Source organism: Cellulomonas sp. ACRRI (assembly GCF_022346185.1).
GTDB lineage: Bacteria > Actinomycetota > Actinomycetes > Actinomycetales > Cellulomonadaceae > Cellulomonas.
In genome coordinates this window covers 1-91,905 of the sequence record NZ_JAKRMS010000004.1, presented here as the reverse complement: position 1 = coordinate 91,905, position 91,905 = coordinate 1, and the positions used below count along the sequence as shown (strand labels likewise).

At 70.1% G+C, this 91,905-nt stretch carries 92 protein-coding genes, 2 tRNA genes, 1 pseudogene and 1 riboswitch; of the genes and pseudogenes, 37 read left to right on the top strand and 58 right to left on the bottom strand.

The annotated features are described in order from the left end of the window. Positions 1-74: 74 nt before the first annotated feature. Genes MHY85_RS02345 through MHY85_RS02335 form a run of 3 tightly spaced genes read right to left on the bottom strand, consistent with a single transcriptional unit; the run spans position 75 to position 3,222 of the window. Positions 75-968 (bottom strand): carbohydrate ABC transporter permease, encoded by an 894-nt coding sequence (locus MHY85_RS02345; RefSeq protein ID WP_239192624.1) that lies wholly within the window; start codon positions 966-968, stop codon positions 75-77. After that, positions 968-1,894 (bottom strand): carbohydrate ABC transporter permease, encoded by a 927-nt coding sequence (locus tag MHY85_RS02340; RefSeq protein ID WP_239192621.1) that lies wholly within the window; start codon positions 1,892-1,894, stop codon positions 968-970. The genes MHY85_RS02345 and MHY85_RS02340 overlap by 1 nt, the downstream gene beginning before the upstream one ends. Next, on the bottom strand, positions 1,891-3,222 hold the full coding sequence (locus MHY85_RS02335; protein WP_374232687.1) for an ABC transporter substrate-binding protein: 1,332 nt from the start codon (positions 3,220-3,222) through the stop codon (positions 1,891-1,893). Before MHY85_RS02335 ends, MHY85_RS02340 begins: the two co-directional genes overlap by 4 nt. A 117-nt stretch (positions 3,223-3,339) precedes the next feature. Here MHY85_RS02335 and MHY85_RS02330 point away from each other — a divergent pair, with 117 nt between their 5' ends. Further along, positions 3,340-4,554 (top strand): ROK family protein, encoded by a 1,215-nt coding sequence (locus tag MHY85_RS02330; RefSeq protein WP_239192615.1) that lies wholly within the window; start codon positions 3,340-3,342, stop codon positions 4,552-4,554. 399 nt (positions 4,555-4,953) lie between these two features. Here the strand turns inward: MHY85_RS02330 and MHY85_RS02325 are convergent, their stop codons facing one another. The 4 genes from MHY85_RS02325 to MHY85_RS02310 all read right to left on the bottom strand — a co-directional run bounded on the left by MHY85_RS02325 (position 4,954) and on the right by MHY85_RS02310 (position 8,998). Beyond that, entirely contained in the window at positions 4,954-5,937 is a 984-nt protein-coding gene (locus MHY85_RS02325; protein WP_239192612.1) for a hypothetical protein, read from the bottom strand. Positions 5,938-6,066: 129 nt separating this feature from the next. Beyond that, the gene (locus MHY85_RS02320) at positions 6,067-6,507 is read right to left on the bottom strand and encodes a hypothetical protein (protein WP_239192609.1); all 441 of its coding nucleotides are present in this window, start codon (positions 6,505-6,507) and stop codon (positions 6,067-6,069) included. A gap of 744 nt (positions 6,508-7,251) precedes the next feature. After that, complete coding sequence (locus MHY85_RS02315) at positions 7,252-8,577, bottom strand: HEPN domain-containing protein (protein WP_239192606.1); 1,326 nt, start codon at positions 8,575-8,577, stop codon at positions 7,252-7,254. Between the two features lie 106 nt (positions 8,578-8,683). Continuing rightward, a complete protein-coding gene (locus MHY85_RS02310) occupies positions 8,684-8,998 on the bottom strand; it encodes a DUF1508 domain-containing protein (protein ID WP_168431562.1) in 315 nt (104 codons plus the stop codon). Positions 8,999-9,558: 560 nt separating this feature from the next. On the opposite strand from MHY85_RS02310, the gene MHY85_RS02305 reads away from it, so the two are divergent. Then, entirely contained in the window at positions 9,559-10,002 is a 444-nt protein-coding gene (locus MHY85_RS02305) for a hypothetical protein (protein ID WP_239192603.1), read from the top strand. 51 nt (positions 10,003-10,053) lie between these two features. Next, the gene (locus MHY85_RS02300) at positions 10,054-10,785 is read left to right on the top strand and encodes a hypothetical protein (protein WP_239192600.1); all 732 of its coding nucleotides are present in this window, start codon (positions 10,054-10,056) and stop codon (positions 10,783-10,785) included. A gap of 46 nt (positions 10,786-10,831) precedes the next feature. Here MHY85_RS02300 and MHY85_RS02295 read toward each other — a convergent pair. Beyond that, positions 10,832-11,995: pseudogene (locus MHY85_RS02295) on the bottom strand (IS3 family transposase). Between the two features lie 677 nt (positions 11,996-12,672). Between MHY85_RS02295 and MHY85_RS02290 the strand changes: the two are divergent. The 7 genes from MHY85_RS02290 (at position 12,673) to MHY85_RS02260 (ending at position 19,383) form a co-directional block, all read left to right on the top strand. Continuing rightward, positions 12,673-13,002, top strand: a complete 330-nt coding sequence (locus MHY85_RS02290; RefSeq protein ID WP_239192597.1) for a hypothetical protein — start codon at positions 12,673-12,675, stop codon at positions 13,000-13,002. 77 nt (positions 13,003-13,079) lie between these two features. Then, on the top strand, positions 13,080-13,955 hold the full coding sequence (locus MHY85_RS02285; RefSeq protein WP_239192594.1) for a hypothetical protein: 876 nt from the start codon (positions 13,080-13,082) through the stop codon (positions 13,953-13,955). Positions 13,956-14,858: 903 nt separating this feature from the next. Beyond that, a complete protein-coding gene (locus tag MHY85_RS02280) occupies positions 14,859-15,464 on the top strand; it encodes a hypothetical protein (protein WP_239192592.1) in 606 nt (201 codons plus the stop codon). Positions 15,465-15,972: 508 nt separating this feature from the next. Further along, on the top strand, positions 15,973-16,476 hold the full coding sequence (locus MHY85_RS02275) for an ImmA/IrrE family metallo-endopeptidase (RefSeq protein WP_239192589.1): 504 nt from the start codon (positions 15,973-15,975) through the stop codon (positions 16,474-16,476). A 119-nt stretch (positions 16,477-16,595) separates the two neighbouring features. Further along, a complete protein-coding gene (locus tag MHY85_RS02270) occupies positions 16,596-17,492 on the top strand; it encodes a hypothetical protein (RefSeq protein ID WP_239192587.1) in 897 nt (298 codons plus the stop codon). A 146-nt stretch (positions 17,493-17,638) separates the two neighbouring features. Then, positions 17,639-17,854 (top strand): hypothetical protein, encoded by a 216-nt coding sequence (locus tag MHY85_RS02265; protein ID WP_239192585.1) that lies wholly within the window; start codon positions 17,639-17,641, stop codon positions 17,852-17,854. Continuing rightward, positions 17,851-19,383 (top strand): deoxyguanosinetriphosphate triphosphohydrolase family protein, encoded by a 1,533-nt coding sequence (locus tag MHY85_RS02260; RefSeq protein WP_239192583.1) that lies wholly within the window; start codon positions 17,851-17,853, stop codon positions 19,381-19,383. The genes MHY85_RS02265 and MHY85_RS02260 overlap by 4 nt, the downstream gene beginning before the upstream one ends. Before the next feature lie 828 nt (positions 19,384-20,211). Here MHY85_RS02260 and MHY85_RS02255 read toward each other — a convergent pair. The 13 genes from MHY85_RS02255 to MHY85_RS02200 form a co-directional block, all read right to left on the bottom strand. After that, positions 20,212-20,442 carry a hypothetical protein gene (locus MHY85_RS02255; RefSeq protein WP_168430471.1) on the bottom strand — a complete coding sequence of 77 codons (231 nt, stop codon included), beginning with the start codon at positions 20,440-20,442 and terminating at the stop codon, positions 20,212-20,214. Continuing rightward, positions 20,439-22,043, bottom strand: coding sequence for an apolipoprotein N-acyltransferase (gene lnt, locus MHY85_RS02250; protein WP_239192581.1), 1,605 nt, complete (start codon positions 22,041-22,043; stop codon positions 20,439-20,441). The genes MHY85_RS02255 and lnt overlap by 4 nt, the downstream gene beginning before the upstream one ends. Before the next feature lie 547 nt (positions 22,044-22,590). Continuing rightward, a complete protein-coding gene (locus MHY85_RS21225; protein WP_255731825.1) occupies positions 22,591-22,716 on the bottom strand; it encodes a hypothetical protein in 126 nt (41 codons plus the stop codon). Positions 22,717-23,248: 532 nt separating this feature from the next. After that, positions 23,249-23,740, bottom strand: a complete 492-nt coding sequence (gene fliL, locus MHY85_RS02245; protein WP_146837615.1) for a flagellar basal body-associated protein FliL — start codon at positions 23,738-23,740, stop codon at positions 23,249-23,251. Positions 23,741-23,850: 110 nt separating this feature from the next. Beyond that, a complete protein-coding gene (locus MHY85_RS02240; RefSeq protein ID WP_239192579.1) occupies positions 23,851-24,525 on the bottom strand; it encodes a copper resistance CopC family protein in 675 nt (224 codons plus the stop codon). Positions 24,526-24,597: 72 nt separating this feature from the next. After that, a complete protein-coding gene (locus MHY85_RS02235; RefSeq protein ID WP_239192577.1) occupies positions 24,598-25,566 on the bottom strand; it encodes a cytochrome c oxidase assembly protein in 969 nt (322 codons plus the stop codon). 19 nt (positions 25,567-25,585) lie between these two features. Continuing rightward, a complete protein-coding gene (locus MHY85_RS02230; RefSeq protein ID WP_239192575.1) occupies positions 25,586-26,173 on the bottom strand; it encodes a TlpA disulfide reductase family protein in 588 nt (195 codons plus the stop codon). Between the two features lie 5 nt (positions 26,174-26,178). Then, the gene (locus tag MHY85_RS02225) at positions 26,179-27,525 is read right to left on the bottom strand and encodes a M23 family metallopeptidase (RefSeq protein WP_168430467.1); all 1,347 of its coding nucleotides are present in this window, start codon (positions 27,523-27,525) and stop codon (positions 26,179-26,181) included. A 92-nt stretch (positions 27,526-27,617) separates the two neighbouring features. Continuing rightward, a complete protein-coding gene (locus MHY85_RS02220; protein ID WP_239192573.1) occupies positions 27,618-28,757 on the bottom strand; it encodes a cell wall metabolism sensor histidine kinase WalK in 1,140 nt (379 codons plus the stop codon). Further along, on the bottom strand, positions 28,754-29,455 hold the full coding sequence (locus MHY85_RS02215; protein WP_210736828.1) for a response regulator transcription factor: 702 nt from the start codon (positions 29,453-29,455) through the stop codon (positions 28,754-28,756). Before MHY85_RS02215 ends, MHY85_RS02220 begins: the two co-directional genes overlap by 4 nt. Before the next feature lie 63 nt (positions 29,456-29,518). Then, on the bottom strand, positions 29,519-30,025 hold the full coding sequence (locus tag MHY85_RS21610; RefSeq protein ID WP_308191298.1) for an isoprenylcysteine carboxylmethyltransferase family protein: 507 nt from the start codon (positions 30,023-30,025) through the stop codon (positions 29,519-29,521). Further along, positions 30,022-30,951, bottom strand: a complete 930-nt coding sequence (locus tag MHY85_RS02205) for a cation diffusion facilitator family transporter (protein WP_239192562.1) — start codon at positions 30,949-30,951, stop codon at positions 30,022-30,024. The genes MHY85_RS21610 and MHY85_RS02205 overlap by 4 nt, the downstream gene beginning before the upstream one ends. Next, the gene (locus MHY85_RS02200) at positions 30,948-31,322 is read right to left on the bottom strand and encodes a helix-turn-helix transcriptional regulator (RefSeq protein ID WP_239192638.1); all 375 of its coding nucleotides are present in this window, start codon (positions 31,320-31,322) and stop codon (positions 30,948-30,950) included. Before MHY85_RS02200 ends, MHY85_RS02205 begins: the two co-directional genes overlap by 4 nt. Positions 31,323-31,441: 119 nt before the next feature. Between MHY85_RS02200 and MHY85_RS02195 the strand changes: the two genes are divergently transcribed. The 7 genes from MHY85_RS02195 to MHY85_RS02165 all read left to right on the top strand — a co-directional run bounded on the left by MHY85_RS02195 (position 31,442) and on the right by MHY85_RS02165 (position 37,565). After that, positions 31,442-32,149: a thioredoxin domain-containing protein gene (locus MHY85_RS02195; RefSeq protein ID WP_239192547.1), complete on the top strand. Its 708-nt coding sequence runs from the start codon at positions 31,442-31,444 to the stop codon at positions 32,147-32,149. Then, on the top strand, positions 32,146-32,781 hold the full coding sequence (locus tag MHY85_RS02190) for a vitamin K epoxide reductase family protein (RefSeq protein ID WP_239192544.1): 636 nt from the start codon (positions 32,146-32,148) through the stop codon (positions 32,779-32,781). The genes MHY85_RS02195 and MHY85_RS02190 overlap by 4 nt, the downstream gene beginning before the upstream one ends. 56 nt (positions 32,782-32,837) lie before the next feature. Further along, positions 32,838-33,242, top strand: a complete 405-nt coding sequence (locus MHY85_RS02185) for a helix-turn-helix transcriptional regulator (protein WP_239192541.1) — start codon at positions 32,838-32,840, stop codon at positions 33,240-33,242. Continuing rightward, positions 33,239-35,272, top strand: coding sequence for a heavy metal translocating P-type ATPase (locus MHY85_RS02180; RefSeq protein WP_374232674.1), 2,034 nt, complete (start codon positions 33,239-33,241; stop codon positions 35,270-35,272). Before MHY85_RS02185 ends, MHY85_RS02180 begins: the two co-directional genes overlap by 4 nt. Further along, positions 35,269-36,090 carry a cytochrome c biogenesis CcdA family protein gene (locus MHY85_RS02175; protein ID WP_239192538.1) on the top strand — a complete coding sequence of 274 codons (822 nt, stop codon included), beginning with the start codon at positions 35,269-35,271 and terminating at the stop codon, positions 36,088-36,090. The genes MHY85_RS02180 and MHY85_RS02175 overlap by 4 nt, the downstream gene beginning before the upstream one ends. A gap of 117 nt (positions 36,091-36,207) precedes the next feature. After that, complete coding sequence (locus tag MHY85_RS02170) at positions 36,208-37,143, top strand: hypothetical protein (protein ID WP_239192535.1); 936 nt, start codon at positions 36,208-36,210, stop codon at positions 37,141-37,143. Positions 37,144-37,235: 92 nt separating this feature from the next. After that, positions 37,236-37,565, top strand: coding sequence for a hypothetical protein (locus MHY85_RS02165; protein ID WP_239192532.1), 330 nt, complete (start codon positions 37,236-37,238; stop codon positions 37,563-37,565). A 23-nt stretch (positions 37,566-37,588) separates the two neighbouring features. Here the strand turns inward: MHY85_RS02165 and MHY85_RS02160 are convergent, their stop codons facing one another. Genes MHY85_RS02160 through MHY85_RS02150 form a run of 3 tightly spaced genes read right to left on the bottom strand, consistent with a single transcriptional unit; the run spans position 37,589 to position 39,570 of the window. Beyond that, positions 37,589-37,783 carry a hypothetical protein gene (locus MHY85_RS02160; RefSeq protein ID WP_239192529.1) on the bottom strand — a complete coding sequence of 65 codons (195 nt, stop codon included), beginning with the start codon at positions 37,781-37,783 and terminating at the stop codon, positions 37,589-37,591. A gap of 54 nt (positions 37,784-37,837) precedes the next feature. Further along, on the bottom strand, positions 37,838-38,851 hold the full coding sequence (gene ccsB, locus MHY85_RS02155; RefSeq protein ID WP_239192527.1) for a c-type cytochrome biogenesis protein CcsB: 1,014 nt from the start codon (positions 38,849-38,851) through the stop codon (positions 37,838-37,840). A 5-nt stretch (positions 38,852-38,856) separates the two neighbouring features. After that, the gene (locus MHY85_RS02150; RefSeq protein WP_308191297.1) at positions 38,857-39,570 is read right to left on the bottom strand and encodes a C40 family peptidase; all 714 of its coding nucleotides are present in this window, start codon (positions 39,568-39,570) and stop codon (positions 38,857-38,859) included. A 92-nt stretch (positions 39,571-39,662) separates the two neighbouring features. Next, positions 39,663-39,815: riboswitch (cyclic di-AMP (ydaO/yuaA leader) on the bottom strand. 403 nt (positions 39,816-40,218) lie between these two features. Here MHY85_RS02150 and MHY85_RS02145 point away from each other — a divergent pair. Genes MHY85_RS02145 through MHY85_RS02135 form a run of 3 tightly spaced genes read left to right on the top strand, consistent with a single transcriptional unit; the run spans position 40,219 to position 40,927 of the window. Then, a complete protein-coding gene (locus tag MHY85_RS02145) occupies positions 40,219-40,446 on the top strand; it encodes a hypothetical protein (protein ID WP_239192524.1) in 228 nt (75 codons plus the stop codon). A 9-nt stretch (positions 40,447-40,455) separates the two neighbouring features. Then, positions 40,456-40,623, top strand: coding sequence for a class I SAM-dependent methyltransferase (locus tag MHY85_RS02140; protein ID WP_239192523.1), 168 nt, complete (start codon positions 40,456-40,458; stop codon positions 40,621-40,623). A 16-nt stretch (positions 40,624-40,639) separates the two neighbouring features. Continuing rightward, a complete protein-coding gene (locus tag MHY85_RS02135) occupies positions 40,640-40,927 on the top strand; it encodes a hypothetical protein (RefSeq protein WP_239192521.1) in 288 nt (95 codons plus the stop codon). Positions 40,928-40,940: 13 nt separating this feature from the next. On the opposite strand, the gene MHY85_RS02130 is transcribed toward MHY85_RS02135, so the two are convergent. The 8 genes from MHY85_RS02130 to MHY85_RS02095 all read right to left on the bottom strand — a co-directional run bounded on the left by MHY85_RS02130 (position 40,941) and on the right by MHY85_RS02095 (position 49,946). Then, entirely contained in the window at positions 40,941-41,288 is a 348-nt protein-coding gene (locus MHY85_RS02130) for a metalloregulator ArsR/SmtB family transcription factor (RefSeq protein WP_239192518.1), read from the bottom strand. 8 nt (positions 41,289-41,296) lie between these two features. Further along, the gene (locus tag MHY85_RS02125) at positions 41,297-42,535 is read right to left on the bottom strand and encodes an MFS transporter (protein ID WP_239192515.1); all 1,239 of its coding nucleotides are present in this window, start codon (positions 42,533-42,535) and stop codon (positions 41,297-41,299) included. A gap of 63 nt (positions 42,536-42,598) precedes the next feature. Further along, positions 42,599-44,047 carry a gamma-glutamyltransferase gene (locus MHY85_RS02120; RefSeq protein WP_239192512.1) on the bottom strand — a complete coding sequence of 483 codons (1,449 nt, stop codon included), beginning with the start codon at positions 44,045-44,047 and terminating at the stop codon, positions 42,599-42,601. 212 nt (positions 44,048-44,259) lie between these two features. Then, positions 44,260-45,387: a DUF418 domain-containing protein gene (locus tag MHY85_RS02115; RefSeq protein WP_239192510.1), complete on the bottom strand. Its 1,128-nt coding sequence runs from the start codon at positions 45,385-45,387 to the stop codon at positions 44,260-44,262. 205 nt (positions 45,388-45,592) lie between these two features. Beyond that, positions 45,593-46,936, bottom strand: a complete 1,344-nt coding sequence (gene hisD, locus MHY85_RS02110) for a histidinol dehydrogenase (RefSeq protein ID WP_239192508.1) — start codon at positions 46,934-46,936, stop codon at positions 45,593-45,595. Positions 46,937-47,127: 191 nt separating this feature from the next. Continuing rightward, positions 47,128-47,484 carry a helix-turn-helix transcriptional regulator gene (locus MHY85_RS02105; RefSeq protein ID WP_239192506.1) on the bottom strand — a complete coding sequence of 119 codons (357 nt, stop codon included), beginning with the start codon at positions 47,482-47,484 and terminating at the stop codon, positions 47,128-47,130. 351 nt (positions 47,485-47,835) lie between these two features. Beyond that, entirely contained in the window at positions 47,836-48,750 is a 915-nt protein-coding gene (locus MHY85_RS02100) for a cation diffusion facilitator family transporter (RefSeq protein WP_239192503.1), read from the bottom strand. 857 nt (positions 48,751-49,607) lie between these two features. Beyond that, the gene (locus tag MHY85_RS02095) at positions 49,608-49,946 is read right to left on the bottom strand and encodes a helix-turn-helix transcriptional regulator (protein ID WP_239192500.1); all 339 of its coding nucleotides are present in this window, start codon (positions 49,944-49,946) and stop codon (positions 49,608-49,610) included. Between the two features lie 219 nt (positions 49,947-50,165). Between MHY85_RS02095 and MHY85_RS02090 the strand changes: the two genes are divergently transcribed. Together MHY85_RS02090 and MHY85_RS02085 are read left to right on the top strand one after the other, a co-directional pair. After that, on the top strand, positions 50,166-51,107 hold the full coding sequence (locus MHY85_RS02090) for a cation diffusion facilitator family transporter (RefSeq protein WP_239192497.1): 942 nt from the start codon (positions 50,166-50,168) through the stop codon (positions 51,105-51,107). Between the two features lie 193 nt (positions 51,108-51,300). Further along, positions 51,301-51,663, top strand: coding sequence for a helix-turn-helix transcriptional regulator (locus MHY85_RS02085; RefSeq protein WP_239192632.1), 363 nt, complete (start codon positions 51,301-51,303; stop codon positions 51,661-51,663). Between the two features lie 94 nt (positions 51,664-51,757). On the opposite strand, the gene MHY85_RS02080 is transcribed toward MHY85_RS02085, so the two are convergent. The 17 genes from MHY85_RS02080 to MHY85_RS02000 all read right to left on the bottom strand — a co-directional run bounded on the left by MHY85_RS02080 (position 51,758) and on the right by MHY85_RS02000 (position 66,964). Then, positions 51,758-51,828, bottom strand: a tRNA-Cys gene (locus MHY85_RS02080). A gap of 95 nt (positions 51,829-51,923) precedes the next feature. Continuing rightward, positions 51,924-53,102 carry an MFS transporter gene (locus MHY85_RS02075; RefSeq protein WP_239192494.1) on the bottom strand — a complete coding sequence of 393 codons (1,179 nt, stop codon included), beginning with the start codon at positions 53,100-53,102 and terminating at the stop codon, positions 51,924-51,926. Positions 53,103-53,297: 195 nt separating this feature from the next. Continuing rightward, positions 53,298-53,618, bottom strand: a complete 321-nt coding sequence (locus tag MHY85_RS02070; protein WP_304518857.1) for a metal-sensitive transcriptional regulator — start codon at positions 53,616-53,618, stop codon at positions 53,298-53,300. A gap of 14 nt (positions 53,619-53,632) precedes the next feature. Then, the gene (locus MHY85_RS02065; protein ID WP_374232668.1) at positions 53,633-55,831 is read right to left on the bottom strand and encodes a heavy metal translocating P-type ATPase; all 2,199 of its coding nucleotides are present in this window, start codon (positions 55,829-55,831) and stop codon (positions 53,633-53,635) included. Between the two features lie 95 nt (positions 55,832-55,926). Continuing rightward, positions 55,927-57,072 (bottom strand): FAD-dependent oxidoreductase, encoded by a 1,146-nt coding sequence (locus tag MHY85_RS02060; RefSeq protein ID WP_239192492.1) that lies wholly within the window; start codon positions 57,070-57,072, stop codon positions 55,927-55,929. 130 nt (positions 57,073-57,202) lie between these two features. Continuing rightward, a complete protein-coding gene (locus MHY85_RS02055) occupies positions 57,203-57,472 on the bottom strand; it encodes a YHS domain-containing protein (protein WP_239192489.1) in 270 nt (89 codons plus the stop codon). Between the two features lie 49 nt (positions 57,473-57,521). After that, positions 57,522-59,786: a cation-translocating P-type ATPase gene (locus MHY85_RS02050; protein WP_239192486.1), complete on the bottom strand. Its 2,265-nt coding sequence runs from the start codon at positions 59,784-59,786 to the stop codon at positions 57,522-57,524. Positions 59,787-59,822: 36 nt separating this feature from the next. Continuing rightward, positions 59,823-60,605: a hypothetical protein gene (locus tag MHY85_RS02045; protein WP_239192483.1), complete on the bottom strand. Its 783-nt coding sequence runs from the start codon at positions 60,603-60,605 to the stop codon at positions 59,823-59,825. A 173-nt stretch (positions 60,606-60,778) separates the two neighbouring features. Beyond that, positions 60,779-60,988, bottom strand: a complete 210-nt coding sequence (locus MHY85_RS02040; protein WP_239192481.1) for a heavy-metal-associated domain-containing protein — start codon at positions 60,986-60,988, stop codon at positions 60,779-60,781. A 388-nt stretch (positions 60,989-61,376) separates the two neighbouring features. Beyond that, a complete protein-coding gene (locus tag MHY85_RS02035; protein WP_239192478.1) occupies positions 61,377-61,787 on the bottom strand; it encodes a hypothetical protein in 411 nt (136 codons plus the stop codon). An 82-nt stretch (positions 61,788-61,869) separates the two neighbouring features. Beyond that, the gene (locus MHY85_RS02030) at positions 61,870-62,145 is read right to left on the bottom strand and encodes a hypothetical protein (RefSeq protein WP_239192475.1); all 276 of its coding nucleotides are present in this window, start codon (positions 62,143-62,145) and stop codon (positions 61,870-61,872) included. A 174-nt stretch (positions 62,146-62,319) separates the two neighbouring features. Next, positions 62,320-62,937 carry a DUF305 domain-containing protein gene (locus tag MHY85_RS02025; RefSeq protein ID WP_239192472.1) on the bottom strand — a complete coding sequence of 206 codons (618 nt, stop codon included), beginning with the start codon at positions 62,935-62,937 and terminating at the stop codon, positions 62,320-62,322. A 183-nt stretch (positions 62,938-63,120) separates the two neighbouring features. Continuing rightward, on the bottom strand, positions 63,121-63,747 hold the full coding sequence (locus tag MHY85_RS02020; RefSeq protein WP_239192470.1) for a peroxiredoxin: 627 nt from the start codon (positions 63,745-63,747) through the stop codon (positions 63,121-63,123). Continuing rightward, entirely contained in the window at positions 63,744-64,712 is a 969-nt protein-coding gene (locus tag MHY85_RS02015) for a cytochrome c biogenesis CcdA family protein (protein ID WP_239192467.1), read from the bottom strand. The genes MHY85_RS02020 and MHY85_RS02015 overlap by 4 nt, the downstream gene beginning before the upstream one ends. Then, the gene (locus tag MHY85_RS02010) at positions 64,712-65,026 is read right to left on the bottom strand and encodes a glutaredoxin (RefSeq protein ID WP_239192465.1); all 315 of its coding nucleotides are present in this window, start codon (positions 65,024-65,026) and stop codon (positions 64,712-64,714) included. The genes MHY85_RS02015 and MHY85_RS02010 overlap by 1 nt, the downstream gene beginning before the upstream one ends. Positions 65,027-65,117: 91 nt before the next feature. Next, positions 65,118-66,236, bottom strand: a complete 1,119-nt coding sequence (locus MHY85_RS02005; RefSeq protein ID WP_239192462.1) for a cell wall metabolism sensor histidine kinase WalK — start codon at positions 66,234-66,236, stop codon at positions 65,118-65,120. Then, positions 66,233-66,964 (bottom strand): response regulator, encoded by a 732-nt coding sequence (locus MHY85_RS02000; RefSeq protein WP_374232662.1) that lies wholly within the window; start codon positions 66,962-66,964, stop codon positions 66,233-66,235. The genes MHY85_RS02005 and MHY85_RS02000 overlap by 4 nt, the downstream gene beginning before the upstream one ends. A 188-nt stretch (positions 66,965-67,152) precedes the next feature. Here MHY85_RS02000 and MHY85_RS01995 point away from each other — a divergent pair, with 188 nt between their 5' ends. The 3 genes from MHY85_RS01995 to MHY85_RS01985 all read left to right on the top strand — a co-directional run bounded on the left by MHY85_RS01995 (position 67,153) and on the right by MHY85_RS01985 (position 69,976). Beyond that, the gene (locus MHY85_RS01995; protein WP_239192458.1) at positions 67,153-67,962 is read left to right on the top strand and encodes a prolipoprotein diacylglyceryl transferase; all 810 of its coding nucleotides are present in this window, start codon (positions 67,153-67,155) and stop codon (positions 67,960-67,962) included. A 510-nt stretch (positions 67,963-68,472) separates the two neighbouring features. Further along, on the top strand, positions 68,473-68,760 hold the full coding sequence (locus tag MHY85_RS01990) for a glutaredoxin family protein (RefSeq protein ID WP_239192455.1): 288 nt from the start codon (positions 68,473-68,475) through the stop codon (positions 68,758-68,760). A 907-nt stretch (positions 68,761-69,667) separates the two neighbouring features. Beyond that, on the top strand, positions 69,668-69,976 hold the full coding sequence (locus MHY85_RS01985) for a metal-sensitive transcriptional regulator (protein WP_239192452.1): 309 nt from the start codon (positions 69,668-69,670) through the stop codon (positions 69,974-69,976). Positions 69,977-70,617: 641 nt separating this feature from the next. On the opposite strand, the gene MHY85_RS01980 is transcribed toward MHY85_RS01985, so the two are convergent. Then, the gene (locus tag MHY85_RS01980) at positions 70,618-71,826 is read right to left on the bottom strand and encodes a helix-turn-helix domain-containing protein (protein ID WP_239192450.1); all 1,209 of its coding nucleotides are present in this window, start codon (positions 71,824-71,826) and stop codon (positions 70,618-70,620) included. A gap of 15 nt (positions 71,827-71,841) precedes the next feature. After that, entirely contained in the window at positions 71,842-72,174 is a 333-nt protein-coding gene (locus tag MHY85_RS01975) for an Lsr2 family protein (RefSeq protein ID WP_239192447.1), read from the bottom strand. Positions 72,175-72,346: 172 nt separating this feature from the next. Here MHY85_RS01975 and MHY85_RS01970 point away from each other — a divergent pair, with 172 nt between their 5' ends. Beyond that, positions 72,347-73,597: a hypothetical protein gene (locus MHY85_RS01970; protein ID WP_239192445.1), complete on the top strand. Its 1,251-nt coding sequence runs from the start codon at positions 72,347-72,349 to the stop codon at positions 73,595-73,597. Between the two features lie 138 nt (positions 73,598-73,735). Next, the gene (locus tag MHY85_RS01965; RefSeq protein WP_239192442.1) at positions 73,736-75,175 is read left to right on the top strand and encodes a hypothetical protein; all 1,440 of its coding nucleotides are present in this window, start codon (positions 73,736-73,738) and stop codon (positions 75,173-75,175) included. A gap of 208 nt (positions 75,176-75,383) precedes the next feature. Here the strand turns inward: MHY85_RS01965 and MHY85_RS01960 are convergent, their stop codons facing one another. The 4 genes from MHY85_RS01960 to MHY85_RS01945 all read right to left on the bottom strand — a co-directional run bounded on the left by MHY85_RS01960 (position 75,384) and on the right by MHY85_RS01945 (position 76,977). After that, positions 75,384-75,746: a hypothetical protein gene (locus MHY85_RS01960; RefSeq protein WP_239192439.1), complete on the bottom strand. Its 363-nt coding sequence runs from the start codon at positions 75,744-75,746 to the stop codon at positions 75,384-75,386. Further along, positions 75,730-76,095 (bottom strand): hypothetical protein, encoded by a 366-nt coding sequence (locus tag MHY85_RS01955; RefSeq protein ID WP_146837675.1) that lies wholly within the window; start codon positions 76,093-76,095, stop codon positions 75,730-75,732. The genes MHY85_RS01960 and MHY85_RS01955 overlap by 17 nt, the downstream gene beginning before the upstream one ends. Positions 76,096-76,243: 148 nt before the next feature. Further along, positions 76,244-76,609, bottom strand: coding sequence for a hypothetical protein (locus tag MHY85_RS01950; RefSeq protein ID WP_239192436.1), 366 nt, complete (start codon positions 76,607-76,609; stop codon positions 76,244-76,246). Further along, entirely contained in the window at positions 76,606-76,977 is a 372-nt protein-coding gene (locus MHY85_RS01945) for a hypothetical protein (protein ID WP_239192433.1), read from the bottom strand. The genes MHY85_RS01950 and MHY85_RS01945 overlap by 4 nt, the downstream gene beginning before the upstream one ends. A gap of 232 nt (positions 76,978-77,209) precedes the next feature. Between MHY85_RS01945 and MHY85_RS01940 the strand changes: the two genes are divergently transcribed. Continuing rightward, the gene (locus MHY85_RS01940; RefSeq protein ID WP_239192423.1) at positions 77,210-77,500 is read left to right on the top strand and encodes a helix-turn-helix domain-containing protein; all 291 of its coding nucleotides are present in this window, start codon (positions 77,210-77,212) and stop codon (positions 77,498-77,500) included. Here MHY85_RS01940 and MHY85_RS01935 read toward each other — a convergent pair. After that, a complete protein-coding gene (locus MHY85_RS01935; RefSeq protein ID WP_239192420.1) occupies positions 77,489-77,980 on the bottom strand; it encodes a hypothetical protein in 492 nt (163 codons plus the stop codon). The genes MHY85_RS01940 and MHY85_RS01935 overlap by 12 nt on opposite strands. A gap of 482 nt (positions 77,981-78,462) precedes the next feature. Here MHY85_RS01935 and MHY85_RS01930 point away from each other — a divergent pair, with 482 nt between their 5' ends. Together MHY85_RS01930 and MHY85_RS01925 are read left to right on the top strand one after the other, a co-directional pair. Further along, positions 78,463-79,368, top strand: a complete 906-nt coding sequence (locus tag MHY85_RS01930) for a hypothetical protein (protein ID WP_239192417.1) — start codon at positions 78,463-78,465, stop codon at positions 79,366-79,368. Then, entirely contained in the window at positions 79,365-81,299 is a 1,935-nt protein-coding gene (locus MHY85_RS01925; RefSeq protein WP_239192414.1) for a hypothetical protein, read from the top strand. Before MHY85_RS01930 ends, MHY85_RS01925 begins: the two co-directional genes overlap by 4 nt. A gap of 250 nt (positions 81,300-81,549) precedes the next feature. Here the strand turns inward: MHY85_RS01925 and MHY85_RS01920 are convergent. After that, a tRNA-Leu gene (locus MHY85_RS01920) sits at positions 81,550-81,632 on the bottom strand. Between the two features lie 247 nt (positions 81,633-81,879). On the opposite strand from MHY85_RS01920, the gene MHY85_RS01915 reads away from it, so the two are divergent. Genes MHY85_RS01915 through pknB form a run of 7 tightly spaced genes read left to right on the top strand, consistent with a single transcriptional unit; the run spans position 81,880 to position 90,790 of the window. Then, positions 81,880-82,593 carry a DUF3662 and FHA domain-containing protein gene (locus tag MHY85_RS01915; RefSeq protein ID WP_154727698.1) on the top strand — a complete coding sequence of 238 codons (714 nt, stop codon included), beginning with the start codon at positions 81,880-81,882 and terminating at the stop codon, positions 82,591-82,593. Positions 82,594-82,614: 21 nt separating this feature from the next. Continuing rightward, positions 82,615-83,115 (top strand): FHA domain-containing protein, encoded by a 501-nt coding sequence (locus MHY85_RS01910; RefSeq protein ID WP_239192412.1) that lies wholly within the window; start codon positions 82,615-82,617, stop codon positions 83,113-83,115. A gap of 8 nt (positions 83,116-83,123) precedes the next feature. Then, positions 83,124-84,455: a Stp1/IreP family PP2C-type Ser/Thr phosphatase gene (locus MHY85_RS01905; RefSeq protein WP_239192409.1), complete on the top strand. Its 1,332-nt coding sequence runs from the start codon at positions 83,124-83,126 to the stop codon at positions 84,453-84,455. Then, positions 84,455-85,930 (top strand): FtsW/RodA/SpoVE family cell cycle protein, encoded by a 1,476-nt coding sequence (locus MHY85_RS01900; protein ID WP_239192406.1) that lies wholly within the window; start codon positions 84,455-84,457, stop codon positions 85,928-85,930. The genes MHY85_RS01905 and MHY85_RS01900 overlap by 1 nt, the downstream gene beginning before the upstream one ends. After that, positions 85,927-87,384, top strand: coding sequence for a penicillin-binding protein 2 (locus MHY85_RS01895; protein WP_239192404.1), 1,458 nt, complete (start codon positions 85,927-85,929; stop codon positions 87,382-87,384). Before MHY85_RS01900 ends, MHY85_RS01895 begins: the two co-directional genes overlap by 4 nt. Then, entirely contained in the window at positions 87,381-88,772 is a 1,392-nt protein-coding gene (locus tag MHY85_RS01890) for a serine/threonine-protein kinase (protein WP_239192402.1), read from the top strand. Before MHY85_RS01895 ends, MHY85_RS01890 begins: the two co-directional genes overlap by 4 nt. A 2-nt stretch (positions 88,773-88,774) precedes the next feature. After that, complete coding sequence (gene pknB / locus MHY85_RS01885; RefSeq protein ID WP_308191296.1) at positions 88,775-90,790, top strand: Stk1 family PASTA domain-containing Ser/Thr kinase; 2,016 nt, start codon at positions 88,775-88,777, stop codon at positions 90,788-90,790. A 113-nt stretch (positions 90,791-90,903) separates the two neighbouring features. Here pknB and MHY85_RS01880 read toward each other — a convergent pair whose 3' ends face one another. Further along, on the bottom strand, positions 90,904-91,764 hold the full coding sequence (locus tag MHY85_RS01880) for a hypothetical protein (RefSeq protein WP_239192398.1): 861 nt from the start codon (positions 91,762-91,764) through the stop codon (positions 90,904-90,906). Between the last annotated feature and the right edge of the window lie 141 nt (positions 91,765-91,905).

Here is a 91,905-nt window from a genome sequence, read left to right as displayed (position 1 = left end):
GTGCGGTCATGCGGATGCGTCCTCCTGGCGGGATCGGCGGGGGTGGTCCGGTGCGGTCGGGGTGGGCACGGCGGTCAGCCCTTCACGGCGCCCTGGGTGACGCCCGCCATCACCCAGCGCTGGGTGAACAGGTAGGCGACGATCGCGGGCGCCATCGCCATCAGGTACGAGGCGAACGCGACGTGGTAGTTGTTGCTGAACTGGTTCTGGAACAGGTTCTGCCGGACCGGCAGGGTCTGCAGCGCCGGGTCGGAGATGATCAGCGACGGCATCATGAAGTCGTTCCAGGCGTACAGGAACGCGAAGATGCCGACCGTCGCGCTCATCGGCGCCAGCAGCGGGAAGATCAGCCGCCAGAACGTCTGCCAGGTCGTGGCCCCGTCCAGCCGCGCGCTCTCCTCCAGCTCCTCGGGGATCGACCGCAGGAACGCCGTGAACAGCAGCACGCTGAAGCTCAGCTGGAACATCGTCGCCAGCAGGATCACGCCGAACGGGTTGTCGAGGCCGACCCGGCCCGTGAGCTGGATCTGCGGCAGGGCGACGACCGGGAACGGGATGAACATCGCCGCGAGCAGGTAGTAGAAGGAGTACCGGAACAGCCGGTGGTCCCAGTTCCGCATGATCGCGTACGACGCGAACGCGGCGAGCAGGATCGTCGCCACGACCGTGCCCGCGGTCACCAGCAGGGAGATGCCGGCACCGACGGGGAACCTCGTCAGGTTCCAGGCCTCCACGAAGCCGTCGACGCTGAACGGCGCGGGCAGCGAGAACGCCTGGCCGTCCACGGCCTGCCCCTGCGTCTTGAACGCCATCGACACGGTCACGTAGAGCGGCAGCAGGACGGTCACCGCGCACAGCGCCAGGACGACCGTCCCGGACCAGTTCGTCCGCTCGGCCCGCACGCGGCCGGTGCTGCTGCGGCGGGCAGGTGCGGCCGCTGCTGTCGTCGTCTGCGTCTGCGTCGCCATCACGAGGCCTTCCGGGTGCGCGTCAGGGAGAGCTGCAGGAGGGAGATGAGCACGGCGACGACGAAGAAGATCGTCGCGTTGGCCATCTGGTAGGCGTAGTCCCCGCCGTTGAAGCCGGCGATGATCGTCATGGCGACGCTGCGGGTGGCGGTGCCGGGGCCGCCGTTCGTGAGGCCGACGATGATGTCGTAGGCGTTCAAGTACCCCTTGAACCCGAGGATCACGTTGATGACGACGTACCCGGCGACCAGCGGGACGGTGATCCGCAGCAGCTGCTGGACCTTGCTCGCGCCGTCCAGGTCGGCCGCCTCGTACACGTCGCCCGGCACCGACAGCAGCCCGGCGATGTAGATGAGCATCGTGCCGGGGATCGACTGCCACGCCGTCACGAGGACGATCGCGACCCACGCCAGGTCCGGGTTCGCCAGCAGGCTGGTCTCCAGCCAGCCGATCCCGGCGGCCGCCCCCGCCGCGGGCAGCGAGTTCGAGAACAGGAAGTTGAAGACGTAGGCGATGATGATGCCGCTGATCACCATGGGGACGACGAACACCGTGCGCAGCGCCGTCCGCATCCGGATCCGCGAGGTCAGCCCCACCGCGAGCAGGAACGCCACCAGGTTGACGACCACCACGGTGGCGACCGCGAAGCCGAACGTGAACAGGTAGCTCTGCAGGATCGCGGGGTCGCTGAACATCGCGACGTAGTTCGTCAGACCGACGAAGCTCCAGTCACCGATGCCGATCGAGTCGGTGAAGCTGAAGAAGATGCCGATGATCCCCGGCACCGTGATCGCCAGGGTGAACAGCACGACGGTCGGCAGCAGGAGCAGGTAGTAGATCGGCTCGACACGGCGCCGCGGGCGCCTCGGCGCCGGGCTCGCGGCGGCCGCGCGGGCGGCGGTCCCGGTCGTGACGGTGTCGGTCATCGCGTCGGCTCCTTCGTCTCCGTCACCGGGGCGGGCTGCCGGAAGGCGAGCCGCGCCCAGTCCGCGTCGAGCGTGCGCAGCATCCGGGCCGGGTCCTCGCCGAGCAGGACCGCCTGCGCGTAGTTGTTGACCGGGATGGTCTTGGGGATGAGCACCGACGGGCCCTGGTACACCCGGTTGTCCTCGTAGTACGCGGCCATCCCGGCGACCCGCGGGTCGTCCACGGGGGCGGCGTCCGTCGTCGGCGTGAAGCCGAGCTGCGAGGCGTTGTAGGCCTCGATGACCTCCGGGCGGTACAGGTACTCGAGGAAGTCGCGGGCGGCCTCCGGGTGCTTCGCCTCCACCGGGATCCACGCCGCGAGGTCGACGTTCACCCGGACCCGCAGGTCGTCGGGGTCGTCGGTCATCGGCAGCGGGAACGTCCCGACCGGGAGGTCCGGCGCGGTCTTGGCGATCTCGCTGAACGCCCACGGCCCCTGCAGGTACATGGCGGCCTCGCCCTGCGCGAAGGCCAGGTTGCCGTCGCCGTACCCGCGGCTGGCGGCGTCGGGGTTCACGTACCGCGCGAGCTCCGTGGCCTGCTCCAGCGGCCCGGTGAAGTCCTTCTGGAAGGACACCGCGCTGCCGGGCCCGACGTCCGTGCCCTGCTCGGCGAGCCGGTCGAAGAAGTCGAGGACGTCGACCTGGCCGCCGACGGCGTAGTCGAACCAGCCCTGCGCGACGGTCCAGTCGTCCTTGAACGTGGCGTAGATCGGGGTGATCCCGGCGGCCTGCAGCGTCTCGCAGGCGGCGATCAGCTCGTCCCAGGTCTGCGGGACCTCGATCCCCTGCTCGGCGAAGATCTGCTCGTTGTAGATGACCGACGCCGCCATCACCGAGTACGGCAGCGCGCTGGTCCGCCCCGGGTACGACCCGTACTGGTCCATCAGCGGCTGCAGGTCGGGGCGGATCCGGGTGGCCGCCTCCGTGTCCGACAGGTCGCTGAGCGCCCCGCGCTGGACGAACCGCGCCGACTCCATGTTGTAGTTCGCGAGCGCGATGTCCGGCGGGTTGCCCCGGACGAAGCTCGCCGACACCACGTCCACGCCGGAGGTGTCGAGCACCACCCGCACGTCGGTCTGCGCGGCGTTGTACTCGTCGACCAGCTCCGTCATGAAGCCGATCGCCTCGCGCTTGCTGAACGCGAACCGCACCTCGTCGCGGCCGTCGCCGGCGCACGCCCCGAGCAGCACCCCGCTCGTCAGGACCACGAGCGCGGACGCGACGGCCCGGCGCACGCGCCGCACCCGTCCCGTCCGCACCGCGGGTCGAGAGATCCCCTGCACCATCGTCCCCTCCGTCGCGGACACCGGTCGGGCGAACTTCATCGTCGCCCACTAGATCTACTTGGCAAATCAACTCGCCTCGGGCAGTGTGGCAGCGCTGAGGAAGGACGGTCAAGACCTGTGACGACGCAGAGCCCCCGCGCGGCGGCGCGGCCAGCGAGCCTGGACGCGGTGCTGTCCTGCGCCTGGGACGCCGCCGAGCTCACCGCCAGCGACGTCATCGCGGCGACCGGCCTCACGCGGTCCACCGCCATCGAGGCGCTCGACGCGCTCACGGCCGCGGGACTGCTCCGCGAGCTGCCGAACGCCCGCGCGGCCGGCGCGTACCGCAAGGGCCGCCCGGCGCGCCGGTTCGAGCTGCGCGCCGACGCGGCGGTCCTGGTCGGGGTGGACAGCGGGCAGGTGCACGTCACGGCCACCGTCGCCGACCTGCGCTGCACCCCGCTCGGCACCGCCCGCACCGTCCTGGGCCCCGCCCACGACGACCCCGCGGAGCGGCGCGCCGCGGTCCTGGCGACTGTCGACGCGGCGCTCGCCGACGCCGGCAGGGACCGCGCGGACGTCCTGGCGTTGTGCGCCGGCGTCCCCGCCCCGGTCAACACGCGCGGCGACTCTCCCCCGCACCCCGACGGGTTCTGGGACCGGATGAACCCCGGCCTCCGGGACGCGCTCGCCCGTGTCGCCCCGCTCGTCCGCGTCGAGAACGACGCCTCCCTCGCCGCGATCGCCGAGGGCACCCGTGGCGCGGCGGTCGGCAGCCGCAACTACGTGGCGCTGCTCGCGGGCGAGCGCCTGGGCGCGGGCGTCGTCGTCGACGGCCGGGTCCTGCACGGCGCGCACGGCGGCGTCGGCGAGATGGTGGCGTTCGACCTGGTCGAGGGAGTGGGCGCGGCCTACGGCCTGGGCGCGCGCGCCGCGGAGTGGGCGGCCGAGGCGGTCGCGCGCGGCGAGGTGGCGCCGGACGGCCCGCTGGCGGCGGCCTCCGCGGCGGCCACCCCGCTCGACGGTCGGCAGGTCCTCGGGCTCGCGGCCGCCGGGGACCCGGACGCGCTGCGCGTCGTGCAGCGCGTGGGCGCGATGCTCGGGCGCGTCGTCAGCGTCCTGGCCAGCATGTTCGACCCCGAGCGGATCGTCGTCTCCGGCGCCGTCGCCGCCGGGGTGCACCAGGTGGTCGAGGCGGCGCGGGCGGCGCTCCCCCCGGGCCTGCACCTCCCGGCGCCGGAGCTGGACATCTCCCCGCTGGGCGCCGACGTGGTGGTGACCGGGGCGATCGCGGAGGCGTGCGCGGCGGCACGGCGGCACGCGCTGGACCTGTGGGCGGAGCGCGGGGCCTGAGGGCGCCCGACCCTTTCGCTTCGCCGAGATAGGGCCTGCCCGTCGAGATCGGACCGTACAAGGCCCTATCTCGGCGGGAGGGTCCTATCTCGGCGCGGTTCGCCGCCGCGCCGACGGACCCCCGGACGCGAAGAACCCCCGGCCGGATCTCTCCGACCGGGGGTTCCCCGTGATGTGTGGCTTGTTCGGCTAACTCTCCGACCAGGCGGTACGTCTTCGCTGGTCAGGTGCCGTGTACAGGCCGAGGGTGCAGTTGTGTACAGGCACTTAACCTCGACCCAGCAGGAGGGTGGAGTTGGTGCGAGTGTCCCCTTGTCCTGACCACCACCCGGAGGTCGATCGGGCTGCCGACCGCTTCGTCCATCAGAGGCTCTCGGCGGCGGTCTGGACCCGCGCCGGCTATGCGCAGTTGTACGTGCCGCGCGTCACCTGGGTGCCCCATCCGAGCTGGACAATCGGGGGGAACTTCACGCCGAAGCAGTTGCCGTTGGAGTAGAAGTCACCGGCCTGGGTGGAGAAGATGTGCGCCCGGACGCCCACGATCACCCCGGCGGCCGCTCCGACCGCCGCACCGACAGGACCAGCCACGGCGGTGGCCGCGGTGGCGATGGCGCCGGCGATGGCTCCCGCGTCGCCCCCGAAGTCCCTGATCTTCTTCGTCCATGCGCGGTCGAAGCGGATGGTGCAGGTGACGATCCCGCAGTCGCCCTGGAACGAGGGGTCCGACACGATCGGGAACGCGGTGTTCTCGTCGACGGCCACCTCCTGGACGACCGAACTGCCTTCGACGCGGTAGGTGGTCGCGAGGGCGTTGCCGTCCGCGTCAGCCGCCCAGGGCGCATCGATCGAACCGACAGAGAGCTCGATCGAGCCCTCCTCGGTCGTCGCGGTCGCGAAGAGGCTCACCGACCCGTCTTCGTTGAGCTCGGGCGTCAGGTCGGTGAAGACGTACTCCACGTCCTGCGCAGCCCGCGCGTCCGCCATCACCGTGTGCACCCGGGCCTCGTCGGCTCCGACCTGCACGGCGACGGTCACGCCGGCCTCTTCGCCGTAGACGACGGTGCCGTCTGGCGCGATCGACGCGTCCGCGCCGTTCCCGGGGAGCTTGACGGTGATCGGAACGCCCGAGTCACCCGTAACAGTGAGCTCTCCAGCCGAGGTCGCAGGGACCTCGGCCGCCGTGTCCGCGCTCGCTCGCGTAAGGGCGCCTTCGACAAGTGTCACCGACTCGTTGGTGACCTCGTTGGGACGCACCTGATCGATGAACTCTGCGATCGCGGTTGCGTCTGACTGCGGCTCCGTTGCCGAAGCGGAACCTAGCCCGGTGCATGCGATGGCAATTGCGACGGCCGCACCAACGGCCCCCCTGGTCGCTCGTTGCATCTCTTTAACGCCTCCTATTGTGGTTCTTATCGGCGGACTTGCCGATAAGTTTCTAGGCAGCACTCTTGGGCACGACGAAGCACACGGATCGCTCGGAGCGATCCGATCTTGACCTGGGTTACGCGCCTCTTAGGTGTTGGCGATGTCGCGCTTGGCGTTGACCAGCCGCACGGCGGCGACGCACCACATGGGAATCGAGCCGACCACGGCCAGGACTACAGCAGGCCCAGCGCCAAGCGGCGTCGCTTGGAGCAGGCCAGGCACGTACGCGGCCATGAACGCGCAGAGCAGCGCGACAGAGGCTGCGATGCGATACGACATCGGCAGGCTCACGGCGAGCCAGAACACCAGGGCCTGCCCCACACCGAGAATCAGGATCCACCAGATGGCGCCAGACGAGTCGGAGCTCAAGACCGTCAGCGCGATCGCCACTGCTGCCGTGGCCGCCAGGACCAGGGAGGCGATCCCGTTGACATACGGGGATATGCGCTCGTCTTGATTCCCGAGCGGGTTCGACACTGACGCGTTCATGCGGTCCCCCATGCTTTGTTTCTTCTTGTTCGATACCAAGAAGGAGCCTCGACGAGAGTCGTGGCGCGCTCCATACCGAGGCCCGAGCATCGCTTGCGCTGTTGGAACGAGCGACCATCGGAACTCGTTCATACTGCTCCGCCGACCACGGACTCGACACGCGTTTCCCGACCGAACTGTTGTGATGCGCGTCACATCACAGCCGCCGGCCTGGTCACGCGCCCCGGCTGGGCGGTACTCATCCCGAGTTCAGACAGGGCGGGTGGCGCTGTGCCAACCGGCCGCGCCGAGGTCAGTCGGCACGATCGCAGCCGCGATCCTCTCCGCGATCACTTCGATGCTGTCTCGCGCGGTCTCGAAGCCGCGAGGTCGGGCAGGATTCCGCTGCGCTCGGCGACCTGGTCGAAGGTGACGTCGTGAAGGACTGGGAGAGCATCGGCTTGTGCAGGAGCGAGCCGAGCTCTCGCTCGGTCCAGAACCACCGACGTGGTCTGCAAGGAAGCGGAGTAGAGGCTGGCGCCGACCTCCTGTCCATCGACCCGCGCAGCCCATCTGCGCCCCCGTGCGATGCCAGCGGTCATGACTTGCGCGCCTTGGGGACCCGCGCCTGGCGCGCTCGATGTGATTGCTTGCCTCGCCACCGTCGTCTACGCCGGTCAGGTGACGGATTCCGTGTTCCGGCTAACTCTCCGACCAGGTGGTACGTCCTCCCTGGTCACGTTCCATGTACAGGCCGAGGAAGGTGTTGCGTACAGGCGGGAAGCCTGCGCCGGAGTTCGAGCGCTAGTCGATGGGGACGTACTCACCGGCCATTGGGTCGATGCTGATGCGATCGCGCAGGAGGTTGCGGTCGACGCCGAGTTCGAGCGCGACCCAGGCACGGAACACGAGAACGGCTTCTCTCCACCTGTTGGCGAGGTGCACCGAGTCAGGCAGGGCCCGGTTGGCGTGCTTCACGGAGTTGTACGCACCGGCGAATTCCGTCGCCCACACATCCGGTGCGAACGGCAGGACATCCGCCATGGGCTTCGCGATCCGCTCGAACCTCTGGACGTAGTTCAGCTTGTCTGCTTGCTTCTCAGACTTGCCGTCGATCTTGTGCGCGAGGAGGAACCCGAGCGCTTCGAGTCCGATGCCGGCCTGGGACACCTTGCTCTCGATCGCGGCGTCCGCGTTGTACAGGCACGAGATGAGCGGGTCTACGGCTCGCTGGTAGTCCTCGCGGAGACGGAGCCAGTCCCTGACGCCATCGACTCCGACGTCAGCGAACTGAACCAGGTGCCCCTGTCGAGTAGGAGACGGCGCGTCGTTCAGGACGCCCTCGATAAGGGTCGGTGACCACGTCCGGTCTTCGGCGGTTCGGTCGGAGTCTGCCCTGGCGGATGCTCGTGTGAGCTCCTCACGTCTCCATCGGGAAACCGCCAGCAGGTCACGCAGACCACGATGGACGGAGAGATGCACGCTCCAGGGACGTGCTTCGTCATGCCAGGTCTCGACGTGAAGGTGCTCACGCATCTCCACCACGTCCGGGTCGGGCTGCGCGGTTGTCCAACGGGGAACGAGGGTCAGACCGTCGACACCCGGCACCACCATCGTCGCCGGCGAATCGAGCTTGAACGCGATCGTCTCCATGCGGCCAGCCGCGTCACGCGTCTTCTCCGCAGTCCGGATGCTCTCCACGCCGAGCCACTCGCGCAGGCCGGACACGGTAGTGCGCAGTCCCTGGATCGTCTCGTACGTCGCTTCCGTCGGGACGCGCTCCATCACGACGTAACGGGCTGTCACCCGTCCGCGCCCGGGGCCTCCGAGCTGGCCGTTCATCCCCACCGCTCGGCAGCCGATCAAGTTCACCGACCCGCGCTCGTCTCGGAACGACAGCAGCCGCGGAACGGTGTAGTCGAACTTGGTGCGTCCGGGGTCGTCCTGGATCTGGATACCGTGCATGAACCACCGCGCTGGGGCCGAGAGCGGCGACTCCCAGAAGACTGACAACGTCACTGCGTCACCGCGGCGCCCAAGTTGTCCGAGAGCTTCCGGCGTCTCCGGCCGCCCGTCGAACACGTGACCTATACGGGTCTCACCGTCGTCCAGCACGTTGCGCTCGACCATGTTGCCTCCCCGAGTCTCCACAGACTGCGGCTGCCGCATGTGACAGCCGGATCAGCCCGCGTGCGCTCGCCCGAACGGTCCGGCGAGGCGAGCGCACGCGTGCCTCCTAGAGAGTGGCGGACCCGGCGTTGTCGCGGACGTTGTCAGCGGCGCGCTGAGCGGCGGACCTGCTGGAGAACGACTCGCCGGACGAGGCGACCTTGTCTGAGGAGCGCCATGCCCGCCACCGCCAGTTGCCGCCGGCGTCCTGATACACGTCGTACCGCGCGGTGGCGGCTCCGGCCTTGAAGCTGGCTGCGGCACGGTGCGCGTTCGCAGAGGACGCGAACGTCTCACCAGCCCACGCGACCTGCTCGTTGTTGTTGGCGTACAGCCACCAGGAGTCCTTCCCGGCGGTGTTCTTCCCCACGCTGAACCTCATTGGTCTTCCTTCCGACATCGTGATGGTTGACCGCTGAGCCGACGTCACGTCAAGGCGCCGGCTCAGCGGCAGGTCACCGACCCCGCTTGGGGGTCTGCGACAGGGCGGACGCCGCAGCGGACTTCTCCGCCTTAGTCGACTTCGGGTTCGCCAGGACCTTGCTTGCGGCGCTGGCGGCCTTCGTCCCGGTCTGTCGGGTGTTGTTGGCCATCTCGATCACCTCCCTCGTGCCTGCTTGCGCACGGCACATCGAGGTGTTGTCATGCCGGAGTATCACCACCGCACGACGACCTCGTGTGCCTCGAACGCCCGGCCTGCCAGCCGGGCGTTCGTCGTTGGTGGGGCCGGTTGGTCCCGTGCTCATGTCAGCACGTGTCGGCTGCTGCCCGAGCGCGACACGCCGATGCACGCGAATCACGCGCGTCAAAGACTGGACACCGTAAGGTGTTTCGCGCGACCTACGCACGCCGCGATGGGTCACTGCAAGGGAAAGCCAGTCCTCTGAACTGCGTCGACGTACGCGTCGAACTCCGAATACGCGCGACCTACGAGGCAGAGACATGAGCCAGGCCACCGAACCGTTGCACACCGTCACCGCCACACACGCAGACGAGACGGGGACTGACCTCGTCGACTACTGCGCGCGCCCCAAGTGCCGCACGGAGTTTCGTCAGAGCGCCGGGCGGGGGCGGCGACGCGACTACTGCTCCGAGACGTGCCGGCGCATAGCCGACAAGGAGTACAAGCAAGCGAAGGCCACCGTGGAGCACTTCGAACGGCTCGCGGAGCGGTCACGGCATGACGTGCGAGCGTTTGGTCGCGCTGCCGACGAGCTGGACTCGACGTCCGACGTCTCAGCGGATGTGGCGGTCGAGCGAGCCAAGGGAGCGATCGAGCGGGCTCGGGCCGTGCTGCGATTCGCGGGTGACAGCGGCGATGCGTATGCGACCGAACTCCGTGCCCTGAGCGAGTCGATCGAGCCAGCACTTCGGTTGCTCCGCTAGCAGCGCTTCAGTTCAGACTCCGAGGGCCTGCGAACTCGGCAGACTGCACAGGTGAGCATCTCCAGCGAGACACGCAAGCGCCTATGGGCACGCTCAGGGAACCGATGTGCGCTGTGTCGGCTCGAGCTCGTCCGCGACGACCAGGGCTCCGAGCCTGGCGCGCTCATCGGACAGGAAGCGCACATCACCGCCCGCAACCCAGGTGGCCCTCGCTACGAGCCAGTTCCTGTCGACGTCCGCGATGGTTACGCGAACCTCGTCCTGCTGTGCGCGAACGACCACGTCCAGGTGGACGCCCAGCCGGAGCGATACACCGTCGAGCGGCTGCGCGCCTTGAAACGGGAACATGAGACATGGGTGAGGGATCGCCTACGGCCGAAGACTCCTGCCCACGCAGAAGCGACACGCGTCGTGCCGCTGCGATCGGGTGACGCTGTGTGGAACGTAATGTCAGGAGCGCACGCATACCAGACAGGCGCCCCGGGGAGTCTGCCCGACGACGTCGCCGATCTCGTCGATGACGCGCTGCAGGTGTTCGTCGACTGCGGCGAGATCAGCGAGGACATCACCGCCGGCGGGCTACGAGCGGTCCGGGACGCCAAGCGGGCGATACAGGCCGAACTCGACGCTCTGGCCTCCGCCGACTTAACAGTCCTGGGCGGGCGCCGCCGGGGCGAGATCGCACCGGGCTTCACAGGCGACATCGCGATCGTGCACGTCGTGACTACCGATGAGTTCCGGACGCTAACCTCTCCTCCCGAAAGCGATGCTCCCGTTCAGTGACCGCCAGGCAGGCCGGGTCTGCTGCACGGATAGGTGACAGCGGTTCTCAGGCGGCGAGTGCGACCTGAGTGGTCATGATCGTCTCGTACTCGATGGGTGTCAGGCGTCCGAGGCGGACCTGGCGTCGGCGGCGGTGGTAGGTCCGTTCGATCCAGGTGATGATCGCCAGGCGCAGCTCGTGGCGGGTGGCCCACCTGCGCCGGTCCAGGACGTTCTTCTGCAGCAGCGAGAAGAACGATTCCATCGCGGCGTTGTCGCCGGCGGAGGCGACCTGACCCATCGACCCGAGAAGGTCATGGCGGCGCAGCTCGGCCAGGAACTTCCGGGACCGGAACTGGCTGCCCCGGTCGGAGTGGACCGTGCAGCCGGCGACGTCGCCCGCCGCGGCGGGCGACCGCGGAAGCCAGGGCGTCGACCGCGAGGCGGGACTTAATCCGGTCGCTGATCGAGTACCCCACGATCCGGTTCGAGTACACGTCCTTGATCGCGCACAGGTAGAGCTTGCCCTCGGCGGTGGGGTGCTCGGTGATGTCGGTCAGCCACAACTCGTTCGGGCCGGTGGCGGTGAAGTCGCGGCGCACGAGGTCGTCGTGGGCCGGCGTGCCGGACCGCTTGCCGTTCTTGCCCCGCTTCTTGCCGAACACCGACCACCAGGCGTTGTCCCGGCAGATCCGCCAGACCGTCCGGTCGCACGCCCGGTGGCCGGCCTCGCGGGCCTCGTCACCGAGCAGGCGGTGGCCGAACTCGGGGTCGTCGCGGTGGGCGTCGAACGACGCGTTCGCCAAGCACGCCTGCTCGAGGTCGTGGTCGGTGAACGGGGCCGCTAACCACCGGTAGTAGGGCTGTCTTGCGAGCTTCAGGACCCGGCACGTCACCGCGACGGCAACCCCGTCAGCGGCGAGCTCACGCACGAGCGGGTAGATCATTTTCCCGGCAGATGCGCCTGGGCGAAGTAGGCCGCAGCGCGACGCAGGACCTCGTTCTCCTGCTCGAGCAACCGGACCCGCTTGCGGGCCTCGCGCAGCTCGGCCGACTCGCTGGCAGTGGTCCCGGGGCGATTGCCGTCCTCGACGTCGGCAGCCTGCAGCCAGTTCCGCAGGCAGGACTCGGAGATCCCAAAGTCCCTCGCGATCTGCTTGATCGGAGCATCCCCGCGGCGGGCCACAGCCACGACGTCGTCTCGGAACTCCTTGGGATGGGGTCTGGGCACGTTCGACATCCTCTCAGCGGTGCCTCCCGGCACCACAGATCAGGTGTCACCTATCCGTGCAGCAGACCCGCCGGCCGACGCATCGCCTGGGTTGTCGCGCCGGACACCACGACGAGATACAGCTCCGACGCCTGCAGGCGGGTGAGAAGTAGCGTCGCGTCCTGTCGCACCTGTATTGCCGACGACTGAGGCAACGGAATCGGTCATTGGCCTGGCCAAGGCGAGCCGCTGAAACGGGCCCCAGATGTCTACGGACTCACTGGGGCTGCTTCGTTTCACGGGCAGAGCGGGCAGGTCCTCAAGGGCGGAGTAGAGGCCGGCGCCGACCTCCTGTTCATCGATCCGCGTAGCCCATCTGTGCCCCGTCCCATGCCGGCGGTCATGACCCGCGCGCCTTGGGGACCTTCGCGCCTGGCGCGCTCGACGTGATTGCTCGCCTCGCCACCGGCGTCTACGCCGGTCAGGTGACGGATTCCGTGTCGACGGCAGTCCCCGCCTACGGTGCTGGTGTGCGTTTCGTTCCCACTCTCGCGCCTCCCGCGCTCCCGCTGCCAGCAAGCACACCTGCCGCAGCGAAGAACACCCTCGGGACAGACTCCAGCGCGGTGTCGGATTGCGTGGACACCCCCGACGCCGTGCGTTGCTGACGGACGCCCGATCAAGACCACCAGCAGATCATGACGGCCACACGACACCAAGACACCTGGTACGGACACGGGCACTCGGAACTGCGCTACAGCCCGCTGGGATGCTTCGGCTGGATCGGCGCCCTGCTCCTGGGCTTCCTGCTCGCCACGCCACTCGCGATGACGGCGTTCACCCTCGGTGAATGGTCGTGGAACTGGGCGCTCATCCTATGGGTGTCGCTTGTCTCCGCAGTCGTCGCCGTTGTGCTCCGCATCAACCAGAAGACCACGACACATCGGGTCTTCTGGTGTCCGCGCTGCGGAGTCGTCACCGATCCCGCTTTCCCGATCTGTCGCTCGTGCGGTCGGGTGAAGAGATGAGCAATCCGCATACGTTCGAGGGCCTGCGTGCCGCTCGGAGTCACAGGTCGGCGCATCGCTCGGTGTGGAGCTAGGGCATGACGGTCGAGCTGCTGCGAGCGATCGGCTACGTCGCCGGGCAACTGATCGCGTTGCTGTCCGCGATGACGGTGGGTGTCTACATCACAGCGCGCGCCTGGCGCTCAGACGCGCGACGTGCGCGCTGGAGTGAGCACGGCCTGTCCGCGACCGAACTCGCCGAGCTGCATCCCCTGACGTTCCTCGCGGTGGTCTCGGCGTCCAACCGACCAGACGCCGCTCGCCTTGCCGAAGGACTCGGCCGCGGGTGGACGCGCACCAAACGGACCTTGGTGGCCATTCCGTGGACGGTCACTGCTTTCATCGCAGGGCTGGCCTTGACGTACGCGTGCCGTCACCTCACCGCGACCGGCCTGACATTCGTTTGGGCGGCCACGATGATCACGCTCGCAGCGATCGCTGGCGGTCTCTGGGTCGGCCTCGGGTGCATGTTCCTGTACGACTACCTGCTGGTTCGGATCTCGCCCTTGCGTGGAGCAGACATCGCGGTCGGGATCGCGCTAGCGCTCAAGCCGGTTCCCCAGGGCGGCTCTCGGCATCTTCGCCGTTCGAGTCGCGCGCGCGCGAGCCAGCGCGTGACCGATGCCTTCAGCCGGCTGAAGCTGCCGATGGCGGAGGTCGTCGCACGGGAGCGTCGCGCCCTTGATGACGCGGGCTGGGCGGAGTTTCAGGAGATGTCCGCGCGACTCCTCGGGCGCGTGTACGAGGGCGACTTCGTTGGACATCGCACCACCGAAGAGCCGAGCCAGGGGCGGCGAACCGGATGGAAGGCGCTCTGGACAGTGGTGGTCGCGCTCGGAGCGATCCCGGTCGCGATCAGCCAGCTGCACGAGATCGTGGTGGCGATTGCGGACCTCGGCGCGCAGTTCCCCTGATGACCATGCAGGGTCTGCAATCGCCTCACATCGCGAATGGTGGCAGCGTGCAGTCGATCGAACGCACTTGGCACAATGGCATCGGTGCATGCTCACCGCCGGAGCCGCCCTGCTCGCGATGCGCGAGCTACCACCCTGGATGCAAACCGGGAGACCGCGTGACCACACCATGGGCTTGGAAGGTCACTCAACGACCTCTGAACATGCGATGGCTTGACGAGGGCGGAAGGTGACGGACGGCAGGCTTCAGGGGAGGTTCTGGCTGCCGGGCCGGCACGACCAAGCAGTCGGCGGGTGGCTCGACCTGTGCGGAAGGTGGCCGCACGTCGAGCTCGCGGACCCTCGAACCGACATCAAACTCGTCGTGTCCGGCGACGGCGGCTACATCCGCAGCTCCACCGGCCGCTGACTGGTAGACAGACCTGTCGGGTTGAGACGAGTGGCCTGCCCCAGCATCCCAGCGCACCCGCGTCGGGGACATCAGCGGAGCACGACGGCCGCCACCGCAGGGATGAGGCCGACCACCCCGAAAACCACGGACGATCGGCGCCTGTACCTGGGAGAGCGAAGAAACGCTACGCATGCGACCACCAGCACGATCCCCGAAAGCACAAATGCGAAACCAGGAAACGTCTGCCTGTCACCGAAGAAGCTGATCGCGGAAAGCATCAGTGCCGCGAGCGAAGTCAGACCGCACGCCGCCCTAGATCTTACCCCTCTATCACGGACGCCGGTGTCGCGAAGCACCTCGAGCGCGCTCTCGGTCGGCATGGGACCAGGATTTCCGATGAATGCCATGGAATAGACCCCCTTGTCTAGCGATTTCGTAGATGGTAGCGTGATTGTCGCAATGGCGCAACTCATACAGGGGGCATTATGCGTAGTTTCAAACGACAACTCGCCGTGATCGGTGTGCTCGTCGTCGGGATTGCCGGAGCGGCGATCCCTGCCGCGGCAGATGACTCAGGCGGGTTCTCGGGGCAGGGTCTGCCTGCTGACTCCGTGCTCGTCGACACATCGCTCGGCCTGCCGGTCTCGGTGGAAATCTCGGGCGGTGAGTCCGCCAGCGATCTGCAGATGCAGGCAGAGGAGCGGGCTGCTTACGTGACACGAGACCTCGAGGAGGCGGATATCGCGGTCCTTCATGGCGTCGGGCCGCGCATCATGACCTGGGACGTCGATGCAGACGCGATCACCTCCGTCCGCTACCGGAACGAGTCTGCGATCACGCCGTTCTACCTCGCTCCCGGACTCGGGTGCACCGACAGCGGGAACAACAAGTCGTGCATCATCCGGAGCTCGGGCTCCAATCGGAGCCTGACGGGCACGAACGACGTGACGAGCCCGTCGTGGTCGTCAACGAACTCCACGCTGTTCGCCGGCCCCCGCAACATCCAGTCCGAGGTCTGCGCCGGGTCGGGCCCGGGAAACTGTCAGGGCCTTCCTGCGGACTACTACATGCAGTTCGCTGGTAGCGGCGAGACGATCTACCGCGTGAAGCACTTCTGACCGAATATCTATGACCAGCGCCTCACCCGTCAGGGGTGGGGCGCTGGTCGTTTGGCTCTTGCGACTGACCCCGCTGCGGTACTCGGTGGGGGGGTCCGAGCACGTACACGTTCGACCGCTACGCGAATCACGGGACGAGCACCGCACGAGGTGCCGACCCTCCGAACGTGGGCGACGAGCCGGACCCCGTGGCCGACATCCATGGTGGCCGGACGTGACCGTTGATCAAGCCAGAGCAGACGAAGGCACGTGCTGACACGTCGCCGCAGTGCGACCAGTGCGCATGCAACCGGGCCATCGTCCGCGGGCGAATCGATACACCGCGGACCTGTCCGACGAAGGAGCACACCTCGGCACCGCACCGTCCGCAGCCGGCACACCACGGACTCGGTCAGCGCATGGGCGCGAACGAGTGAACTGTCCACTCGGCTTCCGCCAGTCGGGCCTCCCGTGTCGTAGCGACCAACTATAGTCGACGCGTACGCGGAACCGGAGAGGAGTGGTGGCGATGGCTGAGATCACGGCAACGAAGCCAGCGAACCTGTCGAACTACGACATCGCTCAGTACGCAGAGCGCATCGCGCGCCACCACGACGTGTACGACGCGAACGGCTACGCCGACCTGCAGTCGCTGCTGAGCAGCCTCGGCGGTTCGATCACGTATGCAGACAGCGCCGAGTCTCTCGTTGTCAACGGACCGGGCGACTTCGTGGTGCGCCTGCCCCACTTCACGTCGAACGCTCGCGACCGGTTCACCATCGCGCACGAGCTGGGGCACTACTTCCTGCACTACCGCTTGCCGAAGGTCGAAGGCCCTCGCCGCTACGGCCGCGGGCAGCGCAACCGCGCCGAGACTGAAGCCAACGTCTTCGCCTCCACGCTGCTCATGCCAGCGAAGGAGTTCAAGAAGGTCTGGTCCCGTTCCGATGGTGACGAATGGAAGGTTGCCCGGCACTTCGAAGTATCACCCCTGGCCGCTACCGTGCGTGCTGAGGTACTCGGCCTGGCATGAGTCCGTCGGAAGGCCGGCAAGTCAGCGGCATCTCGCGCTTGTTCCTTTCGTGCGACCTGATCGGCTCGACTGCATACAAGCAGCGGCGGAGCCATCACCCGCAGGCCCCATGGCAGAAGGTGTTCCTCCAGTTCTACTGGGAGTTCCCGCAACAGTTGCGACTCCTGCAGTCAGATAAGGCCCACCGCGACGCACGCAACCTGCAGTTCACGCTGTGGAAGGCCGTCGGCGACGAGTTGCTGTTCACGTGCGATGTTCGCTGCGAGACGGACGTGTACGCCGCGGTCCGACTGTGGGTAGCAACGATGCAGGAGTACGCCAGCAAGAGCTTGAGCGACAAGCTGATCGCCGCCGGCGACGGAGCACGGCTCGGGGTCAAGGGCGGCGCGTTCATCGCGACGTTCCCGGGTCCAGACAGCGAGTCAAGCATTCCCCGACGCCCGGACATCGACCGTACTGGCCGGGATGTCGTCGACCTGAACAACGACGCACTGAGCGGTACCCGTAACCCGGACGACTACCTCTACGACTACTTCGGGCCGAGTATCGACACCGGGTTCCGACTGTTCCACGAGAGCAAGAGCCGGTATTTCACCCTGTCGGTGGAGGTCGCGTACGTCCTGGCGACCCTCCATGTGGCGCGCGGGCGCCGGAGGAGGGCCTCGGACGATCTCGTTCTGCGTCTAGGGGCCGAGCTCAAAGGCGTCTGGGGCGGGCGGACCTATCCCGTTTTCGCGCTCGACTTGGAGTCTGAGGACCACATTCACCGTGCGTTCGCGGTGTTCGAACCTCCTCGGGACGGAGTTGCCCGGGTCCTGGACCTGTGTCGTGCGTGCTACCACAGCGCGAACTGGCCGTTCCACGTCTACCTGCCCGAAGCGAGGCGGAACAGCCCCTTCCTGCTCCCGCCGATCGACCCGCTCGCTGGGTACGTCGGCCAGTCGGAAGTCGACCCGATCCACGACGACCCCCCACGGCCGGAGAGCCTGGACGAGGAAGCCAGTCCGCTGCAGTAGCCCTCGACAGCGACACCTCGGCGAACGTCACCCGATTGCCCGCTCGAAGCGTCCCCTCCGTGCAACCTGAGGCACCTACTCTGGTTGCGCCTGTGCGGTCGGCGACCGCGGAGGTTCAGCAGGGGTGCCGACCAGGTAGGACACGAATGTCGATCGATGAGTTGCCCGCTCCGGAAGCGATCTCAGAGCTGCGCAGGGCGCGCGAGGCCGTACGTGAGGTTCTCGATGGTGACGCGCCCATGACCTTCGAGGCGGTCGCGGAGGCTATGGAACAGCACGGGTTCGGGGAGTACGACACCCGGCTTGCGATCGCATCCGCCCGCGGTCGGTATGTCTCCGGAAACGTGGAGTTCTCTCGGTGACCGGCAACAACAGTGCGCTCGACGGCGAGGTTCAGCTCACCGGAGTGGCGTCAAAGACGACTGATCGGGTTCGACGAGCCAGTGGCGGGACAAGGGCTGCGGGCGACTCCCGGAGCGAAGCTGCCCGCGACAAGGACCGTGTTCTGTACTCGTGGCACTGGCGCAGGCTCGGTGGCGTCACCCAGGTGGTGTCACCCTTCGACGACGTCCGGCTGCTCCACAACCGGCTCACGCACTCGGAGAAGGTCGCCCAGGTTTCGCGCAGCATCGCGGTCGAGCTCCTGAACGACCCTGGTAACCGCGCCCTGATGGCCGGCCTTGGCGGCTTCGACGTGGACGTCTGCGAAGCCGCGGCCATGGCGCATGACATCGGCCACCCACCGTTCGGACACATCGGCGAGACCCTGCTCGACGAGTTGGCGCGCGAGAAGCTCGATTTGGTTGACGGCTTCGAAGGCAACGCACAGACGTTCCGGATCGTCGCGATCGGTCGCATGCGCAGCCTGAACTACGAGGGTCTTGACCTCACGGCAGCAACTCTCGCAGCGGTGGCGAAGTACCCGTGGGCCCGGCGTCGGACTCTCGACAAGAAGAACCACAAGACGGCATTGAAGTCCGACCCGGACTACCGTCGCGAGTGGCGGAAGTTCAGCGCGTACGATTCCGAGAAGCCGCTGCTCGATTGGGCTCGCTCGTTCACCGGTGCTTTGAGCGTCAACACGCAGACGCTCGAAGCGTCGGTGATGGACGTTGCGGACGACATCACCTACGCCGTTCACGACCTGGAGGACTTCTACTTCGCGAAGCGCCTCGACGTCGCGGCCGTGCGCGACGACCTTCGCAGGTGCGCGAAGGGTCAGACAGACCCCGTGTTCGCCCGACTCGCAGATCGACTTCGCATGGACTACGCCTCGTGGTTCGATTCTGCGTTGTTCATTGAGGCGCTGGTCGAGGTCGAGAGCGTCCTGGCGGGCTACTTGTCAGACCGTGCCCGCTCCGCCGTCGATCTGCGCGAGGCGCTCGCTCGAAGCGGTGTCTCGGACTTGATCGGCCGCTTTATCTCGAGCGTGGTCATCTCGGCCACGCCCTTGTGGGTCAACGGCCCTCACATCGGGCTGAGCCGGCCGCAGTGGCATCAGGTGCAGGTGCTCAAGGAGATCACCAAGCGCTACGTGATCGACGGCGCCGAACTCGCCCTGCTGCAACGCGGGCAGGAGCACGTGCTGGGTGGCCTCGTGGACATGTTGCACTCGTGGACGCAGAATGACCCGTCTCGACTGCCCCCGCGCCTCGCAGCGGAGATCAAGCTCGCGACCACGCAGGGAGGGGCCAAGTACGAACAGGAGTACTACGCCCATCTCGCACAGCGTGAGCCTGGCGACGACTTCATGGACCCTGCGCCCCGCGGGGAGCCGAACCGGGCCATCGTCGACTACATCTGTAGCCTGAGCGACGCAAAGTGCATGGCGCTGTATCAGAAGCTCAGCGGTCAGCGAGTTCACCGGGCGGGCATCGAGTTCGGATTCTGAGGTTTGCGCGCTGGCTCGACGGTGCCATGGCGCCGCTACTCGTGAGTCGGTTCGGCAGGGCGTGCGACGTCGACGTATCTCCGATGCACCTGACCGCCGGACACAGATCGTCCCAGTTCAGGGGCTTGGTGGCCTAAACGCTCAGGTGCGAGGCGTACGCCCGCGCGATGTCGTCGTCGGCCGACGACGTCGTCAGCGCAATGACCGGTATATCGGCTCGACGGCGGTGACCCTGGCCTTGTCGGTGCTGTCGGCGTGTCCCGGCCCGGACCTGATGCGTGGGGCTGCGTGTTGGTCGCGGTGAGACGACGACCCACCGGCCCGACGCTCTGCCGGCGCGCTGCTCCCGGAGAGCGTTGCCTGACAACGATCGTGATTCGCTCGCCTCTACTGGTGCGAGAAGACAGCCGGCGCTGCCTATAAGCGATGCCAGCCCTTGCTTGACTTCCCTGATGCACCGCGCACGCGTGGTGCTCCTGACCGTCGCTCGGCGGCTGCTCGCCTGCCTTGTCCTTCAACCGTGTTCGAGAACTACTTCCATGCAGGATCCCTCGACTTCCCTCCTCACGTCCTTGATCACCACGGAGAGCGGCGAGACTCGGGGTCAGTCACCGTGACGATGATGGGTCGGCGAGTGGCCCGCCCAGCGAACTACGTCGTCGCGGCGATCGCTGCGGTGGCGGCCGCGAAGACGGCGATAACAGGCATGTTCACGGGCAGGGGCTGTCCGTGCCCGTATGCATGGAGCGTTCGCCCTGCATGGGCTAACGGTGTTGGCGGCGCGGGGCTTCGCCGCCGCCGGTGTGTCTAGCGGGCCACCGCCCACGGTCATGCCGCTATCGCCTGGTCGATCAGCAGCCCAGCGACCGAAGGCGGGCGTGCTGCACTGGTGGTGTCGTCCTTGGGGCGGCTACCGCCGCCGGACGACACGACGATCACAACGACCACGACTGCGACGGCGATGACGGCGACGATCGACAACGCCAGGATCGTGTTCCGGTTCAGCAGGGCCTCGTCGTGTGCGGGTTCATGGTCCCGCTGGCGGGGGGCGGGGTTCACGTCGGTCCTTCCTTGGTGTCGCGCCCTCGGGATCGGGGTGCGCCGGCAGGTGCCTGCAAGCCGGCACCGAGCGCGCCGAGCGCGAGGACCACCGCAATGGTCATGGGGGCGTTGCTGAGGCGATCGGCAAGGGTGAGCGTCGTGCGCAGTGGAAGACGCGCAGACTGGGTGTCGGCGGTGAACAGCGCGGTGCGGTCCAGCACGGTGCCGTCGGGGGCGACGATCGCACTGACGCCGACGGTGGACGCCTGGATCGTGGCGCGGCCGTGCTCGACCGCACGCAGCCGGGACATCGCGAGCTGCTGCGTCGACTGCGCGGTGCGTCCGAACGAAGCGTTGTTCGTCGGGACCACGAGCAGCTCGGCCCCGCGCCGGACGGCGTCGCGCACCACGTCGTCGTACGCGACCTCGAAGCAGATCACGGTCGCCATCGGGACGTCGCGGCCCAGCCGGTCGACGGGAACGCGAAGGACCGCAGGCTCCTCCCCCGCCACCATGTCCACCGGGACCCGGTCAACCTCGGAGGAGAACAGCCGGACGAACGAGCGCAGCGGCACGTACTCACCGAACGGCGCCGGACGCTGCTTGGTATAGGACGAGAGGAAGCCCCGCTCGGGGTCCCAGACCAGGACGTCGTTGAACCGCGCGTCCGGCCGGTACCGCATCGCACCGACCAGCACCGGGACGCCCACCGCGTCGGCCGCGTCCTGCACCGCGGCGCGGGTCCGGACATCGGTCCGGGGGTCGACGTCAGTGGCGTTCTCCGGCCACACGACGACGTCGAGCTGCGTACCGGCCGCGGCGAGGTCCCGGGTCCCGGCGACGTGGTTGTCCAGGACCCGGCGCGCCCGGTCGGGTACGCCGTCATCCGGGACGTCGCCCTGGACCACCCCGACGGCGATCACGCCGCTCTCCGCCCGCGAGGGCAGCGGGATCAACGGGCCGGCGGCGAGCGCGAGCCCGGCGAGGAGCGCGAGCGGCGTCAGCGCCCGGACCCGTGCACGGGTCGTGTCGAACGGTGCTGCGAGGGCGTAGCCGACCAGGGCGACCACGAACGAGACCCCCGGCGCTCCGCCGACCGACGCTAGGGCGAGCAGCGGGCCGTCCACCTGGGAGAACGCGAGCCGCCCCCAGGGAAAGCCGCCGAACGGGACGACCGACCGCAGCTGCTCGCCGGCGACCCACACGGACGCAAACGTCAGACCCAGCAGCGTCGGTCGCCCCCGCAGCCACGGCGCCCGTGAAGCGAACGACCACGCGGCCCCGACGACCGCGACGACCAGCGCCTGCAGCACCGCCAGCGCGATCCAGGCGACCGGCCCTGCGGCCTCGGATGCCCAGACCACGTGCGGGACGAAGAAGGCGGCACCCCACACCGACCACAGCAGCGCGGTGACGAACGCCCCACGGCCGCGGGAGACGAGCACGAGGGCCGTGACGCCGACGAACGCGAGCGGCCACCACCCGAGGTCAGGGAACGCCGCGGCGGTGAGCGCGCCACCCCAGCCGGCCACGACGACCCGCAGCACCGGCCGGGTCCGCCCCTCCGTCGCCAGAGCCACCCGCGGGCTCGGCACGTCCAGCAGGAGCGAGGAGGACACGGGTGGCACGACTCCCGGGACGAGAGAGGGGGTGAGTGGCCCCCGCGGCGGCAGTGCCTGGGTCCGTGGGACGCCGCCGCGGGGTCTCCTCAACGTAAGCAGGCCGGAACACCCCGATCCACCGGAACCGGTTGAGGTTCGATGAAAAGTGCGGGCGCGCCCCCGCCGGCGGGCGATGCCTGCAGCCGCGACATGTGCCTGGCGAGCGCTCATCCACTCGTCAAGCTTTGGCACCGCCGCGATCGCCGGCTCTGGCGCGAAGCGCCCTAACCCGGTCGGCGACCTCACGGCCCTTCCACCGCACCGTCCAAGCCGGTGCATCCGGCACGCGCGTCGCGCGGCCCGTCGAGGAACTCGCGCTCGTCGTTCGACGCCACGGTGACTGCGCTGACCCGCAGCCTCAGCTCGTCGCGCGCCGCCGCCGGCATCCGCTCGCGCTCGGCTCTGGCGATCTCGCCACGCGTGTTCGCGCCCAGTCCCTTGCCCTCCCACTTCGGGGCCTCGGTGACCGTCAGCCGTAGCGGTGCTCGACATCGTTCATGATCCGCTACGACCGGGCCCAGTCGCGGAGCAGGTCAGCCCTCGCCCCTCCCTCGCGCACCAGGTTCAGCACGACGTGCACCTGGTCGTTGCCGTTCGCCGAGACCACGTGCGACTCGTCAACGACCGGCACCGCGCTCAGTCGACACCCTTGTCGGCGAGCCGCATCGCCGCGACCTAGTCCGCCGCGACCTTGGTCTACGTCTCGTCGCTCAGCCCCTTTCGACCGACGCCGCCGAGGTGGACACGTAGTAGACGTGCCCGAGCACCCGCTCGGCAGTGCGCTGCTTTGCGCTGCCGCTGTTCGCCCCACCTCGACTTATGCACCAGTACCTTCGTGCCGAGCACCTTGCGCGGCAGGTCCAGGCAGTCGCGATCGCCACCGCGTCGTCGAGGCTCAGGTCGCGATCGTGCGACACCGCACCCACCACGGAGTCGTGACCGGCGAGCGCGTGCGTTCGCCGTCGCGGCCGGGAGCACGACGGGCTTGTCCCGCGCGGCTCATGCGCACGAGGGCGGGGTGCGGTGGTCCCCGTGGCGGCCGAGCGCTCGGATCCATCGAGAGGGCCGCCACGGGGTGCGTCCAACGTAAGCGCCTGGGATCCCGAGTTCGGCCGCCGCCGGTTGAGGTTCGATGAAGATCCGTGGCCGGGCGTCCTCCATGGTTACTGATAGACGAAGTTGCTGAAGTAGACGTCGACGACTTCGCCCTCGTACACCTCGGTCAGCTGAGCGGCGAGCTCGCGCTTGAGCGCATTCCTGCCCTCAGGCGTGCTGATCTCCTCGACGGGCCGCTGCGAGAACAGCGCAATCGCGAGGTCGAGCGCCTTGACCGTGTCCACGTCCTCGGCGACCTCGGCGGTCAGCTGTAGTCCTAGCCCGAGACGCAGGTAGCGACCGCCCGCAAGGTTGATGCTGATCGGCTCAACCGCCTGGACGGTACCGAGCTCGACCTTCATTGGCTCGGCCTCCGACGCTGCACCGGGCCGAAGAAGGAACCAGCCGGCTCCGGCCGCAACAACAAGCGCCCCGACGACCACCAGCCCACGCCTGCCTCGCTTCTTCGGTACAGGCGCGGGCTCCGGCTCTGTGTGGGTCGACGACGAGCGCTGGCCACCGATCTTGTTGCTGGACCCGACGATCCGTTGTTCGGGCATCCGCCCCTCCTCGCTGGTTCGCACCTCGTGTCGTGCAGCGACTGGATCGTCCGGTAGGCGGCTATCGGTGAGCGCCTGCTGATGAAGATCCGGCTAAGCCCGGCTCGACGTCACGGCTCGCGGCGCTCGTGATCGTCGTTCGACGCCCCGAGGTTCCGCCGCCGCAGACGCAGAGCTACGAAGACGAGCACGCCGACCGCTGCGGCGATCGCGATGAGGACCCCGATCGATGTCGGTCCCCACCGCCAAGTGACCTGCTCCTCCTGAGCCTCGCTCGGCGCCGCGGCGGAGTCGACGGTCTCCTCGGTGCTCGGAGCGGTGGTCTCCTCGATCGGCCCCGGCTCCGGGTGGGTCGATCCGCCGGCCGTCTCTTCCACCCCGGTGTCGGTCGCGGCCGTGAACGTGAGCTCGCCGGACAGTGGGTGCCCATCGGCGGACGTGACCCGCCACTGGATGACGTAGGCACCTGCCGGTCGAGCCGCGGCGAGGGTCTGGATGACGGCGGTGTCGGCGACCGTCGTCACACCCTCGCTCACGGTCGCCCCGTCGGGCCCGACGACAGCGACCTCCGTGCCGAGCGCCTGCGGCGGTTCGTTGAAGGTCAGCGTGACGGCGTCGGGCGCGACGTCGACGGTGGCGCCGTCCGCGGGGTCCGACCCGGTCATGCCGGAGTGCGCCGACGCCGGGGCCACGGACAGGGCCAGGGCACCGGCGGCCAGCACAGGGACGAGCAGCAGGCGGGACAGCAGGGACCGGCGCGGACTCGGCGCGGGGGCGTGGGACATGTCGGACCTCTCGGGTGGTGCGGATGCTGGTGGAGGTGGTTCGGAACGCGGACCCGGCGGGACGGGTGGGCGTCAGGTGGGGCGACGGTCGCGCTCGGCGAGCCCCGCCAGGTAGGCGTTGTAGGCGTCGAGCTCGGCGTCGCCGTCCCGGTCGGCGCGGCGGTCGCGCAGGGCCGTGCTGTCCGTCTCCTCGCGGTGCCAGCGCGACAGCACGATCAGCAGCACGATCAGGGTGGGCAGCTCGCCGTAGGACCAGGCCAGGGCTCCGGCGGTCTGCTGGTCGCCGACCAGGTCGACGCCCCAGCCCGCAGGCGGGTGCCCGAACGCGGCGACGACGGGTGTGGTCGCCATCATGAGCACGACGCCGAAGAACGCGTGCAGGGGCATCTCGACCGCGACGTCCAGCGCGCGACCCGCGTGCCCCTGGCGTCTCGGCAGCGGGTCGCGCGAGAGCACCGGTGCCGCGAACAGCACGCCCGCCACGAGCAGGGCGACCTCGAGGGCGGTGTGCCCGGTCCACGAGGACAGGACCACGCCGGCCGCGTCGGTCAGGTACAGGCCGTAGAAGGCGAGCAGGAACAGCGGCACGGTGACCGCCGGGTGCAGGGCTGCGCCCGCGACCGGTGACCGCAGCGCACGGCGCGCTGAGATCAGGAGCACGCGCCCCGGCCCGCGGTGCGGAGCCGTGTGCAGCAGCAGCGTGCCCGGGCGGCCGAGCACCAGCAGGGGCGCGACGAACATCATGAGCGTGAGCTGCTGGAACATGAACACGGAGAACATCTCGTACCCGTACCCCTCGACACCGGCCCCGGTGACGACCAGCAGCACGACGCAACCGCCCAGGAACGCCAGCGTCCGGCTGAAGGGCCACCGCCGGCCCCGCCTGTGACGCCGGGCGACGCCCACCACGTAGGCGGCGCCGAGCAGGACGGCGACCACCGGCAGCACCGGGACCGGCTGGATCCACGGCGCGAGATAGGTCGCCAGGCTCGGGGGCGCGGTCGGGATCAGGGCCGGGCCGGAGAAGTCGGCGGGCAACATCACGCGTCGCCTGCTGGTCTCACGGTGCACCGGCTTCGTCGACGACGTCACCGACCACGGCGTCCAGGGTGGAGTCTTCGGCGAGCCCGACGATACGGGCGGCGACGCGCCCCTGACGGTCGAGGACGACGGTGGTGGGGACGGCCTGCAGGGGGACGGTCCCTGACAGGGCGCTCACCGCGGTGCCGGTCGAGTCGTCGATCGACGGGTACGGGATGTCGAAGGTGCGCTCGAACGCCAGTGCCGCGCCGGCGGCGTCCTCGACGTTGATCCCCAGCAGCCGCACTCCCTCGTCCGCGCGGTCTCGAGCGAGCGCCGCGAGGGTCGGTGCCTCAGCGCGGCACGGCGGGCAGGCTGCGTACCAGGTGTTGAGCACGACGACGTCGCCGGCCCAGTCCGCGGTGTCGACCTGGTCGCCCTGGTAGGTGGTGCCGGTGACGGCCACGGCTTCGCCCCGCTCGTCGCGCTCCCACGTCTGGACGCTGCCGTCGCCGGAGACGTACCCCTGGTCGGGGACGGTCGCGCCCGTCGTCGACGACGGGCTGCAGGCGGCGAGGGCCAGCACCGCGGTCGCGATCAGCCCCGCGGCGCGGCATGTGCCGCGCACGCCGTTCACCTCCCCAGCAGCGGTGCCGGGTCGACGGTGGAGCCGTTGACGTAGACCTCGAAGTGCAGGTGGCACGCCCCGGACAACCCGGTGTTGCCGGAGTAGCCGATGAGATCGCCCTGCCGGACCTGCTGGCCCGCGGAGACGACGGACCGGGTCATGTGGTTGGAGCTGCTCATCATGGGCTGCCCGTTCACGGTGCCGTAGTTGAGCATCACCTGGTTGCCGAACCCGTTGCGCCACTGCGCCCACTGCACGGTCGCGTCGCGGGGCGCGTAGAGCGGGGTGTTGCAGTAGGTGCGCAGGTCGATCCCGGCGTGCAGGCGGGTGTAACCCAGGATCGGGTGCAGCCGCATCCCGTAGTTCGAGGTGACGTACATCGGGTTGATCGAGGTGGGGTTGGCGAAGATCGCCCCGGACCCCGACGAGGGCGGAGGAGGGGCTGCGGGACCGGGCGCCGCGGGCTGGTTCGCCGCCGCCGCGGCCTCGGCCTGCCGGCGCTGCTCGGCGATGATCCCCGCGAGCTCGCTCTCCAGCGCGCCGCGTTCACGCTCCGCCTGCGCCTGCTCGGCCTCGGCCTGCGCCTTCATGCCGGCCAGCCGCTGCTGGCTCGCTCGCTGATCGGTGATCAACTGCTCGATCTCCTGCTCGCGGGTGGCCGCCGCTGCTCGGGCCTGGTCCGCGACGGCGACCTCCTCGTCCGCCTCGACCTTGAGGTCGGCGATCCGGTCGGTGACCGCGACGAGCCGGGCCTCGGCCTGGCGGGCTTCCCCGGCGAGCTGCGCCAGCTCGTCGACCATCTCCGACTGAGCCCGTTGAGCGGCGGCGGCGGCCTGGTAGCGGCGGTTGAAGTCGTCCAGGTCCTGGGCGTCCAGGACCACGGCGAGGGGGGACACCTCGCCGCCGTTCTGGTAAGCCTGGCGCGCCAGCTGCCCGACGCTGGCCCGCACCTCCTCGCCGCGGGTGGCGGACTCGGCGACCTGCGCGGTGATGCGCTCCTGCTGCTCGGTGGCGTCCGTGAGCCGGGCCTGGACGAGCGCCGCCCGGCGCTCGGCACCGGCCAGCTCGTCCTGCGCGGCCTTCAGCTCGGCCTGCGCGGCCGGGAGCCGGGCCTCGGTCGCCGCGAGATCGCTGACCGCCTGCGCGAGGTCGGCGGAAAGCCCCTCGACCGACGCCTGCAGGTCGTCGGAGCGCTGCTGCGCGGCGTCCGCGCGTTCCTGCGCGGCCCGGCGCCGGTCGTCCAGGTCGTCGGCGGAACCGGTGACCGGGGCGACCGAGACCAGCACGGCGGCGGCGACCAGCGTGGCGATCAGGCGCCTCCAGGCGCGGACGGGACGGAGGGCGGGGCGCATGCGGGATTCCTGTCGTGGGGCACGAGGGCGCGACCACCGTAGGTCGGGGCGCCACAGCGCGACCGCGGCGCGGGCGCGCCTTCAGCGTTCCTTCATCTGGGGCTCGCCGCGGCGCTCCGGCTGCGTCGGACCGGGAGTCGGAGGGTGAACGTCGCGCCCTGCCCGGTGCCGGGGCTGGCGGCGTCCAGCGAGCCGTCGTGGGCCTCGGCGAATGCCTTGCTCACGGTCAGCCCGATCCCTGACCCGCCGTGGTCGCGGTCCCGGGCGGCGTCGGCACGGTAGAACCGGTCGAACACGTGGGACAGGTGCTCCGCAGCGATGCCGTCCCCGGTGTCGTGCACCGCGATGGCCACGGCGTCGCGCTCGGCGCGCACGCGCACGACGACGGCTGCCCCGCGGTCGCTGTGCCGCAACGCGTTGTCGAGGAGATTCGCCAGGACCTGCCCGATCCGGTCACGGTCGACGCTGACGGCGGGGACCCGGACCGCTGCGTCGACCTGCAGGTAGACGCCCTTGGTGGCGAACGCGGGGTTCGCGGCCGCGGCCGCCGCCCGCACCAGGTCCTCGGGTGCGGCGTCGGCGAGCCGCAGGGGCAGGCGTCGCTCCTCGGCCAGCGAGACCGCCGAGACGTCCTCGGCGAGCCGGCTGAGGCGGTCGACCTGGTCGCGCAGCACCTGCAGCGTCGCCGCGTCCGGATCCCGCAGTCCGTCCTCGATCGAGTCGACGTATACGGTCAAGGTCGCCAGCGGCGTGCGCAGCTCGTGCGCCAGGTCCGCCAGGAGCCGGCGGCGGGTGCCGTCGACGTGCTCGAGACGCTCGGACATCGCGTTCATCGCGGTCGCGACATCGTCGAACTCGGCGCCCAGACCCGGCACCGGGACCCGGCGGTCGTACACCCCACGGGCCACGCTCCCGGCCGCGGTGACGATCGGCTGCAGCGAGCGGGTCACCCGGCCGGCGATCCAGATGCTCAGGGCCGACGACACGAGAAGGGCCAGCAGCAGGGCAGCCGCGAGCGAGACGCTCCCGGCCGTGCCGAACGCGGCCTCGGCGTGCTCGGTCGCGTCGTCGGACGCGTCCTCGTTGTGCTGGAGCAGGTTCTCGTGGAAGATCCCCGGCCCGATCACCCACGCGACCGCGCCGGCGGTCGCGACGGTGACCACGATGACCGCCCAGAGCGCGACGCTCAGCCGGAGGGCGACGCCCCACCGGCGCCAGGGCGCGCGACTCATCCGTCGCCCAGCTGGTAGCCGATGCCGCGCACGGTCCGCACGAACCGCTGGGTGGCGGCGTCGTCGCCGAGCTTGCGGCGCAGGTGTAGCACGTGCACGTCGATCAGGCTCTCGTCACCGAACCAGTTCTCCCCGCGCAGCGCCTCGATCAGCGCCCGCCGTGTCATCGCGGTTCCGGCGTTGTCGAGCAGGCACGCCAGCAGGTCGAACTCGGTCGGCGTCAGATCGACCGTGGCCCCCGCCAGCGTCACCTCGCGGCTGCGCAGGTCCGCCACCAGGGCTCCCACCTCGCGGGTGGGCGGGGCGAGCGGCCCGGGGGTGCGGGCGCGACGCAGCAGCGTGCGGACCCGCGCCAGGAGCTCACGCGGCCGGAACGGCTTGGTCATGTAGTCGTCCGCCCCGGAGCGCAGCCCCTGCAGCACCTCGGTCTCATCGGCGCGGGCGGTGAGCATCACGACGTAGGCGTCGGAGAACTCCCGCAGCTGCCGGCAGACCTCGATGCCGTCGACCGTAGGCAGCCCGAGGTCGAGGACGACGACGTGCGGGGCGATCGACCGGGCCGCCTCCAGCGCGCGGGCTCCGTCCCCGACCACGGCCACGTCGTACCCGTCGGCCCGCAGGTAGTCGCCGATGACGGCGGCGAGCACGCTCTCGTCCTCGACGACCAGGACGCGCACGCGGTCCGTCTCAGTGGGCATGGTCCACCGTCGCACGCGCCGGTTCCCGATCCGTGCCGAGGCGGCAGCGAACCACCTCGGCCTTCATCGGAACTTCACCGCGCGGGCAGCCGCGACGAGCGCGCGCACCGAGCGCAGGTCCGCCCAGCGCGGCACCTCGGAGCGGTACCGCGCGTACTGTTCGCCGAACCGCGCGTTGAGCGCCATCTCCTCGGCGGCGATCTGCCCGGTGGTCAGCACCCCGACGAACCCGGCGACCGGTACCAGCGCGACGGCGGACCGGCGGGCCACGGCGTGCGCGAGCAGCGCGGCGGCCATGCCCAGGTACATGGGGTTCCGGCTGACCCGGTTGGCGCCGGAGACCACCAGGACGCTGACCGCCGCCGGGGCGGTGGGGTCGACGGTCGTGCGGCCGCGCCGGAACCGGACCAGGGCGTCGCCGAGCAGGCAGGCCGCCGCGGCGGCGGGGAGCGCGGCCGCGGCGAGCGAGCCGGGCGTGGGCCGCGTGCGCCGGGAGACCGCGATCTGGAGCGCGCCGGCGGCCGCGGTGACGGCCACCGGTGGGAGTGCGGGCGCGGTCAGGAGGCTCACGCGTGCCCCAGGTGCTCGTGCGTGCGGTGCGACGCCGGCTCGATCTGGAACGTCGAGTGCTCGACCGAGATCGGGAAGTGCGTGGCCAGGCAGTCCTGGAGCTGGTCGAGGATGCGGGCGGTGTGCCCGTCGGAGAAGCACTCGTCGTCGACCGTCAGGTGCGCGGTGACCACCGGCAGCCCGGTGGCGACCAGGCTCGCGTGCAGGTCGTGCACGGCCCGGACGTGCTCGACGCCGAGCAGGTGCTCCCGCACCGCGTCCAGGTCGAGCCCGGGCGGGGTGGACTCCAGCAGCACCGCGCTGGTCTCCCGCAGCAGCTTGAACGCACGGGGGACGATCAGCGCCCCGATGAGCAGGCCCGCGACGGCGTCGGCCTGGTACCAGCCCGTGGTCGCGATGACGATCGCCGCGACGATCACGCCGACCGAGCCGAGCGCGTCGTTCAGGACCTCGAGGAACGCCGCGCGCAGGTTGAAGTTCGCCTTCCGGCCGCCCGCCAGCACCGCGATCGCCGCCACGTTCGCGACCAGGCCGATGACGCCGAACACGATCAGCTCGGTCGAGGGCACCTCGGGCGGCGCGAACAGCCGCCGGACGCCCTCCACCAGCACGTACCCGCCGACGGCCAGCAGCACCGCGGACTGCGCCAGGGCGCCCAGCACCTCGGCGCGGCGGTAGCCCCAGGTCCGCCGCGAGGTCGCGGGCTTCAGCGCCAGGTGCGCGGCGACCAGCGCCATCGCCAGCCCGGCGGCGTCGGTCAGCATGTGCGCGGTGTCCACGAGCAGCGCGAGGCTGCCGGTGAGCACCGCGCCCACGGCCTGGGCGACCAGCACGGTCGAGGTCAGGCCGAAGGCGATCGCGAGCCGGCGCCGGTGGTCGGCGGGGGCGCCGGCCCCCGCGGGCGCGTGGTCGTGGTGGTGGCTCACCGCTCGTCCCCCGTCACGTGCGCGCAGGAGTCGGGGCTCGAGCCGCCGTGCAGCAGGTTCTCCGCCGCGCCGACCAGCGTCGCCAGCCGGCCGGGGTCGGCGATCGCGTAGATCGAGGACCGCCCGCGCTGCCGCACCGTGACCAGTCCGCAGTCCCGCAGGCACGCGAGGTGCACGCTCACCGTGGACTGGGCGAGGCCGAGGTGGTCGGTGAGCTCGCGCACCGAGTGCTCCCCCGTGAACAGGTGCCGCAGCATCGTCAGCCGCGCCGGCTCGCCCAGCGCCCGGAACAGCGCGGCGGTCGGCGCCGTGAGCGCGGCGTCGTCCGCGGAACGGGCGTCGTTCTCATTATCGACCACGGGGGATGTCATCGTCACGTGGCGATGCTACGGGCTAGGGGCAGTCTCCGACCAGGACCATCGGGAGTCTTCATCGAATCTCAATCTCCGTCGGCGGATGGGCACCACGGGCTCGCCTAGCGTGCGATGCCATGAGGACCGACGCCGCCGCCGCGAACGCCCCGACACCGCTGAGCCCGCGCATGCGCAGCGCGCTGATCGCGGGCGCTCTGGTGGTGGTCGCGATCACCGTCGTGCTGGTCTACGCGCTCGCCACCGGGCCGCGCGGGCTGGCGCCGGAGCAGCAGGACGGTGCGCTGCCTGCGACCCGCACCGACTCGCACGTGCTGGACGAGGCGGGGCCGGACGCACCGACGCTGGTCGAGTTCATGGACTTCGAGTGCGAGGCGTGCGGCGCCTTCTACCCCGTCGTGGAGCAGATCCGCGAGCAGTACGCCGGGCGGATCAACTACGTCATCCGCTACTTCCCGATCGCGAGCCACGCCAACGCGATGAACGCGGCGCTGGCCGTCGAGGCTGCCGCGCAGCAGGGCCAGGTCGAGGACATGTACCACCGGATGTTCGAGACCCAGGCCGAGTGGGGCGAGCAGCAGACCTCGCAGGCGGACCTGTTCCGCTCGTTCGCCGAGGACCTCGGTCTCGACCTGGCCGCCTACGACGACGCGATCGCGGACCCCTCGACCCAGGAGCGGGTCCAGCAGGATCTCGACGACGGGCAGGCGCTCGGCGTGCAGGGCACCCCGACGTTCTTCCTCGATGGTGAGCGCCTCGAGCTGAGCAGCGTCCAGGACCTGACCAACGCCCTGGACCGCGCCCTCGACGCGTCGGGCAGCGCGTGACCGCGGTCGCCACGACGCCCGGCACCGTGCTGTTCGAGCCCCGTGCGGCCGAACGGCGGCGCGCGATCGCGGTGACCGCACTGGCCGCCATCGGGCTCGCCGCGGCGATCGCCCTGCTCCTCGAGCGGTTCGCGATCCTCGAGGACCCCACCCACGTCCCGAGCTGCACGCTGAACCCGATCCTGTCCTGCACCTCGGTGATGGCGTCGGACCAGGCGTCGGTGTTCGGGTTCCCCAACCCGCTGATCGGCGTCGTGGGCTTCACCGTGGTCCTGACCGCGGGTGCGAGCATGCTCAGCGGCGCCCGCCTCGGGGAGTGGTTCTGGCTCGGCCTGCAGGCCGGCGTGACCTTCGGCGTGGTCTTCGTGCACTGGCTGGCGTTCCAGAGCCTCTACCGGATCGGTGCCCTGTGCCCGTACTGCCTGGTCGTGTGGGCCGTCATGATCCCGCTGTTCTTGTCGGTCACGCTGCGCAACCTCCAGCGCTGGCAGCTGTCCCTGCCGCGACCCGCCCGGTCGGCGCTCGCCGTCGCGGTGGACTACCGCTCGACCATCCTCACCGTCTGGTACCTCGCGATCGCCCTGCTCGCGGTCCAGCGGTTCTGGTCGTACTGGTCGACCCTCGTGCCGTGAGCCGACCGCCGGATCGCCCTTCTCGTCGATACAGCGAGGGCTGTACTGTTCAGTCCATGCTGACCAGTTCCTCGCGCGTCGACGTCTTCACCCGCCTGGGCCGGGCCATGGCCGACCCCAGCCGCGCGCGGATCCTGGCCGCTCTCACCGACGGCCCGGCCTACCCCGCCGAGCTCGCGGACGTCCTGGGGATGACGCGCTCGAACGTCTCGAACCACCTCGCGTGCCTCCGGGGTTGTGGGCTCGTGCTCGCCGAGACCGAGGGGCGCCGCACGCGGTACGCGATCGCCGACGCGCACCTCGCGCACGCGCTGACCGCCCTCGTCGAGGTGGTCCTCGCCGTCGACGACGGCACGCCGTGCGCGAACGACACGTGCGACGTACCGGGATGCTGCGCGGACTGCGACCCCGGGCCGGCCGCGCGGGCGATCGGCGACGACCGGATCGAGGTGCGCGCTTGAGCCGGGAGTGCTGCGGACCGGAGGACGACGCGCCGCGACCTGGCCTGTCCATCGGTGTGCGCCCCGCGGGCAGCACGCCCCCGCGCCCCGAGCCGGACGACTGCTGCGACCACGACGCCCCACCCCTCGACGCGGACGAGGACCAGTTCGTCGCCTGGTGGCGCGACCCTGCGCTGCGGCTGCCTGCTGCCTCCGGCGTGCTGCTGCTCACCGGATACGCCCTCGACTGGTCGGGCGCCGGGCCGGTGGCCAGCACCGTGGCGTTCGCGCTCGGGCTGGCCGCCGGGGCCTGGACGTTCGTGCCCGGTGCCCTGCGTCGACTCCGGCGCCGGCGGCTCGGGGTCGGCCTGCTGATGACCATCGCGGCTGCCGGCGCCGTGGTCCTGGGGCACGTCGCCGAGGCCGCGGCACTCGCGTTCCTGTTCTCCATCGCCGAGGCCCTCGAGGACCGGGCCATGGACCGCGCCAAGCACGGCCTGCGGGCGCTGCTGACGCTCATGCCGGAGACCGCCCGCCTCTCCCGCCTGGCCGGCGAGGTCGTCGTGCCTGCCCAGGACGTCCGCGAGCTCGATGTCCTGGTGGTGCGCCCGGGCGAGCGGGTCGCGACCGACGCCGTGGTCGTGACCGGGCGCAGCGCGGTGGACACCTCGGCGGTCACCGGTGAGTCCATCCCCGTCGAGGTCGGGCCTGGGGACGCCGTCCCGGCCGGCGCGGTCAACGGCACCGGGGCGCTCGAGCTCGAGGCGACCGCCGACGGCCGGGACAACTCGCTCACGACCATCGTGCGGCTCGTCGAGGAGGCGCACGCCCGCAAGGGCGAGCGGGCGCGGCTGGCTGACCGCATCGCCAAGCCCCTGGTCCCCGCGGTACTGGTGGTCGCCGCCGGTGTTGCTGTGCTCGGTTCGCTGCTGGGCGATCCGTCGGTCTGGATCGACCGCGCGCTGGTCGTGCTCGTGGCCGCTTCCCCGTGCGCGCTGGCGATCGCCGTGCCCGTCACGGTGATCTCCGCGATCGGATCGGCGAGCAGGTTCGGCGTCGCGATCAAGTCCGGCGAGGCGTTCGAGCAGCTGGGTGCCCTGCGCACGGTCGCCCTGGACAAGACCGGCACCCTGACCGTGAACCGGCCCGAGGTGGTGGACACCCGGACCATCGAGGGCACCACCCCCGAGCAGGTGCTGGCCTGGGCGGCCGCCGTCGAGGCACGCAGCGCGCACCCGCTGGCCCGCGCCCTGCTCACCGCGTCGCCCGGCGCAGGGACGGGCGAGGACGTCGTCGAGGAGCCCGGGCACGGGATCACGGGGACCGTCGGTGGTGTGCGCGTGCAGGTCGGCTCCACCCGCTGGCTCGAAGCGGGGTCCCTCACCGGTGCCCTGGACGCCATGGAGACCGCCGGCATGACCACCGTCGTCGTGCGCGCCGACGCACGCACCGTCGGCGTGATCGGGATCCGCGACGAGCTGCGCCCGGAGGCCGCCGAGGCCGTCGCCGCGCTGCACGCCGCCGGACTGCGGACCACCATGCTCACCGGCGACAACAGCCGCACCGCGCACGCCCTCGCCGCAGCCGCAGGCATCCAGGACGTGCGCGCCGAGCAGCGACCCGAGGACAAGGCCACCGCGGTCCTCGGACTGGGCCCCGGCACCGCGATGGTCGGCGACGGCGTGAACGACGCACCCGCGCTGGCCGCCGCGGACGTCGGCATCGCGATGGGCGCCACCGGCACCGCCGCCGCGGTCGAGTCCGCCGACGTCGCGTTCACCGGCAACGACCTGCGGCTGCTGCCCCGCGCCATTACCCACGCCCGACGCGGGCGACGCATCATGACCGGCAACATCGGCCTCGCGCTGCTCATCATCATCGCGCTGTTCCCCTTGGCCCTGACCGGCACGCTGGGCCTGGCAGGCGTCGTCCTCGTGCACGAGGTCGCCGAGGTCGTGGTCATCCTCAACGGCATCCGAGCCGCCCGCGTCACCACCCCGGGACCGCAAGCCGGCGCCGACCGCGCACTCGCCGCACCGGCGCCCGCGTGACGGCCCCCGCCACCGTCGCGACCGCAGCCGACGTCGGGTCCGCGTTCGCGACCACCGCGTTCTCCGGCCCCCTGCTGCTCGCCCTGCTCGTCTCGCTGGTCGCCGGCGCGGTGTCGTTCGCCTCACCCTGCGTCCTGCCGCTCGTCCCCGGCTACCTCGGATTCCTCAGCGGGCTGACCGCGCAGACCCTGCAGCCGGCCCGCGCGGTCGCAGGGCGCAGACCGGCCCCGCCGGCCCCCCGGCGCGGCCGGCTCACTCTCGGTGTCGCGCTGTTCGTGCTCGGGTTCGCCCTGGTGTTCGTCGCGCTCGGTGCCCTCGCGGGGTCGCTCGGCGGGGCGCTGCTGCGCTGGCAGGACCCGATCACCCGGGCACTCGGCGTGGTCGTGATCGTCATGGGCGTCGCGTTCCTCGGCGGCGTGCCGTTCCTCCAGCGCGAGGTCCGGGTGCACCGCCGTCCGCCGGCGACGCTGTGGGGCGCCCCCGTGCTCGGCGTGACGTTCGGGCTCGGCTGGACCCCGTGCATCGGCCCCACGCTCGCCGCCGTGATGGCCCTGTCCCTCGACGGCGGGTCACCCGCCCGGGGCGCCGTGCTGTCCGCCGCCTACGCCCTCGGGCTGGGCCTGCCGTTCGTGCTCCTCGCTCTCGGGCTCCAGCGCAGCAGCCGCCTGCTCGACATCGTGCGCCGTCGACGCCGCGCCATCTCCGTCGTGGGAGGAACCATGCTGGTGCTGATCGGGATCGCCCTGGTCACCGGCCTGTGGGGCCGGTGGGCGCAGAGCCTCCAGGGCCTGATCCTGATCTTCCAGCCCGTCGTGTGACGAGGGGCGCCCGAACCTTCAGCAGACCTTCATCGGCGAACGGGTGCTTCTCGCACCGATCCCGCGCAGGCGGCGGCGATGCTGCAAGGGCACAACCGCGGCGAGCCTGGAGGTCCTGTGAGCCGAGACGGGCGCCGTCCCGACGTCCTGCGTTGGCTCGACACCGAACCGACGCTCGACGAGCTGCGCCGGGTGTTCCCCCACGAGTGGGAGGACGTGCAGACGCGCCTGTCCGCCGCCGCGGAGGACGGTGAGACCGCGCTCCACGCCCTGGTCGCGGAGCTGAGCGCCCCCCGGGTCGGATCGCCCGACCGCCGCCGCAGGAAGGACGACTTGGTCGCCGACCAGGTCCGCCGGCAGATGCTCCTGCACGCCGTCCAACGTGCCGCGTTCACGGCCGAGGCGGGCGTCGACCGCTCCGAGATCGCGTTCGACCGGCTCAACGGCCAGATCCTGCAGCGGCTGTTCTTCCAGCGCGGGCTGGAGCGCAAGCCCGCCTCGACGCTCGCGTACGCGCTGCTGTGGCCGCTCGCGCGCCAACGCCGGTACGTCATGCCCCTGGTCCGCCCGCGCGGGGTGTACTGCTTCTACTCGGCGGCCCTCGTGCGCAGGCTCGCGAAGCTGATCGGCTCGCGCGAGACCCTCGAGATCGCCGCCGGCGACGGGACGCTCAGCCGGTTCCTGCGCCAGCGGGGTGTCGACGTCGTCGCGACCGACAACCACAGGTGGGCACGGTCCATCGACTACCCCGACGACGTCGTCCGCCAGGACGCCGTCGCGGCCCTGCGCGCCCGCCGCCCCCAGGTCGTGGTGTGCTCCTGGCCTCCCGTCGGCAACGCGTTCGAGCGCGAGGTGTTCCGCACCCCCAGTGTCGAGACCTACATCGTCATCGGCAGCACCCGCGAGACCGGCAGCGGGAACTGGTTCGACTACCGGCGCCAGACCGGGTTCACCTACGTCCGGGACCTCTCCATGGGCCGGCTCGTGCTCCCGCGGTACCAGGGCAACGCGGTGCTGATCTTCCAGCGCCGCGCCGCGGTGACGGGCTCCTGAAGGCCGCCGGTGCCCGAGACCGACAGCGCCAGTGAACCCGCCGTCGGGGAGATCCGTCCCCCGGGCGGTACCACGACCTCGGGAGGCGACCTGTGCCCGCCACGCTGAGACGAGACGTCCGGACCCACCTGCGGGCGGCGGGTTCGCTCGCTTCCACGGGTCTGCTCCTGGTGCTGACCGTCCTGCCCGCCGACGGGTCGCGGGCGGTCGAGGTGCCCCCTTCCCCCGCGGCGACCGAGAGCGCCGACCCCGGCAGAATCGTGCCGACGACCGCGCCCGCGCCCGGGACCGCGCCCGCGGCGGCCGAGCGGCTGCCGTTCGACCTGCGATGGGCGCTCGTCGGACTCGGCATGGCCGCCATCGCGGCCGCGCCCTCGGCCGTCCTGCACCGGCGCGACCGCCCGCCCCGCTCGCGCGACTAGCACCGGGAGCACGGCCCCGACCGTCACCGTCGACGGCGCAGGTACCAGATCCGCGTCCCGGTCGAGCAGACGAACAGCACGACGACCCCAGCGGCCGTCGAAGCGAGGCTGCTCGTCAAAACGCCGGTGAGGGTCAGGGCGCCGCCCGCGACGAGTGCCACGACGATCAGGACGATCGCAGAACGGTCGTCCTGCGGGGGCCGGCGCCGGTCCGGCACGGCGCGATCGTCGCGCGGGCCGCGACGGCGTGGCAGCAGTGGGCGGCGCACGCGTCAGATGCCCGAGTAGGAGTGCTTGCCGTTGATGAACAGGTTCACCACCGTGAAGTTCGCGATCACGAGGGCATACCCGACGTACACCAGGAAGGTTGCGCGTCGCCCCTGCCAACCCCGCGTCGTCCGCGCGTGCAGGTACGCCGCGTACACCACCCAGGCGACGAAGGTCGCGACCTCCTTGGGGTCCCAGCCCCAGTACCGGCCCCACGCCTGCTCGGCCCAGATCGCCCCGCCGATCAGCGTGAGCGTCCACAGCACGAACGCGATCGCGTTCAGCCGGAACGACAACGCCTCGAGCCGGACCGCGGTCGGCACCGTGCGCAGCCACGACCACGCCGGCCCGGTGATCCGCCACCTCCGCAGCGAACGCCGCAGCTCGTCGCCCGCGCGCCACGGGCGGTCCAGCCGCGACCGTCCCGACTCGCGGGCGTCCTGCAGGACCTGCAGCACCGACGTCGCGAACGCGACCGTGAAGATCCCGGTCGCCACGACCGCGATGCTCACGTGGATCACCAGCCAGTAGCTCTGCAACGCCGGCTGCACCGCGTCCGCCCTCAGGTAGAACGAGTTCTGCGCCACGATCAACGCCAGCACGGCGATGCCGGTCACCAGCACCCCGACGAAGGGAACCGTGCGCGTGCGCCGCACCCCGAGGAACACCAGCGCCGCCACGAGGATCCCGAAGATCGTGAACTCGTACATGTTCGCGGTCGGCCACCTGCCCGCCGCCACCCCGCGCAGCGCCACACCAGCCAGCAGCAGCGCGGTCGCCACGGTCGCCGTTGACCGCGCGATGCCGGCCGCTCGCCCGCCCGGCACCGAGGGTGCCGGGTCCTGCGAGGCAAGAGCGTCAGCGCCCCCGGCTCCGGCCCCGACCGCTGCGAGACGGCGCTGCGAGCGGGCCGACGCGTCGGCGACCCGGGCGAGCGCGGCGGAGTACGCCACCAGGGCGATGGTGTACGCCGTCACCGCTCCCCACACGAGCAGCGTGCTGAGGTCTCCGAGGGGCACGCCGGTCAGCCGATCCGGATGAACAGCGGATCGGACTGCCAGATCTCGCGGATCTGCACGGACTTGCCCGGAACGGGGGCGTCGACCTGGAGGTTCCCGCCGGCGTAGATCGCGATGTGACCCGGCGACCAGATCAGGTCACCTGGCTGCGCCTGGTCCCGGGGCACGACCGTGCCGGCGTCCCGCTGCGCGGTGGAGGTGCGCGGGATGGTGATCCCGGCCTGTGCGTAGACGTAGGAGGTGAACCCGGAGCAGTCGAACCCGCTCGGGGTGGTGCCGCCGTAGACGTAGGGCACTCCCACCAGACCGGAGGCGAGCTCGACGACGACGCTGCCGTTCGCGCTGGCCGGTGGCGGAGCGCCGATCGACGCCGCAGGGGCGGGCGGTGCCTCTGCCCGGGCGTTGCTGCGCGAGGCCGCCTCCTGCCGGGCGGGTCGTTCCTCGACGACGGGCGGCGGAGGGGGCGGGGTGACGGCGGCCGTCGCGGGGTTCTCGAACGTCCAGATCGCACCGGCAGGCGACGCCGCGACCGGCGCCGCGTCGACGACCGCGCGAGCGGCAGCGGTGAGCGGGGCCAGGTCGACCGCCGTCAGCCTCGCGTCGTTCTCGGACGGCGTCGCCGCGGACGCAGGGACCGCGAGCAGCGAGACGGCGAGGCCGGACGTGGCCACGACCGCCCCCGTCCGGCGGCCCGTGGCAGCCAGGGCGGCCTGGGTCACGTCACGGGCGTCCGACAACGGTGTGCGGGTGGGTCCCGCCGAGCGGTGGCGGGAGCGCGGGTGAGCGGGAGAGGTCATGGGAGGGCTCCGACCGCCTGCGAGGTGAGCTGTCGGGTTCGGGCTGGAGCAGCCCGGCCGGTCGCAGCACGACCGGCTTCACCCCGAGGGCACGCGTGCCCGTGGAACCTGGGTCCCCCGCTCCTGCCGAACGGTCTGGTCGGGCGTCGCGGTGGCAGGATTCGGCGGGTGCGACGCCCGTCCGGGTGACACCCGGACTCGACGACGTTAGGTCGTCGACCGGACGGGCGGTCCCTCCACGGGGGAACCTTCAGCAGACCTTCATCGGCCTGAGTACCCGTCCGGCGCGGATCACGGCGGGTCGGGAGCGATGCAACGTCGGGACAGCACCCAGACCAGGAGGATCCGTGAGCCGAGGCCGCGGCCGCCTGCAGGACGCGATGCACTAGCTCGCGACCGAACCGCCTCTGGAGGAGCTCCGCTGCGCGTACCCACAGGTGTGGGGCGACGTCGAGGAACAGCTGACTACAGCGGTCGCCTGCGGGAGCGAGGGCCTGCACCGACTGGTCACCGAGGCCAGCGCACCGCGGACGGGAACGACCGAACCGCCGCGCGTCAGCGAAGGACGCCGTGGCCGCGGAGATGCGCCGGGAGATGATCCTGCATGCTGTCCAGCGTGCGGCCTTCACCGCCGAGAGTGGCGTCGACCAATCGCAGATCCAGCTCGACCGGTTTAACGGCTGGGTGCAACGGCTGTTCTTCCGCTGCGGGCTGCAACGCAAGCCGGTGTCGCTCGCGCTGCACGCACCGCTATGGCCGTTGGCCCGCCAGCGCCGGTACGTGATGCCCCTGGTGTGACCGCGGGGCGTGTATTGCTTCTACTCCGGTGCGCTGCTGCGCCGTGTTCCCCGGCTGATCGCCGGGCGTGAGGTCCTGGAGATCGCCGCCGGCGACGGCACGCTCGCCGGGTTCCTGCGAGAGCGCGGCGAGGACGTCGTCGCGACCGAGAAACTACAGCTGGACCCGGTCGATTGAGTACAGCGACGACGTCGTGAAGCAGGACGCGATCACCGCGCTGCGCACTCGTGCGCCGCGGATGGTCGTCTGTTCGTGGCCGCCGGTCGGGAACTCCTTCGAGCGGGAGGTGTTCCGCACACCGAGCGTCGAGACGTACATCGTCATCGGCAGCTCGCGCGAGACGGGCAGTGGCAACGGGTACGACTACCGCCGGCGGACGGGGTTCTCGTTCGTCCACGACCACCACCTCACGCGGCTGATGCTGCCGCGCTACCAAGACAACGCCGTTCTGGTGTTCCAGCGCCGGGACCAGCTGGCGTGACCGGGCACCGTTCTCAGCGGTGGTGCGGCGGGATCTCGTAGGCCAGGTGCTCGCTGTGCAGCAACACGTTGGTGACCAGCAGATCGACGTGCTCGTTCGTGAGCGAGTACCGGATCGTCGTCCCGTCCCGCCGTGAACCGACCAGCCGCCCGGCCCGGAGTTTCGCAAGGTGCTGGGAAACCCCTGGGGTGGGGCGACCCAGCTCCTCGGCAAGCGTCGTGACGGACTTCTCCACGCCTCCGCGCAGCGTCGCCAAGATGGCCAGACGGGTCCCGTCGGCGAGCAGCCGTGCCACCTCCGCAGCATGCATCAGCGTCTCGCTCGACGGGGCCAGGTCTGGCGTCGTCTCAAGGTCGGTCATCGCGGTCATCATCGCACGGAGCTCTCGAATGGCACCTGAGTCCGTACCGAGGGCCAGAGCACGACAGCGCCCACAGTCGCGCCCGCCGCGATGACCGCCAGGACCACCGCCGTCGGAACCAGCCCGACTGCCCCGAGCCACCCTGCCAGGGGGTAGGTGATCAGCCAGCATGCGTGGGACAGCGAGAACTGCGCCGCGAACGCGGCCGGCAGATCCTCGCGGTCGACCGACCGGCGGATGATCCGTCCGACCGGTGTCTGAACCGCCGCGGACCCCAGCCCGAGGATGAACCACAGCGCACCAACAGCCACCAGCCCCGCCCGCGCGGGGCCGCTGGCCAGAGCGACCGGCACGAGTGCCAGCGTGACGGTTAGTGCGAGCGCACCGCTGAGCATGACCCGACGCTCACTCGCGCGTCGCAGCACACGAGGCAGCAGCAGCGCGCTCAGCATCGACCCGGCGCCGTTCATTGCGAGCACAACCGGGACGACGCTCTCGCTCTGCTCGAACGTCGAGCGCACCACCACGACGGTCTGCACGATGACGAACGCGCCCGACGCGGCGACCGCCAGATTCAGCAGCAAGACGGGGCGCATCTCCCGCAGCCTGACGAACAGGCGCATTCCGCGCTGAACACGGTTCCAGAAGGGTCCGACGTCACTGCCGGGCAGCGTTGCGCGGTGCGGGATCACCGTGGCCGCGACCAGCAGAGCCGAGGCGGCGAACCCGATCGCTGTTCCGAAGAACAGCGTCGAGGACGACACGAGCAGCAGCAGAGCACCAGCCAGGACCGGTGAAAGCACCGACTCCAAGTCGTAGGCGAGCCGCGACAGGGACAGAGCGGAGGTGTAATCCTCCTCGTCCGGCAGGACATCGGGGATCACCGACTGGAACGTGGGCGTGAACGTCGCCGACGACGCCTGGAGCACGAAGATCAGGACGTAGACCTGCCAGACGTCGGTGACGAAAGGCAGCGCCAGCGCGACGAGCAGCCGAAGCACGTCCGCCCCGATCATCACAGCCCGGCGCGGGAGTCGAGCGACGAGCGCGTTGGCAACGGGTGCGACGAACACGTACGCGACCATCTTGATCGCGAACGCCGTCCCCAGCACCGCGCCCGCGCCCTCGCCCGCGATGTCGTAGGCAAGCAGGCCGAGCGCGACGGTTGCAAGGCCGGTTCCGGCCAGGGCTACGACCTGGGCGATGAAGAGCTGACGGTAGGCGCGGTTGCGCAGGACCTGGATCACGGATCAGGAGCGTACAGAGATGTGCACATGTGCGCAACTACGAATCTGCTCATGTGGGTCACTTCAGGGCTCGGAGATCGACACCTCGAACCCCGCGGACCTGCGGGGATCGGCGAACCCGGAAACGGTCGCGCTCTTCCAGTCGATCTCCAGGGCCTGGACCGACCCGTAGTTTGGCCGGGACGTCGCCGGCGTCACCTGCACCTGGTAGCCCCTTGCGCGCATCTGCTCGGCGATACCGTCGGTTTCTAGGCGCAGTCGGCCGTTGTCGAGGATGAACCGGTCGACCGGCACCGCCTCCTCCAGGCTCAAGCCGTGCAGCGCCCACAACGTGACGACCTGCGCGGTGGTGTTCGGGATCTGCCGCCCGCCGGGCGCCCCGATCACCAGGACGGGCCGGTACTCGTCGTCGACGACCATGGACGGCGAGCTCCAGGTGACCGACCGGCGTCCGGGCGCGGGGGTGTTCTGGCCTTGCACGCCGATGTCCCCGAACCGAGAGATCTGGTCGTTCATGAAGAACCCGGCGACGTACTGCCCGGATCCCCAGTAGTTAGTGATCGTGTTCGTCATCGACACACCGACCCCGTCCGCGTCCACGACGGAGATGTGGGTGGTGTTGAGCGCACCGGAGTACTCGGCGCCCGTGCTGGAGGTGACCGAGGCATCCGCGAGGGTCGCCGCGACGGCCGCATTCGCTGCGGGGTCCGTGAGGATCTCGACCGGGACGTCGACGAAGTCGGGGTCACCGAAGTACTGCTGCACCGAGGTGTCGGCGACCTGCCAGGCACGGGACTGCAGGTCGGCGAACTCGGCCGACCCCGGCTCGGTGTTCGCTATGCCGGCCGCCTCGGCGATCTGAACCATCTGGATGATCGCGGCCCCCGGCAACGCCGGCGCCCCGGACAGCATCGTGTAGTCACCGACCGGGCCCGCGGCTGGCTCACCCTCCTGCACGGTGTACGCCGCGAGCGAGACGGCATCGACGCCATCGACGGCTGCGGCCATCGCAGCGGCGAGCTCGTCGGCGTACCCGGCACCGGGTCCCGTGTCGGCTATCCGCTGCATCGTGGCCGCGAGCTCGGACTGGACCAGCAGATCTCCCTCGACCAGCGGCGCACCGTCAGCGCGGCGGAACTGCGGCAGCGAGGCTGTCACCTGCCGTCCGAGGTTCGACGCGAGCGACCCTGCGAGGTATGCCGACACCGGGGCGCCGTCTCGCGCGAGCGCGATCGCCGGCTGGAGGAGCTCGTCCCAGTCCAGGCGCCCGTACTCCTCGTACAAGGTGGTCATCCCGGCGAGGAAGCCAGGGATGCCCGTTCCGGACGCGGGGACGACACCGGACTGGTTGACGACCTCGCGGTAGTCGTAGTTCCGGGCAGCGCCGTCGGCGACGACGATCGTCACCCCTCCTCCGCCGATGCCGGAGGACGCCGGCTGCATGACGGCGTCGGCGAACGCGGCAGCGATCGCCGCATCCACGGCGGACCCCCCGGCCTCGAGGACCTGCATGCCCGCCCGGCTGGCGAGGGGGTGCCCCGAGCTCACCCCGTAGGACCCAAGCTCGGGTTCAGGCTCGCGCGCCGGGCTCGGGGGTGCGGCCTCGGTCGGATCGAGGCTGAACGTCGGGGGAGCAGGCTCGTCGGTGCCGGTGCATCCGGCGACGACGAGGACGGCCAGTGCCGTGGTAACGGCAGCAGCTGTGTGCAGCAGGTGTGGACGGTTCATCGGCGTCTCCTCATCTCAGGCGGCGTCGGGGCGGGGGTGCGGTCGGATCCGGGTCGTGGAGGTCGCGGCCCGCGCGTGACGGGGCGGAGCCACTCGGCACGCAGCAGCCGTTCGAGAGGCCCGATCCCAACGGCGCGTCGCCACATGACCGCGGCGGCGACGAGGGCCAAGGCCATCGCGGCGCTGACCGCGATGCCCTGGGCGAACGTGAAGCCGTCGGGCGGGGTGATGAAGGCGAGGACGACGACGTGGACCACGTAAAGGGTCAGGGCGAGCTGGCCCGCGGCCACCAGGGGCGACGCGGCCCAGGCGAGCTGGTCCCAGAAGCGCACCAGTGCGGCGACGACGAACACCGCACCACCGACGCTGCTGATCAACCACAGCGGCATCTGCCCATGGGCGACGCCGGTCAGCAGCCTGGCGTACCCGCTGTCAGCCCCCGCTCCGAGCACCGCCGGCGCGATCCGGGCGAGCAGGAACGCACCGACCGCGGCCGATCCGCCGACCACCATCAGGCGGTTGCTGGTGGTCCGGCGGGTCAGGTCGAGGCTCGCGAGCCACATCCCGACGAGGAACGGCACGACCCAGCTCAGCAGGGGGTAGCGCCCGGACAGCAGCAGGCTGTGCGCGATCACGCCGAGCGAGTCCCCCCACGCCACGGGTGTGCCCAGGTGCCGTCCGCCTTCGACCACGACGTGAGCGACAAGGAGCACAGGACCAATCACGGTGCACGCGACGGCCAGGCCAAGCAGGTAGCGAGGGCGCATGCGTTGCAGGCCGAGGATCAGGACGAACAGAACGCCATACAGGGGCAGGATCACCCCGACGTCGTCGCTGACGAGCTGGAGCGCGAGGCCGCCGGAGAGGAAGACCATCGCCCGCCACACCAGGGTCGGCCAGCGCCGCACGTCGTCGCGGCGCGACCGCAGATACAGCGCCATGCTGATGCCCGCAACGACGACGAACAGGATGGACGCACGCCCGTAGGGCAGCAGGTACAGCCGCCGCCACCCGCTGTCGGCATCGAGCGGCCCGACGTTGACCATGATCATCCCGATCAGCGCCAACCCTCTCGCCGCGTCGAGTCCGAGCACCCGCCCTCGGGAGGCAGCGGGAGCGGTCATGGGGTCTCCGATTCGAGCGCAGGAGGCAGGTCACCCACGCGCCCTGTCGGCTGTCACGACGGGGCGCCGCCTTCTGACATTCGATCGACGCAACCAGCGAGACGCGGGATCGCCGACATTAACGAGCACGAGACGCGCAGACGTCGTGTCGCCCGCTGCCTTCAGCAGACCTTCATCTTCAGTGCGGACGACCGCCCGAGCGCGGCTAGAGCGAACCGAAGCGTGCTTCAAGTGCAGCACCGTGGGCAGGGAGGTCCTCGGCTGCGCTCAGAACTCGCACGACGTCCCGGACCGCGCCCAGGGATGACTGGGGATACCGCACGCTCTGCACTCCGCGCAGGTACGAGTACACCGAAAGCCCCGAAGCCGACGTGGCGGTGCCCCCGGTCGGCAGGACGTGGTTCGACCCGGCGCTGTAGTCCCCAAGCGTCACGGGCGTGGTCGCACCGATGAAGATGGCCCCTGCGTGGCGAATCTGCCCGGCGAGTTCGTCCGCTTCGACCGCGTGGATCTCAAGGTGCTCCGCGGCGTACGCGTTGCAGAACGCGACCCCGTGGAGCATGTCATCGACGAGGACGACGGCCGACTGGCGCCCCCCGAGCGCCGCTCGCACGCGCGCACTGTGCGGCGTCAGCGCGACCTGGCGCTGCAGTTCGACCTGAACGAGCTCTTCCAGCTCGGCCGAGTCAGTGACGAGCACTGCGGCGGCGCGTTCATCGTGCTCGGCCTGGCAGACCATGTCCGCGACGATCAGGGCGGGGTCTGCGAGCGCGTCCGCCAGGATCATGACCTCCGTCGCCCCCGCCTCCATGTCGACCGCGACGTCGCCCCGCACGAGCCTCTTCGCGGCTGCGACGTAGTCGTTTCCAGGGCCGGTGATGAGATCAACAGGCTCGAGGCCAAGTCCAGGGTCGTCGTCGGTGAGCCCGTAAGCGAGGGACGCGACCGCCTGTGCCCCACCGATGGCGTAGACCTCACGGATCCCGAGCATTGCCGCTGTGGCAAGCACCGTGGGGTGCGGGAGGCCGTCGTTCTCAGACTGGGGCGGACTAGCGAGCACGATCGATCCGACACCCGCGACCTGTGCGGGGACGACGTTCATGACAACGGACGACGGGTAGACGGCCTTGCCGCCGGGGACGTAGACGCCTGCTCGGTCGACAGGGTGCCAGTTGAGTGCGACTTGCGCCCCTCCCTCGTACTGCACCAGCACCGGTGCCGGCTGCTGCGCGGACGCGAACCGTCGGGCACGCTCAACGATCGCCTCCACCGCTTCCCGAAGATCAACGGACATCGCCCGCAGCGCCTCGTCCAGAGCACTTTCCGGGACCCGGAGAACACTCTGCTGGACGCCGTCGAAACGGGCGGAGAACTCAAGGACCGCACTGGAACCGCGCTCGCGAACAGCTCTGACGACATCGGCAGCGGCCGGGGCCACAGAGGACTCCCCGACCGCCGCCCTGGGGACCGCCGAACGAACTGCGGCGCGCGTAGCCGCGACATCACGGAAGTCCACGAGCCGAACCCGGTTGTTGCTATCGACGTCCATCGCTTCTCTTTCTGACCGGTCGCGCTGTCGCGGAGTTCGGGATCAGCAGGTCCGCGCCTGTCCTGCATGTGGGGGCCTGGACGCGTCCGGCACGACAGACGTGCCTGGCTCGGACAGCGTCCGACACCAGGTCCTGAATGGGGTCAAACCGCGAAGCGTTGCGCTCGCGGCACCAGCAGGGCTGTGCTCGTTCAGCCGTGGTGCGGGGGAACCCCGCATGCGATGTGCTCGCTGTGCCGGAGCACGTTGACCATCAGCAGCTCGACGTGCTTGCCGTTCGCCGAGTAGAGGACCATCGTTCCGACACGGCGCGAGGTCACCAAGCAACCCGCGCGCAGCCTGGCCAGGTGCTGCGAGATGCCAGCGGGCGGTCGGCCGAGTTCACTGGCCAGCGCAGAAACCGATCTCTCGCGCCCACCACTCAGCGCGACCAGAATCGCCAAGCGGGTGCGATCTGCCAGCAGCGCTGTGACCCCGACGGCGTGCTCGAGCGTGGCGCGCTCCGCCCCCCGATGATCTGTGACCGAATGTCGGCCGACCGTCACCATCAGCGATCCCCTGCCCCAAGTCACCTCACGCACGCGGCAGTGCGCGTTCACGAGTCCGCTTGCGGTCGACGTTTGTTCGTTGTGCGCCTGGTCGTCTCCGTGAGCACCTGGAGGACGCGCGAGACGCCGGAGCCCCACTGCTGCGGCCACGAGGGGTGCCCCTGTATACGACCGCGATGTGCAGCTAGCCGCGGAGAGTGGGTCACGCAGCCAACGTACTACTTGTTGCGCATCTGCGCACGCATCTATTGTCGTAGGTGTTCGCACGAGCGAGGTCGAACCGGCGTCAGACCCGGTCGAGCGCCCCGGCGAGGAGTCGCTTGACCACTCGCCGGGGCGGGCCAGCAGACCTCAGGCAACCACGGCCATGGCGCCGCGGTGCATCGCGCCCTCGTGCTCGACGTGACCAGGCTCCTCCATCTGAAGGGTGGCGTGCTCGATCTGGAAGTGCTCGCGCAGGTGCTCGCTGAGCTCGTCGAGGATCTCGGCGCCCCGTCCGTCGAGCCTGCCGCGCTCATCAAGGACGATGTGAGCGGACATCACCGGAACCCCGCTGGTGAGTGCCCACACGTGCAGACTGTGCACCGCGGCCACTCCATCGATGCCCTCGATCTCCGCGCGAACATCGTCGATGTCGATCCCCGCGGGCACCCCCTGGAGGATGATGTTCACGGCCTGGCGCAGCAGCATGAACGCACGCGGCAGGATGATCACGCCGATGGCCGCTGCAGCCAGAGCGTCGCCTCGGTTCCACCCCGTGGTGACGTTCAGGATGCCGGAGATGATGATCGCGGCGGCTCCGATCCCGTCGCTCATGACCTCGAGGAACGCGGCCTTGACGTTCAGGCTCTCCTTCGCGCCACGACTGAGCAGGATCAAGGAGATAGAAGCACCGACCAGGCCAACGACGGCGAAGGCGATCACGCCTTCACCAGCGACCTCCGGCGGGTTGATCCACCGCTCGACAGCCTCGAACAGGATGAAGCCCCCGAGCGCGAAGAGGAGCAGGCAGTTGATGAGCACGGCCACGATCTCGGCTCGCATCATCCCGTACGTGCGCTTCTTCGAGGGCTTGCGGACGGCGAGGAACGTCGCGATGAGCGCGATGAGGATGCCACTGCCGTCGACGGCCATGTGCATCGCCTCTGCCATGAGAGCCAGGCTGTCGGTGAGCGCCGCGCCGATGACCTCCGCGACGATGATCGACAGGTAGATGCCCAGAACCATCATCAGCCGACGGCGGTAGCCGCTCGTCGCGGTCTGCACGCCCCCGCCGCTTGCGGCGCCGTGGTCGTGGTTGTGTCCGAGTCCCATGACCGGTTACTTCCTTCCGTGTTCGGAACAGCGAGCTCCGCACCAGCTGCATCTGGCACCGAGGAGGCGTCGGGCGGTTTCGCGCACCAGCGGGACGTGATGGCACGAGAGGCGGCCGTCGTCAGGTGCCGTGGCGAGCAGCGAGCGCGGCCCGATGAGCATCGATCGGTCGAGTCGCGCGGCCGCCGGCGGGGCGACTGGTGTCGGCCTCAGCGGTGATCGTGGATCTCGGCGCGCTGCTCAAGACATGAACACTTGTTCACATGAACGACTGTACATATATTGCGGGCGCCTGTCTAGCCGTCGCACCTCCTGCACCCCCGGCACGAGCCCCGGTGCGGATGGCGTGCCCACGAGTGGACGCGAGCATCGACGATGCATCCGTTCGGCGTTCGCCAGCCGGGACGCACCCCAACCGCCAACGGACACTGAGGTCAGCGGTCCGCCACGGCACCACGGACCGCGACCAAGGGGTGAGGACGGGTACTCAGACCGGTTCCCGCGCTGCAACCCGGACGGGTGCCTCGGCGCCAAGGGTCAGCACCGACGTCTCGCAGGCGACACCTCAAGCCAACAGCGCGGCCTTTGCAGCCCCCAGCACGGTCCGATCACCCAGGATCGAGCCAGGTGAGCAGGCACTCCGTCAGGGCCGGGCGGCTGCCTTCCTCGACTCGGCACCAGCGACCGCATCGAGGACCCCACCCCGCGGTCGACCCCAAGAGGGTCCCTGTTCGATCGCGCCTTCCAACTCGGTGGTCACGTCGAGCACCCGGCCCACCCTTGGGCTCAGCATTGCCGGACCGCCGGCTCTAGGGCGATCCAGGGTGACGCACGTGTGCTGTGGCGAGCTCGAGCAGCATCCGAACGTGGTCGTCTGCCAACCGGTAGAAGACCATCCGCCCATCGCGCCGGGCGGAGACCACCTCATGCGCGCGCATGAGGCGGAGCGCGTGGCTGACCGCGGACTCGCTCTGCCCCGACAACTGAGCCAGGTCGCTGACGCAGAGCTCCTCGGCTTCCATCAGCCCGATGAGAAGCCGCAACCGCGCGGGGTCACCGAGCAGTCGGAACGTGTGCGACAAGACGGCAGCCTCATGCGGGTCGAGGAGTCCCGACCCCGCCTCGCCGGCGTGTGAAGAGCCGTTCATATGAGCAGAGTAGGTAGCGGGCTCGACGCAGTCCACTGCGCCAAGCCCCTCGCGCGTGGCGGCTCGAGCGAACAGTGACGACGATAACACTTGAAACATCTCGCATATATCGTCACCCATCGCTAGCATCGCCCTTGAACGATGACTCGCGCTGGTTGGAAACGAGACGCCGCACACCACCGTCAGGCGAACCTGACGACCCCACGGGAGGAGCCCACGATGGGAGCCGGACACAACCACGGGCCCAGCCCGCAGCAGGCCGGGCAGGTGCCCGACATGCGCAAGAAGCTCATGATCGCGTTCGCACTGACGTTCGGCGTCGTGATCGCACAGGCCATCGGATCCTGGGTCACCGGCAGCCTCGCACTGCTGACCGACACCGCCCACGCCCTGACCGACTCGACCGGACTGCTCGTCGCCCTGATCGCCGCGACGCTGATGCTGAAGCCGGCGAGCGCAAAGCGCACTTGGGGCTTTCGCCGGATCGAGGTCCTCGCCGCGTTGGCACAGGCGACCCTGCTGATCGTCGTCGGCACCTACGCCGCCATCGAGGGAGTGCGGCGCCTGCTAGACCCGCCGGAGGTCGCCTCCAACGAGCTGCTCATCTTCGGCATCATCGGGCTCGCAGCGAACATCGCCGGCCTAGCGATCTTGTCCTCGAGCCGCGGAGCGAACTTCAACATGCGCGCAGCGTTCCTGGAGGTCGCGAACGACGCTCTCGGCTCGCTCGGGGTCATCATCGCCGCGATCGTGATCAGCACGACCGGGTTCCAGCGCGCCGACGCGATTGCCGGACTGTTCATCGCGCTCCTCATCGTGCCCCGGGCGATCAAGATCGTGCGGGAGACCACCGCGGTCCTGATGGAGTTCACCCCGCAAGGACTGAGCCTGGACGAAGTCCGGACGCACATCCTGGCTCTCGAGCACGTTCGCGACGTCCACGACCTGCACGCCTCCACCGTCGGGACTGGCCTGCCGACGCTCACCGCGCACGTCGTGGTGGACGCCGAGTGCTTCACGGACGGACACGCGCCGAGCATCCTGCAGGACGTTCGGGAATGCGTCGCGCACCACTTCCCGGTCTCGATCCAGCACTCCACGTTCCAGGTCGAGACGGACGGCGCCCACCACGACGAGCCTGCTGGCGCGGTCCACCCGTGAGCACGCTCGCGCAGGACGCTCGATCGAGGGGCGCAGCGGGCAGATAGGGGCGAGCATCGGCACACTGCGCCGGGTCGGTGGATGCGAAGCACCCACCGACCCGCTCGTGCTTGCCACCTCCGAGCCGGCGAATCACTGGCGACCATCAGCCGCGCATTTGATCGTCTCAAGGCGCTATCATCGGGATGTGTCGATGCCAGAGAAGCGAGAACTCGATGCCGGCGCCACTGCCGCCTACGCGCACCTCTTCCACGTGCTCGCAGATCCGGCGCGGCTCAGCATCGTCCAACATCTCGCCAGCGGCGAGCACCGCGTCCGCGACCTGGTCGACCACATCGGTTTGGCACAATCGACCGTGAGCAAGCACCTCAGCCACCTGCGCGAGTGTGAGCTGGTATCCGTTCGGACGGAGGGCAGGGCCTCGTGGTTCTCACTCGCGGAACCTCGCCTGCTGGCGGACGTCATCGCGAGCACCGAGCGCCTGCTCAGGGCCACCGGGACGCCCGCTTCGCTGTGCGGCCATATCCATGCCTTGATGAGCGAACCGAGCCGGTGAGGATCAGATCGCAAATCTCAGCCGGCGCCGATCGCGGCGTGGCAGGCCCACCACCCGCGCTCACGGGAAAGTGCGCGAGCGCAGGGCATCGGGGAGGTGGCGATGGGATTCGAACCCACGTACACGGCTTTGCAGGCCGCTGCCTCGCCTCTCGGCCACGCCACCATGACACCCTGGCTGATCAAGGAACTCCCGAGTGCCGAAGTCGATCGTATACCCCCAGGGGGTACCTTCCGAACCCGTAGAGCGTGATCTCCCGCTCATCCCCGCCGTAGCTGACCCGCAACGACGCCTAGCACCACGATGACCAGGACCCCCGCGAGCCCATCGAAGCCGACCTGCGCCAGGATCGGGCCGGCCGCTGCGCCGCCGACCGCACCCGCAAGGTTCATCAGGAGATCCGAGGTTCCCTGGACCTTGGTTCGCCGTGACAGTTCGACCGCCTCGCTCAGCCGTGTCGAGCCCGCAACGGTGGCGGCGGACCAGCCCAGCCCCAGGAACAGCAGGCTGAAGGTCACCAGCGACTGCCGATCCGCACTGAAGAACGCGGTCGCCAACGCCAGTAGCAGCAACCCTTGCCCGATCAGGATGACCCGCGTCGCGCCAAGCCGGTCAACCAAGGCACCGAACACCGGGGACAAAGCGAACATCCCAGCGACGTGAAGGCTGATCGTCACACCCACCGAGGTCAACGATCCACCATGGTCGGTCAGGTGAACCGGAGCCATGCTCATCAACGCGACCATCACGGCATGGCTTCCCGCGACAGCGAGAACCGCCCGACGAGCCGCGACGTTCGAGGCAAGCACGCGCCACGCCCCGCCTCGCAGCTGGTTTCCAGGTTCGGCCACGCCCGCCTGGGCCGTACAGGCCACGACGAGCGGATCGGGTCGCAGCCCCGCGAAGTAAACCAAGGCTCCTGCAAGCTGCGCGATCGCTGCGATGACGAACCCACCGGTCAGCTCGGGCAGGCCAAGCGATCGCGCAAACGTGTCGCTGACCGTCGTGAGGTTCGGCCCCGCCACTGCTCCCACCGTCGTCGCCCAGACAACGAGAGAGAGATCCTTGCCACGGGTGGTGTCCGTCGACAGGTCGGTGGCGGCGAAGCGAGCTTGGAAGCTCAACGCCGTGCCCGTGCCCATCACGATCATCGCGGCGACGACGAGCCACGCCGCCCTCGATCCCGCGCCCAGGACCACGAGCGCCGCTCCCGCCGCCGCGGCCACGGCCCCGCCGGTGAGCGACGGCCGCCTGCCGTGCCTCTGAGCAAGAACCGCCAGCGGCACGGCAGCCAAGGCCGCGCCCAGGGTGTTCGCGGTGGACGCCATCCCCGACCACGCGGAAGAGCCGGTGACACTCGAGACGAGAAGCGCCCCGGTGCTCACCGCCGCTCCGGTGCCGACGCCGCTGAGCACCTGTCCCGTGGCGAGGATCCGCACGACTCGACGCTGAACTCTGAGATGTGCTCGAGTTCCGACACTGACGGTCACTGCCACGATCACCTTTCGTTACATGAAGCTCATCCGGTGCGGCTGCACCACCCGGGAAGTCGCGTGACAGGCCCGGGCATGCCTCGGCCCTCGGCACATCGCGGTGCCGAGGGCCGGAACAACTGATCGACTCGGGCTCTTCGGTCAGGAACGGACAAGACGAGCGATCGCGTCGCTTGCCTCTTTGATCTTGACCTCTGCCTCTGCATCACCCATGCGCGCCGCGTCCAGGACGCAGTGCCTGAGGTGGTCATCGAGCAGGCCCGTCGCAACAGCCCTCAGCGCGCTAGTCAGGGCACTGATCTGCGTGAGGATGTCGATGCAGTACTGCTCCTCGTCGACCATCTTGGACACCCCGCGTGCCTGCCCCTCGATGCGGCGCATGCGTCGCATGTACAGCGCCTTGTCGGAGATGTAGCCGCAGTGGGCGTTGTCGGTGTGCGGCTCGGTAGCGATTGCGGTCATGAGGGGTTCTCCTCTCAGCGGCTCAGGATCGACCGGACGCTGGACTGCGGGCTCAGGTCGATGCGGCGCAGGATCTGCGCGTTCAGGGCGACGACCACCGTGGACAACGACATGAGGATCGCTCCGACGGACATCGGCAGGACGAACCCGATGGGTGCGAGCACGCCCGCGGCCAGGGGCACCGAGATCAGGTTGTACCCAGCGGCCCACCACAGGTTCTGCTTCATCTTGCGGTAGGCAGCCCGGGACAGCTCGATCACCGAGAGGACCGAGCGCGGGTCCGAGCTGGCCAGGATCACGCCCGCGGACGCAATCGCCACGTCAGTTCCCGCGCCGATCGCGATGCCCACGTCCGCCTGTGCGAGTGCCGGCGCGTCATTCACTCCGTCGCCGACCATCGCGACCTTCTTGCCCTCGGACTGCAGCTCGGCGACCTTCGCGGACTTGTCCTCGGGCCGCACGTCCGCCAGGACCCGGTCGATCCCGAGCTCCTTGCCGACCGCGTCTGCGACCGCCTTCGCGTCACCGGTCATCATGACGACCTCGATGCCGAGGGCGTGCAGCGCATCGACCGCCTCGCGCGACTCGGGACGGACCTCGTCGGCGAGCTTGAACCCGCCGATGACCTGACCGTCACGCACGGCGTGCAGGACGATCGCGCCCTCACCGCGCCACTGCTCGGCGGACCCGACCTCCTTGCCGCCGATCTCGGTGACCAGTCGCGGGCCTCCGACCCGGATCTCGTGCCCGTCGACGGTGGCGGTGACGCCCACAGCCGGAGTCGAGGAGAACCCGGTCGCCTTCGGGACGGTCACGTCACGCTCGCCGGCGGCACGCACGATCGCACGCGCCAGCGGGTGCTCGCTGTCGGCCTCAGCCGCGGCCGCGTACGCGAGCAGGGTGTCGGTGTCGACATCGCCGCTGGTCTCGATGTCCGAGACGGTGGGCTCGCCCTTGGTCAGGGTGCCGGTCTTGTCGAACATGACGGTGTCGATCGTGCGCATGCTCTCGAGCGCGAGACGGTCCTTGACCAGGACCCCTCCGCGGGCCGCACGCTCGGTGGCGATGGACACCACGAGCGGGATGGCCAGACCCAGGGCGTGGGGGCAGGCGATGACGAGCACGGTGATGGTGCGCACGACCGCGGCGTCGGGATCACCGACGGCGGTCCACACGATCGCGGTGATCACGGCCGCGACGAGCGCGAACCAGAACAGCAGCGCGGCGGCGCGGTCAGCGATGCGCTGAGCACGCGAGGACGAGTTCTGAGCCTCGGTGACCAACCGCTGAATTCCCGCGAGCATGGTGTCGTCGCCGGCGGCGGTGATCTCGACCCGCAGACCGGAGTCGGTCGCCACAGTGCCGGCCGTGACCGGGTCCCCGGTGCCGCGGCTGACGGGCCGCGACTCCCCGGTGACCATGGACTCGTCCATGTCCGCGTTGCCGTCGACGATCTTGCCGTCGGCCGGGACGCTGCCGCCCGGGCGAACGAGGACGACGTCACCGACCTGCAGGTCGGCGGGGGCGACCTTGACGACCTGGTCGCCCTCGACCCGCTCGGCCTCGTCCGGCAGAAGAGCCGCGAGGGAGTCGAGCGCGGAGGTCGTCTGCGCGAGCGAGCGCATCTCGATCCAGTGACCCAGGAGCATGATCACGATCAGGAGCGCCAGCTCCCACCAGAACTCGAGCTCGTGGTGCAGCAGACCGAGAGTGGCTCCCCAGGAAGCGAAGAACGCAACCGTGATCGCCAAGCCGATCAGCAGCATCATGCCGGGCTTGCGGGTCTTGAGCTCACCGACCGCACCGGTCAGGAACGGCCACCCGCCCCACGCGTACATGACCGTCCCGAGAATCGGGGCGATCCAGCGCAGCGCGTCGGGGACCTCGTAGTTCAGGATCATCGCGAACATCGGCGAGAACGCCACGACCGGGACGGCGATGATCAGGTTGATCCAGAAGAGGCGACGGAACTGACCGACGTGGTCTCCGTGTCCACCATGCCCGCCGTGCCCTCCGTGGCCCATGGCCGAGTGGTCCATCTGGCCGTGGCCCATGGCGGCGTGGTCCATCTCGCCGTGACCCATGGCGGCGTGGTCCATCTGGCCGTGATCCGCCTGCGTGGCGGTCGACGCGTGTGCGTCGTGCCCGGCGTGAGGATCGCCGTGCCGAGGTTTCGACCCGTGGTCGCGGTGGTTCGCGTGGGGATCGCTCATTGAAGTTCACTCCCTGTGCTTGTCGGGTGCCGGACCGCGAACGAGTCGCGCGGTGCCCGTGGGCGAGGTTCGTTCTCTGTGGGGCGCGTGGCGCCCTAGACGTGGGCCTCGGCGTGCAGGCGAGGCATCCACTCAAACACCTGGATCGCGGAGTCGACACCGCTGACACCGGTGGTACGGCCGGAGTACTCGTGCCGAACGACCAGCGGGTCGTCACTGGTCAAACTCGCGGTCGTGTGACCGCCGGTCAGGCCGACCGCCGCGACGGTCGTGCCGTAGACCTGCGCGGTGAAAGCGCTGCGCGGCAGGTACGCGCCCGGGTCGGCGTCGAGCCCGAGGTCGTGCAGCACGCTCTTCGCGGCGTGCTCACCCTGCGCTGCGGCGTCGGCCCAGTGGTCGATGCGCCACGTCCCGAGGCTCGGGTCGTCGTGCACAGCCACACCACCGGCGGCGTACACACTGTCGTGTGCGCTCCGCAGACGGTCGTCGACCGGCACACCGTCGTACCAGGGCCCGGGCGCCGAAGGGCTCGTGCCGTGGGCAACGATCCCGAGGTCCGCGAGCACATGCGTGGAGTCGTCCAAGGTGATGTCCAGAAGGTCGTCGGCGACGTCGATCTCGGTTACGGCTCGCCCGAACTGGGTGGTCACGTTCCGCTCGTGCAGGTCGCGCAGGCGGGCCGCAACGTGATCGCCGAAGGCGCTCGTTCCGGCCATGTCCGTGCGAGCCACAAGGGTGATCTGGTGCCCGCGGTCGCGCAGCAGGGTCGCAGTCTCAGCGGCCACCAGGCCCGCACCGAAGATCACGACACGGGCGGACCGGCCAGCAAGCCGGTCCCGAACCCTGACCGCGTCCTGCAAGGAGTGCAGTGTCGTGAGCAGCCCGGCGGCCCCGGCCACGTCCGCACCGCGGACGGTCGCGGGCAAGGCGCGGGGCGCACTCCCGGTCGCGACGACGAGCGCATCGAACGTCGTCGTGGCACCGGAAGCAAGGTGCACGGTCCGGGAGTCCGGATCGACACCGTCGACCGTGTCCGCGACGACGTCCAGGCCCGGCACGCGTGCCTGCTCGGGAGTCAACAGCCCGACAGCGACACCCTTGTTCACCAAGGTCCGGTTGTACGGGGCCTCCCCGGTGGCACCGATGACGGTGACCTCCACCTCCTGCGAGGCGTTCAAGACGCGCGCGGCGGCGGCCCCGGCGGCTCCTGCTCCGAGGATCAGCACCTTGTGCTGCTTCATTCGTGTGCTCCTTGTCTCGGTTCCGGGACGTCGGTCATGGGCTGACGGGCCACGGATGAGCCGTTGCCGGGAAGGGGCCCGGACCGGAGGCCCGCGGCGGTGAGATAGCCGCCGCGGGCCTCGGCGGCGGTCAGGCCGCCGCGGTGTACTTCTCGGGGTCCGCGTCGAACAGCGGGCCACAGCCCGCGCAGCAGAACCAGTAGCGCTGGCCCTTGTAGTCGCGGAACAGGCCCTGGGCCTCGGCGACGCTCTTGACCACGGCGCTGCCGGCCATCACGGGGCAGGTCGCCATGTCGTCGGCAGCGATCGTGGTCTGCTGCGGCTCGGCCTGCGCGCGGCTGCCGCAACAGCCGCCGGAGGACGCCTGGGTCACGGGCAGCTGCTGGTGCTCGTTGCTCATGTCGGGATTCCTTCTCTTTCGGTATGGCTGAGCGACGTGAAGCGAACGCTCAGATTGCGGTGCTCTTGAACCCACGCAGCCGCAGGCTGTTGCCCACGACGAACACGCTCGACAGCGCCATGGCGGCGCCCGCAAGCATCGGGTTGAGCAGGCCGAGAGCAGCGACCGGGATGGCCGCGGTGTTGTAGGCGAACGCCCAGAACAGGTTGGACTTGATCGTCTTCAGGGTCTTGCGGGACAGGCGGATCGCGTCGACGGCGCTGCGCAGGTCGCCCCGCACGAGCGTCAGGTCGGACGCCTCGATCGCGACGTCGGTCCCGGTTCCCATCGCCAGGCCGAGGTCGGCCTGAGCCAGGGCCGGGGCGTCGTTCACGCCGTCACCGACCATCGCCACCGACTTGCCCTGCTTCTGCAGCCGGGCGACGACCTCGACCTTGTCCTTCGGCAGGACCTCGGCGATGACCTCGTCGATGCCGACCTCGGCGGCAATCTGCCGGGCCACGGCCTCGTTGTCACCAGTCAGCAGGACCGGCGTGAGACCGATGGCCTTCATCTGCTGAATCGCCTCGGCGGACGTGGGCTTGACGGTGTCGGCCACGACCAGGACGCCGCGTGCCGCGCCGTCCCAGCCGACCGCGACCGCCGTCTTGCCCTGCCGCTCGGCGTTGGCCTTGGCGGCCGCGACGTCAGCACTCAGTCCCGCGGAGTCCTCGGCGAGCAGCGACTCACGCCCGACGAGGACCTTGCGGCCCTCGACCACGCCGCGCACGCCCTTGCCTTCGACGTTCACGAAGTCCTCGGGGACCGGCAGCGCGCCGATCTCCTGCGTGGCGCCCTTCGCGATCGCCTGCGCGATCGGGTGCTCGGAAGCGTCCTCAAGGGCACCGGCCAGCCGCAGCAGCTCGCTGCGGTCGGTGCCGGGCTCCACGACCACGTCGACCAGCGTCATCTTGCCGGTGGTGACGGTGCCGGTCTTGTCCAGCACCACGGTGTCGACCTTGCGGGTGGACTCCAGGACCTCGGGGCCCTTGATCAGGATGCCCATCTGAGCACCGCGACCGGTCCCGACGAGCAGGGCGGTCGGGGTAGCCAGACCCAGGGCGCACGGGCACGCGATCACCAGGACGGCGACAGCGGCGGTGAAGGCAGTTGCGATCGGGAAGCCGGCTCCGAGCCAGGCGCCGAGCGCACCGAAGGCGATCAGGATCACGATCGGGACGAAGATCCCCGAGATCCGGTCGGCGAGGCGCTGAACCTCGGCCTTGCCGGTCTGGGCGTCCTCGACGAGCTTGGCCATCTGCGCCAGCTGGGTGTCCGACCCGATGCGAGTCGCACGCACGACCAGACGGCCGCCGGCGTTCACGGTGGCGCCGGTGACGGGGTCACCCTCACCGACCTCGACCGGCACGGACTCACCGGTCAGCATCGAGGCGTCGACCGCCGAGCTGCCAGACACCACGACACCGTCGGTGGCGATCTTCTCGCCCGGCCGCACGATGAACTCGTCCCCGACGACCAGGTCCTCGATCGCGATCTTGGTCTCCACGCCGTTGCGCAGGACCGCGACCTCCTTCGCGCCGAGCTCGAGCAGGGCGCGAAGCGCCGCACCGGCCTGGCGCTTGGACCGCTTCTCGAAGTAACGGCCCAGCAGGATGAACATCGTGACGCCCGCGGCGACCTCGAGGTAGACGTTCGAGGCGCCGTCGGACGGTGCGAGCGTGAACTCGAACGCGTGCGTCATCCCGGGCTCGCCGGCCGTTCCGAAGAACAGCGCGTACAGCGACCACAGGAACGCCGCGGTGGTGCCCATCGAGATGAGGGTGTCCATCGTCGCGGTGCCGTGCTTGAGGTTCGCCCAGGCCGCCTTGTGGAACGGCCACGCCGCCCAGATGATCACTGGCGCGGCAAGAGCGAGCGAAGCCCACTGCCAGTAGGTGAACTGGAGCGCCGGCGCCATGGCCATCGCGATGACGGGGATGGTCAGCACCACCGCGCCGATCAGGCGGTTGCGCAGGGACAGCAGCTCGGTGTCCGGCTCGTCACCGCTTCCGGAGTCCTCGGTCTTCTTCGAGGTCTTCGGCTTGGGCAGCGCCGCGCCGTACCCGGTCTTCTGAACCTCGGCGACCAGCAGCGCGGGGTCGTAGCCCTCCGGGACGCTGACCTTGGCCTTCTCGGTTGCGTAGTTCACCGTCGCTTCGACACCGTCGAGGCGGTTCAGCCGCTTCTCGATCCGCATCGCGCACGACGCGCACGTCATGCCGGTGATCTCCAGCTCGACTGCTGTCTGCGCGTTCGGGAACACAGGTGTGCTCATCACTTCCTTCTCTCGTCAACGCACCGGCCTTGGCGGTCAGTGGTCGCTGGACTCCGCGTCGTCGTGAGTGGCGCCGCTGGTGCCGTCTCCGTGGACGGCGTCGAGCGTGAACTGAGCGGTGTGCACCTGCCCGTCGACCTGGAAGTCCAGGTAGAGGAGGTACTGACCCGCGGTAGGTGCCTCTGCGGCGAACATGACCTCCGGGCCGGTGGTGTCACCGGGCTCCGGGTCTTCGCCCATGGCGTGCACGTGCAGGTAGGCGAGGTCGCCGCTGCGCAGGGCCACCAGGTGACCGAAGGCGCCGAGGTACGGCTCGAGCTCGGTGACGGGCTGACCGTCACGGGTGACCGTGATGGTCAGGTCGCTAGTCGCGCCGGCGACGAGCTGTCCGTCGATCGACACGTCGAACCCGTCGACCTCGTCGGTGGTCTGCTCGCCCATCGAGTGCATCGGCTTGTACTCGCCGTGGACCTCGACGGTCCGGGTGAGGGTGACCTTGGCGTCGTCCGCACCGGTGACGAAGTCGGCGTACACCCGGTACGACCCGCCCTCCTGCCACTGCCACGGCGTGCTCCAGGTCCCGGTCTCGTGGTCGAGCTCGGGGTGCACGTGCTCGAACAGCGCGCCGTCCGATCGGACCGCGATCAGGTGCAGGTCCTTCTCGTGCGAGGCGGTGAAGTCACGCAAGGGCTCCCCGTCTGCGTCCAGGATCTGGAAGCTGAGCTCCCCGGACTCGCCGACGGTCACGGGTGCGGTCACGGGCGACAGCTCGTAACCACCCGACGACAGCGACAGCCCGGCGGGCACGGCCTGGGTCATCGTGTCCTCCTCCGTGCTTCCGTGCTCCTCAGTGGTTCCGTGGTCCTCGGCGGCTGCGCGAGCGTTCCAGTCGTCGACCACGCTCTGCGGGACCGCCGCGGACGCGACGCCGAACGCTCCAGCGAAGGCGACCGCGACACCCGCGGCGTACAGTCCGAGGCGCGCGCCGGCGTTCACACGCGCACCGCGGAGTACCCGGCCTCGTCGACGGCCGCGAGCACGGCGCCGTCCTCGACGGGCTGGGACGCCGTGACGACGAGCTTGCCGGTCTGGGCGCTGACATCGATGTTCTCGACGCCGGGGATCTGACCGACCTCGTTGCGGATGGACATCTCGCAGTGCCCGCAGGTCATACCGGTCACCTGGAACTCGATCACAGCCATGGTTCTCTCCTCTTCGACGGGGTACCCCCCTGGGGTACCTTCGCCACCGTAACACAGGTACCCCCTGGGGGTATTCCGAACGGCCGGATCGCACGTCGACCCCCGTTCTGCCCGCGCCCGCGCGTCGGGGCGCCAACCGGCCGGCGCAGATCGCGTCGGGACGTCAGGGCAGGCCCTGTGCGTGTTCGGGTCGCGCCACAACCCGAGCAGTCCGGTGACCCGATCCCCAGGGGCTGCTGCGAACCACCCCGGCGCACGACGCCGGGGTGCACGTTGCCTCTTGTCGTTGCCAGCTGAGATCAGCTCAGATCGTGCTGGCCCTACGCCGCTGCGATCACGCGTCGACGCCGGGAGCACAGCAGGGGCACCGGTCCGGCGGTCGCCTCGATCAGGACTCACCGCCGCTGGTGTGGTGGCTCTCGTGCACGTCCTCGCCTGCGGGCGCGGAGCCGATGTCGCTGATGAGCGGACCGACGACGAACGTGGAGACCGCGAACGCTCCGATGAACAGCACCAACGCGATCGCGGGCGCCCACAGCGAGCCCGTGCGCCGATGCAGTCTGCGCAGCATCGGAAGGGACGCCAGCAACCCGAGAACCGCGAACAGAGCTGTGCCCCCTGAACCGGCGACCACCGCCGTGCCAACCAACGGGCCGATGTGGTGCAACAGGTGCGGCACGATGCCGAGCACGGCCCCGACGCCGCTGGTCGCGGTGGACCAGAGCGATCGCGTTCGTGAGCGACGCGGGCCGGGTTGTGCAGCGGGGTGCGCCTCGGATGGGGTCAGGTGCGAGGGCATGTCTTCAACTTGTCGCGGCCATCGTGGGTTTCGGACTCAGCGTCGATGGAGGTTTGCGCAGGCGTGGAGATGTCGGTCCTTGTCAGGCGATCGGCTCGTGCTCGTCGCGGGTGGGCCGGTTCTCGCCACCAGCGTTCGCAGCGACGCGTTCGTGCCCACGGTGGTCGTGAGACCCCTGATGCCCGTGGCTGCGGTCCCTGCCGCGTCCCATGAACAGCATCATCGCCGCCATTCCCAGGGGGCACGCCAGCAGGAGTGCGTAGCGGAAGGCGGTGGACAGATCGACACCAAACGCCAGGAGCAGCCCCAGGATGACAGCGACTCCGAGCGCCATGTGCTTGAGGTGGTGCTTGATCAAGGTCGTTCTCCGTCTGCTCAGCGAGCGGCTGGGTCATCTCCAGCATGATCCGGGCCGGTGAAGTCCGTCCGGCAGTACCGGTCAAGGATCGATGAAGCCGGTGCGGTATCTGAGGCAGAGCAGCGCCACCGGCTCAGGGGGGCGAGGCCGGTGGCGTTGCGTTCGGGGGCCGCGTCAGATCTGGTCGAGCAGACTCTCCATCTCGGCGATCTCGTCGGTCTGGTCGGCGATGATCTTGTCGGCGAGCTGGAGGGCGTCCTCGTTCTGCCCGTTGTCGCGGTACTCCTCGGACATGGTGATCGCGCCGGTGTGGTGGTCGATCATCATCTCCAGGAACATGCGGTCGAAGTCCGCGCCGGCGTCCTGCAGCTGCTGCATCTGGTCGTCGTCCGCCATGCCGGTGTGGCCGCCGGAGTGGTCCATGCCGCCCATGGTGTCGTCGCTCGCGGCAGGCTCCTCGCCCCAGGTCTTGAGCCAGGAGGTCATGAGGTCGATCTCGGGCTGCTGCGCGAACTGGATGCGTGCGGCCAGGTCCTGCACCTGCTCGTTCTGGGCTCGTCCTTCGGCGAGGACGGCCATGTCGAGTGCGCCCTGGTGGTGCAGGATCATCATCTGCGCGAACTCCACGTCGGCGTCGTTGTGCTCGACGGACGTCGCCGCGGTAGCCGAGGACGCTGCGGGGCTCTGCTGGTCGCTGGTGGACGCCTCACCTGCCGAGCAGGCGGTGAGCAGGATCCCGAGCGTGAGGGTCGCGGCGGTGCCGGCGACGGCGCGGGTCTTCTTCGAGGACATGGGTCGCTCCTTGGTCGGCGTGGTGCCTGTCGCGGCCGAGGGTGGGGCGACGGGCGTGTCGTGCTGTCGGCCACGGTGTGATCGTGATCGGCGGGTCGTTGCCGCGGCGGTTGCGCAGACGCGGTCGCGGCAACGTGGGCGCGGACGGGCGCCCGTGATGCTCCCTTCGGGATCCGGCGGCTGTCAGTCGGTCAGTCGTTCCTGCACTTCCTTGAGCAGGGCCTCGGGAGCCAGCCACATGGAGGGGTAGTTCCCAGACCAGACGCGTTCACCGTCGGCGTCGACCAGCACGAAGCTGTGTCCGGGGAGCCCCTGGTGCATGCCGGTGCCGAGGGTGTCGTACTCCTTCGACACGGTCCCGTCGTCCAGGAGGAACGGCGTGGTGACGCCGTAGGTCTTCATGTCGGCGGTGATCTGCTCGGCGGTGTTCATCACGATCGGCAGCACAGTGATACCGGCGTCAGCGAACGCGGCGTCCTTCTCGATCTCGCCCATCTGCTGCAGGCACGACCCGCATCCGGCGCCTTCGCTGAAGTACAAGATGACCGGAGAACCGCGGAAGTCGGACAGCGTGACGCTGTTGCCGTCGGTTGTCTGGAGCGTGAAGTCGGGCGCGGGCCCCAGGTTGCTTGAAGTCGTGACGCGGGCACTGAGCAGCGCGGCCGTGACCACGGCGGCGATCAGTACGACGATGAAGGCCGAAGCGCCGCTCACGATGAGCTTGCGTCGTCGATCGTGTCTGCGCTGGTCCTCGCGAACTCGTGCGATCGCGGCTGCGCGGCGGTCGCGGGCGACCTTGGCGGACGTCATCGAGCTGCTCCTTCGCTCTTACCGTGGCAGCTGCCGTCGGCATCCGCGGGCGTCGGGGGTGTCTCACCGGGGGCGTCTAGGTTTGCCCCGGCTTGCTTCGTCGTGCGGCGGCGTTCGGAGAGCGTGCCCCAGACGAACACGGCCGCCAGGGCGACCAGTGCCAGTCCGAGCACAGGTTCGGGAACGGGGTCGCTCCACCGTTCCAACCGGGAGAACAGCGCAGTCAGGCCGCGGCCGATCGCGGCCTGCGCCGCGGTTCCTCGGGTCATGTCCGGGCTGTCGGCCAGCAGCATCACCACGACGCCCATGACAGTGAACCCGATCGCGACCGCGAGGTTCAGCGAGTTGGTCACCAGTGTCCGGCCGGCCGCGTGCAGGCGGACGATCTTGGGGGTCATCCATCGGCGCTCACGCAGCCGTGCCTTGTCCCAGATGAGAGCCATGACGAACAGCGGGAAGACCATGCCGAACACGTAGGCGATACCGAGCAGCAACCCGCCTCCGGGAGATCCGGACAGCGCCGACAGGGTCATCACCCCGGCCAGGACAGGTGCGCAGCAGCTCGACGCGATCCCGGAGAACACCCCGAGGGCGTAGAAGCTCCCGGTGTCACCGCGGCGGGTGTCCGGGGCGCGCAGCGCGCTGGGCAGCGACCACATCCGCCCGGACAGCGCGAACGCCGCCAGTGCGAGCATGAGGACCCCACCGGCGTAGTACAGGGGCGCGTGGTACTTGGCGATCGCTCCGGCGACCATGCTGACCCCGAGCGTGATCGGCAGCAGCACCGTGGCGAGGCCGGCAGCGAACACGAACGTCAACGGCAGGAGCCGCCAACGGCGGTTCTTCACCGCGCCCGCAAGGTAGCTCGGTGCCAAGAAGACGATGCAGCAGGGCGCAAACAGTGCGACTCCGCCGGCGAAGAAAGCAGCGAGGACGCTACCGGTGGTCAGCAGCTGCGATCCCATCAGCGGATCGCCTCGAGCGGCACGGTGTAGCCGTGGGCGCGCAACAGGTCCAGCAGCCGACCGGTGCGCAGCTTCCCCGAGCTGACGAACTCACCATCGAGCAGGACCAGCGGACTCATCGGCGCACGGTGCTCGGCCACGAGGCGAGCACCGTCATCGGACGTCGCCTCGACGACATCGACACGCATGGGCATCACGTTGCGCAGCCACCCGAGAGTTCGGAGGGCGGAGTCGCACTGGTGGCAGGCGGGTGAGCGGACGACGGTGATGCGCGGGGTGTCCGCGCCATCGAACCCCCCGGGGATGTCGGGCATGGTTCCAACGGTGCCGGGGGGATCTTGCGGTCTGGTCAGGTGCTCGTTGAGTTCCGATGAAGCCTGCGAGAGGCGCCGCTGATCCTCAGTCTCAGGGTGCGGCTGGTAGACGCACGGTGAAGGTCGTACCGCGACCAAGGCCCTGCGAGGCGGCCTGGATCGTGCCGCGGTGGGCGTGAACGACTGCCCTGCAGATCGCCAGCCCGACCCCGGATCCGCCGTGGTCCCGGTCGCGTGCGCTGTCGACGCGGTAGAAGCGCTCGAAGACGTGGTCGATGTGCTCGGCGGCGATCCCCTCACCCGTGTCGGTGATCGTCAGCTCGACGATGCCCCGTCCGGCGGATTCCGCGTTCAGCGACACCGACCCGCCATCGGGCGTGTGCCGCACGGCGTTGACGACCAGGTTGTCCAGCACTTGCGCGAGCCGGAGCCGATCGACGCGGACCGTCCCGACTGCGGACAGGGCGTGCACCTGCAGGGTGACGCCGGCCGCGTCGGCGCGTTCTCGCCCGGCGAGCTCGGCGGCGACGAGCAGATCGACGGCCGACACGTCTTCGAGGTGCAGGTCCAGTTCACCGCTCTCGGCGCGGGTCACGGCTGCGAGGTCGCGGGCGAGGCGGTTGAGCCGCTGCGCCTGGTCGTGCAGGACGGCGACCGTGTCGGTGTCCATGACCCGCACACCGTCCTCGATCGCCTCGACGTACGCCGCGATCGTCGCCGCTGGAGTCCGGAGCTCGTGTGCGACGTCCGCGATCAGACGTTCACGAAGCCGGGCGTCGGCTTCCAGGCGCTCTGCCATGGTGTTGAACGCACCGGCAAGGACATCGAACTCGTTGCCGATCCCGGGCAGGGGGACCCGCGCGTCGAACCGGCCGGTGCCGACCTGCCGAGCCGCACGCGCCATCTGCGTCACCGACCGTCCGATCCGTCGGGTCAGGAGCACGCTCACGATCAAGGCGGTTCCCGCGGCAACCACGATCGCCAGAGCGAGCGCGATCGTGCTTGCCGACTGAAACGCCTCCTCGACATGCAGGTCCGCAAGCTCGTGGTCCTGAACGCCGGCCTCGGCGAGGTGCTCGTGGAACAGGGCCGGGCCCACAACGGTCGCCACGACCCACGCCGTCGCCGCCGCCGTGATCAGCACCACCGCGATCGCAACCAGCAGACGGTGTCCGAGAGTGCCCGGGCCGATGACCTCTCGTGTCCTCATCCCGGTCCCATGCGATAGCCAATACCGCGGACGGTGCGGACGAAACGCTGCTCCTGAGCGGTGTCGCCGAGCTTGCGCCGCACATGCAGCACGTGAACATCGACGAGGTGCTCGTCGCCGACCCAACCCTCGCCCCAGACCGCGCGAATCAACGCAGCACGGGAGAACACCACCCCTGGGCGGGAGGCCAACGCGGCAAGCACGTCGAACTCCAGCCGCGTCAACGACACCGGCTCGCCGTCGACCTCGACCTCGCGCGCATCGAGGTTCACGCTCAAGCCCCCGATCGTCAGGACCCGCTCCCGGGTTACCTGCCTGGTCTCGGACGGTGTCGCGGTCGACCGTCGGGGTCTGCGCAGCATCACCCGGATCCGTGCGACGAGCTCGCGGGGACTGAACGGCTTGCTCATGTAGTCGTCGGCACCGACGGACAGTCCGATCAACGTGTCGATCTCGTCGCTTCGCGCTGTGAGCATCACGACGTAGCAGTCGGAGAACGTGCGCAGCTGCCGGCACACCTCGATCCCGTCCAGCCCTGGTAGCCCGAGGTCCAGGACCACGACATCCGGGTCTGTCGCGCGCAGTAGCGCGACGGCTTCGAGCCCGTCGTAGCACAACGTGACCTCCAGGCCCTCGCGTTCGAGGTAACCGCCGACGACGCCGGCCAGCGGCCGTTCGTCGTCGATGACCACAGCGCGCAGTGCAGCAGGGAGGGTCATGCGGGCCATTGTGTCTCCGTCGGACCGCGCGGGTCCCCTCCCGGGCTGGGACTTCATCGAACCTTGATCGAACGGCGACTGGGACGGCGCCGGGCTTGATCCAACGCCAACCGTTCGTTCGGGGCGCACTCAACCTGCGGGCGGCACGCTGACCTTGCCGATCCCCTGACGGCTGCCCCACGAACGAAAGCCCCGACGTGCGCCCTGTCCTGTTCAGCATCTTCGGCCTCGATATCCAGACCTACGGCGTGAGTAAGGCCGCGGCTGCGTTCATCGCCGCCTACCTCTTGGGCCGGGCGTTCTCCCGTTTGGGGATCAAACGCGACAGCGCGCATTCCCTGGTGTTGTGGGCGACCGTTTGGGGATTCGTTGGTGCGAAGGTGTACTTCGTGCTGGAGAACCTCGACGACCTCAGCTGGCACCACCTCGGGGGCATGGGCTTCACCTGGTACGGCGGGCTCATCTCGGGCACAGTGTCCGCGCTCGTCGTGATCCGCCGCCACCGGCTGCCCCTCGGGCAGGTCGCCGGTGCCACTGCCATCCCGCTCACGGTCGCCTACGGTGTCGGTCGGCTGGGCTGCTTCTTCGCCGGCGACGGAACCTACGGCAAACCAAGCGACCTGCCCTGGGCGATGGCGTTCCCGCATGGTGCCGTTCCCAGCACGGTGCCCGTCCACCCGACCCCTCTGTACGACACGCTCGCCGCGTTCGCGATCGCCGCCGTTCTTTGGTGGGCTCGCCACCGCCTGCCTGGCCCCGGCCTGTTCGGGGGGTACCTCGTGCTCAGCGGAGCAGCCCGGTTCGCTGTTGAGTTCTTGCGCGTGAACACACCTGTGGTCGCCGGGCTCACCCAGCCGCAGCTGTGGTCGATGCTCAGCATCGTGGCGGGCGTCGTCCTGCTGGTGCTTCCCGGTCGAGGGGGCGCGCTGCGGATCGAGCCCGGAGACGGTGACGCGGGCACCAGCACCGCTGGCGCCCCAGCGGTGACCCGGAACGCCTCGTCTTGATCAGACCTTCATGCTGCGGACGGGAGGACTTGACCGTGCTCGGGAACCCTGGTGGTGACGTCGAGCAGGTCACGGTCGGTCGGGAGCGCGAGGGATGTGGTGGTGCCGGATGAGTGCCGTCGAGTGGCTCGTGATGGCGGCGTCGTGGCTAGGAATCCTTGCCTGGGCCGCCTGGTCGGTGGCTCGGATCTTCCCTGCTCCGCGGCGCAGCTCACCGCGGGTCGCAGTTGAGGAGTGGTTTGCTTCCGGCGACATCGACGACGATCTGTACCGACGGCTGCAGGCCGACCTCGACGCCGGGCCAGCAGCCTCGCAGCCGCGATGAAGCCGCCGCCTAGAAGACCGCAGGTCGGCGACCAGCCGTGCGCGTCGGCTTCGTCGCCAACCCGTTACCGCACCTTGAGCTCGAACCGTTCCAATCCATCGAGCTACCCGACGGGCGAGCCCGTCGCAGGGACCGCGCCCAGCACCGACGACCCTTCTCCTTTCCCGACGATGTGAGGCGGCCTCGTGACAACTCCCCCGGCAGCCCTTCCTGTCGTCACCGTCGTCACCGCTCCCGCCTGTCACTTCTGCGAGGATGCCAAGCAAGCACTCACGACACTGTCTGAACAGGCCCCCATGCACATCCGGATCGTCGACATCGACTCCGACGAAGGCAGGGCACTCATCGGCGAGCACCGACCTGCGATGAACCCGTTGGTGTTGCTTGACGGCCGATACTTCTCCGCGGGCAGGCTGCCCCGGAAGAAACTGGCAAAGGAGCTGCGAGGTCGCGCGCCGACCCGTGCAAACTGAACTCCGCGGTTCTGCGCCTCCGCACGCCACGAACAACCAGCACCTGCGCCCGTCTCGCTAGCCACCGATCCAGTCGACAAGGAGCCGATCGATGACCTGGCCGCGTGATCACCGCATCGCGATGGGATATCGCTTCGCCGTGCGCGATCGAGGCGGCAGGTGAGCTTGATCGGCTGGCTGGCGGTCCTCGGAATCGGGGCTGGGGTCGCGTCAGCAGTCTGGGGCGTGAACCGTCTGTTCCCCGGCGCCCTCGAGGCCAGCGGTCGCTCAGTTGAAGACGCTGCGCTCGTCGATCAGGACATTGAGCGGTATCGCGCCCTCGCGGAGGTGCGCCGTCGCACCGAGTGCTCCTGCGACGCCCGCACCGCCGGTGCCCCACCCCTGAGGGTGCAGATCCGCTCCGCGCAGCCAGCCGGGTCGCGGTCGCACCCTGTTGCCACGTCGTGGATGCGACGCCGAACAGTCCACGCCTCGGTTCACCTCTGCCACGCACCGGGCTCACCCCCTGGGTGCGTCGCCCACGGAAGTTCGGTCAGCCCCGCGCGGCCCTTCCCCGGCACGCCGCGCCGGTGCTGCTCTGTTCGACCGGTGTGCTGGGCATACCCGCCGAACTCCCCGAAGGCGCGTGCGAACGGTAGGCCCCCGTCGCAGTAACGGGACGTCGCACGGCAACCGGCCGCTCGCGCGACCTAGGGTCACACTCCCGGAGTTGCTGATGCACGACGCAGCCCGATCGCACGGTGCGCCGCCAGATACACTCAGCAACGAGAGACCACCGCTCGCCGCGACGCGAGCCACAGCGGGCTCGGTGACGTCGATCCCGGCGGTCCCGCCTCACAACCGATCCGGCGCCCCACCGGCCCCTGAGCGCCCCCCTCAACCCGCCTGCTGAACCCATGGAGCTTCGATGACCGCGCAGACCGAGGAGCACGCCCACCACGGCTACATCTCCGACAAGGAGGAGTACCTCAAGCGCCTGCGTCGCATCGAGGGACAGGCCCGGGGCATCTCCAAGATGGTGGATGACGAGAAGTACTGCATCGACATCCTCACGCAGGTCAGCGCGCTGACCAATGCGCTTCAGGCAGTGGCCGTCGGCCTTCTCGACGACCACCTCAAGCACTGCGTGCTCGACGCCGCGCGTATGGGCGGCCCTGACGCTGACCTGAAGATCAAGGAAGCCAGCGACGCGATCGCGCGGCTCGTTCGGTCCTGACCCGGAGCTCACCAGCCCGTTCCTGGCGTTCCTCCCTTCGCCTCCAACACCAAGCGCGTCGGACGGTCGAACACACCTGACCTGTCGAGGTGAGTGGTGATCGGCCGTCCGACGCGCGAACGCCAGACTCTGAAGATCAGCGGCCACGGTACGAACGCACGTGCGACGTCCACTCGTGCACGCAACGCCAGCAGTCGACGTCCCACATCATCTGCAGCCCGCAGCACATCGGGACCTGGTTGTTCATCGTCGTTCCCCTCTCACTCCGCCGTCACTCGCCGGCTCGGCCGTACCCGACACCAGGGGGTGTCACTGCTTGCTGGGAACGCGAGCAGTTCGGACAGGGCGGGTGGCTCCAGGTAGATGTGCGGCAGACACGGCCGCACGCCCGGAGCACAGCAACTCGCGCGAGATGGGATCGTCTTCGGGTGCGGGCCAGGGGACGCGTGACGTCATCGTGGGACCTGAAGCCGGCTTTCGGGTGCGGTGCGCGTAGGGGCCGCTCGGACACCACCGTGAGGGCGGGGCCGTCGGGGGGCGCACCGGCGGGCACCGGCGCCCAGCCGGCCCGCAAGGCTCCGGTCGCGGTCAGGACGCGACCCCGGCCGGGACCGCAGGCGCGGGGCGACGAGCTAGTTGATCTAGATCGTGTTCACCTGGGCGAGCGTCTCGTACGCCTCCGAGTGACCGAGCCCCCGCAGGTAGCCACCGAGCAGCTGGCTGACCACCTCCGCGGTCGTCTCGACGAGCTGGTCGCTGGACGTCGTGATGACCCGTTCGTAGTCAACATTCGGGTACGCGGGGTACGTCTTGGCTCCGAATTGCTGCAACGACCGGATGCTGCGCACCCCTTTGAGGTCGTCCAGGCGCACGCCAACCTGCCACTGCCCGTCGAAGCCCAAGTGCTCTCGACCGAGGCCAGCGGCCACCCGTAGTGCTTGATGCACTGTCGTGATGACGTGCGCTGTCAACGCCAAGCGTTCCGTCCTGGGGGTGTCGGACGCGCGGCCCGAGACAAGACGGATCGAACAGTCGTCACAGACGACCAACACCAGGGTGTCCCGTTCCGGGGCGTCGTCGACCGAGTACGACATCCAGAACCCGTCCGGGTGCTCGCGGACGAACGAGATGTGACCCATGGACGGGGATACGTCCGGTCCGCCTCGCTCGAGGGCTGCCACGTACGAACTCAGCAGGCGGCCCCTGTCGACCATCGAGCTGAGACGGTCGGACAGGCCGGACACCACCGGCTCGGCAAGCAGGAACAGGTGGCTGTTCTGCCGATTCGGGGCCGGGTGGGGGTCGAGGTCCGCGACCCCGGCGAGCCGGTCGGTGAATCCGGAGGCGCGCTCGGCGCGCGCCTGCAGCACGCGGCGCACCTCGGTGTCGCTCAGCACGCGTTTGCCTTCCGCGCTGCGCCCCCAGTACCGCTCGTCGACCATGTGGGGCGCAGACAACGACGCCGGCACGACCACAACAAGAACTACCAGTTCCGGGTCGGTCGGGTGCGTGACCTCGCGCACGGTCAACGGCAGCGGCGGCTTGATCGCCCCATGAGCGACCTGCGATAGCCGCGTCTTCAGGCCCTCCGGGGGTACTCCCACGACCACACCGGCCCTGCGGTTGTCGTCCTGCACCCCGATGAGCAGCACCCCGCCATCGAGGGAGAGGGAGGCAAGGTCCCGAGCTAGTTCGGTGTTCGCCTTGCGGTTCGAGGCAGGAACCTGCTCCTTGAGCTCGACCCACTGACTCTCGTCCAGCACACCAGCTTGAGCCGCCGAGACGACCTCATCCCAGGTGTTCAGCGGAACGAGACCGGACACCGGCCCGAGGTAGTGGGAGTCGACCACCAGCTCCGCCCCTCCTCAGCGCGTCGCGCGGTACTGGTCGAGCACGGCGCTCGGGATGCGGCCGCGTGCCGGGATGTCGATTCCCCGCGAAGCAGCCCACTCACGCACCGTCGCCGGCTCGTAGTCCCGACCCGCACTGCGCGAGCGGCTCCCGGTGCGGCCCGAGGTGCGTCCCGCGATCTTGCGAGCGTGCCCGACGTACCCGGAGATGGTGTCGCGGAGCTCGCTCGCGTGCGCTCCGTTGAGGTCGATCTCGTAGCTGATGCCGTCCAGAGCGAACGTGACGGTTTCGTCGGCGGTGGAACCGTCGATGTCGTCGATGAGCGTGATCTGCGTCTTCTGAGCCATGTGTGCCGAGTCCAATCGCGTTTCGTGTCGTAGCCGATCGCGCAACGTTGACGGTTGATGACGGTCGTTGCCCAGCGGCGCACTCGCGCAGATCGTAACGAAGGTTCATGTCGGACCGAATAACGCTGCGAGGTGCACGTGCCGGCTCGAGCTACTGCCGTAGGTTGTGATCATGACGCCGGGGCGCGACTTCATCCTGCTCGGTGCCGGCTTCTCCCGGGCAATCAGCGGAGCGATGCCGCTGCTGAACGACCTCAGCGACGAGGTCCTCCCTCGGGTTGGCCTTCACACCGACTCTCTGGTCCCGTATGGCGGGAACTTCGAAGCATGGATGTCGCACCTCGCCGTGGATCAGCCGTGGCTGACCGACGCGCAGAACTACCGCAACAAGGCCCTATTCGCCGAAGCGAGCCAAGCCGTCCAGGACGTCATCGTCGAGCGTGAGGCGAGAGCGACCGCGACGCCGCCTCCCGAATGGATGACCAGGTTGCTGATGCACTGGTCGCATCGACAGGCGGTGCTTTGCTCCTTCAACTACGACCTGCTGGTCGAGCGGGGTCTGAGCTCACTGCGGATGCTGCAGTCGTGGAGCGACCTGTACGCGGTCGCGCTCGAGCAGCGGCATCCCCCCGGGGTGGGGTTGATGCTCTCCTCTTCGCCCTCCGGAGACCGGATCCCGGAACTTCTGAAGCTCCACGGGTCCATCAGTTGGGCCTACGGGGGGCCGAACGCACCGGTCAGCGACCGCATCACGCTGACGAAGTCCGAGCTGCAGTGGTCCACGGCGTTCTCCGCGCCCGAGCCTCGTGGACGTTACCGCGCGTTGCACGACGGCCTCGTCCCGCTGATCGTGCCGCCGACCAGTACCAAGAGCGGGTTCTACTCCAACTTGTCTTTGCGGGCGCAGTGGCGCCGCGCCCACGACGCCCTGCGTCACGCGAAGTCGCTGACCGTGATCGGTTACTCCTTCCCCCCGGGCGACCTGCAGACGCGCCATTTCGTCGCCGAAGCGATCGCCCCAGGCATTCCCGTGACGGTGGTTGACCCAGCCGAAGCTGCGCGGCAGAACGTAAGCGACCTCCTGCGACGTGACGACGTCGTCGGCTTCGATGGCGCGCACCCGGTCACGGACTACGTCGGATCGACGTGCGGATCGGTGCTGCGATTCGGCGTGCGTTCCGGGGAACGGCCCCGCCCGATGATCACGGTCGACGGCGTCGACCAGGTCCCGACGGACTGGGCCGCTCCCGACGTGACACCCGGGGACGAGTACCAGGCCGCCCGCGAATGGCTACACCGGGAGGTGAACCGGCGCTGGCCCGACCTTCCACCGGAGCACGACGACCCCTGGGCAGACGACTCGCTGTCTGATCGGGTACAGGTGACCTTCCTCGACCCGGACCGCCCACCCGCCCCGTCCTAGATCCACCTTGCCGCGGTCGAGCCGCACCGTTCCACGCACGCAACGGTCCAAAGACCGAGACGGGGCCCACCCGCGCCGTCTAGCCTGGCGTCCCACATCGAAAGAGCGGGCATCTGTGCCCAGCAAGGGGGCCGAGCGGTGACGGAGTCCACCGAGGTCACGGTGACCTCCTCCTCGGGTGAGGTCGGTCTGCCGGTCACGCTCGCGGCGTTCGAAGAGGCGCTGCTGAACCACGCCGAGGCGATGGGTCTGCCCTCCGGCGGCGTGCTCGTGCCGGTCCCGCAGCGCGTCCAGGTCCTGACCAACATGGACGGCGCGATGGCCGGGCTCACGACCGACAAGCGCGCCCAGTCGATGTACCTGTCGAAGTTCATGATGGCGGTGAGCGCCGGGCTGTTCGACGCGGCCCTGAACTACCTGTGGGACGAGACGATCACCGAGCTGCGCAAGCGGATCGTCGCCTACGACCTGAACTACTTCTTCGACCTGGCCGTCGCCACGCCCGAGAAGCGCAAGGACCTGCGCGGAGCCGACGATCTGGTCAAGATCACCGACGAGGAACTGATCCAGGCCGCCGCCCGGATCGGGTTCATCTCTCCGGTGGGTCGCCAGCAGCTCGATCTCGTTCGCTTCATGCGCAACCACGCCAGCGCCGCACACCCGAACCAGCACGAGCTGCAGCCGTTCACGCTGCTGGGCTACATGGAGACCTGCATCAAGGAGGTCATCACCCTCCCGCAGACCTCCACGATGGTCGCCACGTCACGGCTGCTGTCGAACATCAAGACGACGACGCTGACCGCCGCCGACACCGCCACGTTCACGACCCTGTTCAACGGGCTGCGCCCCGACCAGGCCGAGACGCTCGCGAACGGCCTGTTCGGGATCTACGTCACGCTCGACTCGACCGCGACCACTCGCGACAACATCCGGCTCGTCCTGCACCACCTGTGGCCGCACCTGACCGACGACACCAAGTTCAGCTTCGGCACCCGCCACGCCCGGTTCAAGGCGAACCTGGACACCAAGCAGGCCGACTTCGCGCGCGAGTTCCTGGAGTCCGTCAACGGCGAGTCCTACCTGCCCGAGGACGTCCGCACCGCGGACATCGACGTGCTGCTCGACCGGCTGCACCTCGCGCACAACGCGATGGACAACTTCTACACCGAGCCTCCGATCATCCGGGAGCTCGCCGCCTACGTCGGGACTCTGCCGATTCCCGATGGTGTGCGCGTGAAGTACGTGAACGGCCTGGTCGAGATCTTCCTCGGGCGGGCGAGCGGGGTGTCCTGGTCCGCCGCGGCGATCTGCGAGACCCTGCTCGGCCAGCTCACGCCGGCGGAGGCGGCTCTGACGCTACGCATCATCACCGGCAACGAGTTCGCCGCCCTGCTGGACTACTCCAAGCCGGTCCAGCAGTTCGACAAGCTGGTCGCGATCCTCGCGCCGAAGATCGTCGGTCGCGCCGCGACCGCGCTGCTCGACCACGTGCAGCAGTTCACCGGTCCGCGGCGGTCGATGGCCCTGGACACGAAGATGACCGAGCTGCGCGCTGCCGCTGCCGCTGAACCGAAGTGACCGCAGCGGCACGTTTCGGCCAGACCGGGCGCTGACATGGTCCCGAACGCCGTTCAAGACCAGATCGCTTTGGGCTAAGACGGGCACGCGCCGGACACAGGCGCGGCCGGCAGCCAATAGGCCGTCTGATCCGCCGTCGCGAACCTGGACGCCCGAGTCCGACCACCAAGGATCTCTAGGGGGTGCCGGGCCGCGGTCTTGGTCAAGGTCAGCGATCGGAAACCACCGTCGGGAGCTGCGCGACGCCGACTACTGGAGTCGTCCGGCGCAGCGTCAGGGCCGCGGCCGGGTCCAGAGGCTCGAGGTACAGCCACATGTCTTGCCCGACGACGATCCCGTTCGACATGGTCGTCCCGCTCAAGTGCTGCACGCCCATCACCCGCAAGGGCTGGTCGTCGCGGCGCAGCGCAGCGCGCGGGAACCGCAGATCGTCGCCGACCGGGCCAGCCACAACCCTCGTCGCGGTGACCGTACCGTCCGGATCGGTCGCCTCGATCAGGTAAGCCGCCCCAGACGCGGTCGTCACGAACCACCGACCGGGCGTCCGCATGGGGTCAACGGGGTCGCTCATCAGGCTCGTCGTCCTCGCCGAGCTGAACGGTGGGGTGCAGACGCTCCTGCATCGGCGGCCGCAGGTACGCCAATACCTCCCAGCCGAACCCCGCGGCGTCGAACCGGCCGGAGCGCCAGAACGCCCAGGACATCGCGGCTGCGTACAGGTAGCGCTCGTGCTGCAGCGTCCACAGGTCCCACCCGACGACGACCGCGATGCGCGTGCCGCCGTCGGTCAGGACCACCGGGAGGCCCGCCTCCACGCTGCTGCGGATCTTCTTGTACTTCGGGATCACGCCCGCCACAGGCATGACCCGCTCGGTCGCCTCCCACCAGAACCCGCGGCGACGGTCACCGGACGCGCTCATCGCCAACACCCGACCTCGAGGATCTTGTCGATCTGCGACGGCGAGAACCTCACGGCCGAGTGCCCGCGCTGCCTGGACTCGATCACGGCACCCGCGGCGAGCCCCACCTGGGTCGGCAGCGACCACAACCACCGGCGTCCGGTCCCGGTCACAGCGGGTCGTCCTGCGGGAAGGCCGGCAACCCGGCGAGCTCTTCGGCCTCGACGTAGTCGATCGACGTCACCAACCGCTGGATCCAGAACCCGTAGTCCGCACCGTCAGGGTCCCAGTCGTACACGTAGTGGTGCCGGTCCCCGACCCGGATCACCCCGAGATCGCCGTGGAGCAGCGACTTCACCGACACCAGCGGCACCCATCGCCCGTCACCCGGCCCGACCGCGGACGTCGGCCCGGGCTGACGCAGCAGCAACATCGAGTCCAGGTCGAGGAAGTACACCGTCCGCGAGAGCGACCGGATCGCCCACACCCCGGTTCCGTCGGACAGGACGAGCTCGGCGACGTGGGCGCCACTCACCGCAGGCTCCGTGGCCGGATCGGGGAGACGTGCCGCTCCCACGGTTCGGGAATCGGATCACCGTTGACCACGGCGCGCGCTTCGACGTCGGGGGTTCTGCCGGCCTGGTACTGCAACGCCGTAAGGATCGCGGACTCGTACCCGTACCGCCAGCCTCTCCGGAACTCACTGCGGGCGCGGATCTGACCGGCGCCGGCGATCACGACCATCGCGAACGCGCAGATCGTGACCGCAACCGGCTGGCCGGTCAGCAGCGACCCGATCCCTCCGGAGAGGCCGAGGATGGTGATCAGGTACGTGGGACCCCACCATGCAGCCCGGGCGACGACGTCCGGGGTGTTGGTGGGGTCGGGGGTGCTCGCTCGCATGGTGGCGTCCTCTTCTCGAGGGGAGCGTGAACTGCGGGGTGTGGCCCGGGGTTCAGGGTCGCGATGTCACCGACGGTAGTGACCAACTCGACTCAGAGTACGCACGTTCGGGCCTGCGTCAAGACTCGCAGTCCTGGGGAGGCAATGTTTGAGCCGATCAAACGGGCAAGGTGTCTATACGCTACGTGTCATGGCGAGGGCGACCGAGAGTCCGTCGACCCAAGGACCGCTCGTGCCTACCGTCGAGCAGGTGCCCGTCCCTCCCAGAGAGCTCGCCCAACGCCTCGCGTTCGGCTCAAGCCTGCGGCTGATCAGGACGAACGCCGGCCTCACCCAAGAGGAGCTAGCCCACGCGGCGGGTCTCGACCGGACCTACATCGGCAGCGTCGAGAACGGGCGACGCAACCTGTCACTCAAGGCCATGTGGCAGCTCGCTGACGCACTCGCGGTGTCGCCGCGGGCGTTCTTCCCTGTCCGCGAGGACGACGGCGCCGTCCGCGCCTCCAAGCCGTCAGGAGCCTGAACCGGGGACTCGCTGCTCACCCTCGTGCTGAGCGGCCCGCACGGCCGGACGACGGGCTCCCTTTTCCCGCACGGCCAGGGTCAGACGCCGTGCGCCTGAGAGCTTCTCCACGAGGTCCTCAAGCTCTTTGCTCGAGGTGGCGACCTTCGTCCGTGCCTCGAGTACCCGCCGCTTGGACGTCGGGTCCAGCTGTGAGGTGTCGAGGAGGAGCAGCATCCTGGTCGCCGTGTCCAGCTCGCCGTTGAGCCGCACCATTGCTTCGAGGACCTCAGGAGCGACGTAGACCCGGTCGACGCGCACCTGCTCGGCAACGTAGTTGCTGGCGCCGGACGCGCGGCCGGCCTTCTTCGCCTTCCAGGTCGCCTGGTACCACCGTCGGTACGCGGCCCGGTGAGCGTCGCACCGCTCGCCCTTGGCCGCGATGCGGTGGCCGAACTTCCAGCAGTCGACGCAGATGTTCGAAGGTACGGATGTCGACAAGAGTCGTCCCTCGGGTGGAGAGTGGTCCTCGCGACGGAGCGCGGCTGATCCTGATGACGGTGCGGATCGGGCCTGACGATACCCCGCTGTCGCTCACTGTGTAGACGTGGGCCCACACGTTCGGTCGACGGCTGTCGACATGGAACCCGCCCAGATCGGCGATCCCGTCGGTCCCATCACGTTGATTGGTAGGCGTGCGGAACAAGCCGCACCCCGGGTCATCCCGGCCAAGTACAGAGACATCCGAAGCCCAGGCAAGCAAAAAGCGCCACCCGACGGGTGACGCTCTCGCTGGCCGAGGAGTTCGCAGCTCCAGGGCCGAGGTTTGGAGTCCTCGTTGATGACTGTAGACCGGCGTGCCCACAGCACGCCAGAGTTCGACGCGCCCGTCGGCGTGACCTCGATCGCTCGAGTGGCGGTGCGCGTCCGTGGCTAAGCGCACGTCACCGAAGAGGACGCCTCACACCGTCGCGACTCCTGAGGTGATCGAGTACCGGATCGCGACCTACCGACCCAAGGGCGTGATGACCGCCGAGCAGTGGGAGTCGATCGAGCCGAACGTGCGCGACGCCACTCGGCGGTTCGCTCCGAAGTCGCTGTCGGCCGTGTACCTGACGATGCGTGCGGTCACCATGTTCTTCCTGTGGGCGACCGAGCAGCACCTGCCGCTGGACATCGAGCGACTGTTCGTCTCGGAGAACGTCGAGCGCTTCTCCGAGACCGGGATGAACCACCTGGCGCAGCACTCCCGCGCCTCGTACCGGTCCGCGCTCCGCGGGATCGGCCGGACCATCACCAGGAAGGCGCCGTGGGCGCCCGAGCCTGCACGTCTGAAGCGGACGACGCTCGCCGACCCCTACCCGCACAGCGACCTGGCGTGGCTGTGGGAGATCTGCCTCACGCAGCGTTCGGAGGTCCGCCGCCGCGCCGGTGTCGCGACGATGGCGTTGTGCCATGGCGCCGGCCTGACCGGCGCGGAGTTCTCGACCTTGCACGGCTCGAGCGTCGAGATGGTCGACGGGGTCGCCGTCGTCCACATCACCGGAGCTCACGCTCGGGACATCCCGGTGCTTCCGCAGTACGCGGACGAGCTCGTGCGTCTGTCCTTGGCCTACGTGGACGGTCCGATGTTCTCCGACCGTGCACCGACGAGGAACTGGACGTCGGGCGTCCTTCAGTACCTGGAGGTCCCGGCCGGTGCACCCCGACTGGTCCCGTCGCGGTTGAGGACCACGTGGATGGTCGCGCTGTCCACGGCGGGGGTGCGCATCTCTGAGCTGCAGCACCTCGCGGGAGTCAAGACGTTGAAGGGCTGGGAGGACTTCACCAGATTCGTCCCGCGCCGTGACGACGCGGTCCTGCGCCAGCTGATCGGTGGTGGCCTGTGACCGCCCCGCTGCTGCTGGTCCCGCTGCCGAAGTATGTCGTGGAGGCGTGCGACCTCTCCCTGGCTCAGGCCACGAAGGTCGCGGAGGCGATCGTGGACGCCACCGGCCTGGCGGATGCGTTCGAGTTCTCCTTGACATCGCACACCGGTGCCCCCCGGCAGGTGTCGTGGCGGACGCTGCTGGTCGTGTACGTCACCGCCGGAATCCGAGGTGGCGACATGCTCCTGACGTTGGTCCAGAAGACGGCCGCGGAGATGCTCCGCGACGGCCTCCTGCCGGCGAAGGTGTCGTACTGCCAGCTGTGGGACAACCTTGACCACTTCACGACCGCACTGGACGCCGGCTACGTGGTGTCCGCTCACTCTCACGAGCTTGAGGTGAACAAGCGCACCGGTGAGTTGACCGACTGCCCGAAGAGCTGCACCGGTGGCCGGCCCATCACCCGTGAGCTGTTCTCCGCTCTGCTGCTGCAGGCGTCCGCGTTCCCCGCCGGGATGACGATGAGCACGACGGTGTTCGCTCTGGACTCGACCGACAAGGAGACGTGGGCAGCTCGGAAGTCCTGGGCGAAGCTCCCCGACATCGACCAGTCCTCTGGTGCGGTGCGCCCCGAGGACGAGGGTGAGAAGGTCAACTCGCAGGACTCGTTCACCACTCCGGGGTGGCCCCGCCTCGGGCACGACGGCCGCGCCCAGCACTCCGCAGACGTAGACGCCCGCAGCGGGTACGTCTCGGGCAAGAACATGCGCCGCAAGGGCGTGTTCATCGGGTTCGACGAGCACGTCGGCACCCAGGTCCCCGAGTTCGGTGATCCGGAGATCCCGCACGTCGCGCTGACGCTCGTGACTGCACCGGCCGGGTCGGACAAGGCCGCTGCCGGCATCCTCGCGGTCGATGCACTCCGCGCCGTCGGTTACGACGTCAAGGAGCTGCTGTCCGACCGCGGGTACACGTACCTGGACGCCGAGAAGTGGGCGAATGCCCTGCGCGCCCGCGACATCGCCCAGACGTTCGACCTGCACAAGAACCAGCGCGGTGTCCACCCCGGCCCCACCATGGGGACCATCTGGGTTGACGGCGGACTGTTCACCGACGCGCTGCCGGAGCATCTGCGCAACCTCCCGGGGTTCAAGCTGGGGCTGACCGCCGAGGAGAAGATCGCGCTGCAGGCCCAGTACGACGAACGCCTCCCGTACGCGTTCTCCCCGTACGGGGAGATCAAGCCCACCGGCCGCCGATGGCGCGGCCCGACGTGGATGCGCTGGGTCCGCTGCCCGAACGACCCTGAGTCGATGCGTCTGCCGTACGACCGCCCGACGACGAACTGCAAGCCGGCGTACACCGACCCGGTCACCGGCAAGCGCATCGTCCCGTGCGGCTGCCACAAGACCGTCACCGTGTCCTTCAACGAGTACGCCCGCGAACGCCAGCCGCTGCTGTACGGCACGACGACCTGGGCCGCGTCGTACGGTCGACGCACCGCGATCGAAGCGTTCAACTCCGAGATCCGCACCCACCGCGGCATGAACTTCCGCCGCGACTGGTGCCGGGTCCGCGGCGCCGCCCGCACCCACGCCTTGGTGACGTTCGGTCTCGTCGGCGTGAACGTCCGCCTCCTGCGCGACTGGTACACGACCCGCGGGCAGGCAGACCCGTGGATGGTCGCGATCGGTGACACCTCTGACCCGGACTTCGCGTTGGTGCACCTGCGGCGAACCGCTCAGCCCCGCAAGAAGGCCCTGCACGTCCGGGTCACCACCGGTGACATCCCCCGCCGCACCGAACCCCGACCCAAGTACCCGTTCGTGCCGAAGCACCTGCGCCCCAAGCACCTGCGGGAGGCCGCCGAGGCCGCTGCCCGGGCCGAGTCCGACACCACCGGCACCGCCCACGACACGCAGGACCACACCCCGCCTCACCAGCCCGGCTAACCCCACGGGCGGGCCTCCTAGCCCGCACGAACTGAACAGCACCACCCACACAGCCCGCTGACCACCCCGGTCAGCGGGCCCTTCGGCGTACCCGCGAGCGCCAACCCGAGCCCACCAACCACCAGCTCCAGCACCCCAGCGTGCTAGCGAAACCGCAGGTCAGACCCACAAACGAAGAACCCCCGGCCGGAGACACTCCGACCGGGGGTTACCCGAACTGCTCTGCCTGTCCTAGACGAACAAGCCTGTGTGCGCGAGGGGGGATTTGAACCCCCACGCCCTTTCGGACACTGGCACCTGAAGCCAGCGCGTCTGCCGTTCCGCCACTCGCGCGCCGCAGAAGATTAACACGATTCCGAGGGGCCTCCTGACCACTCCCCGGACCGGGCTCCCGACCGCCCCGGCGGCCCCGCCTGCACAGCCCGCGCACACCCCGCCGCGACCTCTTCACCAGGGACGCGCCACTCCCGTCGTCCCCAGGGAGAGCCCGCGGACCTGGTCCGCGGCTACCATCGACGCAGTGTGTCGGGCGCACGTCGGTGCCCGGCCGTTCGCGCGTGCGGTGAGGAGGTGGTGGGCGTTGGGCATCCTGGACCGGTTCGAGCACGGTGTGGAGCGCGTCGTGAACACCGCGTTCGCCAAGGCCTTCCGCAGCGAGGTGAAGCCCGTCGAGCTGGCGAGCGCCCTGCGCCGCGAGGTCGACGACCGGGCCGCCGTCGTGGGCCGCGACCGCACGGTCGTGCCGAACGAGTTCACGCTGGAGCTGTCGCCCTCGGACTACGACCAGGTGGAGGCGTGGGGCGCCGAGGCCCTCGCCGACGAGCTGGCCGCGAACGTCACGGAGCACGCGACGAGCCAGCGGTACGCGTTCGTGGGCCCGGTGACGGTGGCGTTCCACGAGTACGAGGACCTGGAGACGGGCCGGTTCCGGGTGAAGTCGGCGACGGTGCGCGGCGCGGCCGCCCCGGCGACGACCGCCGCCCCGAGCCCGCGGCACCCGCTCATCGACATCGACGGGCAGCGCTACCTGCTCACCGGCCCGGTCACGGTCATCGGCCGCGGCTCGGAGGCGGACATCGTGGTGGACGACCCGGGCGTGTCCCGACGGCACCTGGAGATCCGGGTCTCCCCGCAGGGCGTCGTCGCGTCCGACCTCGGCTCCACGAACGGGTTGTTCGTCGAGGGCCACCAGGTCCCGGCCGCGACACTCCTGGACGGGAACACGCTCACCATCGGCCGGACCCGCATCATGTTCTGGACGGGCGACGGCGACGGACAGGACCAGGACGAGTGAGTCACGGCACGCAAGGCACGCATGAGTGAGCTGACGGTCACCCTGCTCCGCCTGGGCTACCTCGTGCTCCTGTGGGCCTTCGTGCTGTCCGCGATCGGGGTGCTGCGCCGCGACCTGTACGGGACCCGGATCACGACCCGCCGCAAGCCGCGGGCCGCGGCCCCGGCCGCCGGTCCCGCCACCACGCCGTCCCCGGCGCCCGCCCCCGAGCGCGGACGCGGCCGGCGCGCCGGCCCGACCCGCCTGGTCGTGACCGAGGGTCCCCTGCGCGGCACCACCCTGCCGCTCGGGTCGACCGCGGTGCTGATCGGCCGCGCGCCCTCCTGCACGCTGGTGCTGGACGACGACTACTCGTCCTCCCGGCACGCCCGGGTGTACCCCGAGGGCGGCCAGTGGCTGGTCGAGGACATGGGGTCCACCAACGGCACGTTCCTCGACGACCAGAAGGTGACCTCCGCGGTCCAGGTCCGCCCCGGTGCGCAGATCCGCATCGGCCAGAGCGTCCTCGAGCTGCAGGGGTAGCGGGGATCGTGGGCATCGCGCTGCGGTACGCCGCCCGGTCCGACGTCGGACTGGTCCGGTCGAACAACCAGGACTCGGCGTACGCCGGGCCGCACCTGCTGGTGGTCGCGGACGGCATGGGCGGGCACGCCGGCGGCGACGTCGCGTCGTCCGTGGCGATCGCGGCGCTCGCGCCCCTGGACGGCGAGTCGCACGGCCCCGACGACGCGCTGGACGAGCTGGAGCGCGCGCTCGAGGAGGCCCGCGAGGAGATCATCAGCCGCTCGGAGTCCAACCCCGAGCTCGCCGGCATGGGGACGACGGTCACGGCGATCCTGCGCGCCGGCAACAAGCTCGCGATGGTGCACCTCGGCGACTCCCGCGGCTACCTGCTCCGCGACGGCGTGCTGACCCAGGTCACGACCGACCACACGTTCGTCCAGCACCTGGTCAACACCGGGAAGATCACGCCCGAGGAGGCGGAGACGCACCCCCAGCGCTCCGTGGTCATGCGGGTGCTCGGCGACTTCGACGTCGACATCGCCCCCGACCTGTCCGTCCGCGAGGCGCGCGCCGGCGACCGCTGGCTGCTGTGCTCCGACGGGCTGTCGGGCTTCGTCAGCGGCGAGACGATCGCCCGGACGCTGTACGAGCTGCCGGACGTCGACACCTGCGCCGAGCGCCTGGTCCAGCTCGCGCTGCGCGCGGGCGGCGGCGACAACGTCACGGTCGTCGTCGCCGACGTGCTGGAGCTGAACGACGTGCGCGACGGCGCCGGGCCCACCACGAACGCGGTGGTCGTCGGCTCGGCGGCCGTGTCCCGCAACCGCCCGACCGCGGCCCAGGACGGACCGGCCGCACGGGCGGCCGAGCTGTCCCGCCAGGCCAGCACCCCCGGCGGCGGAGTCGCCGTGGTCGACGCGGGTGACGACGAGGAGGACGACCCCGAGGAGCACCGGCGCCGCCGGCGGCGCCGGGCGCGCCGCGTCGTGCTGGGCCTGCTCGCGGCCGTGCTGCTCGCTGCCGGCGCGTTCGGCTTCTACCGCTGGACGCAGACCCAGTACTACGTCGGCGTGGACGGCGAGGTCGTCGCCATCTACCGCGGCATCCCGCAGTCGGTCGGCCCGGTCTCCTTCTCCGAGGTCGTGGAGACCAGCGACGTCGTCGTCGACGACCTGCCCGCCTTCGTGCGCGAGCGCCTGGAGCAGACCATCCACACCGCGACGCTGGCGGACGCCCGCGAGCGGGTGGCCACGCTGGCGGAGGACGCCGAGCCGGAGCCGAGCCCGACACCGACCCCGACGGCCACGCCCGGCCCGGCGGCCGCTCCCGGCGCGACCGCGCCCCCGGCGGGTCCCTGATGGCGACGGTGGAGGCGCACCGCGTACGCGCGGGCCGCGGCACCGAGCTGGCCCTGCTGGTGCTGGCCCTGGCGATCGCGATCGCGGCGTACGCGCTGGTCGGGATCGGCGCGACCGACGAGCTGCCGGCCGACGTGCTGGGCTACGGCGCCGGCCTCGCGGGCCTGGCCCTGGTCGTGCACCTCGTGCTGCGCTGGCGCGCGCCCTACGCGGACCCGGTGATCCTGCCGTCGGTGATCGCGCTGAACGGCATCGGGCTCGCGATGATCTACCGCATCGACCTGGCCCGCGAGGCCCGCGGCGGCACGGAGATGTTCGCCGGCAAGCAGCTCGCGTGGTCGGCGATCTCCGTCGTGCTGGCCTGCGTGGTGCTGGTCGTGCTGCGCGACCACCGCACGCTGCGCCGCTACACCTACACCGCGATGGTGGTCGGCCTCGTGCTGATCGTGCTGCCGCTGGTCCCGGGCCTCGGCGTGACGATCAACGGCGCGCGCATCTGGATCCGCGCGCTCGGGTTCTCCCTGCAGCCCGCCGAGCTCGCCAAGATCGCGCTGGCCGTGTTCTTCGCCGGCTACCTCGTCACGCACCGCGACACGCTCGCGCTGGCGGGGCCCAAGGTGCTCGGCCTGCAGCTCCCCCGGCTCCGCGACCTCGGGCCGATCGTCGTCGTCTGGGCCGCCTCCATCGCCGTCCTGGTGCTGCAGAGCGACCTCGGCACGTCCCTGCTGCTGTTCGGCCTGTTCGTGGCCATGCTCTACGTCGCGACCGAGCGGCTGTCCTGGATCGTCATCGGCATGCTGATGTTCGCCGGCGGTGTGGCCGTCGCGACGGCCACGTTCGGCCACGTCGCCGCCCGCTTCCACATCTGGCTGCACGCGCTCGACCAGGACGTCTTCGAGCGGTCCCCGGGCGGCTCCGGCCAGCTCGTGCGCGGGCTGTTCGGCCTGGCCAGCGGCGGGCTGTTCGGCACCGGGTGGGGGCAGGGCCGCCCGGACCTGGTGCCGTTCGCCGAGTCGGACTTCATCATCGCGTCCCTCGGCGAGGAGCTCGGCCTGACCGGCCTGATGGCGATCCTCACGATCTACCTGGTGCTGTGCCAGCGCGGCCTGCGCACCGCGATCGGCGTCCGCGACGGGTTCGGCAAGCTCCTCGCGGCCGGCCTCGCGTTCGTCATCGCGTTCCAGTGCTTCGTCGTCGTGGGCGGCATCACGCGGATCATCCCGCTGACCGGCCTGACCACGCCGTTCCTCGCCTACGGCGGCTCCTCGCTCCTCGCCAACTGGATCGTCGCCGCGCTGCTGCTGCGGATCTCCGACGACGCCCGGCGCCCCGCGCCCGAGCCCGGCGGCGAGCTGCTGTCGACCCCGGCCGGCGGCCTGCCGCTCGACGAGGACGCCCGCAACCCCGTCGCCGTCGCCGGTGACGACCAGCCCACCGAGCAGCTGCGCCGCACCTCCGGAGGTGGCCGCGCGTGAACACCGCCCTCCGCCGCCTGGCGACCGTCGTCGTCGTCATGTTCCTGGCCCTGCTGGCCGGCACCACCTGGGTGCAGTTCGGCCAGGCCTCCGCGCTGAACAACGACTCCCGCAACGTGCGGACCCTGTACCGGGAGTACGGCAAGCCGCGCGGTCCGATCATCGTGGCCGGCCAGCCGATCGCGCAGTCGACGCCCGTGGACGACCCCTTCGGCTTCCAGCGCTCCTACAGCCAGGCCGAGCTCTACTCGACGGTGACCGGCTTCTACTCCGTCGTGAACGGCGGCTCGCAGCTCGAGCGGGCCATGAACGACGTGCTCACCGGCCAGGCCGACTCGCTGTTCTGGTCGCGGATCCAGGACCTGATCACCGGCGCGCAGCCCCAGGGCTCGTCGATCGAGCTCACCCTCGACCCGGCGGCGCAGCAGGCGGCGTACGACGCGATCGACGGCCAGCAGGGCGCGGTCGTGGCGGTCGAGCCGTCGACCGGCCGGATCCTCGCGATGGTGTCGACACCGGGCTTCGACCCGAACGCCCTGGCCACGCACGACACCACGGCGGCGAACGCCGCGTACCAGCAGCTGCTCGCGGCCGACGGCGACCCGCTGATCAACGCCACCACCAGCGAGAACTACCCGCCCGGGTCCACGTTCAAGCTGGTGACCGCCGCCGCCGCGCTCGAGTCCGGCGGCTACACCCCGGAGTCCGTGCTGTCCGCCCCCGACGTCTACACGCTGCCCGGCACCCGGACGACGCTGCCGAACTTCGGCGGCTCGTCCTGCGGCGCGAACCAGCAGACCACCCTCGCCGACGCCCTGCGCATCTCCTGCAACACCGCCTTCGCGTCGCTCGGGGTCGACCTCGGGGACGACGCGATCCGGGCCCAGGCGGAGAAGTTCGGCTTCGGGCAGACCGACCTGACCGTGCCGATGCGTGTCGCGGCGTCGCAGTACCCCGACGACCTGGACGACGCCCAGACCGCGCTGTCCGCGATCGGGCAGGAGTCCGTCCGGGCGACGCCGGTGCAGATGGCGATGGTCGCCGCCGGGATCGCCAACGGCGGCACGGTCATGACGCCGTACCTCGTGCAGACGGTCCGCACCGCCAACCTCGACGTCGTCAGCGAGGCCGAGCCCACCGAGCTGTCCCAGGCCGTCTCCGCCACCACCGCGCAGCAGCTGACCGACATGATGGTCGGCGTCGTGCAGTCCGGCTCCGGCACCTCCGCGCAGATCCCGGGCGTCCAGGTCGCCGGCAAGACCGGCACGGCGCAGACCGGCGTCGAGGGCGACGCCCCGCACGCCTGGTTCACCGGCTTCGCGCCCGCCGACGACCCGCAGGTCGCCGTCGCGGTCATCGTCGAGCACGGCGGCTCCGTCGGCTCCGAGGCCACCGGCGGCCGGGTCGCCGCTCCGATCGCCAAGGCCGTCATGGAGGCGGTGATCAACCAGTGAGGCCCGCACCCGGCGTCGTCCTCGGCGGCCGCTACCGGCTGACCCGCCAGATCGCCGTCGGCGGCATGGGCGAGGTCTGGGCCGCGCACGACCAGTCCCTCGCCCGGGACATCGCCATCAAGGTGCTCCGCGAGGAGTACGCCGGCGACACCGGCTTCCTCGAGCGGTTCCGCACCGAGGCCCGCAACGCCGGCAGCCTGTCGCACTCCGGCATCGCCGCGCTGTTCGACTACGGCGAGCAGGACGGCTCCGCGTTCCTCGCGATGGAGCTCGTCCTCGGCGAGCCCATGAGCGACCTGCTCGAGCGCGAGCCGGTGCTGCCCCCGCGCCGGCTGCTGCCGATCCTCGCCCAGACCGCGCGCGCCCTGCACGCGGCCCACGAGGCCGGCGTGGTGCACCGCGACGTCAAGCCCGGCAACATCCTCATCACGCCCACCGGCAAGGTGAAGATCACCGACTTCGGCGTCTCGCTGTCCAGCAACCAGGTCCCGATGACCGCCACCGGCATGGTGATGGGCACCGCGCAGTACCTCTCCCCCGAGCAGGCCGTCGGCGGCCCCGCCACGGCGGCGTCCGACATGTACGCGCTCGGGATCGTGGCCTACGAGGCGCTGGTCGGGCACCGGCCGTTCACCGGGCCGACCGCCGTCGACATCGCGGTCGCCCACGTGAACACCCCGGTGCCGCCGCTCCCGCCGTCGGTCGACCGGCAGATCGCCCGGCTCGTCATGCGGCTGCTCGCCAAGGACCCCGCCGACCGGCCGCGGACCGCCGAGGAGCTGGCCGACCTGTTCGACGCGCTCGTCCCGCACACCCCCGCCGGGGGCAGCCCGCCGGTGTCGATCGTGCCCGGGCGGGCGGCGTCGTCCGCGGGCGGGACCCGCGCCGCCGCCGGGACCGGCGCGGGTGCGCGCGGCGGGGACTCCCCCGCGCGCGGCGTGACCGGCTCCCGGCCCAGCGACGCCGGGGCCATGCGGGTGCGCGGCTCGGCCGCGCCCGTCCACGCCGGGGCCACCGGGGCGCCGCCCTCGTTCGACCCCCGGACCGGGCGGCCGACCACCGGCCCCGGTGCCGCCGCACCGACCTACCGCGCGACCGCGGGCCGCGGGGGCGCGCACAGCAACCCGACCACCCGGGCGCACGCCCGCGTGCAGCCGGGCGGCGGCGGGCGGTTCCACGTCCGCTGGCCGCTCCTGGCGCTCGCCGTGCTCGTGGTGGCGCTCCTGGGGGCCGCGCTGGCCGACCGCCTGACCGGGGACACGGGATCGCTCGCCCCCGTGGGTACCGGCGAGTACACCCGGGCGGCCGCCGAGGGTGGGATGATCTGGCGAGCACAGTCCGGCGCAGCCGCGCCGGACGCGCAGACGACGACAGCGAAGGACGCCTAGTGGTGGACGACGGATCCCGGATCCTCGCCGGACGGTACGAGGTCGGTGAGCTCATCGGCCGCGGTGGCATGGCCGAGGTGCACATCGGGCACGACACGCGCCTCGGGCGCACCGTGGCGATCAAGATCCTGCGCTCCGACCTCGCGCGCGACCCGTCGTTCCAGGCGCGGTTCCGCCGCGAGGCGCAGGCCGCCGCCGGGCTCAACCACCCGTCCATCGTCGCCGTGTACGACACCGGCGAGGACGTCTACACCGAGCCGACCGGTGCGACCGCGCACGTGCCGTTCATCGTCATGGAGTACGTCGAGGGCCACACGGTCCGCGACATCCTCCGCGACGGGCAGGCCGTGCCGATCGAGGAGGCCATCGAGATCACCGCCGGCGTGCTGTCGGCGCTCGAGTACTCGCACCACGCCGGCATCGTGCACCGCGACATCAAGCCCGCGAACGTCATGCTGACCCCCACGGGCGCGGTCAAGGTGATGGACTTCGGCATCGCGCGCGCCGTCGCCGACTCCGCGGCCACCATGACGCAGACCCAGGCCGTCATCGGCACCGCGCAGTACCTGTCGCCCGAGCAGGCCCGCGGCGAGACCGTCGACGCCCGCTCCGACCTGTACTCCGCGGGCTGCCTGCTGTTCGAGCTGCTCACCGGCCGGCCCCCGTTCATCGGGGACTCGCCCGTGGCCGTGGCCTACCAGCACGTCCGCGAGATCGCCCCGGCGCCGTCCTCCGTCGCCTCCGACGTCCCCGAGGTGCTCGACCGGATCACCGCGAAGGCGCTGGCCAAGGAGCGGGACGCCCGCTACTCCTCCGCCGCCGAGTTCCGCGCGGACCTCGAGGCCGCCGCCCGCGGCGGCGCCGTGTCCGCGCCCGCCGTGGCGCCCGCGCTGCTCGGCGCCGGTGCCGCGACCCAGGTCCTCACCCCCGACGCCGCCGCCACCCAGGTCATGCCCGGCGACGCGCCCGCCTGGGCGCCCACCGGCCCCGGGACCTCCGTGCTGCCCACGCAGGACGGGGAGGAGCCCGAGGAGGAGAAGAAGTCGAAGCGGTGGCTGTGGATCACGCTGAGCGTGATCGCGGTCCTCGCGGTCGGCGGCATCGTCTGGCTGCTCATGCAGGACCGCGAGCCCGACGTGCGGATGGTCGAGGTGCCCGCCGTCGCGGGCCAGGCCGAGGCCGCCGCGACCAGCACCCTGACGACCGCCGGGTTCGAGGTCGTCCGCCAGGAGGAGCCGAGCGCCGACGTGCCCCAGGGCAGCGTCACGCGCACCGACCCCGCGGGCGGCGAGGACGCCGAGGAGGGCTCCGAGGTCACGCTCTTCGTGTCCACGGGGCCGACCGCCGTCACCGTGCCCGACGTCTCGGGGCTCACCCAGGACCAGGCGCGGCAGCAGCTCACCGACGCGGGCCTCACCGTGGGCTCCGTCCGCGAGGACGACAACCCCGCGCAGCCCGAGGGCCGGGCGCTCGGCACCGAGCCCGGCGCGAACCAGTCGGTCGCCGAGGGGTCGTCGGTGACGCTCGTGATCTCCTCCGGCCTGGTCCAGCTCCCCGACCTGTCCGGCCAGACCGAGGACGCCGCCAAGCAGACGCTCAACGGCCTCAAGCTCACGGCGAACACCTCGACCGAGGAGAGCGCGGACGTGGCCGCCGGCTCCGTGATCCGGCAGGACCGCGCGCCGGGCCTGGTGCCGCAGGGGACCGTCGTGAACCTGACGATCGCCACGGCCCCGACCACCGTGACCATCCCGAACGACATCGTCGGCAAGTCCGAGGCGGACGCCACCGCGCAGCTCCAGGGCCTCGGCCTCACGGTGGACGCGGTGTCCTCGGACGACCCGTCGAGCCAGCCCGCCGGCACGGTCATCTCGTCCGACCCGCGCGTCGGCTCGAAGGTCGCGATCGGCAGCACCGTGACCCTGACCCTCTCCTCGGGCCCCAACCCCACGGGCGGCGGCAACGAGGGCAACGGCGGCGGCAACACCGGCGGCGGCAACGCCGGCACCGGCGGCTGACCCACCCCCCGCACCGCCCCGGGCCCCGGCCCTCGCCGCCTTGCCCGTGGCGCCGAGATAGGACCCGCGCGTCGACGTAGGGCCCTATGAGGCCCTATCTCGGCGCGCAAGCCCTATCTCGGCGAGCCGGACCGAGCCGCGCGGCGGAAGGCGCGGCTGAGGCGGTCACCGAGAGTCCCGAGGTCCGCGAGGTCCGGCCACGTGACGCGGACGACCGTCCAGCCCTCGTCCTCCAGCGCGTCCTGGCGCCGCTTCTCCTCGAAGACCGTTCGGGCCGCGGTCGCGCGGTCCCGGCCGTACTTGACCCGCCCGTCGAACTCGACGGCCACGCGCTCCGCGTGCCATCCCAGGTCCACCCACCGCCAGCCGAGGCGGGTCGCGACGGCGACCTGCAGGTCCGGTGCCGGGAGCCCCGCGGCGATGACCGCCCACCTCGTCAGCGACTCGCCGGCCGACTCCGCCCGGCCGTCGGCGTGCTGGAGCACCTCACGCGCTCGACGCACGCCTCGGCGGCCGACCGCCCGCTCGGTGATCTCAGCCAGCAGGACCCGGTCCGCGCCGGCACGCAGCGCTGAGTCGGCCACCACGAGTCCGGGCCCCGGCGGCAGGGTGGCCGCGCAGTCGAACGCGGTGCGCTCCAGCGGCGACACCGGGAGGGTGAGGGCGCGGCTCACCTCCGTGGCCCGGTCCGCCGCGCTCGTCCAGTGCCAGGCGACCGCAGCGCCGTCCTGCCGACGGCGGACGTGCGGGTTGATCAGGCTGGTGACGTGCACCCGACGCGGGATCGACGCGACGTCGCACCCCCACAGAACGGCGGCCGTCGTGTGGCTGAACCAGTGCTCGCCCGTGAGCACGAGGTGCAGCGCCGCGGCCCGCGCGAGCAGCGCGTGCCGCTGCGCGGCCCACGGTGGATCGGAAGGGCCGGGCGCACCGTAGACGCCGCGGAGCACCCGGACGAGAGCCCCGTCGCGCACGCGTCGGCGGATCTCGTCGGGCGCGAGACCGGCGGCACGCACGACCCGCGGGACGTCGGGCCGGACGACCGGTGGGGCCGCCCGACGCGGCGGGGCGTCTCCCCTCGCGAGGTCGGGGGCGGGCGTGCGTCCGAGGCGGGG

Excerpts from the sequence above, each read along its gene's own strand:
- MHY85_RS02225 (WP_168430467.1), bottom strand. The coding sequence starts at position 27,525 with ATGCGCCCCGCCCTCCGTCCCGTCCGCGCCTGGAGGCGCCTGATCGCC.
- MHY85_RS02265 (WP_239192585.1), top strand. The coding sequence starts at position 17,639 with ATGTCGATCGATGAGTTGCCCGCTCCGGAAGCGATCTCAGAGCTGCGC.
- MHY85_RS02085 (WP_239192632.1), top strand. The coding sequence starts at position 51,301 with ATGCCAGAGAAGCGAGAACTCGATGCCGGCGCCACTGCCGCCTACGCG.
- MHY85_RS02305 (WP_239192603.1), top strand. The coding sequence starts at position 9,559 with ATGAGCCAGGCCACCGAACCGTTGCACACCGTCACCGCCACACACGCA.
- MHY85_RS02070 (WP_304518857.1), bottom strand. The coding sequence starts at position 53,618 with ATGACCGCAATCGCTACCGAGCCGCACACCGACAACGCCCACTGCGGC.
- MHY85_RS02315 (WP_239192606.1), bottom strand. The coding sequence starts at position 8,577 with ATGGTCGAGCGCAACGTGCTGGACGACGGTGAGACCCGTATAGGTCAC.
- MHY85_RS02345 (WP_239192624.1), bottom strand. The coding sequence starts at position 968 with ATGGCGACGCAGACGCAGACGACGACAGCAGCGGCCGCACCTGCCCGC.
- MHY85_RS02335 (WP_374232687.1), bottom strand. The coding sequence starts at position 3,222 with ATGGTGCAGGGGATCTCTCGACCCGCGGTGCGGACGGGACGGGTGCGG.
- MHY85_RS01970 (WP_239192445.1), top strand. The coding sequence starts at position 72,347 with ATGACGCCGGGGCGCGACTTCATCCTGCTCGGTGCCGGCTTCTCCCGG.
- fliL (WP_146837615.1), bottom strand. The coding sequence starts at position 23,740 with ATGCCCGAACAACGGATCGTCGGGTCCAGCAACAAGATCGGTGGCCAG.
- MHY85_RS02310 (WP_168431562.1), bottom strand. The coding sequence starts at position 8,998 with ATGAGGTTCAGCGTGGGGAAGAACACCGCCGGGAAGGACTCCTGGTGG.
- MHY85_RS02340 (WP_239192621.1), bottom strand. The coding sequence starts at position 1,894 with ATGACCGACACCGTCACGACCGGGACCGCCGCCCGCGCGGCCGCCGCG.
- MHY85_RS02060 (WP_239192492.1), bottom strand. The coding sequence starts at position 57,072 with ATGAAGCAGCACAAGGTGCTGATCCTCGGAGCAGGAGCCGCCGGGGCC.
- MHY85_RS02055 (WP_239192489.1), bottom strand. The coding sequence starts at position 57,472 with ATGAGCAACGAGCACCAGCAGCTGCCCGTGACCCAGGCGTCCTCCGGC.
- MHY85_RS02065 (WP_374232668.1), bottom strand. The coding sequence starts at position 55,831 with ATGAGCGATCCCCACGCGAACCACCGCGACCACGGGTCGAAACCTCGG.
- MHY85_RS02040 (WP_239192481.1), bottom strand. The coding sequence starts at position 60,988 with ATGGCTGTGATCGAGTTCCAGGTGACCGGTATGACCTGCGGGCACTGC.
- MHY85_RS02015 (WP_239192467.1), bottom strand. The coding sequence starts at position 64,712 with ATGGGATCGCAGCTGCTGACCACCGGTAGCGTCCTCGCTGCTTTCTTC.
- MHY85_RS02215 (WP_210736828.1), bottom strand. The coding sequence starts at position 29,455 with ATGCCCACTGAGACGGACCGCGTGCGCGTCCTGGTCGTCGAGGACGAG.
- MHY85_RS01955 (WP_146837675.1), bottom strand. The coding sequence starts at position 76,095 with ATGAGCGCGTCCGGTGACCGTCGCCGCGGGTTCTGGTGGGAGGCGACC.
- MHY85_RS02235 (WP_239192577.1), bottom strand. The coding sequence starts at position 25,566 with ATGTTGCCCGCCGACTTCTCCGGCCCGGCCCTGATCCCGACCGCGCCC.
- MHY85_RS02105 (WP_239192506.1), bottom strand. The coding sequence starts at position 47,484 with ATGGTGACGGTCGGCCGACATTCGGTCACAGATCATCGGGGGGCGGAG.
- MHY85_RS02275 (WP_239192589.1), top strand. The coding sequence starts at position 15,973 with ATGGCTGAGATCACGGCAACGAAGCCAGCGAACCTGTCGAACTACGAC.
- MHY85_RS02240 (WP_239192579.1), bottom strand. The coding sequence starts at position 24,525 with ATGTCCCACGCCCCCGCGCCGAGTCCGCGCCGGTCCCTGCTGTCCCGC.
- MHY85_RS02130 (WP_239192518.1), bottom strand. The coding sequence starts at position 41,288 with ATGACCGACCTTGAGACGACGCCAGACCTGGCCCCGTCGAGCGAGACG.
- MHY85_RS01960 (WP_239192439.1), bottom strand. The coding sequence starts at position 75,746 with ATGAGCGACCCCGTTGACCCCATGCGGACGCCCGGTCGGTGGTTCGTG.
- MHY85_RS01975 (WP_239192447.1), bottom strand. The coding sequence starts at position 72,174 with ATGGCTCAGAAGACGCAGATCACGCTCATCGACGACATCGACGGTTCC.
- MHY85_RS02050 (WP_239192486.1), bottom strand. The coding sequence starts at position 59,786 with ATGAGCACACCTGTGTTCCCGAACGCGCAGACAGCAGTCGAGCTGGAG.
- MHY85_RS01945 (WP_239192433.1), bottom strand. The coding sequence starts at position 76,977 with ATGCGAGCGAGCACCCCCGACCCCACCAACACCCCGGACGTCGTCGCC.
- MHY85_RS02195 (WP_239192547.1), top strand. The coding sequence starts at position 31,442 with ATGAGGACCGACGCCGCCGCCGCGAACGCCCCGACACCGCTGAGCCCG.
- MHY85_RS01985 (WP_239192452.1), top strand. The coding sequence starts at position 69,668 with ATGACCGCGCAGACCGAGGAGCACGCCCACCACGGCTACATCTCCGAC.
- MHY85_RS02010 (WP_239192465.1), bottom strand. The coding sequence starts at position 65,026 with ATGCCCGACATCCCCGGGGGGTTCGATGGCGCGGACACCCCGCGCATC.
- hisD (WP_239192508.1), bottom strand. The coding sequence starts at position 46,936 with ATGGACGTCGATAGCAACAACCGGGTTCGGCTCGTGGACTTCCGTGAT.
- MHY85_RS01910 (WP_239192412.1), top strand. The coding sequence starts at position 82,615 with ATGAGTGAGCTGACGGTCACCCTGCTCCGCCTGGGCTACCTCGTGCTC.
- MHY85_RS02035 (WP_239192478.1), bottom strand. The coding sequence starts at position 61,787 with ATGCCCTCGCACCTGACCCCATCCGAGGCGCACCCCGCTGCACAACCC.
- MHY85_RS02095 (WP_239192500.1), bottom strand. The coding sequence starts at position 49,946 with ATGAACGGCTCTTCACACGCCGGCGAGGCGGGGTCGGGACTCCTCGAC.
- MHY85_RS02185 (WP_239192541.1), top strand. The coding sequence starts at position 32,838 with ATGCTGACCAGTTCCTCGCGCGTCGACGTCTTCACCCGCCTGGGCCGG.
- MHY85_RS02220 (WP_239192573.1), bottom strand. The coding sequence starts at position 28,757 with ATGAGTCGCGCGCCCTGGCGCCGGTGGGGCGTCGCCCTCCGGCTGAGC.
- MHY85_RS02325 (WP_239192612.1), bottom strand. The coding sequence starts at position 5,937 with ATGCAACGAGCGACCAGGGGGGCCGTTGGTGCGGCCGTCGCAATTGCC.
- MHY85_RS02290 (WP_239192597.1), top strand. The coding sequence starts at position 12,673 with ATGACGGCCACACGACACCAAGACACCTGGTACGGACACGGGCACTCG.
- MHY85_RS02025 (WP_239192472.1), bottom strand. The coding sequence starts at position 62,937 with ATGTCCTCGAAGAAGACCCGCGCCGTCGCCGGCACCGCCGCGACCCTC.
- MHY85_RS02020 (WP_239192470.1), bottom strand. The coding sequence starts at position 63,747 with ATGACGTCCGCCAAGGTCGCCCGCGACCGCCGCGCAGCCGCGATCGCA.
- MHY85_RS02115 (WP_239192510.1), bottom strand. The coding sequence starts at position 45,387 with ATGACCGCTCCCGCTGCCTCCCGAGGGCGGGTGCTCGGACTCGACGCG.
- MHY85_RS02285 (WP_239192594.1), top strand. The coding sequence starts at position 13,080 with ATGACGGTCGAGCTGCTGCGAGCGATCGGCTACGTCGCCGGGCAACTG.
- MHY85_RS02005 (WP_239192462.1), bottom strand. The coding sequence starts at position 66,236 with ATGAGGACACGAGAGGTCATCGGCCCGGGCACTCTCGGACACCGTCTG.
- MHY85_RS02120 (WP_239192512.1), bottom strand. The coding sequence starts at position 44,047 with ATGCAGGTCCTCGAGGCCGGGGGGTCCGCCGTGGATGCGGCGATCGCT.
- MHY85_RS02045 (WP_239192483.1), bottom strand. The coding sequence starts at position 60,605 with ATGACCCAGGCCGTGCCCGCCGGGCTGTCGCTGTCGTCGGGTGGTTAC.
- MHY85_RS02090 (WP_239192497.1), top strand. The coding sequence starts at position 50,166 with ATGGGAGCCGGACACAACCACGGGCCCAGCCCGCAGCAGGCCGGGCAG.
- MHY85_RS01900 (WP_239192406.1), top strand. The coding sequence starts at position 84,455 with ATGGCGACGGTGGAGGCGCACCGCGTACGCGCGGGCCGCGGCACCGAG.
- MHY85_RS02000 (WP_374232662.1), bottom strand. The coding sequence starts at position 66,964 with ATGGCCCGCATGACCCTCCCTGCTGCACTGCGCGCTGTGGTCATCGAC.
- MHY85_RS02200 (WP_239192638.1), bottom strand. The coding sequence starts at position 31,322 with ATGACATCCCCCGTGGTCGATAATGAGAACGACGCCCGTTCCGCGGAC.